This is a genomic window from Salmonella sp. 32010601201800023SM (assembly GCF_017572235.1).
Classification (GTDB): domain Bacteria; phylum Pseudomonadota; class Gammaproteobacteria; order Enterobacterales; family Enterobacteriaceae; genus Salmonella; species Salmonella enterica.
Window position 1 is genome coordinate 57,048 of the sequence record NZ_JAGEQS010000005.1, and the last position, 115,343, is coordinate 172,390.

The following is a 115,343-nucleotide window of genomic DNA, read 5'->3' on the forward strand; positions in this document are numbered from 1 at the left end:
GTCAGGAATTGTCGGATCAGGGATGACCGGGTCTACTGGCTCAGGGTCTACTGGATCAGGGTCCACCGGATCGGGAATAATAGGGTCAGGGATAACCGGGTCTACTGGATCAGGGTCTACCGGATCGGGAATAACAGGGTCCACCGGATCGGGAATAATCGGTTCGTCCGGCTCAATGTAGCTGGTCAGATACCAGTTTTTACCTTTCTGCACCACGTTGTAGTCATAGGCTCCGGCAACAATACGGCTTGCTTTTTCGAAAGTACCGTTGGAATTGCCAGCAACGTTAACAATTTCAATACCTTCAATGGTTTGCGCCCCGGCTCCTCCAATATTATTTACTGCAACAAATGTGTTGCCTGAAGTATTGCCGAGAACCTGCAGCCTGTCCGTTTCGGAATCATCATCGTTGAGCACAGTATTAAAGACCAGCTTACCGCCGTTGCCTACATAATCTTCATTGATGGTGAGCGTTTGCCATGGTTCGCCATCTTCATGGCTGAAGTTAATGGTTGCGCCACTATTCAGCGTCAGGTCAGTGAGCGTTGAGCTGCTGGTCATATTCCAGGTCGCATCGCTCATTTGTACAGAGATAACGCCTGTGCCCGCCGTAGCGCTGGTGATGTATGACGCCCCGTCCCATCGCGAGTTGTCCGTCATATTGAGCTTAATCGTACTGTTCTGCTGCGGTAGCGTACCGCTGGCAGCAGTGGCGCCAGCAGCACGAATATCACCGTCGATGACGAAACGACCTCCTGAAGAACCGTCAACAATGCCGCCAGTTTCCGTGCTGATGGCGTAACTTTCGCTACTGTTATCGCCCGCCATAGTAATAGCCGCACCGCCTGCCAGATTAATGGCGCCTCGGGAGAGGGCGTATAAACCGGCAGGAGCTTTACTATAGGATGCAGCCTTACTGGCGCTGTTAACGCTAATAGTGGCATTCTCTCCCAAATTAACGGTAGCGTTAGTTGCATATACCGCGTGTGCGCTGGCACCGTTCACCGTAATAGTAGCGTTGTTGCCAAGCTCGGTTCTGGAGGAGGATGCTGCGTAAATCCCCGTTGAGGATGCGCCGGAGGTTTCGATGGTTGCATCGTCACCCAGACGAATCAACGAACCGCTTTGTCCGGTACGCAGCCCCTCCGAACTGTCGCCGGTAGTAACAATATGTGCACGATTGCCGACGACAATCGTATTTTTGGCACGTGACGCATCCCGCATGGCGTTAGCTGTAATTCCACGTCCCTGGCTACCTGTTGTTTTGATATACAGATCGTCGCCGACGTAAATATTGGCCGATCCGGTCCAACCCTGGCCCAGTGAGTTATATCCGGCGTTAATACCGTCACCATCCTGACCATCCACGTAGATGTTGGTACGGTCACCGGTAATAATAAATACCGGGTTATCCGGAGTATTTGCGCCGTGAGTACGGATGCCATCGACGTCTCTACCATTATTCGCGGCATTCGCCGACTGCGTCCGAATGGCCAGGTCGTTGCCAAAAATCACGCCCGGACTTCCCGTCCCGCTGTTCTGAATAACCGTGACAGTGTGTTCAAACGCCTCCGCGCCCGGCCCATTAAGCGTGAGGCCATTGCCATAAACCGGGATGGTGCCGGTGTTCCACTGATAAACGTAGTTGGGCATAGTACCGACTTTGGTGAAACCGGTACTGGCCTGAGCGGGAATAATAGCCTGTAATTCCGGCGGCAACTGGCTGACCAGCCCACTGGATGGCAGACTATCAACGTCAACCCAGGCCGCCTGGGAGGGAAATACCATAGAGGCTAATGCTGCTGATACCGCTATGGCGATGAATGAGTAATTTTGGGGAGTTGGCATTCTGCCTCCTGCATTATGGCGTAAAGCGTCTTCCACATCGCAATAATATGGAAATAATAAAAATGGAAACGGATCTATAAAATATTTGATATTATTTTATGAATGCTATGCCCTAGCTTATTTTCAAGCCGCAGCTTATGCACATAAAGTTTCTTAATATCAATATTGTCAATATTTACAATCTGCTGAATACTTATTCCTGATACAAAGCGCTTCAGTAATATAAATTCCGTATAGTTAAGCGTTCGTCCACGTTTACTGTTGGCAAGCCGACCGGTAAACAAGCGGTGCATCTTTTGCTGTTGCACAATATCATCGTCATCGGAATAAATAATTCCTTGTATTTTATTGCTTTTCAAAATCCAGTAATTGGCCAGCGGAGTTAAACTTCTGTCAGAAATCAGGACAATATGCATGCCACTGTCTGCCAGACTGTCAGCCCATTGCAAATCGGTAAATCGTCGAAGATTCGGGAAAGAAAAATCAACAAAGATAAAACCGTTGGATAAATGATTGTGTCTATCAAGCAATAATTTTTCAATAAACCCTTTTTTCAGGAAAGCATTACCATCTGGCCAGATGGAAAATGCCGCATTATGACAGTATTGCACCCGTACTGCGCTGTCAGGAAATAATTGACAGGATAAATCGCAACTAATGCAATGGACAATTTGTGAAGGCTTTCTCATCATCCTGAACGACTCCCGTCGATGTTTCTATTAATATTTCATTGGTAAATAAATGTGTCAATCCAGATAATATACAGTGCTACGGCTGTCAAAAGTCGCGAAATATTGTCAGTGTCATAAACTCCTGGAAAGCACTAAAATACAGCTTTAAAAAACCATGACAGATCCGACAGTCGTAATACATCATTTCGGATTTGTATTTCAAGCATTGAGATTTTTATACAGTATCTCCAATATCATAAAAAATCTTAAAACAGCACTATTTGCTAAATCATGAGAGTGATAAATAACGGTTCTCAATACCATCTGTCTGCTGCCTTTGTCACTATCGGGGTGATGTGATGAAATATAAAAGTAATTCCTGTAAACCTGTAATGAATTCTTATTATTAAAAGCTAATTTAAGATTTTTTCTTTTATTGCATTGTTATTCAATGACTTAATGGTGACATTTGTGCTCTCATCAACTTCTTATATACAAATTTAAGACTATTTTATAGAGACGCATGTAAACTTTAAGGGAGTGTAATGTTAATGCCATGAGAAAATCTTGTAACTTAACGCCGGGAGTCATACCTTGCCAATAAGTTGATCTGACTTAATTCTGATCGTGACAGTCTGAGCAAGTGACAGACTTATTGGTCGAAACAACTTCAGCTTCTGGCTTCTCTTTTCAATCGCTCATCTGATGAAAACTCTTTCCCGGAGCACATTAGTGAGAAACAGGATGTGGTGAAACCCAATGTCCATAGATATAGTCAGTCACTTCACAAATATCCGCCTCAGGGCAGATATCTTTAACCATTCATCCGGCTTCGGCCAACTTAATTACGGCGATGTTCTGATGCTCAGTGAGACGGGCTTTACGCATAGAGATTCCTTCGTCAGCAGATCGATTACGTGATCTCTAAATGTGAGTAGCACGATTATGTGGAGTAATATGAGCACATGGTATAAGAATGTATACGGATATTTTACTGCTGAAATATAATAATGGGAGGGGTTATGAATAAACAGGACGTATGGGAGAGAAAGGGTATAAAGATAAAATGCTTGCAGTATCTAATAGATAACAATGAAAAATCAGGTAATTGAGAAACTATTCAGTGTTTAGGTTGATGTGATATTAAGTCATTCAGCCGCTACAGCGCATTATCAGGATAATTTCGTCTGGATAAAACGGAGGAGGGAATCGCCACAGGTTTAACAGACACCGCTGAGTCATTTAAGATGACTTAAAGAGAGGAGCCCATGAGCGGTAAATGTTATCCCGAAGCGTTTAAAATTAAAGTGGTAAAACAGGTTATTGAGCGCGGCCATTCTGTTTCCAGCGTCGCAACACGTCTTGATATTACTATCCATAGTCTTTACGCCTGGATAAAGCCGCCACATTCACGACGGCATCATGTTGACCTGAGACTGACGGGGCATACAGGCAGTTCTGGCTGGAATCGGGCTGTGTTTATGGTTATCGCAAGATCTGTCTCGATCTGCTGGATATCGGGAACAATGCGGTGTAAACAAAGTCTGGTGGTTGATGCAACGTGTGGAGATAAAGGCTCAGGTCGGATACCGAAGTCCACGGGCGCGTGGCGATTCATTTTATTGAGGTCAGAAGAGGCTAATTGGCGGAAGATCACAGGAGTCGAACCTGCCCGGGGCCGCTGGCGGCCCCAACTGGATTTGAAGTCCAGCCGCCTCACCGGAGACGACGATCTTCCGCGCCTCGATTGCTACATGGAGGCGCGCGCATTATAGCTACTTCCTGGCGTTTCCACATCCCCTCCCGTGCTTTTTTAACTTCCCTTTCCTTCTGCCATGATCGGTTTCATATAAACCCCCATAAAATCCATTAGTTACATTTCATCACACTTTTTGACGCTACCCTGATCACAGAAAACAAGAATCGTAATTTGATAACCAAATAACGGAATATTCACGCTCGCAGGGAAGGTTTACAAAAACTGTAACCGGTATCAGTGAGCGTTGTGAGCGTTAAGGATGCGTAATGAAAAGTGAAATTCTCTCCGTTAAGGAGAAGATTGGCTATGGTATGGGCGATGCCGCCAGCCACATCATCTTTGATAACGTCATGTTATATATGATGTTCTTCTATACCGATATTTTCGGCATTCCCGCTGGTTTTGTTGGCACCATGTTTTTACTGGCGCGTGCGCTTGATGCCATCTCCGACCCTTGCATGGGCCTGCTGGCCGACCGTACCCGCTCTCGCTGGGGCAAATTCCGACCCTGGGTGCTGTTTGGCGCGTTGCCGTTTGGTATCGTTTGTGTGCTGGCTTATAGCACGCCGGATCTCAGTCTGAACGGCAAAATGATTTATGCCGCCATCACCTACACGTTGCTCACCCTTCTGTACACTGTGGTCAACATCCCTTACTGCGCGTTGGGGGGTGTAATAACCAATGATCCAACGCAGCGTATCTCCCTGCAATCCTGGCGCTTTGTGCTGGCAACGGCGGGCGGAATGCTCTCTACCGTACTGATGATGCCTCTGGTGAAACTGATTGGCGGCGAGAATAAGGCGCTGGGCTTCCAGGGGGGTATCGCAGCGCTCTCGGTGGTGGCGTTCCTGATGCTGGCGTTCTGCTTCTTTACCACCAAAGAGCGCGTTGAAGCGCCTGCCACCCATACCTCCATGCGTGAAGACCTGCGTGATATCTGGCACAACGACCAGTGGCGCATAGTCGGCCTGCTCACCATCCTGAATATTCTGGCGGTATGCGTGCGCGGCGGGGCGATGATGTATTACGTCACCTGGATATTGGGCAAACCGGGCGTGTTTGTCGCCTTCCTCACCACCTATTGCGTCGGCAACCTGATTGGCTCGGCGCTGGCAAAACCGTTGACCGACTGGAAATGCAAAGTGAGCGTTTTCTGGTGGACCAACGCCTTACTCGCAGTAATCAGCGTGGCGATGTTCTTCGTACCGATGCACGCCACGATCGCTATGTTCATCTTTATCTTTGTGATTGGCGTATTGCACCAGTTAGTCACGCCTATCCAGTGGGTGATGATGTCTGACACCGTCGACTACGGCGAATGGTGTAACGGCAAACGCCTGACGGGGATCAGTTTTGCCGGCACGTTGTTCGTGCTGAAACTGGGTCTTGCCCTCGGCGGGGCGCTGATTGGCTGGATGCTGGCAGGCGGCGGTTACGACGCGGCGGCGAAAACGCAAAACAGCGCCACGATCAGCATCATCATCGCTCTGTTCACTATCGTTCCGGCCATCTGTTATCTGCTGAGCGCCGCGATCGCTAAACGCTACTACACCCTGAAAAGCCCGTTCCTGAAAACCATTCTGGAACAACTGGCGCAGGGCGCACACCGCAACGAACAAGAATTTACCCATAAAGAATTGCAGAACTAAAGGAACAGACTATGAAAATTAGCGACGGAAACTGGCTGATCCAGCCTGGCCTTAATTTGATTCACCCGGTTCAGGTGTTCGACGTTGAACAGCACGGGAATGAGATGGTGGTCTATGCCGCGCCGCGCGATGTCCGCGAACGAACCTGGCAACTGGATACCCCGTTGTTTACCCTGCGCTTTTTCTCGCCGCAGGAAGGAGTGATAGGTGTACGGATGGAACACTTCCAGGGCGCTTTGGATAACGGCCCACATTATCCGCTCAATGTCTTGCAAGATATCAACGTGGAGATGCAGAACAACGCCGAATTTGCCGAACTCAAGAGCGGCAGCCTGAGCGTGCGCGTCACCAAAGGCGAGCTCTGGTCACTGGATTTTCTGCGCAACGGTGTACGTATCACCGGTAGCCAGTTGAAGAATAACGGCTATGTGCAGGATACCAACAGCGGGCGCAACTACATGTTCGAGCGTCTGGATCTCGGCGTGGGCGAAACCGTCTACGGGCTTGGCGAGCGTTTTACCGCGCTGGTGCGCAACGGTCAGACGGTGGAGACCTGGAACCGTGACGGCGGCACCAGTACCGAGCAGTCTTACAAGAACATCCCGTTCTATATCACCAACCGTGGCTACGGTGTGCTGGTGAATCATCCGCAGTGCGTGTCGTTTGAAATTGGCTCCGAGAAAGTCTCCAAAGTTCAGTTCAGCGTTGAGAGCGAGTATCTGGAATACTTCGTCATCGACGGCCCGACCCCGAAAGACGTGCTGAACCGCTATACCCAATTTACGGGTCGTCCGGCGCTGCCGCCCGCCTGGTCGTTTGGCCTGTGGCTGACCACCTCATTCACCACCAACTACGACGAAGCGACCGTTAACAGCTTTATCGATGGTATGGCCGAGCGCAATCTGCCGCTGCACGTCTTCCACTTCGACTGTTTCTGGATGAAGGCTTTCCAGTGGTGCGATTTTGAATGGGACCCGGTGACTTTCCCCGATCCGAAAGGGATGATTCGCCGTCTGAAAGCGAAAGGGCTGAAAGTCTGCGTGTGGATTAACCCCTACATCGGCCAGAAATCCCCGGTCTTCCAGGAGCTGAAAGAGAAAGGATATTTGCTAAAACGCCCGGACGGCTCCTTGTGGCAGTGGGATAAATGGCAGCCGGGACTGGCGATTTACGACTTCACCAACCCGCAAGCCTGCGAATGGTATGCCGACAAGCTGAAGGGCCTGGTGGAGATGGGAGTGGACTGCTTCAAAACTGACTTCGGCGAACGCATTCCAACGGATGTGCAGTGGTTTGATGGTTCAGATCCACAGAAAATGCACAACCATTATGCCTACATCTACAACGAACTGGTGTGGAACGTGCTGAAAGAGACCGTCGGCGTTGAAGAGGCGGTGCTGTTCGCCCGTTCCGCCTCGGTGGGCGCGCAACAGTTCCCGGTGCACTGGGGCGGCGACTGCTACGCCAACTACGAATCGATGGCGGAAAGCCTGCGCGGCGGGCTGTCCATCGGCCTGTCAGGGTTTGGCTTCTGGAGTCATGATATTGGCGGATTCGAGAATACCGCGCCGGCGCATGTCTACAAGCGTTGGTGCGCATTCGGCTTGCTCTCCAGCCACAGCCGCCTGCACGGTAGCAAATCCTACCGGGTTCCGTGGGCCTATGACGACGAGTCCTGTGACGTGGTGCGCTTCTTCACCGAACAGAAGTGCCGGATGATGCCGTATCTGTATCGGGAAGCGGCGCGCGCCAACGAAGCCGGTACGCCAATGATGCGGGCGATGATGCTGGAGTTCCCGGACGATCCGGCGTGTGATTATCTTGATCGCCAGTACATGCTGGGAGATGCGGTCATGGTAGCGCCGGTATTTAGTGAAGCGGGCGACGTGGAGTTCTACCTGCCAGAAGGCCGCTGGACGCACCTGTGGCGCAACGATGAAGTGCAGGGCAGTCGCTGGCATAAACAGCAGCATGACTTCCTGAGCCTGCCAGTGTATGTGCGTGACAATACACTACTGGCGCTGGGCAACAATAGCCAGAAGCCCGATTACGCCTGGCATGAGGGTACGGCCTTCCAGTTATTCCATCTGGATGACGGTTGCGAAGCGGTCTGCGAAGTCCCTGCTACGGATGGTTCGACTATCTTTACGCTGCAGGCAAAACGCACCGGCAGTACCATTACGGTGAGCGGCGAAGGCGAGGCGCGCAACTGGACGCTGTGTCTGCGTAATATTACGCAGATTAGCGGTACTAAATGCGGTTCATATGCGGAAAGTGAACTGGGCGTAGTGATCACCCCGCAGGGAAATGAAGTGGTGATTACGCTTTAAATCTGAATCGCCGGATGGCGCCGTGAGCTGCGCTTATCCGGCCTAAAAATGAGCAAGAATCGTAAGCCCGGTAAGCGCCAGCGCCACCGGGCAAGCCCTCAATTACAGCGCTGGCTCCGTTGACGTAACTTCCCCGCCGGACACCACGCCCGCTTGCATCGTTTGCGTTATCTGCTGCTTTTGTGCGTTGACCGCGTGTAATTGCCCGTTTACCGTCGGTTTCAACGGCGCATCGGCCTGAATATTGCCGCTGGCCGTGAGCTGAATATTGCCATCGCCAGCAATCGGTAATGCCGGCCAGCCCCACTGCTGTAGCACATCCATTGGTACGCCGCGTCCGTTCAGGCTGATTTGCGTCTGACGCTGCGGCAGTTGCGATACGCTGGCAGTGGCTTCCAGTATCCCTTTTCCAGTAAACGCGCTCAGATCGCTGATGTTGACCGTGCTGGCATTAGCCGTCAACGACAGCGACGGGCGGCGCACGTCCACACGGTTAAAGGTTGCCGCTGCGGCGTTGAGGGTCGCATTGCCGCTCCAGACGCCCCATTGATGATGTTGTACCAGCTCCAGGTTTGCGCCGTAGCCGTCCAGAGCGGTGATTTGCCACGGGAAGGCCGGGTCGATATCGATCACCAGATTGCGGCTGGCGCTGAATTTTTTCAGCGTCAGGCTGTTCAACCAGTCGGGCAACGGCTTCATCCATAACTGCTTCCAGTTTTCCGGCAGCGTATACTCCAGCCCGGCGATAGCGGTATCGTCCAGAATAAGCGCTTTGCCTTCGCGTAACCAGGCGCCGGAGGTTCTGACCATACCGCCTTCCCAGCGGGTGGTGAACTGGCGTAGCGCAACGCCCTGTGGTGAAAATTCGGCGTTCAGGATTGGATCGAGCAAGTGCAGTGAGCCGTAAATAAACTCACTGGCGTTCATCGATAATTTACCTTCCTGACTTTGCCAGTCTTCTTTGCGCAGAGTCAGATTGCGCAAACTCAGGTCAAGATCGGTGACTGCCCAGCCTGGTCCTTGCAGGCTGGAGTCCGTCACTTCAAGACGACCAATCTGCAAAGATGGAACCGTAGTCAGCGGCGCGAAAAACTCGCTCAGGGATTTATCGCTTTGTAACCGAATATCATTCAGCCGCAGATTTTCAACGACCCAACTACCATCAGCGTTACGTCGGGCGACGCCGGTTAACGCTCCGCGCGCCATATCGGCGCCGACGGTGTTTAACATCACCTGATTATGGTCGATACTGCCTTCAATAAGCACATTAGTGGCGGGAACGTCGTTTAACGTCAGCGAACCGGCGCTCAGTTGGATCTGGGCTTTATTGCCTAATACCCGACCGGCTTCGGGGCGCCAGGGCATAACGCCGCCGTTAACGCGCTGGGCGCTCAACCGCCATTCGCTGCCGGGACTATTGAGCGCCATATTGCGAAGTTGCAGGCGGTCGGCCTCAAACGGGAAAGGGGCGGTTTGCACTGAAATATTCAGCGTGCCGTCCTGTAACAGGATCGTGTCGACATGCAGCGGCGCGGTTAACTGGCGAATGCTCAGACCGATATCTACGGTTTTCGCGACCAGGGTAGCAGGCTGACCATCACGACCAAAGGTCACATTCTCCAGTAAAAGATGGGATGGGGCGGAAAAACGATGATCCATCACGTCGAATGTGAGGTGATAACCGCTGTTCTCTGATACCCAGTTGCTGATGTGATCTGCGCCCCAGCGCGTTTGCAGCAGAAAATAAAAGCCGAAAATCACCACTAAACAGGCGATCAGCACATAGAGAAGCAACCTCCCAATCAATTTCATGGTCTTCCATCCCGTGAAATGCACATAGGGGATTTATGCACGATTTGCGTGCAATCCTCAAGACAGGAATGGTGAAAGAGCGTTACAGCAGCGGCGAATCGTGTCGCCGCCGCAGGGTTTTTACGGTTTTTCCGGCGGGAGAATCAGGTTCAGCACGATAGCCGTGATGCCGCCAGCGGCAATTCCGGATGAGAGCAGATTTTTCACCCATTCCGGCGCGAACTGCAGGATCTGCGGCTGTTGCGAGACGCCAAGACCCACGGCCAGCGACAGGGCGATAATCAGAATCGCGCGGCGGTTCAGTGGCTCACGCGAGACAATACGCACCCCGGAGGCGGCAATGGTGCCGAACATCACCAACGTGGCGCCGCCGAGCACCGGTTCCGGGATATGCTGCACAAAACCGCTTACCGCCGGGAATAGGCCGAGTACAATCAGCATCAGCGCGACAACAAATCCCACATAGCGACTGGCGACGCCAGTCAACTGAATTACGCCGTTGTTCTGACCGAAACAGGAATTCGGGAACGTATTAAATACCGCTGAAACAAATGAGTTCAGGCCGTTAGCCAGTACGCCGCCCTTTAGCCGTTTCATGTACAAGGGGCCGGATACCGGCTGCTCGGAGACATCAGAGGTGGCGGTGATGTCTCCGATGGTCTCCAGCGACGTAATCATAAAGACCAGCATCAACGGCAGTAACAGGTTCCAGTCAATGCCCAGACCATAATACAGCGGGGTCGGCACCATCAGGATGTCCTGCGAGACCGGCGCGTTATTCTCAGGCAACATGCCCATAAACCAGGCCAAAAGATAGCCTGCCGCCATGGCAATAACCAAAGAAGCCACGCGCAGGTAGGGATTACGTTGCCGATTCAGCAGGATGATAATGGCCAGGACGACGCCGGCCAGTAACAGGTTTTTCGGTGCGCCAAAGGTGTTGTCGCTCATGGCGGCATAGCCGCCGCCGATGGAAGTTAGCCCCACCTGAATCAGCGACAGGCCAATAATCATCACCACGACGCCGGAGACTAACGGCGTGATAATCCGGCGCGCCAGATGTAGAATGCGAGAAAGCACCATCTCGGTGCAGCTTGCCAGCATCAGCGTGCCGAACAGCGCCGCCATCATCGTCGGGACGTCCGCGCCGCCGGTTTTCAGCGCGGTACCGCCCATAATCAGCGGGGCGACAAAGTTAAAACTGGTTCCCTGGATGGATAACAGCCCCGATCCTACCGGCCCCCACGCTTTGATTTGAATAATAGAGGCTACGCCGGAGGCGAACAGCGACATGCTGATAATGTGCTGCGTATCCTGCGCCGGTAAACCCAACGCCTGGCAGATTAACAGCGCTGGCGTGATTACCGCGACAAACATGGCCAGCAGATGCTGACAAGCGGCAAAAAGGGTTTGAGGGAGCGGCGGGCGATCTTCAAGACGGTAAATTAATTCGCTGTTTTGCGTCTGCGCAACCGGTTGCGCATCTGCCGGCTCGATGGCGTTAACGGACATCAGGGACATTCTCGTGGTGGAAAAGCGGTGATTTTATCTGACCAGGTGGTAAAAGCAAACGATTGCGAGCGAATATTCTTAATATTTAAAAAAGATAAATGCACCTTTTTATATAACTTTTTGCCTTTTTCTGCTTAAAATCCATGCCGAAGACTCGCAAAGAGCTAAAAAACTGACTCAGGAAATGATTTGTGCGCACATGTCACAGCGCATTACAGGAGCTTTAAATGTTTGAACTCGATACCTTATCGACCCTTGTCGCCGCCACGCTGGTGCTGCTACTGGGTCGCAAGCTGGTCCAGTCTGTCTCCTTATTGAAGAAATATACGATTCCGGAACCGGTGGCGGGGGGATTACTGGTCGCGGTTGCTCTGCTGGTACTGAAAAAAAGCGTCGGTTGGGAGGTCAACTTTGATATGACCCTGCGCGATCCGTTGATGCTGGCGTTTTTCGCGACGATCGGCCTTAACGCTAACCTTGCCAGCCTGCGCAAGGGGGGACGCGTTGTTGGCGTCTTCCTGGTCGTCGTGGTCGGATTACTGCTGATGCAGAATGCCATCGGTATCGGCATGGCGAGTCTGTTGGGGCTGGACCCGTTAATGGGGCTGATTGCCGGGTCAATTACGCTGTCCGGCGGACACGGTACCGGCGCGGCGTGGAGTAAACTGTTTGTCGAACGTTATGGTTTTGCCAATGCCACCGAAGTTGCGATGGCATGTGCAACCTTTGGCCTGGTGCTGGGCGGGTTGATTGGCGGCCCGGTAGCGCGTTATCTGGTGAAACACTCCACCACGCCGGATGGAATGCCTGACGATCAGGCCGTGCCGACAGCCTTTGAAAAGCCGGATGTGGGCCGTATGATCACCTCTCTGGTGCTAATCGAAACCATCGCCCTGATTGCTATCTGTCTGACCGTGGGCAAAATCGTAGCGCAGCTACTGGCGGGAACGGTGCTTGAACTGCCGGTCTTCGTTTGTGTGCTATTTGTTGGGGTGATCCTCAGCAATGGCCTGGCGCTGGTGGGTTTTTATCGCGTATTTGAGCGTGCTGTTTCGGTACTGGGGAACGTGAGTTTGTCACTGTTCCTGGCAATGGCGCTGATGAGCCTGAAGCTGTGGGAACTGGCGTCGCTGGCGCTGCCGATGCTGGCGATTCTGGTGGTACAGACCATCTTCATGGCGCTGTACGCGATCTTCGTCACCTGGCGCATGATGGGGAAAAACTACGATGCGGCGGTGCTGGCGGCGGGTCACTGTGGTTTTGGCCTTGGCGCAACGCCGACCGCCATTGCTAATATGCAGGCGATTACCGACCGTTTTGGCCCCTCGCATATGGCGTTCCTGGTGGTGCCGATGGTCGGCGCGTTCTTTATCGATATCGTCAATGCGTTGGTGATCAAGCTGTACCTGATGTTACCGATTTTCGCGCAATAAGGGTTTGTACGGCGGCATTAAAGCCGCCGTGCTCATTAGGCGTTGGAATAACGTTCGGTTTCCGGCATCCAGCGCTCAATCAGCGCTTGTGCCTGCTGCGGATAACGTTCGTGAATATGACGGGCAATACGCTGAATTTCGGGAATCATGGCTTGATCACGCAGCAAATCAGCTACTTTAAATTCGGCGTTACCCGTCTGGCGCGTGCCCAGTAATTCCCCCGGGCCGCGAATCTCTAAATCTTTTTGTGCAATCACAAAGCCGTCGTTGCTGTCGCGCAATATCTGTAAACGCTTCTGCGCCGTTTTCGACAACGGCGATTTATAGAGCAGCACGCAGTGCGACGCGACCGCGCCACGGCCAACGCGTCCTCTGAGCTGGTGTAACTGCGCCAGGCCCAGTCGCTCCGGGTTTTCAATAATCATCAGGCTGGCGTTAGGAACATCGACCCCCACCTCAATCACCGTAGTGGCGACCAGCAGTTGCAGTTCGCCCTGCTTAAAGGCCTGCATCACCGCCTGTTTTTCGGCGGGCTTCATGCGGCCGTGTACCAGGCCGATATTCAACTCCGGTAACGCCAGCTTGAGCTCCTCCCAGGTGGCTTCCGCCGCCTGCGCTTCCAGCAGGTCTGACTCTTCAATCAGCGTACAGACCCAGTAGGCCTGACGGCCTTCGGTTGTGCAGGCGTTGCGCACACGATCAATGATTTCATGGCGACGGGTATCCGGAATCGCAACGGTAGTGACAGGGGTACGGCCCGGCGGTAGCTCGTCAATCACCGAGGTATCGAGATCGGCGTAGGCAGTCATCGCCAGGGTGCGAGGAATGGGCGTTGCGGTCATAATCAACTGATGCGGATGAAAGCCCTGCTGCTGGCCTTTTTCCCACAATGCCAGCCGCTGGTGGACGCCAAAGCGGTGCTGCTCATCAATAATGACCAGCGCCAGCCCGTTAAACTGCACCTGTTCCTGAAAGATAGCGTGGGTGCCGACAATCATCTGCACCTGACCGCTGGCAATAGCCTCTTGCTGCGCCTGACGCGCTTTACCTTTTTGCTTACCGGCCAGCCAACCCACTTCAACGCCCAACGGTTCGAACCAGTTGCGGAAATTATTTGCGTGCTGTTCAGCCAGCAGTTCGGTCGGCGCCATCAGCGCCACCTGCTTACCGTGGGCAATAGCGCGCAAGGCGGCAAGCGCCGCAACCAACGTTTTACCGGAACCCACGTCGCCCTGAACCAGACGCATCATCGGCACATCCAGCGCCATATCACGTTCGATCTCTGCTACCACCCGCGCCTGCGCGCTGGTGGGTTTAAACGGCAACGACGCCAGCAGCTTGTCTTTCAATATGTTGTTGGTACTTAGCGGCTGAGCGTGATAACGCTGCGCGCCTGCGCGAAGCGCCAGCATACTGAGATTATGCGCCAGTAGCTCTTCAAGAATAAGCCGCCGCTGCGCCGGGTGTTTGCCGGTTTCTAAATCGGCGAGCTGGAGCGTCGGCGGCGGGCGATGCAAGGTACGTAGCGCCTCCGGCAGGCTCATCATACCCTGCGCCAGTTCCGGCGGCAGTAGTTCGGCAATGGCGCAGGTGTCGAGCAACTCCAGCGCCTGATCGGTAAGCTTGCGCAGTGTCGCTTGCTTCACGCCCTCGGTGGTCGGATAGACGGGGGTGAGCGTTTCCTGAAGTTCCGGCGTGCTGAGATCGCCCTGCAGGCGATATTCCGGATGGATCATCTCTGCGCCATACTTGCCGCGCTTCGCTTCCCCGTAGGCCAGCACACGTCGTCCCGTCGCCAGGCTGTTTTTCATCGCTGCGTTAAAATTGAAAAAGCGCATGGTAAGAATGCCGGAACCGTCGCTAATCTGGCAGGTCATCATCCGACGACCACCGAAAGTGATGTTACAGTTCAGCACTTCGCCTTCAACGGTGGCGTAGATGCCAGGTAGCAGTTCGCCAATGGGGTAGAGATGTGTACGGTCTTCGTAACGCAGAGGGAGGTGAAGCAGGAGGTCCTGCACGGTATGCAGGCCAATTTTCGCCAGTTTACTGCTTTGCGCTGCGCCGACGCCTGTCAGGGAATTGAGCGGAACAGCGTCTAACAAGCGGCCTGACATGGTGATTACCCTGCCGCCTGCATCGTCGCCCACCAGTCAGCATCGGCGTCGATTTCGCCCTGCTGATTGACGCGAGGATAAGGCAGACCTTTACGTTTAGCGACTTTCGCCAGCACCGGATAACCACCCTCAAACAGCAGGCGCTGCTGTTCATCTTCCGGCAACATGCTATTTTCACGCAGATACATGCCCGCGTTCTGCCGCTGGCGCTGGGCTTCATAAAGAATGAGCGCGGAGGCGACGGAAACATTCAGCGACTGTACCATGCCGATCATAGGAATGATGATATCCCGATCCGCCAGGTCTAATGCTTCCTGAGTAATACCGGTTTTCTCCTGACCCATCAGAATACAGGTCGGGCGCGTGTAATCAATCTCGCGAAAGTCTACGGCCTTATCAGAAAGATGGGTTGCCAGAATCTGCATTCCCCGTCCTTTCAAATGGGCTACCGCATCGCCAATGGTACGGTGAGTTTTCACCTGTACCCAACTGTTGCTGCCCGCCGCCGCGGAAGCCATGGTGCGCATCCGGCTACCTGGCCAGATAGCATGGACTTCATGGACGCCAACGGCATCTGCGGTACGAATGATTGCAGAAACGTTATGAGGTTTGTGGACTTGCTCCATGCAGACCGTGAGATCAGGCTGACGCCTGGCGAGCATTTCGCATATACGCGCATAACGTTTTGGATTCATAGCGCTAGTTTCGGTTACGGGTGACTTTAATAACGTCTGGCATCACGCGGATTTTGCGCATGATATTCGCCAGATGTACGCGATCGCGTGCGGTAAGGCGAATAAAGGTACTATAGACGCGACCATCTTTCTCTTCAGTATTCAGGCTTTGAATATTGGAGGTGGTGGTATTAATCGCCGCCGTCAGGTTAGCCAGCGCGCCCTGATGGTTAAACATTTCCACCTTGATTTCGGTAATGAATTCCTGCTCCGTCTCTTTGTCCCATTCGACCGCCATAAATTTCTCTGGCTCTTTCTGGTATCCACGGATATTACGGCAGGATTCATGGTGGATCACCAGTCCTTTACCTGGGCTGACGTGAGCGATGATCGGGTCGCCTGGGATCGGACGACAACACTTCGCAAAGGTGATAAGCACACCATCCGCGCCTTTAATCGGCAGGTGGCCGTGATTCGATTGCGCAACGGTCGGCACCACGGCTTCGCCTTGCTGCAGATTTTTCGCGACCACTACGCTCATCGCGTTGCCGAGACCGATTTCCGCCAGCAGATCGTCAAGCGTTGCCAGCTTCATACGATCCAATTCGCGCTGAATATTTTCCTGCGGAATTTCCGCCAGCTTACGACTACCGCCTAAGGCATGGTTAAGCAGACGACGGCCCAGGCTTACGGAGTCATCACGTTTGAGGTTTTTCAGCAACTGACGAATTTTAGCGCGCGCTTTAGAGCTGACGACAAAGTTCAGCCAGGCGGCGTTGGGACGCGCGCCCGGCGCGGTAATAATTTCGACGGTCTGACCGCTGCTAAGCGGCTGCGACAGCGGATAAGGCTGGCGGTCGACACGCGCGCCGACGCAGGCGTGACCGATGTCGGTATGCACTGCATAGGCAAAATCCACCGGCGTAGCGCCAGCGGGCAGTTCGACAATACGCCCTTCCGGGGTGAAAACGTAAATCTCATCCGGGAAGAGATCGGATTTTACGCTTTCGATAAATTCAAACGAACTACCGGCGCTCTGTTGTAGCTCCAGCAGGCTCTGCATCCAGCGCTGGGCGCGGATCTGCGCCGTGGTGCTGGTCTCACCGTGTTCTTTATACGCCCAGTGCGCCGCGACCCCCATTTCCGCCATCTGATCCATGTCTTCGGTACGGATCTGGACTTCAACAGGAACGCCGTGCGGGCCGATCATTGAGGTGTGCAAAGACTGATAGCCGTTCGCTTTGGGAATGGCAATATAGTCTTTCACCCGTCCCGGACGCGGCTTATAGAGACTGTGCATCTGGCCGAGTACGCGATAGCAGGTATCGGAGTCATGAACGATGACGCGGAAAGCGTAAATGTCCATGATCGAGTGAAAACGCTGCTCTTTGAGCACCATTTTGCAGTAGATCGAGTAAAGATGTTTTTCGCGACCGCTAACGCGACACGGAATTCCCGCCTCTTGCAAACGTCCTTCGATTTCAGAGAGGATTTTTTGGATCATCTCCTTACGGTTGCCGCGCGCCGCTTTTACCACTTCTTTGATGACGCGGTAACGATTGGGATACAGCGCTTCAAAACCCAGCTCTTCCAGCTCGGTTTTGATGTGATGAATACCTAAACGGTGCGCCAGCGGGCTGTAGATTTCCAGCGTTTCACGGGCAATACGACGACGTTTATCCGGGCGTAACGAGCCCAGCGTGCGCATGTTATGGGTACGGTCAGCAAGCTTAATGAGGATGACGCGGATATCCTGCACCATCGCCATAATCATTTTGCGAAAGTTTTCGGCCTGCGCCTCTTTCTTATCGCGGAACTTGAGCTTATCAAGTTTCGACACCCCCTCTACCAGCTCGGCAACGCTTTTACCGAAAAGCTGTTCCATGTCCTGATAGGTGGCGGGGGTATCTTCAATCACGTCATGCAGCAGAGCGGCCATCAGCGTTTCGTAGTCGAGTTTCATCTCGGCCAGAATACAGGCCACCGCTACCGGGTGCGTGATATAGGGTTCACCGCTTGAACGTGTCTGGCCCTCGTGAGCGTCACGTGCAACGAGATACGCCTGCCGAAGACGCTTAATCTGGTCTTCCGGCAGGTAGGTTTGAATCAGTTGATTCAGGCTTTCAAACAGATACAAGGGCGACCCGCTTTGTGATTAACGACGACCTTCAGCAATAGCGGTAACGGCTTGTAATTCAGCGGCTTCCTGCTCTTGCTGTTCCTGGCGCTCGCGGACGTCAAGGATCTGGTTGTTAATCAGACCTTCTTCGATTTCGCGCAGCGCGATAACGGTAGTTTTATCGTTTTCTTCCGGTACCAGCGGATCCTTTCCGCCTACCTGCATCTGACGAGCGCGACGCGCGGCGACCAGTACCAGGTCAAAACGGTTACCAATTTTCTCTACAGCGTCCTGAACAGTTACGCGTGCCATACTTAAAATGCTCCACAGGTGAAGAAATGACTGGGCATGATACTGAAAGTGGGTTCAGTCTGCCAACAATTTGCTGATTAAAGCGTCATGACGCTGCTTTTGGCGGCTCATACGCAGACGTTCAGCGCGAATGATGGTTTTCAAGTCGCTTAACGCGGTATCAAAGTCGTCATTCACAATAAGATAATCATATTCGGCGTAATGGCTCATTTCTGCAACCGCTTGCGCCATTCGTTTGGCAATGACTTCTTCGCTATCTTGCCCGCGGCCGCGTAAACGGCGATCCAATTCGATCTTTGATGGCGGCAAAATAAAAATGCTGCGTGCTTGCGGCATCTTTTCGCGAATTTGCTGGGCGCCCTGCCAGTCGATATCCAGAAAAACATCAACGCCGGTTGCCAGCACTTGCTCAATGGTTTCGCGCGAAGTGCCGTAGTAATTGCCAAACACTTCCGCGTGCTCCAGAAACGCCTCCCTGCCAATCATGGTTTTAAACTCATCATGATTTACAAAGAAATAGTGCTCACCGTGCACTTCACCCGGACGCGGCGCGCGCGTGGTATGTGAAACGGAAACCTGAGTGTCGTACAACGGTTGGGTTTTTAATAAAGCCTGAATCAGGCTGGATTTACCCGCGCCACTGGGGGCAGAAACAATATAAAGCGTACCTTGAGCCATGAGTATCTTACGTCTGTGATTATCGAAATAGAGCCTTGATACGGGCTTATTATACACATCGCCGTTATGCGACGTAGTCTTTGTCACACTTTTTGCGCCAGATTATTGCATTTTGCGTCCCTTTTTCCGCTTTTATCGCGTCGTTGCAGCAACCCACCAAAAAATCTGGAAAGCGGCTCGGATGATGCATTTTTACCTGTCGGTTTTTATTCACTAAAGCGCTATACCTGCCGGGCAATGTGCGCAGGAGGTCGTGATGAGATTATGGAAAAGTATGGCGTGGGGAATTTTATTGTGGCATTCGCAGAGTGGGGCGCTTTGCCCGGCCTGGCCGCCAGCAAGGGCCGCTGAAGAAATCGCCCGTTTACAGCAACAGCTCGCTGACTGGAATGACATCTACTGGAAACAAGGGGTTAGCGCGGTTGACGATAGTGTGTACGACCAACTCAGCGCAAGGCTGGTTCAGTGGCAACGCTGTGTTGGTCAGGATGTTTCATCTACTCCGGTTTCACCGCCGTTAAACGGTACAACAATGCACCCTGTTGCGCACACGGGCGTACGTAAACTCGCGGACCGACAGGCGGTAGAACAGTGGATGCGCGGGCGCAGCGAGCTTTGGGTACAGCCAAAAGTGGATGGCGTAGCGGTAACGCTGGTTTATCAAAACGGTAAACTGACCAGGGCTATCAGCCGGGGTAACGGACTACAAGGCGAGGACTGGACGCCAAAAATTCGCCTGATCCCCTCTATACCGCAGACAACACAAGGCGCGCTAGCTAACGCGGTGTTGCAGGGCGAAATCTTTCTACAGCGCGAGGGGCATATCCAGCAACGGATGGGCGGGATGAATGCGCGCTCGAAAGTCGCAGGAATGTTAATGCGCCAGGATAACGCCTCCGCGCTAAATTCGTTGGGTATTTTTATTTGGGCGTGGCCGGACGGTCCGGCAAATATGCCCGAAAGATTAAGCCAACTTGCTAAGGCTGGATTCAGTCTGACGAATAAATATACCCTGGCGGTAAAAGATGCCAGCGAGGTCGAGCGGGCGCGCCAGTCATGGCTGACGTCAGCATTACCCTTTGTGACGGATGGCGTAGTGATACGCATGGCTAAAGAACCCGCGTCACAATACTGGCGACCCGGGCAGGGCGACTGGCTGGCAGCATGGAAATATCCGCCAGTAGCGCAGGTCGCGCAAGTGAGCGCTATTCAGTTCTCGGTGGGGAAAAGCGGCAAAATTACCGTAGTAGCGTCGCTTGTCCCCGTTATATTGGATGATAAGCGGGTTCAGCGGGTCAATATCGGTTCTGTGAAGCGTTGGGAAGCGTGGGATATCGCGCCGGGCGATCAGATCCTGGTGAGTCTGGCGGGGCAAGGCATTCCCCGGCTTGATGAGGTCGTCTGGCGGAGTCGTGAGCGGAGTAAGCCTGTACCGCCTGATAGCCATTTCAACTCGCTGACCTGCTTTTACGCGTCGGAAACGTGTCAGGAACAGTTTATCTCCAGGCTGGTATGGCTGGGGTCACGGTCGGCGTTGGGTCTGGACGGAATGGGCGAAGCCAGCTGGCGGGCCTTGCATCAGACGCATCGCTTTGAGCATATCTTCTCCTGGCTTGCCCTGACGTCAGCGCAAATAGCCAACACGCCAGGCTTTGCTAAAGGAAAAAGCGAGCAGATATGGCGGCAATTTAACCTGGCGCGCCGGCAGCCGTTTACCCGCTGGATCATGGCGATGGATATCCCCTTAACGCAGGCCGCATTACAGGCCAGCGGCGATCGCTCATGGGAGCAGTTATTAATGCGAACAGAGCAACACTGGCGGCAGTTGCCAGCGACGGGCGAGCGCCGTGCCGGGAGAGTTATCGACTGGCGGGATAATCCGCAGATCAAAACGCTGAGCAGATGGCTGGCTGCTCAGCATATTCCCGGATTTGGGTCTTAGTGCCCTTCATGGCGGTAATAAAATACCGGCAGGCCAAGTTTAAGACGTAGCGCTAATAACCTTGCTGTAAAGCCAAACAGTAGCGTAGAGATAACGACGACATCCGGATTCATGACGTAATGTTGCAGCGCAATATAGAGCACCGCCGAGGCGAACGAAATGCCGGCATATAGCTCTTTTTGAAACACCAGTGGAATGCGTTTGCAGAACATATCGCGGAGCACGCCGCCAAAGACGCCGGTAGTGACGGCGGCTACCACGGCGATAATTGGCCCTTCGCCCATATCAAGGGCTATCTGAGCGCCAATAATAGAGAAAACCACCAACCCCAGCGCGTCAAGTACCAGGAAAAGCTTGCGTAAATAGGGCATGACGGGGGCAACAATGGTGGTCAATACAGCGGCAGTCGCCACAATAATGACATATTCGGGATGCTTCACCCAACCCAGCGGATAGTGACCGAGCAGAATGTCGCGAACCGAGCCTCCACCAATGGCGGTGGCGGTAGCAATAATAATTACGCCGAATGTATCCATGCGACGACGACCCGCAGCGAGTGCGCCCGTCATGGCCTCGGCAGTGATGCCAATTAAATAAAGAACGTGCAACAGCATGATTTCCCCCTAATTTACTGGGGGCGAAGATTAACGATTTGTGCGCTGTATCACGATTGAGATTTTCTAAGGCATTACACGATTAATAAATTTTAGTAATGATTTTAAATTTATAATTAATAATTATTTATTATAAATATCAATAAATTGAACATCATTTTTGTGGTTTATTGTATGCGAGGTTTTTCTGTTTTGACTTAGATAATTTAAAAGAACGGCGCCCTGGACGCGCCGCCGGTGAGTTATTTCATTATGGCTGCTGTGCGGTAAGTTGTGTGATGAAGCGCTGGCGCGAGCGTTCCACATACTGTTGCAAGCCATTGGAATCAAAGAATGCCTGTGTATCGCCGTTGCGAAGTTGCTGTCGTTTCTCCAGTAGCCCGAAGCGGTCACCTTTGTTGGCAATAAAGATATCAACATGCTGGGCGGCCAGTGTCTTAAAGCTGCTCTGAATATCAGTAACCAGGTCAGGGTAATTTTTGTTGTTAATCAGCAGATAGTCGGGCGTGGCGAGACTATCTGCGTAAATTAGCGTCTTGCCGTTGCGGAGCGTTACGCGCCAGGAAGTTGAGCCGGGCAGATGTCCAGGCGTGAATAGTGCTGTCACGGTTATCCCTCCGAGGCTGATGCTTTCCTGGTTGTGGATAATTTTATCGGTGGTGACGGGCGGAAAGGGGAGCGCATCGCCAAGCGCAAAATCCTGTCGTCCACCCCTCGCCATCTGATCGGCGTTGGGTTGGCTGGCGACCAATTGTGCGCCGCTCCACGCTTTCAAACGTGCCATGCCCCCCGCTTGATCCAGCCGCGCATGGCTATTCAACAGATAGCGCACGTCTGTGAGGCGGAATCCTGCCGCTTCAATATTCGCTTTAATTTGCGGTGCGCTTTCATCCAACCCCGCATCAATAAGAATATGCCCTGCCGGAGTGGTCAGCAGAATAGAAGAGAGATTTTTCGTGCCGACATACCACACGCCTTCTGTGATTTGAAACGGCTTTATAGGCTTAGCCCACGCTTTAAACAGTGATAACGGAGGCGCGGGTGATAACGGTTGTGAAGGATCTAATGCCGCCATGGCAGGAAGTGCTGATGTTGAAAATATACATACAAAGAATAATGCATAGCGATTCATAATGTTCTCCTGATTGAAGCGCCCGCAGTATACCTGGCAGTAATTTAGCCAGGTTCAATAAGAGAGACGTTTAATGAACTTGCTGCAAATGGATATGAACCTGTTAAAAGTACTCTATGTGCTGCTGGAGACGAGCTCTACGGGGAAAACGGCGCAAAAGCTGGCTTTGTCGCCTTCTGCGGTAAGTCATGCGCTAATGAGATTGCGCGATGCGCTAAACGATCCGTTGTTTCGACGGGAAGGGAACCGCCAGATTGCTACGCCTTATGCGCAGGCGCTGCGTGACAAATTGGCGCCTGTATTTGTTTCGCTTAATGAGGAGCTGTTTGGCGATAAAGAGAACGGCTCCCGTTGTTTCCGGGTGGTACTTCCTCCCGCATTGAACGCGCTGCTTACGCCCGTTCTCGCAGAGAAAGGTCATCTTCATCAGGCGGTGATCGAGTGCCTTCCTTTTGCCCGCCGACCCTGGCGTGATGAACTGTTGGATAGCTCGGTTGATTTGGTGCTGGCAATTGGCGACCATCAAAAGCAGGTCAGCGCTCTGCATTACGAGCGGGTGGGGACTACGCGTTTGATCGCGGTTTATGGCGCGCCATTGCGTTCACGTCTGGAGAATGCCACAGCGTTGAATTTTGCTGATCTACAGCATTATCAACACATTTACTGTTTGCCGTGGACAAAAGAGAACAACGAACTGGACAGGCAGCAGGCTCGTGCCGGGTTTGAACGTCCGCTGGCGTTTGTTTGTCATGATTACAGTCAACTGGCGCCTGCTGTCCAGTCGGCGCCGCTAATGGCGATTGTACCGCGCCCCTGGTATGAAAATTTATCCGATAAGCGCGGTCTTTTTGTCCTGCCGCTTGCCGGGGAGCAGGCGGAAGGCGCTATTTTTATGCAGTATCGGGCTTCAACGGTAGAGTGGAAGCGGCGCCTTATCGACGCTATTCGCCGGAAATTAAAAACGTACTACCGATAAACGCGAGAGCCCGCATAAGGCGGGCTCTGTGACATATTGAGCGCCAGAATTATTCAATATTCTGGATCTGCTCGCGCATTTGCTCGATCAACACTTTTAATTCAATAGCGGAGTTAGTTACATCAGCGTTGATGGATTTGGAGGCCAGGGTGTTCGACTCACGGTTAAATTCTTGCATCATGAAGTCCAGACGGCGACCTACCGCCTCTTTTTTCTTCAGAATGTTGTAAGTCTCTTTGACGTGCGCTTCCAGACGATCCAGCTCTTCCGCCACATCAATGCGCTGCGCCATCATCACCAGCTCTTGCTCCAGACGGTTGTTTTCCAACTGAACCTGAGCATCTTCCAGCTTCGCGACCAGGCGCTCACGCTGCCATTGCAGGATTTCCGGCATATGCGCGCGGACTTTCGCTACTTCGGCGCTGACGCCTTCCAGACGTTGTTCAATCAGAGCTTTCAGCGCCTGGCCTTCCGTTTCGCGCGCGACGATAAAGTCATCCAGCGTACCGTCCAGCGCGGCTAAAATTTCTGCGGCAATCGCGTCCAGATCCTGCTCTTGCGCCGCCATGACACCTGGCCAGCGTAAAATATCAACCGGATTGATTTCCCCTTCGTCGCTCTGCATTTTGACCCAGTTTGCGGCGCTAACTAATTGTTTCGCGAGCTTTTCATTCAGAATAAGCTCGCCTTGCGCGCTGGCATCGGGTTCAAAACGCAGCATACATTCGACTTTGCCGCGCGTCAGGCGTGTACGAATGCGTTCGCGCACGACGGGTTCAAGACTACGGAACTGTTCCGGCAGACGAAAGTAAGTTTCCAGATAACGCTGGTTTACCGAGCGCATTTCCCAGGTCGCGCTACCCCATTCACCCTTGATTTCACGCCGGGCGTAGGCGGTCATACTGCGGATCATAGATGTTCCCGTTTTTAAAGGAGAGATGAGGGGATTATAGCTATCCATGCCTTGTCAGGATAGGAATAACCATCGGAAGTCCGTATAATGCGCAGCCACATTCGTTTTAAGCCGGAGATCTCAATATGCGTCCAGCAGGCCGTAGCGCTAATCAGGTGCGTCCCGTAACCCTGACCCGTAACTATACAAAACACGCTGAAGGCTCGGTACTGGTCGAATTTGGAGATACCAAAGTGTTGTGCACCGCCTCCATTGAAGAAGGCGTCCCACGTTTTCTGAAAGGACAAGGCCAGGGGTGGATCACCGCAGAGTATGGCATGTTGCCTCGCGCTACCCATACCCGTAATGCGCGTGAAGCAGCAAAGGGTAAGCAGGGCGGCCGTACTATGGAAATTCAGCGTTTGATCGCGCGTGCGCTGCGTGCGGCGGTCGATCTGAAAACGCTCGGCGAATTTACCATTACGCTGGACTGCGATGTAATCCAGGCCGATGGCGGTACGCGTACAGCGTCTATTACCGGCGCCTGCGTGGCGTTGGCGGATGCGCTGAATAAATTGGTTGCCAACGGTAAGCTGAAAACCAACCCGATGAAAGGCATGGTGGCGGCGGTTTCCGTAGGCATCGTTAACGGCGAAGCGATCTGCGATCTGGAATATGTTGAAGATTCCGCCGCAGAAACCGACATGAACGTCGTGATGACTGAAGACGGCCGCATTATTGAAGTACAGGGTACCGCGGAAGGCGAGCCGTTCAGCCATGAAGAACTTCTCACTTTGTTGGCGCTGGCCCGAGGGGGAATTGAATCCATTGTGGCGACGCAGAAGGCGGCGTTAGAAAATTGATTTTAAGGCGACTGAAAAGTCGCCTTTTTTTTGTCCGTAAATTTCGTAAATGATGAAAGTAAGAAAAGGAGCGAATCCATGAAACCGTATCAGCGCCAGTTTATTGAGTTTGCGCTTAACAAGCAGGTACTAAAGTTTGGCGAGTTTACGCTGAAATCCGGGCGCAAAAGCCCCTATTTCTTCAACGCCGGGCTGTTTAATACCGGGCGCGACCTGGCGTTGTTAGGCCGTTTTTATGCCGAAGCGCTGGTGGATTCCGGTATTGAATTTGATCTGCTGTTTGGCCCCGCGTACAAAGGTATTCCGATCGCGACGACGACGGCGGTTGCGCTGGCGGAACATCACGATAAAGACCTGCCGTACTGCTTTAACCGCAAAGAGGCAAAAGATCATGGCGAAGGCGGGAGTCTGGTGGGCAGCGCGCTACAGGGCCGCGTGATGCTGGTGGATGACGTGATTACCGCAGGTACGGCGATTCGCGAGTCGATGGAGATTATTCAGGCGCACGGGGCTACGCTGGCTGGCGTACTGATTTCGTTGGATCGTCAGGAACGTGGCCGCGGCGAGATTTCCGCGATTCAGGAAGTGGAGCGCGACTATGGCTGTAAGGTTATCTCCATCATTACGCTGAAAGACCTGATTGCCTATCTGGAAGAAAAACCTGATATGGCTGAGCATCTGGCGGCTGTGCGAGCATACCGGGAAGAATTTGGCGTGTAAGCGAATTGCCCGGTGGCGCTTTACCGGGCCTATGTTTCTGTCGCCTGGATAAGGCGTGAGCCACTATCCAGTCAGCGTTACTGTAGCTGAGCGGCAATGAGCGGCCAGCGGGCGTCGAAATCGTCCGTTGGGCGGTATTTAAATTCGCTACGCACGAACCGTGAAAGCATACCTTCACAGAAGGCTAACAGCTGGCTTGCCAGCAGATTTTCATCCGTCGTGTAGCCTTCGCCTTCACGCATTCTTTTTTCTCGTAGCACCTGGCGGAGCTGCGCTTCGATGCGTTCAAAAAGCTGATTAATGCGCCCCTGCAGGCGATCCTGTTCAAACATCAGCGCGTGCCCGGTAAGAATGCGCGTCAGGCCAGGGTTGCGTTCGCCAAAACCCAGAATCAGCAACACAATCAGGCGCAAACGCGTGCTGGTGTTTTTTTCATCTTTTAAAATCAGATTGATACGGGTAATCAGACTATCTTCGATAAACTCAATCAGGCTATCGAACATGCGGGTCTTGCTGGGAAAATGGCGGTATAGCGCCGCTTCGGAAACGCCGACCGAGGCCGCCAGTTTTGCCGTCGTGATGCGTTGGCTTCCATCGCTGGATTCAAGCATCAGCGCCAGTGACTGAAGTATTTCTTCGCGACGATTCCTTTTCGCAGTTTGTTTTTCTGCCATGTTACAAAATACCCCTGAAAATAAGCACTTGCCAGGCGAGCACCCACGCTATAACCGCAAACTCAGCGCTTGCGGCAGTATTATGACGTTATGGGGATGCGTAAAATTTACTTACGGCCAGAATGACCGAAGCCGCCCTCGCCACGTTCGGTGGCGTCAAATGCTTCCACCAGATTAAATTCGGCCTGAACGACCGGAACAAACACCATTTGCGCGATACGTTCGCCCGGTTCAATGGTAAAACTGTCCTGACCACGGTTCCAGATCGAAACCATCAGTTGCCCCTGATAATCGGAATCAATCAGCCCGACCAGGTTGCCCAGCACGATACCATGTTTATGGCCCAGGCCCGAACGCGGCAACATGACTGCCGCCAGTGATGGATCGGCGATATGAATGGCCAGTCCGGTAGGCACCAACGTCGTTGCGCCAGGCGCCAGTTCTACGGCGTCGTCGAGACAGGCGCGCAGGTCAAGCCCGGCAGAACCAGAAGTAGCATAAGTCGGCAGCGGAAACTGCTGACCAACACGCGGGTCCAGAATCTTAACGTCGATTTTTTTCATCATAACGGGTCACGATCTCGTCGAGTAATAATTGGCCCAGGAGTTCTTTTCGCTCAAGCGGTAAGACTTTATCTCCATCCTGCCAGAAAAGGTGTAAAGCGTTTTTATCGCTATTAAATCCCTGATTTGAAAGAGAAACATCATTTGCACAAATCAGGTCAAGGTTCTTGCGGATACGTTTTTGCCGGGCGTATTCTTCCACATTATTCGTTTCCGCGGCAAACCCAACAACGTAGGGGCGATTGTCACTGAGTGCGGCCACCCCGGCGACAATGTCCGGGTTTTTGACCATTTTTATTAGTAATTCATCACCTTGCGCCGCCTGTTTTTTGATTTTTTCACTGGCGATAGTCTCTGCGCGATAGTCAGCCACGGCGGCGCAGCTAATGAAAATATGCTGCTGTTGAACGGCGGCCTGAACAGCGGCTTCCATGTCCAGCGCGGTTATGACATCAACCCGTTTTACAAAAGGCGGCGTCGGTAACGAAACGGGACCGGAGACCAGCGTGACATTTGCGCCGCGACGCGCGGCGGCCGCCGCAATAGCGAAGCCCATTTTACCGGAGCTGTGGTTGGAAATATAACGCACCGGGTCGAGCGGTTCGCGCGTCGGGCCTGCCGTAATCATGATATTAAGATGTCGCAGATCGTTGACGGCGGCGAAATGCGCGGCGGCCTTATCAACGATAACTAATGGGTCCAGCATTCGGCCTGGGCCTACGTCGCCGCACGCCTGACTGCCGCTATCCGGCCCCCAAATGAACAGGCCGCGAGAGGCGAGCACCTCCAGATTATGTTGCGTGGCGGCAGCGCGGTACATCTGTTGGTTCATGGCCGGAAGCACGGCCACCGGGGCTGGCGTCGCCAGGCAAATGGTGGAGACTAAATCATTAGCCATACCCGATGCTACACGGGCGATCAGATCGGCGGTCGCGGGGGCAAGAATCACCAGGTTGGCCCATTTCCCCAACTCGATATGCCCCATCGCGGCTTCGGCGGCAGGGTCAAGCAGACTGTCGGATACGGGATAACCCGACACTGCCTGTAAGCTCAGGGGGGTAATAAAGGCTTTTGCCGCCTCGGTCATTGCCACGCGCACGTCAGCGCCGCGCTCACGTAAACGGCGCACCAGTTCCGGCGTTTTATACGCAGCGATACCGCCGCTAACGCCGAGAACAATTTTTTTACCGGCCAGGCTCATCATGTCTTTCCTGTTGGGTGACTTTGAAAGGCGGCTATTTTATCACAATCTCTACGGCGTCGTGTCTTTGCCTGCGCTCCACTTTGCGAGGCGCTACGCAAGAACAAAATCGGGGCGTCGATCTCTCCCAAAGGCTGTGCCACTATGCCGCTTCCTTAAAAAAGGAGGTGCGCGTATGGATACGTTGGACGAATTATTACCGCGTGAAAAAATGCTCAGATCCGGCATTGCTTCCCTCAGCGACGTGGAGTTGCTGGCGCTTTTTTTACGTACCGGCACGCCGGGAAAAGATGTTATGACGTTGGCAAAAGAGATATTGCAGCACTTTGGGTCGCTGTATGGCCTGCTGTCGGCGGACTTTGCGCAGTTTCGCGGCGTAAACGGCATCGGCCTGGCGAAATTCGCGCAGTTGAAAGGCATTGCTGAGCTGGCAAGGCGCTATTACAGCGTGCGCATGAATGAGGAAAGTGCGTTGCTGAGTCCGGAAATGACGCGGGAATTTCTGCAAAGCCAACTGACGGGCGAAGAGCGTGAGATCTTTCTGGTGATCTTCCTTGATGCCCAGCACCGGGTGCTTCAGCACAGCCGCCTGTTTTCCGGCACGCTTAACCACGTAGAGGTGCATCCGCGTGAGATTGTTCGGGAAGCGATTAAACTCAATGCTTCAGCGGTCATTCTGGCGCATAACCACCCTTCAGGCTGCGCAGAGCCAAGTAAAGCAGATAAACTTATCACTGAGCGCGTGATAAAGTGTTGCCAGTTTATGGATATCCGGGTGCTCGATCACCTGATAATTGGGCGCGGAGAGTACGTTTCTTTTGCCGAACGCGGCTGGATTTAAGATTCTTTGCGCGATCCATCGGGATCTTTGTCTGTTCGGGACTTGAGCATATCGCCGGGTCAGCGTATACTACGCCACCTTTGAGAATCTCGGGTTTGGCATTTGGGCCTGGCAATCGAGAGTTCAATAGAACTGCGCGATGACCAGGCTGTAAAGCCTGACGAGGCGCCGATACCCCATACGAAGCTCGAGCTAATTTGATTTTTGGAGAATAGACATGTCCCGAGTCTGCCAAGTTACTGGCAAGCGTCCGGTGACCGGTAACAACCGTTCCCACGCACTGAACGCGACTAAACGCCGTTTCCTGCCTAACCTGCACTCTCACCGTTTCTGGGTTGAGAGCGAGAAGCGTTTTGTCACCCTGCGTGTATCTGCTAAAGGTATGCGTATCATCGATAAAAAAGGCATCGAAACAGTTCTGTCTGAACTGCGTGCCCGTGGCGAAAAGTACTAAGTACTAAGAGGAAATAAATCATGGCTAAAGGTATTCGTGAGAAAATCAAGCTGGTTTCTTCTGCTGGTACTGGTCACTTCTATACCACGACGAAGAACAAACGTACTAAGCCGGAAAAACTGGAACTGAAAAAATTCGATCCAGTTGTCCGTCAGCACGTGATCTACAAAGAAGCGAAAATCAAATAATTCTCGCTTTGATGTAACAAAAACCTCGCTTCGGCGGGGTTTTTTGTTTTCTGGCCGTCCCCATATTAATGAGACCTGCCACACAGCCGGAGACGTTATGCCTGAATTACCCGAAGTTGAAACCAGCCGCCGGGGTATTGAACCCCATTTAGTTGGCGCTACTATCCTGCACGCCCATATCCGTAACGGCCGTCTGCGCTGGCCGGTTTCAGATGAAATTTATCGTCTGAGCGATACACCCGTCCTTAGCGTTCAGCGTCGTGCTAAATATCTACTGCTGGAGCTGCCTGACGGCTGGATAATTATTCACCTGGGGATGTCGGGAAGCTTGCGGATACTGCCGGAAGCGCTGCCGGCGGAAAAGCACGACCATGTCGATTTGGTGATGAGCAACGGCAAAATTCTACGTTATACCGATCCTCGCCGCTTTGGCGCCTGGTTATGGACCAAAGAGCTGGAAGGGCATAACGTACTGGCGCATCTGGGACCGGAGCCGCTAAGCGATGAGTTTAATGGCGAATATTTGCAGCAGAAATGCGCGAAGAAGAAGACGGCGATTAAACCCTGGCTGATGGATAACAAGCTGGTGGTCGGCGTGGGGAATATCTACGCCAGCGAGTCGCTGTTTGCCGCTGGTATTCACCCTGACCGCCTGGCGTCGTCACTCTCGACAGCGGAGTGCGACCTGCTGGCGCGGGTGATTAAAGCCGTTTTGCTGCGCTCTATTGAACAAGGCGGGACAACGCTGAAGGATTTTCTGCAAAGCGATGGGAAGCCGGGCTATTTTGCCCAGGAGTTGCAGGTGTACGGGCGCAAAGGCGAGCCGTGTCGGGTATGCGGTACGCCGATAGTCGCAACGAAACACGCACAGCGCGCGACGTTCTATTGCCGTCACTGTCAGAAGTAAAATGCCAGGCCCGGCAAGGTAGGAAACTTATTTCAACTTATCCATTAGCGCCTGATGCACATTGTCCGGCAGAAAGTGGGTCACATCGCCCTGATGGCGCGCCACTTCTTTGACCAGCGACGATGAAATAAACGACCACTCTTTGGACGGCATCAGGAAAACGCTTTCCAGTTGCGGCATCAGATGGCGATTCATATGCGCCAACTGCATTTCATATTCAAAATCCGCCACCGCGCGCAGACCACGAATCAGGATATTCGCCTGTCTGTCGCGGGCGAAATTGGCCATCAGGTCGCTAAAGCCTACCACCTCTACGTTACCCAGGTGTGCGGTCGCTTTTTGCGCCAGCGCCACACGTTCGTCCAGGGTGAACATGGGTTTCTTGCCGGGGCTGGCGGCGATGGCCAGAATGACATGGTCGAACATCTGCGTTGCGCGCGTCACAATATCGAGATGACCGTTAGTAATCGGATCAAACGTACCTGGATAAATCGCCCGTTTTTGCATGACAGTCCTCAATGCGTTTTCGGTGGCAGATAAGGTTCCAGCAGTTGCAGCAGACGCTGGAGCGCGCCCTGATTTTGATACAGCACTTCAACTGCGTGACGTCCGTAGAAATTACGATAATCAGCGTCGGTCAGTAAAGAGGAAACTTCTTTTGCCAGCGTAGCCGCATCGGTAATCGTGATAAGTCCGCTCGCCTGATCCAGACGGGCGCAAATATCTTTAAAGTTAAAGGTATGCGGACCCATCAGTACCGGAATCGCATGAGCGGCGGCCTCCAGCGGGTTATGACCGCCGCGTTCAACCAGCGAACCACCAACAAAGGCGAGATCGGCAATGCCATAGAGCAACATTAATTCGCCCATGGTATCGCCTACCACGACCTGGGTGCTGGCGGACGGTACTTCGCCCGAAGAGCGAGTGATGTAGCTTAACCCTGCCTGACGCACAAGATTGATAGCATCCGGGAAACGCTCCGGATGGCGGGGCACCAGAATCAGTAATAAATTCGGGAATTGATGTAATAACGCCTGGTGAGCGGCGATAACGATACTCTCTTCGCCATCGTGGGTACTGGTGGCAATCCAGACCGGACGGTGCGGCGCCCACTGGCTACGTAGCGTAACGGCTTTAGCCGCCAGTTGTGGCGTAACTGAAATATCAAATTTCAGACTGCCGGTGACCGTGACCTGATTGTTCTTCGCGCCCAATGCCACAAAGCGTTCGCCATCTTCTTCGTTTTGCGCGGCAATCAGGGTGATACGGCGCAAGAGCGTACGGACAAACTTGCCAAGCTTCGCATAACCCGCGGCGGAGCGGGCGGAAAGCCGCGCATTAGCGATAACCAGCGGAATATGACGTTTGTGCAACGCAGCAATCAGATTTGGCCAGAGCTCAGTCTCCATGATCAATACCAGCTTAGGATCAATCTTATTGAGGAAACGATTGAGCGCATCGGGCAAATCATAAGGCAAGTAAACGTGCTGAACATCGTTGCCAAAGGCGGACTGGACGCGCTCCGAGCCGGTCGGCGTCATGGTCGTTACGGTAATAGGCAGATCGGGATAGCGATGACGTAGAGCGCGGACCAATGGGATGGCCGCCAGAGTTTCGCCCACCGAGACGGAATGCAGCATGATTCCGCCCGGTTTCAACGGACGGCGGTAGAATCCGTAGCGTTCACCCCAGCGTTTACGATAGGCCGGCGCTTTACGTCCACGCACCCAAAGCCGTATCCAGATCAGAGGCTGAATAAGGTAGAGAAGAGCGGTGTAAAGCAATTCGAGCATAGTAAATAGCTGACTTATGGATGTGCTGGGGATTCTATGTATTTAGCCTGGGCTTTACCATTACTTTTCCCATTTTTGCGCCAAATTGGCTCAGAAGCGAGGATTCCAGGCGCTGAACCCCATTATTTTTGCATTTTTACGCAATCCATTGAAATTTGCCGCCCTTGTCGCCCCAGACAATGGGAATGACCATTCAAAAGAGAGGGATAAATTAATATCTCTTTGAATTTATGATTAAAAAAATGATTGTGTATAAAAATTATTCGTATCGGATTGCTGCGAAAGAAGTGTTACACTAGCGCATCTAAAATGAGTGCGGTATTAGCCATCGGGTTGCTGTGAAGCCTGGGGCGGTAGCGTGCTTTTTTCTGCTTATTTATCCGGACAATTTCAACCAAAGAGTCGCTTGTGGAAAAGCCATTTCGAAGAATTCTGATTATAAAAATGCGTTTTCATGGAGACATGTTACTTACCACCCCTGTCATCAGTACGCTGAAGCAGAATTATCCCGATGCAAAAATCGATGTGCTTCTTTACCAGAACACCATACCGATATTGTCGGAAAATCCGGAGATTAATGCACTCTACGGCATCAGTAACAAAGGCGCAGGAACAAAAGAGAAGATCAAAAACGCGCTATCGCTAATCAAAAAATTGCGTGCTAACTCGTATGATCTGGTCGTCAATCTCACCGATCAGTGGAGCGTGGCGCTTATTGTGCGTTTTTTAAACGCAAAAATAAAAATCTCGCAGGATTTCGGTAATCGTCAGTCTGCTTTATGGAAAAAAAGCTTTACGCATTTAGTACCTTATGCGGGAGAACATGCTGTTGAGCGCACATTATCCGCGCTAAAGCCGTTAGCGCTAAAACAGTATGTCACGGAAACCACCATGAGCTATCGCCCGGAACATTGGGAAAACATGCGACAACAGCTCAAACAACTTGGTGTGGCCCGACAATATGTTGTTATTCAGCCTACGGCACGGCAGCTATTTAAGTGCTGGGATAATGATAAATTCTCGCAGGTTATTGATGCCGTGCAGCGCCGCGGTTATCAAGTTGTACTGACGTCAGGCCCGGCCGCAGACGAGATGGCCTGCGTGGATGCTATTGCACGCGGCTGTGAGACAAAACCGGTTACTGGTCTGGCGGGTAAAACTCGCTTTCCTGAATTGGGCGCGTTGATTGACCATGCGGATCTCTTTATCGGTGTTGATTCGGCCCCTGGTCATATTGCCGCAGCAGTCAAAACGCCGGTCATTTGCCTTTTCGGCGCGACGGATCATGTGTTCTGGCGTCCCTGGACCGACGACATCATTCAGTTTTGGGCAGGAAATTATCAGCCGATGCCTGAACGGCATGAGCTTGATCGCAATAAAAAATACCTTTCCGTGATTCCGGCTGAAGATGTTATCGCCGCGACGGAAAAAATGCTGCCGCATGAGGCACGCACCATAGATTTGGACAGCCTGCTATGAGAGTTGCCTTTTGCTTATATAAATATTTTCCTTTTGGCGGTCTGCAGCGTGATTTTATGCGCATTGCCCAAACCGTGGCGGCGCGAGGGCATCAGGTTCGTGTTTATACTCAGTCATGGGAAGGGGAATGCCCGGATAACTTTGAATTAATCCGCGTGCCGGTTAAATCCCGGACGAACCACGGTCGTAACGCAGAATATTATGCCTGGGTGCAACACCATTTGCGCGACCATCCTGTCGATCGGGTGGTTGGGTTCAATAAGATGCCAGGCCTTGATGTGTATTACGCCGCAGACGTGTGTTACGCCGAAAAAGTCGCACAGGAAAAAGGTTTTTTCTATCGCCTGACATCACGCTATCGGCATTATGCTGCTTTTGAACGCGCCACGTTTGAACACGGCAAGCAGACACAACTATTAATGCTGACGAATAAGCAGATTGCTGACTTCCAAAAACATTATCAGACTGAAGCGGAGCGTTTCCAGATTCTTCCTCCGGGGATTTACCCGGACAGAAAATATAGCCAACAGATCCCGAACAGTCGTCAAATTTATCGTCAGAAAAATGGTATCTCAGAACAGCAAAAATTACTGTTGCAAGTAGGGTCTGACTTTACCCGTAAAGGTGTGGATCGCTCTATTGAAGCGCTGGCATCGCTACCCGAATCTTTACGGCAAAATACGGTGCTCTATGTTGTCGGGCAGGATAAGCCGAAGAAGTTTGCAGCACTGGCTGAAAGAAGCGGCGTCGGCACGAATGTACATTTTTTCTCCGGACGTAATGATATCGCGGAGTTAATGGCGGCAGCCGACCTTTTACTGCACCCAGCCTATCAGGAAGCTGCTGGTATTGTTTTGCTGGAAGCCATTACTGCTGGTTTGCCGGTGCTGACAACCGCGGTGTGCGGTTATGCACATTATATTGTGGATGCAAACTGTGGCGAAGCGATGACGGAACCTTTTCGCCAGGATGCGTTAAATGAGGTTTTACTCAAAGCGCTGACACAGCCTTCCTTACGCAACGCCTGGGCTGAAAATGCGCGGTATTATGCTGATACCCAGGATTTATACAGCTTACCGGAGAAGGCCGCGGATATTATTACAGGTGATTTAGATGGTTGAGCTGAAAGCGCCGTTAACCACACTATGGCGCGGTAAAGATGCTTTTGAGGAAGTGAAAACGTTACAGGGCGAAGTGTTCAGAGAGCTGGAGACGCGTCGAACATTGCGGTTTGAGCTGGACGGTAAAAGCTACTTCCTGAAGTGGCATAAAGGCACTTCGCTGAAAGAAATTGTGAAGAACCTGATTTCGTTACGTATGCCTGTTCTGGGCGCTGACAGAGAATGGCACGCTATTCATCGTCTACATGAGCTGGGCGTTGATACGATGCACGGCGTTGGTTTTGGTGAAAAAGGCGTAAACCCGCTAACCAGAACATCATTTATTATCACCGAAGATTTAACGCCTACCATTAGCCTTGAAGACTACTGTGCTGACTGGGCTGTTAATCCACCGGACGCGCAGGTGAAGTGGATGATCATTAAGCGTGTTGCGACTATGGTACGTAAAATGCACGCCGGGGGAATTAACCATCGCGACTGTTATATTTGCCACTTTCTTCTGCATTTACCTTTCACTGGTCGCGAAGAGGATTTAAAAATCTCCGTAATCGACCTGCATCGCGCGCAGATACGCCAGCGCGTTCCCCTTCGCTGGCGTGACAAAGATTTAATTGGGCTTTATTTTTCTTCAATGAATATTGGCCTGACTCAGCGAGATATATTCCGGTTTATGCGTGAGTATTTCTCTCTCCCCCTGCGAGAGATTTTGCAAAAAGAATCGGGGTTGATTCATCAGGCAGATGTTAAAGCCGCTCGAATTAAAGAAAGAACAATAAGAAAAAATCTGTAATTATAATAATTATGCACTCAGTGAGTAATTTATGAGTGAGACAAGGATAGACAGAATGTCTGACATTAAAAGTTATATTTCAAACCAAAAAAACATAATTCAACATGATGATTTTTTTGGAAGAAGACTGGACATTGCTCTTTGCTTTGATCATGGTTTTATAATGCCAGGAGGTGTGGCAATATATTCCATTATCGAAAATAATAAAGATATTGAATACGCCTTAAAGCCAAAAGAGAGATGTCAGGTAAAAATTACTCTATAGGGTTATATTACTATTTTTGCTATTTAATATCTAAAGTCTTTAGATTAAGGTTTTAACTCTGGAGTATATATGAAAATAGCTTTTATTGGCGAAGCGGTATCCGGTTTTGGAGGGATGGAAACCGTTATTAGCAACGTTATCCATACGTTTGAAAATAGCTCTCCGAAGATCAACTGTGAAATGTTTTTCTTTTGTCGTAATGACAAAATGGATAAAGCATGGCTAAAAGAGATTAAATATGCGCAATCATTCTCAAATATAAAATTAAGTTTTCTTCGTCGAGCTAAGCATGTTTATAATTTTAGTCAGTGGCTGAAAGAAACGTCACCGGATATTGTGATATGTATTGATGTCATCTCATGTCTTTATGCCAATAAAGCACGAAAGAAAAGTGGTAAACATTTTACTATTTTCTCGTGGCCGCATTTTTCGCTCGACCATAAAAAACATGCAGAATGTATAACGTACGCGGATTATCATCTGGCCATCAGTAGTGGTATTAAAGAACAGATGATGGCACGGGGTATCTCAGCGCAAGATATTAGCGTCGTTTATAATCCTGTCTCTATTAAAACAATCATTGTGCCGCCGCCTGAGCGCGATAAACCCGCTGTATTTCTCTATGTAGGGCGTCTTAAATTTGAAGGGCAGAAAAGAGTTAAAGATTTATTTGATGGCTTAGCTCGTACGACAGGGGAATGGCAGTTACATATTATTGGTGATGGCTCAGATTTTGAAAAGTGCCAGTCCTATAGTCGGGAGCTTGGTATTGAGCAGCGTGTGATCTGGTACGGTTGGCAAAGCGCGCCGTGGCAAGTTGTACAGCAAAAAATAAAAAATGTCACCGCGTTACTACTTACCTCTGCATTTGAGGGATTCCCTATGACCCTGCTGGAAGCAATGTCATATGGAATTCCGTGTATTAGTTCTGATTGTATGTCTGGTCCGCGCGATATGATTAAACCCGGTTTGAATGGTGAGCTTTACACCCCGGGGGCTATAGATGATTTTGTAGGGCACCTTAATCGCGTTATTTCTGGTGAAGTAAAATATCAGCATGATATTATTCCCGGCACGATTGAGAGATTTTACGATGTGCTATATTTTAAAAATTTTAATAATGCGATATTCTCGAAATTACAAAAGTGATCACTATGAGCAGAAAATATTTTGAAGAAGAAGTCATTCAACAGACTTTAGATTATAACTATGCACAACATAGTGATGCTGATAAATTTAATATAGCTTATGGGATTGATAAAAACTTTCTTTTTGGCTGTGGTGTCTCTATTGCATCGGTTCTCCTTGCTAACCCAGAGAAGGCGTTAGCTTTCCATGTTTTTACCGATTTCTTTGACTCTGAAGACCAGCAGCGATTTGAGGCATTAGCAAAACAGTACGCTACGCAGATTGTTGTTTACCTAATCGACTGTGAGCGCTTAAAATCGCTACCCAGTACCAAAAACTGGACCTATGCAACATACTTTAGATTCATTATCGCCGATTATTTTTCAGATAAAACAGATAGAGTACTTTATCTGGATGCAGATATTGCATGTAAGGGGAGTATTCTGGAACTTATTGATCTTAATTTTGCTGAAAATGAGATTGCGGCTGTCGTTGCTGAAGGCGAGTTGGAATGGTGGACTAAGCGCTCGGTTAGCCTGGCAACGCCTGGGCTGGTTTCTGGCTATTTTAATGCCGGTTTTATTTTAATTAACATACCTCTTTGGACCGCAGAAAATATCTCTAAGAAAGCGATTGAAATGCTAAAAGATCCAGAGGTAGTACAGCGCATAACGCACCTTGATCAGGATGTATTAAATATATTGTTAGTGAATAAAGCGCGTTTTGTTGATAAAAAATTTAATACACAATTTAGTCTTAACTATGAATTAAAAGATTCAGTTATTAATCCAGTCGATGCTGAGACTGTATTTGTTCATTATATCGGACCAACGAAGCCCTGGCATAGTTGGGGGGCTTACCCTGTGTCACAATATTTTTTACAGGCTAAGAGCAACTCACCGTGGTCTCATTGTGCACTTTTAAATCCAGTCACTAGCCATCAGTTACGTTATGCGGCAAAGCATATGTTTAATCAGAAGCATTATACTTCGGGTATAAATTACTATATAGCCTACTTTAAACGTAAACTTCTTGAATAAAACCCATAGGTGATGTAATGGATTCATTTCCTGAGATAGAAATAGCTGAATATAAAGTTTTTGATGAAAGTAATAATAATAATGATGATAACGTATTAAACATTTCTTATGGTGTTGATGAAAACTATCTTGATGGTGTGGGGGTATCAATCGCTTCAGTTGTATTAAACAATAATATCCCGCTCGCTTTTCACATTATTTGTGACTCATACTCTCCGTGTTTTGTAAAATATATAGAGCGTTTAGCCGTACAGCATCACATAAAAATTTCTCTTTATCTTATTAAAGTAGAAAGCCTTGAAGTATTGCCTCAAACTAAAGTATGGTCGAGAGCAATGTATTTTCGTTTATTTGCTTTCGATTATCTCAGCAAGAAGGTAAACACCTTACTTTATTTGGATGCCGATGTTGTATGCAAAGGATCTTTGCAAGATCTTCTACAACTTGATTTGACAGAGAAGATTGCTGCGGTCGTAAAAGATGTTGATTCCATCCAGAATAAGGTAAATGAGAGATTAAGAGCATTTAATTTACAAGGTGGTTATTTTAACTCCGGCGTGGTTTTTGTTAACCTGAAATTATGGAAAGAGAATGCCTTAACTGAAAAGGCATTTTTACTTCTGGCAGGTAAAGAAGCTGACTCTTTTAAATATCCCGATCAGGATGTTTTGAATATTCTCCTACAGGACAAAGTCATTTTTCTACCGCGACCGTATAATACCATTTATACTATCAAAAGTGAGTTGAAAGATAAGTCACATAAAAAATATAGCAATATAATTAATGATAATACTGTTTTAATTCATTATACGGGCGCTACAAAACCATGGCATGCCTGGGCAAATTATCCTTCAGTTATCTATTATAAAAATGCACGACTGAACTCGCCCTGGAAAGATTCTCCTGCAAAAGATGCGCGTACCATAGTCGAATTTAAGAAGCGATATAAACATCTTCTCGTGCAGGGCCATTATTTTAAAGGCCTGCTGGCTGGAAGCGCATATCTTTATCGTAAACTTTTCCACAAATAATTCCCCTCCCTAAATCTCCATTATGATTATTGAAAAAAAGATTAAAAACTATACCGTCTTTGTCAAAAAAGACGGTGAAAAATACATTGGGATATTCAAAGATTTTCTATCTTATAATCATCAGGTTATTAAAGTCTTCCGTAATATAGAAGATACAAAAGTTGTATTGATTAATACAGACTACGGAAAATATATTCTCAAAGTATTTAGCCCAAAAGTAAAAAATACTGAACGCTTTTTTAAATCGTTAGTAAAAGGGGATTACTACGAAAAGCTTTTTCATCAGACAGATCGTGTGCGGCGTGAAGGGTTTGCGGCGCTTAATGATTTTTACCTGCTGGCGGAAATTAAAACATTACGCTATGTAAAAACATACGTGATGATAATTGAGTATATTGAAGGTATTGAACTTGTTGATATGCCAGAAATTTCTGACGAGGTGAGAGGGAAAATCAAACAGTCGATATATTCTCTGCATCAACATGGTATGGTTTCGGGCGATCCCCATAAAGGTAACTTTATCCTGCAAGGCAATGAGATCAGAATTATCGATTTGTCCGGAAAAAGACCTTCCAGACAACGAAAAGCAAAGGATCGTATTGATTTAGAAAGACATTATGGTATCAAAAATAATGTGAGAGATATCGGATTTTACTTATTGATTTATAAGAAAAAACTTCGAAATTTCTTGCGTCGTATTAAGGGTAAGGAAAAGCGCTGATCAATGTAGCACGTTTGGTTTAATTTAAGGGGCTGACTGACTTTTATTTGCTGCAGCGTTATGACATACTTGAGAGAATTTGAGATGTAATATTAGTTATTGAATATAACATTTATTTATAGGTTGCATGATAAACATACGAGTTTTTTATGGGCAGCGTTAACTTCATAACTCACGCCGATGTTCTGCAACTTATTGCGAAAAGAACGGCTGAAGATTGTATTATTTTTCTTTCTGGTCCTACGTCCAGAAAGACGCCGCTGTCCTTGTTACGAATGAAAGATGTCATTGCAGTCAATGGTTCTGTTCAATATTTGCTAAACAATAACGTCAAGCCATTTTTGTACCTTCTGACGGATGTTCGCTTCCTCCATCGCCGGCGCGAAGATTTTTATAACTTTAGCCGTAACAGTCAGTTTACTATCGTCAATCTTGATGTGTACGAACAGGCTTCAGTGGATGATCAAAAATATATTGAAGAAAACTGTTTAATTATTCGCTCCTTTTATCGCCGAGAAAAAGGGGGCTTTTTAAAGAAAATTAAATTTAATATCCTCAAGCGGGTTCATAAAGCATTACTTATTTCAGTTCCTCTTTCGAAAAGAGGGCGACTGGCTGGATTTTGCAAGGATATCAGCATCGGGTATTGCTCTTGCCATACTATTGCTTATACCGCTATTCAAGTTGCCTATTCCCTTAAGTATGGTCGTATTATATGTTCTGGGCTTGACTTAACAGGGAGTTGCCCACGTTTCTATGACGAATCTACCAGCCCTATGCCATCTGAGCTTAGTAAAGACTTGTTTAAAATACTGCCATTTTTTACTTTTATGAGAAAAAATGTGAGTGATTTAAATATCTTTAATTTATCAGATGATACTGCAATTCATTACGATGTTATTCCATATATTACAGCCTCGGAACTTGAGGATGAAATATATTACGATAAAATTGTCTAGACACTAGATAAATCATTATTTTGCGTTGCTTCGGCACGCATTTCTTTTTCTATAACATTTCTTTTTCTATAAAGTTAACTATTCTGGATTATAGCTATTATGATTAAAAAAATCATATTTACTGTTACTCCTATATTTTCAATTCCTCCTCGTGGTGCGGCTGCGGTAGAAACCTGGATTTACCAGGTTGCAAAACGACTATCAATACCGAGTGCTATTGCTTGTATAAAGAATGCTGGCTATCCTGAATATAATAAAATAAACGATAACTGTGATATTCATTACATTGGGTTTAGTAAAGTTTATAAGCGTCTTTTTCAGAAATGGACTCGTCTCGACCCACTACCCTATTCCCAGCGTGTCCTTAATATTAGAGATAAAGTGACTACCCAGGAAGATAGCGTCATTGTTATTCATAATAGTATGAAACTGTATCGGCAGATCAGAGAGCGCAATCCAAATGCAAAACTGGTTATGCACATGCATAACGCATTTGAACCAGAACTGCCTGATAATGATGCAAAAATTATCGTGCCCAGTCAGTTTCTTAAAGCGTTTTATGAAGAAAGATTGCCCGCCGCTGCTGTTAGTATTGTGCCTAATGGTTTTTGTGCTGAGACTTATAAAAGAAACCCACAAAATAACCTCCGTCAGCAATTAAATATTGCGGAAGATGCCACCGTTCTCTTATATGCCGGGAGAATTTCGCCTGATAAAGGCATCCTGTTGCTTTTGCAGGCGTTCAAAAAATTACGTACCTTAAAAAGTAATATTAAACTTGTCGTTGTTGGCGACCCTTATGCAAGCCGCAAGGGTGAAAAAGCAGAGTATCAAAAGAAAGTACTGGACGCCGCAAAAGAGATTGGAACTGATTGTATTATGGCTGGGGGGCAATCTCCTGACCAGATGCATAACTTCTATCATATAGCCGATCTGGTTATTGTGCCATCTCAGGTTGAAGAAGCATTTTGCATGGTGGCTGTAGAAGCGATGGCAGCAGGAAAAGCGGTTCTTGCCAGCAAAAAAGGGGGGATTAGCGAATTTGTGTTAGATGGCATAACGGGCTATCACCTCGCAGAACCTATGTCGAGCGACAGTATAATTAATGATATTAACCGTGCGCTTGCTGATAAGGAACGCCACCAGATTGCCGAAAAAGCAAAATCCCTGGTGTTTTCAAAATACAGTTGGGAAAATGTAGCGCAGCGTTTCGAGGAACAAATGAAAAACTGGTTTGATAAGTGATTGAGTCCTGATGATGGAAAACGCGCTGATACCGTAATAAGTATCAGCGCGTTTTTTTATCTATTTCTTAGCGCCAGCAGAAAACCGGTAATGATACCAATTTGAGCAATATCGACCTGTTCAAAATTACCACGAACGATATAAAAACCGACGAAAGATAAAAATAGCAAGAGATGAGCATTGTAGGGACTTATCTCTACTTTCCTGAAGGTAGAGCTGGCTGTTTCCCTGATGATAGCGCCATATAAATAGGCCAGGCTCGCCAGACCCAATATGCCAGCACTAAACCAGATGTACAGAATGGTATTATGCGGACCGATAGATTCTTTAAAGGTCCACGTTGGATAATCGACAACGCGTTTATTATAAACACTATCATAAACATCATTACTATAGCCGTAGCCCTTGATCGGGTTTTCCTGAATCAGTATCCACGCGGTGCCCTGGGTTCCGTTAGTATAACGATATGAGCTATCTGTCTGCTGTAATTTATACAGTAGTCGCTCCTGATCCGGTTTATGGCTTTGCTGAGTGATAACTAAAACGCCAGCAATAACCAGGATAGCAGCGCCAATTCCCATTAGTTTCCACTGGCGGTTCAAAATCGCCCATAAAACGCCCACCACTAAAACTGCCAGCCATGCTCCCCGCGACAAGGTGCCTAACATTAAGAACAAGTAGACGGCGCTCAGCGCAAAGAAAGCGAGTTTGAGCGATGTTTTTCTGAATAGCCAGATATTCAACAATGCCGGGAACAGAAATACCATTGAATCAGATATATGTCGATGGTCATAGTTTGTAAATGGCATCACCCCCCTGGAATAGTCCTGAATATAAAAGACAATTTCTACCAGCGAACGTAATCCTAAACTTGTTAAAAAGGAGAAAAGTACTATTTTCGCAACCGTTTCTTTTGTTTCATCTTTTAATAGTACGGGGATTAATAAAGTATATAATAAGAAACCCTCCAGTACCGTATTTTCAAATTCCTTGAAACTTTCTTTCATATCTGGCGATATGAGTATGGAATAAACAAGGATTAATGATAATACTGCGACGCTATAAAATACGCTATTTTTGAAAAGAGGAGAAAAACTTTTCGGTGAGCGTGAGACCTGATAAATCGCGGTGATAACCATAAGTATGATTATCAAATGTTTATAACGCGTAATACCATCCAGAAAATACGTAGCAACAAAAAGAAAAACCAGCGCTTTATTCCAGATCGGCTTCCATTTCTCTTTATTTAACGTTAATGATGTGGTTAGCATCTTTTCTCCACAATAGGTTTGGGATGAGACAGAGTCTCTTTAATGAATCTTTCCAAATACGCTTGTGGCATCTAAATTCGCCAGGTTCTGTTCTGGTGAGCAGCATGCCATTTGGTTCTTCCCATAACCTCCAATTAACCCAGGGTCCGTTGGGCCATATAGCGTAATATTCGGTCTGTCGAGCGCGGCGGTGAGATGGCTCAGGCCGGTATCAACCGATACGACAAATTTTGCGCCAGCCAGCACTCTGGCGACCTCCTCCAGGCTCATGCGTGGTAACACATCCACATAGTCAAAGCCTTCGGCCAGTCGTTTAGCCCGGGCCTCCTCATGAGGCGCGCCCCAGGGAAGTTTTATCCGTAATCCGGTGTTGCCTACCAGGCCGATAAGCTCGCGCCAGTTTGCTTCCGGCCAGTGTTTATCATCGCGGGTCGTGGCGTGTAAAAACACCGCATATGGATCGCTGACCGCCTGCTGGCAGTGCAGAAAATGTTTTGCGATGGCATAATCGCCCTGCGACTGCGGTTTATCGTATCCCAGGCTTTTGGCGAACAGCTCGCGCGTCCGTTCAACCGCATGTTGTTGCTTTGCGATATGGTGTTTACGGTTATAGAACAGGCTGGCCAGCGGTTCGCGGGCGGTACTCCAGTCCATACCGTGCTTTATCCCATGCGCCAGACGCGTCACCAGCGCCGCGCTTTTTACCAGCCCCTGCGCATCAATCACAGCGTCGTATTGGTATGCGCATACCGCCCGATGAAAGGCTGTGCGTTCCGCTTTAATGGGCGCGGAAAACCAGGCTTTGCGCCAACGGCGAATAGCGACGGGAATCACGCGATCGACAGCACTGTGCCAGGACGGAATTTGCGCAAACCCTTCTTCGACAACCCAATCAAATTGAATCCCCGGAATCGCCTGTTGCGCGTCGGTAAGCGCAGGCAGGGTATGTAATACGTCGCCCATCGATGATGTTTTAACGATCAAAACCCGCATTAAACGCCCTCTTCCGACAACAGCGAATGAAGCTCTTCCAGAACCCGCTGCGGCGTGATATCGATCAGGCTCTGGTGATAGCCTTGCGCCGTATCGCCTTTACGCACTTTGTGATAACCCGTAATGAGACGAATCACCCGGGCCTTATGAGACAGCGGTGGCGTGAAATCCGGGCTACTTGGGCCATACAAGGCGACCAGCGGGCGGTCGAGCGCCGCCGCGACGTGCATCAGTCCGGAATCGTTGGTGACGATGGCTTTACAGGCGGCTATCAGAATGACGGCCTGTTCCAGCTGGGTTTCCCCCGCCAGGTTGCGACACCATGCCTGCTGCTCGCTATTCAGCGCCGCCAGGATCTCATTTCCGGCCTCATGGTCTTTTGCCGAGCCAAACAGCACGACCTGATACCCTTCGTTAATGAGCTGTTTTGCCAGTTCGGCGTAGTGATAGTGCGGCCAACGTTTTGCCGGGCCAAATTCCGCGCCGGGGCAAAAGCCGATCAGAGGACGTTCAGAAGATAGTGAAAAGTCGCTGCACATCAGCGACTTTTCACCCTCGCTAACCTGGAGCTGTGGCCAGAGTAGCGGCTGCGGCAGATCTTTCGCCGTGCGCATCACGCCCTTGTCATAGGCCAGCGCCACGTAGCGCTCTACCATCAGTGGCCAGGCGTCTTTATCAAGGACGCGCGCATCGTTCAGCAGGCCATAGCGCATTTCGCCGCGCCAGCCGGTACGGTGCGGGATATTGGCAAAGAAAGGAATCAGCGCCGATTTAAACGAATTTGGCAGCACCCAGGCGCGATCGTAGCGCTTCTCTCGCAGGCTATGGCCCAATCTGCGACGCTCGCCGATTTCCAGCGCGCCGTGGCCCAGCGGCATGGGTATCGCCTCGTTAACTTCCGGCATACGCGATAACAATGGACGGCACCAGGCTGGCGCCATCACGTCGATTATCGCCTGGGGATAGCGCGCTTTAAGCGTGCGATAGAGACTTTGCGACATCATCATGTCGCCCACCCAGGACGGGCCAATGACCAAAATTTTCATACTTACGCGTCGCGGTTCAGCCAGGCCATATACTCCGTGACGCCTTCGGCGACGGTCTTAAAGGGTTTGTCGTAGCCCGCGTTGCGCAGATTGGTTAAATCCGCCTGCGTAAACGCCTGATAGCGACCTTTCAGCTTATCCGGGAACGGAATGTATTCAATGCTGCCTTTTTTATGGTATGCCAGCGTCGCGTCGGCGACGGCCTGGAAAGATTCCGCACGGCCTGTGCCCAGGTTAAAGATGCCGGACTTGCCGCTTTCCAGGAACCACAGGTTAACGGCGGCCACATCGCCCACGTAAACGAAGTCGCGCTTGAAGTTTTCGCTGCCTTCAAACAGTTTCGGGCTTTCGCCGTTGTTTAACTGTGTATTCAGATGAAATGCCACGCTTGCCATGCTGCCTTTATGGCCTTCACGTGGTCCATAGACGTTGAAATAGCGGAAACCGACAATCTGCGAGTTCGCTTCTGGCAGGATCTGGCGCACGTATTCATCAAACAGGAATTTAGAATAGCCGTAAACGTTAAGCGGTTTTTCGTATTCGCGCGATTCGATGAAGTCAGACGTGCGACCGCCATAGGTGGCGGCAGAAGAGGCGTAGAGGAACGGGATTTCGCGCTCAAGACAATAGTGCAGCAGCTCTTTGGAGTATTGATAGTTATTATCCATCATATACTTGCCGTCCCACTCGGTGGTGGAAGAGCAGGCGCCTTCATGGAAAATAGCTTCGATATCGCCGAGCTCTTCTCCGGACATAATCTGGATCAGGAAATCTTCCTTATCCATATAGTCAGCAATGTTCAGATCCACCAGGTTTACAAACTTGGTGCCGTCTTTCAGGTTATCCACCACCAGAATATCGGTGATACCTTTATCATTCAGGGCTTTAACGATATTGCTGCCGATAAAGCCCGCGCCGCCGGTAACGATGATCATAACTGTAACCTTTGAATTATGGTGTCAGAGACTGTCTCAGACATGAATGCTCTTATCATAACACTATTCATCCATTCACTGATAACCCGTGAGGATACGCGTGATTTATGCTGCATTTTAAAGAAGTGATGACGCGTCATCTCGTATCAACGTATCGCTTTGGGTAATATGTGCTGAAATTTGCCCAGTCTGGAGAATCGCAATGCGTGGGGATTTTTACAAACAGTTAACCAACGATCTGGAAACCGCCCGAGCGGAAGGATTGTTTAAAGAAGAGCGCATTATTACGTCTGCGCAGCAGGCGGATATCACCGTGGCGGATGGAAGCCACGTTATTAACTTTTGCGCCAATAACTATCTCGGGCTGGCGAATCACCCTGAGCTGATTAATGCCGCAAAAGCGGGCATGGACAGCCACGGTTTCGGTATGGCGTCCGTGCGTTTTATCTGCGGCACCCAGGACAGCCACAAAGCGCTGGAGCAAAAGCTGGCAAGCTTCCTCGGCATGGAAGATGCGATTCTGTATTCCTCCTGTTTCGACGCTAACGGCGGCTTGTTTGAGACGTTGCTGGGCGCGGAAGACGCTATTATTTCCGACGCGCTGAACCACGCGTCTATCATTGATGGCGTGCGTTTGTGTAAAGCGAAGCGCTATCGCTATGCCAACAACGATATGGTAGAGCTGGAAGCGCGGCTGAAAGAGGCGCGTGAAGCCGGTGCGCGTCATGTCCTGATCGCCACCGACGGGGTGTTCTCAATGGATGGCGTCATCGCCAATCTGAAAGGCGTCTGTGATCTGGCCGATAAATACGATGCGCTGGTGATGGTTGATGATTCTCACGCGGTAGGCTTTGTCGGCGAAAACGGTCGTGGTTCCCATGAATACTGCGACGTAATGGGCCGCGTAGATATTATTACCGGTACGCTGGGCAAAGCGTTAGGCGGCGCATCCGGCGGCTATACCGCGGCGCGTAAAGAGGTCGTTGAGTGGTTGCGTCAGCGTTCCCGCCCATATCTGTTCTCCAACTCCCTGGCGCCGGCGATCGTGGCGGCTTCTATTAAAGTGTTAGAGATGGTGGAAGCGGGCGCAGAACTGCGCGATCGCTTGTGGGCGAACGCCCGGCAGTTCCGTGAGCAGATGTCTGCCGCGGGATTTACGCTGGCAGGCGCGGATCACGCCATCATCCCGGTAATGCTGGGAGATGCGGTTGTCGCGCAGAAATTTGCCCGCGAACTGCAAAAAGAGGGCATTTACGTTACCGGTTTCTTCTATCCGGTCGTACCAAAAGGTCAGGCGCGTATTCGTACCCAGATGTCTGCGGCGCATACGCCTGAGCAAATTACGCGTGCGGTAGACGCGTTCACGCGTATTGGTAAACAACTGGGCGTGATTGCCTGAGGATGTAAGATGAAAGCGTTATCCAAACTGAAAGCGGAAGAGGGCATCTGGATGACCGACGTTCCGGAACCGGAAGTCGGCCATAACGATTTGCTGATTAAAATCCGTAAAACAGCCATCTGCGGCACTGACGTTCACATCTATAACTGGGATGACTGGTCGCAAAAAACCATCCCGGTTCCGATGGTCGTGGGGCATGAATATGTCGGCGAAGTGGTCGGCATCGGTCAGGAAGTGAAAGGCTTTAAAATCGGCGATCGCGTCTCCGGCGAAGGTCACATCACCTGTGGTCATTGTCGCAACTGCCGTGGCGGTCGTACTCACCTGTGCCGCAACACCACCGGCGTAGGCGTTAATCGTCCCGGCTGCTTCGCGGAATACCTGGTCATCCCGGCATTCAATGCGTTTAAAATCCCGGATAACATTTCTGATGATTTAGCCTCTATTTTCGACCCGTTTGGTAATGCGGTGCATACGGCGCTGTCTTTCGATCTGGTCGGCGAAGATGTACTGGTATCGGGGGCGGGGCCAATCGGCGTAATGGCCGCCGCGGTGGCGAAACATGTTGGCGCGCGTCATGTGGTGATTACTGACGTCAATGAATACCGTCTGGAGCTGGCGCGCAAAATGGGCGTCACCCGCGCGGTCAACGTCGCGAAAGAGAGCCTGAACGACGTCATGGCGGAGCTGGGAATGACCGAAGGGTTCGATGTGGGTCTGGAGATGTCCGGCGCGCCGCCGGCGTTTCGTACCATGCTGGACACCATGAATCACGGCGGTCGTATTGCGATGCTGGGGATTCCGCCATCAGATATGTCTATCGACTGGACAAAAGTCATCTTTAAAGGCTTGTTCATTAAAGGTATTTATGGTCGTGAGATGTTCGAAACGTGGTACAAAATGGCGGCGCTGATCCAGTCCGGTCTGGATCTGTCACCGATTATCACCCATCGTTTCTCTATTGATGATTTCCAGAAAGGTTTTGATGCCATGCGTTCAGGCCAGTCAGGAAAAGTTATTCTGAGCTGGGATTAATATGTATGGAGACCCGATAATTTTATCGGGTCTGATATACGTTTCATCGTAAAAGGTTGGTGTCATTCGCCAACCTTTTTTGTTAGGGAAAATCTGGAAAGCCGTAAAGAATTGTCATAGACATCAAGCATTCGTAATTGCGCTTTACTCTTATTTTACTCGCTAACGTCACGCTCTACTCTGAGTTTTGTGCTTGCTTTTTACTGTAAAAATTAATTATGGCGGCTTAATAGTTTCTTAATAGAGCCACAGTATAAAGGCAGGGTAAATTAAGGTTTTTCTGGTAATCGTTATGAAAAATAGTAAAACCAAAGTGAGTATCATTATCCCGTTATATAATGCGGGAGCGGATTTTAATGCTTGCATGGCGTCGTTAATCGCGCAAACGTGGTCGGCGCTGGAAATTATTATTGTGAATGATGGATCGACGGATCATTCCGTTGAGATAGCAAAACATTACGCGGAACATTACCCACATGTTCGACTGCTTCATCAGGCCAATGCTGGCGCATCTGTCGCCCGTAATCTTGGCCTGCAAGCGGCGACCGGCGATTATGTCGCCTTTGTCGATGCGGATGACCAGGTCTACCCGAAGATGTATGAAACGCTGATGACTATGGCGCTTAACGATGATCTGGACGTTGCGCAGTGTAATGCGGACTGGTGCGTCCGAAAAACCGGGCACGCCTGGCAATCTATTCCGACCGATCGTCTGCGTTCCACCGGGGTATTAAGCGGACCGGATTGGTTGCGTATGGCGTTGGCCTCGCGGCGCTGGACGCATGTTGTCTGGATGGGCGTTTATCGACGTGCGCTGATTATCGATAACAATATTACTTTCGTTCCCGGACTACATCATCAGGACATATTATGGTCGACGGAAGTTATGTTTAATGCCACGCGCGTACGTTATACCGAACAATCATTATATAAATATTTCCTGCATGATAATTCGGTAAGCCGTTTGCAAAGACAAGGCAATAAAAATCTTAATTATCAGCGGCATTATATTAAAATTACGCGGTTATTAGAAAAGCTCAATCGTGATTATGCCCGTCGTATTCCGATTTACCCGGAATTTCGCCAGCAAATTACCTGGGAAGCGTTACGCGTTTGTCATGCGGTACGTAAAGAGCCTGATATTTTGACCCGCCAGCGTATGATTGCCGAAATTTTTACTTCTGGCATGTATAGACGGATGATGGCTAACGTCCGCAGCGCGAAAGCGGCTTATCAGACGCTGCTCTGGTCTTTCCGGCTGTGGCAATGGCGCGACAAAACCTTGTCGCACCGTCGTATGGCCCGTAAGGCGCTCAATCTGTCTTAGCGCTCACGTTTTTAGGCGCGGCGATTTTCCCCCAGCCTTGCCACTGATGCTGAAACCAGACAACCACGGAACTTTGCGTAATGCTCTCGCCGATGACGCTGAAAAAGCGCGTAGCGTAGACCGGTTGCAGCGGTTTTTTCGGCTTGCACATCTTCACGCCGCGAAAGGGATTGCGCGGCGCGTCAATTTTCTGCGGCGTCACACCAGGTCGGGACGTATCTACCTGCGGTTCGTTGAGCAGGCTGCCTGGACGTACCAGGGTGATATCCGCCGGCAGGCGATAAACCATCTGTTGCAGCACGCGAACCGTTGCGGGATGTGGATGACCAATCGCGATAGCGGAACCGTTGCGACGGGCCAGTTCGATAGCGCGATTAAACTGACGGCGAATATCCGCCTCGTTTTGCGTATCGTCGAGGAACACTTTGCGCTTGATCACTTTCACACCCGTACCGGATGCCGCGCGCATCGCCTGGCTATTGCCAATCGTCATGCTGTCGAGAAAATAGAGATTGTAATGTTCCAGCGCCTGCATAACTTTTTGCATACCGAACAGGCTGGAAGTCATTGCGCTGCCCATGTGGTTATTAAGCCCGACGGCATACGGCACGTTGTTTACCGCCTCGCGGATAATGCGCTCGATCTCATCGCTGCTCATATCTGGTCGCAGCGTATCCTTCTCCAGCGGCTGTTTGCTTAGCGGCGCCATCGGCAGATGGATTAACACCTCATGCCCGCTATTGTGCGCTTTAGTTGCCATTTCGCGCGCGTGCGGCGCGTTGGGCAGTACGGCGACGGAGATGTTTGGCGGCAGCGCCAGAACCTGGTTTTCCGTATGCGGGCGATAGCCAAAATCATCAATCACGATGGCGAGCTTGCCAGCGAAAACGGGATGTGCAAACGCCAGCAAAGTGGCCAGCGTGAGAATGGAGCGACGAAACTGAGGCAAAACTTATCTTCCCAACCACGGCTGTGGATTGACGGCCTGACCCTGGCGACGAATTTCGAAATAAAGCGAAGGTCTGCCCTGACCGCCGCTACTGCCCACAAGGGCGATAGGTTGTCCGGCGCGCACCTGCGCGCCTACGCTGACCAGCGCGCTCTGGTTATAGCCGTAAAGGCTCATATCGCCTTTACCATGCTCCACGACCACCACCAGGCCATAGCCTTGCAGCCAGTCCGCCAGAATCACCCTGCCGTCGGCGATGGCTTTGACCTCGGTGCCTTCCGACGCGCCGATCACCATCCCCTTCCAACGTAGCTCACCCTGCAGCCGTTCGCCATAGCGATGTAATATCGGGCCGCGTACCGGCCAGTATGCCTGACCGCGTGGCGCGCCCAGACCGCCGGTGCGGGACATTAGCGAACGCTCGCTTTCCGTCGGCTTATAGGTGCTGCCTTTACGCGAGGCTTCCTGCTGCTTATCGCGTACCGCCTGCGCTTCGCGGGCTTCACGCTCCGCTCGCGCTTTGGCCGCCGCTTCCGCCCGCGCGATACTGTTGCGTAGGCGTGATTCGTTGGCGCGTAGTTCGCTTAACTGTTGCTGGCCTTGCTGAATAGACGACTCCAGTCCGGCAAGCGTTTTCTTACGTTCATTACGCGCCTGCTCCAGCTTCGCCTGCTGGGCGCGCTGCTCATACAGCAACGTTTGTTGTTGGCTTTGCTTCTCTTCCAGCTCGGCTTTTTGCGTGGCGACCTGTTCGCGAGTCTGTTTCAGCTCGGCGATAGTCTCCTGGCGCGCCTGGTTCAGATAGCCGAAGTAGGCCTGCAGGCGTTGCCCACGCTGGCTTTCTTCTCCGCTAAGAATAAGCTGAATGCCGGTGTGTTCGCCCTGGCGGAAAGCGGCGTCCAACTGCGCGGCAAGATTACGCTCCTGGCTGGCTTTTTGCTGCTCCAGTTTGGCAATTGAGGCGTTCATCTCATCAATTTGCGCGTTTAACTGATCCAGAGTGCTTTGCGTTTCGCGCAGCTTACGCGCTGCGGCCGAGATGGCCTCTTCCTGGGCTTTCAGTTGTGCCAGGAGGCTGGCGCGCTGTTGCTGCTGCTGGCGTACGTCGCGTTCTTTCGCGGCGATATCGGCCTGAATAGATTTGAGTTGATCACGGTCATCCGCGTGGGCGGAAAAGGCACACAACAATACGCCAGCGCTAAGTACGCTGGCGTAGAACAAAGGCCTGACTGAAAACGTTTTTAGTTTCACGGCCTGTTGAATGGTGTTAATCGCCTTTCCCCTCATGGGGAGGGATTATTCCACGATGAACAGCGGCTTACCAGTCATCTCTTGCGGGATTTCCATCCCCATCAGCGACAGCATGGTAGGCGCAATGTCTGAAAGTTTGCCGCCTTCAACCGCCTTCACGTTTTTCTCGCCGACATAAATCAGCGGCACCGGCAGGTTGGTGTGGGCGGTATGCGCCTGACCGGTCGCCGGATCGCGCATCTGCTCCGCGTTGCCGTGGTCCGCGGTAATCAACAGTTGTCCACCAACGGACTCAACCGCTTTTGTTACCTGTTCAATGCAGTTATCCAACGCTTCCACCGCTTTGATGGCGGCTTCCATCACGCCGGTATGACCGACCATATCGCCGTTTGGATAGTTACAAATGATGGTGTCGTACTTACCGCTTTCGATCGCCGCGACCAATTTTTCAGTCAATTCTGCAGAGCTCATTTCCGGTTGCAGGTCATAAGTGGCCACTTTCGGTGAGTTGATCAGAATACGCTCTTCACCAGCAAACGGTTCTTCTACGCCGCCGTTAAAGAAAAAGGTTACGTGCGCATATTTTTCCGTTTCGGAAATACGCAGCTGAGTTTTGTCGTTTTTCGCCATCCATTCGCCAAAGGTATTCGCCAGCGACGCTGGTGGGTAGGCAACGGCAGTTTTGATGTCGGCGGCGTATTCGGTCAGCATCACGAAGTTCAGATTAACCACTTTCTTACGCGCAAAGCCGTCGAAATCAGCGTTAACGAAAGCGCGGGTAATTTCGCGCGCGCGGTCAGCGCGGAAGTTCATGAAAATCAGCGTGTCGCCGTCTTCCATCGCCGCATCAGCCTGGCCCTCGGCGCGGATAACGGTCGCTTTGACAAACTCATCGTTTTCATCACGAGCGTAAGCGGCCTGCAGGCCAGCCACAGCGGTATCCGCCTGGAATTCGCCCTGGGCTAGGGTCATCAGATCATACGCTTTTTCCACGCGATCCCAACGGTTGTCGCGGTCCATAGCGTAGTAACGACCGACGATAGACGCCACGCGGCCTTTACCCAGCGCGGCGAATTTGTCTTCGAATTTTTTCAGCGAGGCTTCAGCGCTGCGCGGCGGCGTGTCGCGACCGTCGAGGAAGGCGTGCAGATAGATTTTTTCTGCGCCGCGCTCTGCGGCCAGCTCCACCATCGCCATAATGTGATCTTCGTGGCTGTGGACGCCGCCCGCGGACAGCAGACCCATAATATGAACCGCTTTACCGGCGTTTTTCGCCTGGTCTACCGCATTGGTCAGGACTGGGTTAGCAAAGAAAGTACGTTCTTTAATTTCAACGTCCAGACGCGTCAGGTCCTGATAAACGATGCGGCCTGCGCCCAGGTTAACGTGGCCCACTTCGGAGTTGCCCATCTGGCGGTCAGGCAGACCCACTTCCAGACCGGATGCGTCGATCAGGGTATGCGGACGTTTTGCCCACAGAGCATCCATCACCGGGGTTTTGGCGTTTAAGATAGCGTTATCCTGCTGTTCTTCACGGTAGCCGTAGCCATCCAGAATCACCAGTACCATAGGTTTTTTAGAAACCGACATTGCGACAACCTCATACTCAATAGACAAAATAATTGCGTAATTTTACTACAGCTGAATCGATAAAATAGCCTCAGAAGATCAAAGAAAGGGATCGCGCTGGCGTGAGAAGGCAAGTAATAGCGTGATTTTTTTTCGTAGCGCCCCGCAAAAATGCATTCCAGTGCACGCTCTGGCTGTATTTGCGCCACTGCACAGGTATACTCCTTTCCTGGTTTTTTAATCACTACGTCGGGAGTTGTTACCCCCCATGCAAGAAATTATGCAATTTGTTGGCCGTCATCCCATACTGAGTATCGCCTGGATTGCGTTACTGGTGGCGGTTTTATTTACCACGTTCAAAGGTCTGACTTCAAAAGTTAAGGTGATTACACGCGGCGAAGCCACGCGCCTTATCAACAAAGAGGACGCCGTTGTTGTGGATTTACGTCAACGTGACGATTTCCGTAAAGGCCATATCGCTGGCGCGACCAATTTGCTGCCGAGCGAAATCAAAGCCAACAATGTTGGCGAACTGGAAAAGCACAAAGACAAGCCGATTATCGTGGTCGACGGTTCTGGTATGCAGTGCCAGGAATCCGCTAACGCGCTGACAAAAGCCGGCTTTGAAAAGGTCTTTGTGTTGAAAGAAGGCGTAGCAGGCTGGAGCGGCGAGAATCTGCCTCTGGTGCGCGGTAAGTGATTACCCGTCGTTTTCATGGCGCAAGGGGAATGACTTGCCTTTGCGTCGACATGAAATCCATCGGGTAAAAAACAGGAGCGAAGTCATGGCCAATATTGAAATCTACACCAAAGCAACCTGCCCGTTTTGCCATCGTGCAAAGGCGCTGTTAAACAGCAAGGGCGTGAGTTTCCAGGAAATTGCGATTGACGGCGACGCCGTGAAGCGTGAAGAGATGATCAAACGTAGTGGCCGAACGACGGTTCCGCAAATTTTTATTGATGCACAGCACATTGGCGGTTGTGACGACTTGTATGCGCTGGATGCGCGTGGTGGACTGGATCCGCTGTTGCGTTAAGGCGTACTCAAGTATTTAAGGACAACACTAAAGGGTTTTACACATGTCAGAACAAAATAACACTGAAATGGCTTTCCAGATCCAACGTATCTATACCAAGGATGTTTCTTTCGAAGCGCCAAACGCACCGCATGTTTTCCAGAAAGATTGGCAGCCAGAGGTTAAACTGGATCTTGATACGGCATCTTCCCAACTGGCGGATGACGTTTATGAAGTTGTGCTGCGTGTTACCGTAACGGCTTCCCTGGGGGAAGAAACCGCGTTCCTGTGCGAAGTTCAGCAGGCCGGTATTTTCTCCATCAGCGGTATTGAAGGTACTCAGATGGCGCATTGCCTGGGTGCATACTGCCCGAACATTCTGTTCCCGTATGCTCGCGAGTGCATCACCAGCCTGGTTTCACGCGGTACGTTCCCGCAACTGAACCTTGCGCCGGTCAACTTTGATGCGCTGTTCATGAACTATTTGCAGCAGCAGGCTGGCGAAGGTACTGAAGAACATCAGGATGCCTGATGAACCAAAGTAATGCGTCAATGACAGTCATCGGTGCCGGCTCGTACGGCACCGCTCTTGCCATCACTCTGGCGAGAAACGGCCACCAGGTTGTCCTGTGGGGCCACGACCCAAAACATATCGCGACCCTGGAGCACGATCGCTGCAACGTCGCGTTCCTTCCCGATGTGCCTTTTCCCGATACGTTACACCTGGAAAGCGACTTAGCAACCGCGCTGGCGGCCAGTCGTAACATTCTGGTGGTGGTGCCAAGCCATGTTTTCAGCGACGTGCTGCGGCAGATTAAACCGCTGATGCGTCCGGATGCGCGTCTGGTATGGGCGACCAAAGGCCTGGAAGCGGAAACGGGGCGCCTGTTGCAGGATGTCGCTCGCGAGGCGTTAGGCGATCAAATCCCGCTGGCGGTGATTTCCGGTCCGACGTTCGCTAAAGAGCTGGCGGCGGGTTTGCCGACGGCAATCTCGCTGGCCTCAACCGATGAGACCTTTGCCGACGATCTCCAGCAACTGTTGCACTGCGGAAAAAGTTTTCGCGTCTATATCAATGCGGATTTTATCGGCGTGCAGCTTGGCGGCGCGGTGAAAAACGTGATTGCGATTGGCGCGGGGATGTCTGACGGCATCGGCTTCGGCGCGAACGCCCGCACGGCGCTAATCACGCGTGGACTGACCGAAATGTCGCGGCTTGGCGCAGCGCTTGGTGCCGATCCCGCCACCTTTATGGGGATGGCGGGTTTAGGCGATCTGGTGCTGACCTGTACCGACAACCAGTCGCGCAACCGTCGTTTTGGCATGATGCTTGGCCAGGGCATGGACGTTAAAGGCGCGCAGGATAAGATTGGCCAGGTGGTCGAAGGCTATCGCAATACGAAAGAAGTTCGTGAATTGGCGCACCGTTTTGGTGTTGAAATGCCAATAACCGAGGAAATTTATCAAGTATTGTATTGCGGAAAAAACGCGCGCGAGGCAGCATTAACGTTATTAGGTCGCGCCCGCAAGGAAGAGCTGAGTCGCCACTAGCCGTAAGGAACTGTTTGCATAAACGACCCAACCCGCACAGAACGGGTTGGTCGTTTTCTGCCCGTCTGGAGTAAGCCATGCCGTGTGAAGAACTGGAAATCGTCTGGAAGAATATTAAAGCTGAAGCCCGCGCTTTAGCTGACTGTGAGCCTATGTTGGCCAGTTTTTATCACGCCACGCTACTCAAGCATGAAAATCTGGGCAGTGCGCTGAGCTATATGCTGGCAAATAAACTGGCTTCGCCCATCATGCCCGCTATCGCTATCCGTGAAGTAGTTGAAGAAGCCTATGCCGCCGACCCGGAAATGATCGCGTCGGCAGCCTGCGATATTCAGGCCGTGCGCACTCGCGATCCGGCGGTGGATAAATACTCCACGCCGCTGTTATATCTGAAAGGCTTTCATGCGCTACAGGCCTACCGCATTGGTCACTGGTTGTGGAATAAAGGTCGCCGCGCGCTGGCTATCTTCCTGCAAAATCAGGTTTCGGTCTCGTTTCAGGTGGATATTCACCCGGCAGCGAAAATTGGCCGCGGGATTATGCTCGACCATGCCACCGGTATTGTGGTGGGGGAGACGGCGGTTATTGAAGATGATGTGTCGATCCTGCAATCCGTCACCCTGGGCGGTACCGGGAAAACGAGCGGCGATCGCCATCCTAAAATCCGCGAAGGCGTGATGATTGGCGCGGGCGCGAAAATTCTCGGCAATATCGAGGTGGGGCGCGGCGCGAAAATTGGCGCAGGTTCCGTCGTTTTACAGCCTGTCCCGCCGCACACTACCGCCGCAGGCGTTCCGGCGCGTATTGTCGGCAAGCCGGGCAGCGATAAGCCGTCGATGGATATGGACCAGCATTTCAACGGGATACACCATACGTTTGAGTATGGCGACGGCATCTGAATTGCGCGGTACAACTAAAAAACGCTGTTCCGATGGAGTGCAATCCCGGAACAGCGGAGCGAAGAATTCGCAATGTGGACAATCAGGCTGCGGATGATGTCAGCGTGATGCGATCCAGCGGGCCGACGATAAACAGATATGAAATGAGACCAATAAGTCCCATCGAGCCAACGTATAAAATGGCAAAGTCGAACGACTGAGTATTGGCAAGAATCACGCCGATGACCAGCGGCGTAACGATGCTTGCCATATTGCCGCACATGTTAAATACGCCGCCGGCAATACCCAGAACTTCCTTCGGCGAGGTGTCGCTGAGTACGCACCAGCCCAGGTTACCAAACCCTTTGGCAAAAAAGGCCAGACTCATCGCCGCAATGACCACAAATTCTGAAGAGGTGTAGTTGGCGATCACAATTACGCAAGAGAGCAACATACCGCAGATAACAGGCAGTTTCCGCGCGACGGTAAGGCTATAGCCGCGTTTGAGTAGCCAGTCGGAGAACACGCCGCCGAGCAGGCCGCCAATAAAACCGGCAATGGCTGGAATACTGGCCACAAAACCGACTTTCAGAATCGACATGCCTTTCGCCTGGTACAGGTAGGTCGGGAACCAGGTCAGGAAGAACCAGGTGATAGAGGTGACGCAGAATTGCCCGATGTAAACACCGATCATCATCCGGTTAACACAGACGGTTTTAATCTGCGCGAACGTTATTTTCTGCGGCTCCTTTTTACAGCCCAGAGAGGGCTCGCCACCACCGCTACGAATATAGTCAATTTCCGCTTGATTAACTTTTGGATGGTGCATCGGATCTTTGACTTTCATTAACCAGAATATACCGAGCATCACGCCAATAGCGCCAATATAATAGAAGACAAAATGCCAGCTTAAATTATGCAGAATGATCGTCATTAGCGGGGTGATAATGCCCAGCGAGATATATTGCGCAGCCTGATAAACTGAAGTAACGAAACCTCGTTCATTATTGGGAAACCATTGTACGCTTAAACGACTGTTCGCCGGAAAGGCAGGCGCTTCAATCGCGCCCATCAGCAGACGTAGAATAACCAGTACAATTAATGGGCTGCCATACAGATAGATCGTTCCCTGAAACATGGTTACTAACGACCAGCCAATCAATGCGCAACCGTAAACCAGTCGTGAACCGTAGCGGTCTAATAGCCAACCACCGGGTAGTTGCATAATGACATAGGCGATACCAAATGAGGAGAAGGCCAGGCCCATCGCTTCCGGATCAAAACCTAATTCTTTACTCATTATTGGGGCAACTACGGATAGAGTTGCGCGATCCGCATAATTAAATACGGTAGCAAGAAATAAAAATATAAGAATGGTATGACGCACTTTTGTGCGCTTTATTATTGTGTTCATTATCTACTCCTCAGATAAGGGCAGAATGCATCCTGTAAGGTAAGAGAGGCGGGACGGATTCCCGCCAGTCGGGTTAAGGGCGTTTGCCAAATTCACATGTTAATTGTGTCCAGCGGCGCGCTTGTTCACTGAGCGTGAAACCCAGACCATGACGATCGGAAATCCACATGCGGCCATCGCGCAGCTCAAGTTGCTCGTTGAATAATGGGTTCAGCCACTCGAAATGTTCCAGCCACGGCTCCAGGGGATACGCTGCGGAAAGGTGCAGGTGTACTTCCATCGCAAAGTGCGGCGCCAGCTTACGCCCGTGTTTCGCCGCCAGATCCATAATCTTCAGGAAAGGAGAGATACCGCCGACACGCGGCGCATCTGGCTGAACGAAATCGCTGGCATTGCCCAGAATCAACTGCTCGTGTTCCCGGAAACTGGTCAGCATTTCCCCGGTGGCGATAGGCGTATCCAGCGCGGCAGCAAGCTGGGCGTGGCCTTCGATGTCGTAAGCATCTAGTGGTTCTTCAATCCAGATAAGATTGAACTGTTCCATTTTACGCCCCATGCGGATAGCCGTTTCGCGATCCCACTGCTGGTTAGCGTCAACCATTAACGGGAACTCATCCCCAAGCGCTTCACGTACTGCGGTTAAGCGGCGAATATCCTCAGCGCAGTTGGGTTGTCCGACTTTCAACTTAATACCGCCAATGCCATTTTCGCGGGAAATCACCACATTTTTCAGCACTTGATCGAGCGGTGTATGCAAGAACCCCCCTGAGGTGTTGTAACACTGAACGGAGTCGCGGTGCGCGCCCAACAGTTTTGCCAGTGGCAGACCGGCACGTTTAGCCTTCATATCCCATAAGGCGATATCGATAGGGGAGATAGCCTGTACCGCCATCCCGCTACGCCCCACCGAGGCTCCGGCCCACAGCAGCTTGGTGTATATTTTGTCGATATCATTGGGGTCTTCGCCCAGTAGATTGTCGGCTATCTCTTTGGCGTGAGCATAAATACCCTGGCCGCCAGCACGTTTGGAGTAGCTAAAACCAACGCCTTCAAAGCCATCGCGACTGCGGATTTCGGCAATGATGATTGCCACTTCGGTCAAAGGTTTCTGGCGACCGGTCAGTACCTTCGCGTCACTCACTGGCGTCGCCAGCGGTAGAAAAGCCAGTGATAGCTTCACCCATTCGATACGATCGCCGGTTTCTGCCGCAGTTCTGGTATTCGCCGCTTTTGCATACGTTACGGCGTCGGAATTCGCGCTTAAAGCCATTTTTTTTCTCCTGATAATCACAAAATGATTGCGCTAACATTTTTATTATTAAGCGAACACAGGATCCAGAAAGTTGATGTTGATTTGAATATTTGATCACATATGTCGTATAAAAAGCAGGATTTATTGCAAAATGGATCACGATCCAAAAATATCTGGGGAAATGCATAATACAAAATGATGGCGCTATCATTTTGTAATGACTGAGCTTGATAAGCTACTGTATTTACGGCCTTTCCTGATGCGAAGCTGGCAATAGCCGCAGGCATGATGAATAATGCGCGGATAAATCAGCCAATCTTTGCAGGGGCATCAGACGTGAAGAGAACCAAATCACCTCGTGCGCCGACGCTGGAAGATGTAGCACGTAGCGCCGGGCTGTCTCCGATGACAGTCAGCCGGGCATTGAATTCGCCACAACTGGTTCGCCCCAAAACGGTTGAGAAAGTCATGCAGGCGGTTCGCGTCACAGGCTACATACCCAACGCGTTAGCCGGTGGTCTGGCGTCGCGACGGAGTAAATTAATCGCTGTCGTCGTGCCGCAAATTAACAACAACATGTTTGTCGATACCATCCAGTCGCTGAGCGATGAACTGGCCCGACGCGGATATCACATATTGCTGTGCGTGGCGGGATATACCGAACAAACGGAAGCGGAATTGGTGGCGACACTGCTTTCCCGCCGCCCCGATGGCGTGGTGCTTACCGGGATCCATCACACGATAGAACTGAAAAAGGTCATCCTGAACGCGGCTATTCCGGTGGTGGAAATTTGGGACTTAACGCCCACGCCGCTTGATATGCTGGTCGGTTTTTCCCATGAAAAAGTCGGGCAGGCGACGGGGGAGTATCTTCTGAGTAAGGGCTATCGTCGTCCCGGCTTGTTGTGGACCGCCGATCGCCGAGCCGCGCAACGCAAGCAGGGGTTATGTAGTGTTCTTCAACGCCACGCTATTCATGCCGTACCGCAGGTAGATGTCCCCCTTCCGGCATCGCTTTCGCTGGGGCGCAGCGGTTTAAGCCAGCTTTTTGACGAAGGGACGTTTGATGTCATTGTTTGCAGTTCTGATACCCTGGCACAGGGGGCGATGATGGAGGCGGAAAGCCGTGGTTTGCGCATCCCGCATGATTTAGCGGTTATTGGTTTTGGCGACCTTGATTTTGCCGCCAGCAATCGACCATCAATTACTACCGTAAGCGTTGACAGACGCGCCATTGGCCAGCGCGCCGCTACGCTGTTGGCCGATCGTATTGAACAGAAACCGTGCGCAGAAGCTATTGTGGATATTGGCTTTCATTTGATTGAGCGAGAGTCCGCATAAACGGGAACATGCCATCGGGATCGGCCAGGCCGGATCAGGCGTTAGCCGCCATCCGGCATTGAATATATTACGACCGCAATACCGCGCCGGGATATCCTAACTGGCGCCACGCTTCATACACCACCACCGACACCGCATTCGACAGGTTCATGCTACGGCTATCCGGCATCATCGGAATGCGAATCTTCTGCTCTTTAGGCAACGCATCGAGAATGCTGGCGGGCAGGCCGCGCGTTTCCGGGCCAAACATCAAATAATCGCCATCCTGATAGCTTACGGCGCTATGGGCGGGCGTACCCTTTGTCGTCAACGCAAACAGGCGCTGCGGGTTTTCGGCGGCGACAAAGGCGGCATAATCGTGATGGCGCTGAACCGCGGCGAATTCGTGATAGTCCAGCCCTGCGCGGCGTAAGCGCTTATCATCCCAGGTAAACCCCATCGGTTCGATGATGTGCAGACGAAAGCCGGTATTGGCGCAAAGACGAATGATGTTGCCGGTATTCGGCGGGATTTCTGGTTCGAAGAGTACGATGTTAAGCATGATGCCCCCTTAAATGCGGGGGCAGAATAGCAGAAATTTACCGGGCTCTCACGCGCCAGGCGTTCAGGCGGCATCGCCTTTGCTCATTGGCGCCAGCGCGGCGGGCAAACTTTTCCCCAGTTCCTGCACCAGTGAATCGCCACTGATTTCGCTAATGGATTTCGCGCCGGTCAGGGTCATGGCGACCTTCATCTCTTTCTCAATCAGGTCCAGCAGGTTGGCGACACCCGCTTTTCCTGCCGTCGCCAGCGCGTAGAGATAGGCCCGACCCAGCAGTACGGTATCGGCCCCCAGCGCAATCATACGCACGACATCCAGCCCGTTACGAATCCCGCTATCCGCCAGAATGGCGATATCGCCTTTCACCGCATCGGCAATGGCGGGCAGGGCGCGGGCGGAAGAGAGCACACCATCGAGCTGGCGGCCGCCGTGATTCGACACCACGATACCGTCAGCGCCGAAACGTACCGCATCGCGGGCATCTTCTGGATCGAGGATCCCTTTGATCACCATTGGGCCGTCCCAGAATTCGCGTATCCACTCCAGATCTTTCCAGGAGATGGACGGATCGAAGTTATTTGCCAGCCAGCCGATATAGTCCTCAAGGCCGGTCGGTTTACCCAGATAGGCGGAAATATTGCCTAAATCATGCGGGCGACCGTTCAGGCCGACATCCCACGCCCATTTAGGGTGCATCACCGCCTGCCAGTAACGGCGCATGGCCGCGTTTGGGCCGCTCATCCCGGAGTGGGCGTCACGGTAGCGCGCGCCCGGCGTTGGCATATCCACGGTAAAGACCAGCGTGGAGCAGCCCGCCGCTTTTGCACGTTCCAGCGCGTTGCGCATAAAGCCCCGGTCACGCAGTACATAAAGCTGGAACCACATCGGGCGCTTAATGGTTGGTGCAACTTCTTCAATCGGACAGACGGAGACGGTGGAAAGGGTGAACGGAATGCCCTTTGCGTCTGCGGCGGCGGCGGCCTGTACTTCGCCGCGACGGGCGTACATGCCGCACAGGCCTACCGGCGCTAATGCCACCGGCATCGACAACGTTTCGTTAAACAGGGTCGTTTCCAGGCTTAAATCGGACATATTTTTCAGCACGCGCTGGCGCAGAGCGACTTGCGACAGGTCTTCCACATTTCGGCGCAGGGTATATTCCGCATACGCGCCGCCGTCGATGTAGTGGAAGAGGAAAGGAGGCAACGTGCGCTGAGCTGCGGTGCGATAATCGCTGGCTGCTGAAATAATCATGATTTATTCTCCCTGGTCATCTCATTATGGTCGCCGGGCAGGCGGGTAATACGCGCCTGGCGGGCCTGGTCTTCATCAAATCGTTTAATCGTGGTGTGGACAAAACTGAGGTGCGCCATCATCGCTTTACGCGCGCCCTCGGCGTTACCGTCCAGAATGGCGTCCATCACTGCCTGGTGTTGTTCCGTCAGCTTTGAGAATACGGGCGGAACGAGATACATACGCTGGCGACTCTGTTTGACGGAGGATTGCAGGACGTCGAAGAAACCGCGCATGGTTTGCAACAGCACCACATTGTGCGAGGCTTCCGCGATCGCCAGATGAAAGCGCACGTCGGCCTGGGAGGCGAGATCCGGGTCTTCGCTGAGCGTCGCATCAAAGCAGAGTCTGATTTTCTCTTTGTCGGCAGCGGTGGCACGCATGGCGGCGTGCCAGGCCGTACTGGCTTCAATGGCGTGGCGGGCTTCCAGAATGTCGAAACTGTAGTCCGGATCGTTCGCCATCAGCATTTTCAGCGGTTGCACGATATTCTGTTCAGACCAGGTTTCGTGCTGCCAGCGGACAAATGTCCCGCCGCCGCGACGACTCACCAGCACGCCTTCACTGACCAGCTTCGCCAGCGCTTCGCGTAAAGAGTTGCGTGATACGCCAAGCTGTAGAGCCAACTGGCGCTCGGCGGGCAATTTCATGCCCGCTTCCAGGTTTTGTTCTTCAATCAGCGCCCGCACGCGAGAGGCAATCTCGTCTGACAGGCGTTTTGGCATCACAATCACGGAATCATCCAGGTTAAAACATAGGCCTGAAGCGTAGTGATCACGCCCACCATACAGGTGAAGATCAGGCTGTGTTTGACGGTAAAACGGAACAGATCGGACTCTTTCCCTACCAGTCCCACCGCCGCGCAGGCGATGGCGATAGACTGCGGCGAGATCATCTTCCCGGTTACGCCTCCAGTGGTGTTCGCCGCCACCATCAGCACATCAGAGACGCCGATTTGCTGCGCCGCGGTAGCCTGTAGAGAGGCAAACAGCGCGTTAGATGAGGTGTCGGACCCGGTCAGGAAGACACCCAGCCAGCCGAGGAACGGCGAGAAGAACGTGAAGGCGCTGCCGGTGTGCGCCAGCGCTAACGCCAGCGTGGAGGAAAGCCCGGAATAGTTCGAGATAAACGCGAACGCCAGCACCATGCCGATGGAGTAAATCGGCAACGCCAGCTCTTTCAGCGTGCTGCCAAAGGTCTGGATTGCGGCTGAGGGCTTCATTTTCAGCCAGACGATAGACAACAGCGCGGCAAACAGGATCGCCGTGCCGGTGGCGGAGAACCAGTCAAATTTATACACCGCCGCGTAAGCGGTCGCTTCGTGTACGACCGGCGGCATACGGGCGACCAGTTTATCGAGATACGGTACCGGAACGTTAATTACCCAGTCATACAGCGCGCCGCCGGGGGCAAACAACGCTTTAAACGGCGGTACGCTCCAGAGAGTGACCGTGGCGGTCAGGAACAGAAACGGCGACCAGGCGCGAACAATTTGCCCTGTCGTATAGCGGGTGCGGGCCAGCGTCTGATCGACCTGCGACGCGCCCATATCGCCGAAGCGGAAGATGCGCACCGGCTGCCAACGTTTGAGGAACAGCGTCAGGCACACCAGAGACACCAGTGAAGAGATGATGTCCGGCAGTTCCGGCCCGATAAAGTTGGAGCTGAGATACTGGGCGATAGCAAACGAGCCGCCAGCGACCATCACCGCAGGCCAGGTTTCTTTCACGCCGCGCCAGCCGTCCATAATCGCCATAATCCAGAACAGGACGATAATGGTCAGGAACGGTAGCTGACGACCGACCATCTGACCGATTTCAAAGCTGTCCAGGCCCGTGACCTGTCCGGCAACCAGAATCGGGATCCCCATCGCGCCAAAGGCGACTGGCGCGGTGTTTACAATCAGGCACAGCCCTGCCGCATACAGCGGATTAAAGCCCAGACCCACCAGCAGCGCGGCGGTTATCGCCACCGGCGCGCCGAAACCCGCCGCGCCTTCAAGGAACGCGCCGAAGCAGAAGCCGACAATCAGCATTTGCAGACGCTGGTCGGGGGTAATCGACAGAATTGACGAGCGAATAATGTCAAACTGCCCGGTCTTGACCGAAATTTTATAGACAAAGACCGCGGCGATGATTATCCAGGCTATCGGCCATAGCCCGTAGAAGAAGCCATACACGACCGATGCCAGCGCGTGATCGACCGGCATTTTATAGAACAGCAGCGCGACGGCGAGCGCGATAACCACCGTCCACGAAGCGGCAACATAGCCTTTCAGCTTGAGTTTAATCAGGGCGAAAAAGAAGAACAGGATTGGGAGCGATGCGATCAGGCTGGAAAGCCAGATATTACCCGCCGGGTCATAGTTTTGTTGCCAGAGGTTCATTGCAGGTCTCCTGAGAACCACACGCATAATGGGATGAATCTTTGCTCATCTCGTTGGGGTCACATTATGTGTAAAAGTGGTCCTGCCAATATTGTTGTGTATGGATAATGACAACAAATAGTTAACCAGATGTTATTTATTGGCAACGGTATTGTAGAGTTAATTTAATGAAATGTGAGTGGGTAGTGGTAACGGGCTAAAATTGGTAGGGCCAATCAAGGGGTGGGGACAACAAAGGGAAGTGAAAAGGCAATGGCATAATGCCATTGCCTTTGATGTCGGGAGTGTTGTTACTTCATTACCACTGGAAGCCCGCGCCAATAGCTGCAGAGTAATCGCCCTGGCTGTTGCTGGTTCCTTGCAATTTATACACCCAGCCCCCGCTTTCACTTACCATGGAGACACCAATGGCGACGGCACTTTCACCATTAAACGTACCGCCAGCAATCGAGGTCATGTTGGCGCCCGGGGCGTAGGCTTGTGGCAGACCGGCCATCGCCATCGCTGAAGCGATACCGCCGCTCATCTTGTTTTCTACCCCTTTGATTTTGCTGTTCATTTCACCCATTTTCTGGTCGGTATAGGTGTTTGCTTCTTCGACGCTGCGTTTCAATTGCGCATAGTTAACCGCATCCGTATCATTCACCGCCGCTGAAACATTGCCGATCCGAGTGGTGCCGCCACTCCCGTCTCCCAGGTTGAGCACGCTATAGTTAACCGAGCCATCTGCATTGGTTTCATAACGCACGGAGCCTGCTTCTGAGGCTTTCAGTTGCGCCACATTAACCGCGTCAGTGTTGTTCACCCCTGCGGCAACGTTGGTAATACGGCGTTGTTGAGTAGAAGAGCCGACAGACACAGTATTAGCTTCATCTGCGACGGAATTTGTGCCTAACGCCACGCTGTTTTCAGCGGCAGCAATAGAGCCAGAGCCAATCGCGACGCTGTCCGCACCCTGGGCATTTGCATCTGCGCCATCGGTGTTGGTCTTGAAGTACTTGGTGCTACCGGTAGTGACGATATCGCCAATGCCGTTTTCGATATTGGTGACGCGGGTATCCAGATTCGATACCTGAGTATTCAGGTTAGTAATGCTCTGGGTATTCCTGGAAACCTGCGCGTCCGTTACTTTCAATTGACTCACGTTAACGGCATCGGTATCTGCCGAACCCGCCGCGACGTTAGTGATCTGACGTTGGCCGTCTTCACTGCCGACAGAGAACTCACCGACAGAGTTCTGCGGTGTGTCCATGTTGTAGGCGGTGTAGTCAGTCTGTGCGCCGCGAGTGGTCTGAGAACCATTACCCATTGCAATACTGTTTGCATGATTGGCGCGTGCGTTAGAACCGATAGCAATACCGTTGATGGCATCAGCCATCACCAGTGTATTCAGACCAATACCAATACCTGCATCAGCATTGACGATGGTCTTCGCACCCATTGCCAGTGAGTCAGTTCCGACAGCCAGTGAATCTTCTTCCGTTGAGTTTGCGTGGTAGTACTTGGTCGGTGTAGTAGTGACCGCACCAATGGCATTTTGTAACTGACGAACTGTTACCGCATCTTGCGCTTCAGAGCCGTCAGCAACGTTGGTAATTTGACGATAGCTTTCTCCATCCGTCCCCAATGACAACGCGCCCAGCAACTCTCTGTCTGTTGTATTGTAGCCAATGACGACGCCATCGCTTGTTGCGCTCGTTTCTCGTATACCGGTTGTAATAGCGCGGTTAGAGGTGGAGCCACTGCCCAAAGCGATACTGCCCTCAATGCTGCTGCTGCTGTTTTGGCCAAGAGCCAGACTGCCAGCGCCAGAGGCGACGGCGTCGTAACCTACTGCCGTTGCGCCGTTACCCGTTGCGTATGCATCCTGGCCTTCAAGCCCATTATCATTCGTACGGATGTATTTCACGCCGGTACCATTTTCCGTGATATAGGTTTCGCTGGTATCGCCGGCTAGTTGGCTAATAGATTCACTATACTGAGAAATCAGCATGTTAGTTTCATAGAGCTGAGAGCCATTAACAGCGTCAGTACTGTCACTGGCGATTTCACCTGCAGCCACATTGGTTATCTTATTGGTACCGCTGGTACCGTGGCTGGCGCTGAACGCGCCTTCTTCGTCATCCCAGCTCAGTGCATCGGTACCAAGATTGGTGATGGACGTATTGATATCCGCGATAGCAGAGGTGTTTTGATCCACCTTCTGGTTAGTTTCATACAACTGTGAGCCGTTTACCGCGTCTGTACTGTCCTCAGAAAGCGCCCCGGCGGCGACATTGGTTATTTTACTGGTGCTTCCACCGTGGTTTGCGCTGAAAGCGCCGATGTCTTCGTCCCATAACAGAGCGTTATCAGTGAGGCCGGTAATGGACGTATTAATGTCGGAGACAGAAGTATTCAGGTTCTCAATCGCGGTGCTGTTCTGAGTGATGTTAGTGGTATTGGCGGCGATATCGGTCGTGTTCTGATCCACTTTTTCGTTGGTTTCGAACAGCTGCGATCCGTTAACCGCGTCGGTACTTTCTTCAGACAGCTCCCCGGCAGCAACGTTGGTGATTTTGTTTGTCGTACTACTTCCGTGGCTGGCAGAGAACGAACTCGTTGTCTCATTCCAGCTCAGGTTGTCAGAGCTAAGATTGGTGATGGACGTATTAATATCTGCGATAGCAGAGGTGTTTTGATCCACCTTCTGGTTGGTTTCATACAATTGTGAGCCGTTAACGGCGTCTGTACTGTCCTCAGAAAGGTCCCCGGCGGCGACATTGATGATTTTACTGGCGCTTCCGTTGTGCTTAGCGCTGAATGCGCCAGAGGCTGCATCCCATAGCAGTGCATCGTCAGTGAGCGTGGTGACGGAATTGCTCAGGTTGTTGATACTGGTGGTGTTGGTGGCGATATCAGTGGTGTTCTGATTGATGCTGGTGGTGTTGGCAGCGATATCAGTGGTGTTCTGAGACACATTTTCGTTGGTGGCAAACAGCTGAGAGCCGTTAACGGCGTCGGTGCTGTCAGCGGCCAGGGTACCCGCCGCCAGATTGGTGATTTTGCTGTCGCTTCCGTTGTGCTTAGCGCTGAATGCGCCAGAGGCTGCATCCCACAACAGGGCATCATCGGTGAGCGTGGTGATGGAATCGCTCAGGTTGTTGATATTGGTGGTGTTGGTGGCAATATCAGTGGTGTTCTGATTGATGCTGTTGGTATTGGTGGTGATATCAGCGGTGTTCTGATCCACTTTCTCATTTGTATCAAACAACTGAGAGCCGTTAACGGCGTCGGTGCTGTCAGCGGCCAGGGTACCCGCCGCCAGATTGGTGATTTTGCTGTCGCTTCCGTTGTGCTTAGCGCTGAATGCGCCAGAGGCTGCATCCCAAAGCAGTGCATCATCGGTGAGCGTGGTGACGGAGTCGCTCAGGCTGTTGATATTGGTGGTGTTGGTGGCGATATCAGTGGTGTTCTGATTGATGCTGGTGGTGTTGGCAGCGATATCAGTGGTGTTCTGGTTAATGCTGTCGGTATTGGTGGCGATATCAGCAGTGTTCTTATCCACTTTCTCATTTGTATCAAACAACTGAGAGCCGTTAACGGCATCGGTGCTGTCCGCAGCCAGGGTACCCGCCGCCAGATTGGTGATTTTGCTGGCGTTTCCCGTGTGGCTAGCGCTAAAGGCGCTGATGCTTTCATCCCACAACAGCGCGTCTTCGGCTAATCCTGCGACAGAGGCCTCTGTGTTAGTGATAGACGTGTTAAGTGCGCTTAATGCACTGCCTACGTTATTGTAGATGCCTGTGCCTACCTCGTAGAGGGGCGCATTCACTGTACCATCACTATTAACGGAAGCCCCTCCGCCGAGTCGGTCGGCGACGGATTGACTTAAAGAATAAATTTGCGCACCTGTAACGGCATCGGTACTGGTGGAATTGATGTCGCCTTTAGCAACGTAGGTGATCTGCCGCTGAGTGGTGCTGTTACCCACGGCGACGGAATTGTCTTCCTGGGCGACAGAGCCCGAGCCAAGGGCAACTGAGTTGGTGCCTATCGCTTTTGCGCCATTACCAAAAGCAGCGCTGTCGTCGCCGCTCGCAGTAGCTTGATAACCTAATGCAGAGGAAGTTGCTCCGCTCGCGACAGATTTATAACCTAACGCAACCGATTTTGCGCCGCTCGAATTGGCATACACGCCCATTGCCATTGAATAACTTCCACTGGCTGAGGATGAGGCGCCCATTGCAATGGCCCGGTCACCGGCTGAAACCGATTTTACGCCAAGCGCTAACGAAGAGTCGCCGGTGGACTGGCTGTAGGAACCAATGGCGGTACTCCATTTCCCCATCGCGGAGGCTTTATAACCCATTGCGGCGCTTGCGCCATCAACGTTGGTGTAAGTATTGGCTGTGGCATCGGTACCAATTGCAATCCACCCTTTTCCTCCAGTCTGGGTACCCGTTGGAGTAACGCCGTCGCCTGTATCGTTTCCTGCGTTGGCCAGTGCATCCGCAGAAACCATAATGCTGCTAAGACCGATGAGTGCGGAAACCGCCAGCTTTCTGCGGCCGTTTTTTTTGCCGCGGCTTTTTGCGGTTTCGCTGGTGACAACAAATGTTCCCGTAGCGGCATTCCAGAGGACTTTAAATATTCTATTCATGAATGAGTAATTTCCTTTTCTAAAATAATTGTATCAATGGCTATTATTTTTTTGGCTTCTTTTTTGTATCGTTAATAGGTTGTATGCTGTCGAATATGACATTCTCCATGTCAATACCTATTTTTAGATACTTAAGATTATTGGGCGATACGCCTTTTAATGTTAGCGTGACGTTTGTCCATGCTCCCGGTAAGAGTTCGATTGTCGAGTCCATTTTCGTGTTGAGCAGGAGTTGTTTCCAGCGAGGCAGATCTTTTGCCTCGGAAGGTTTTTTCGTACCCCATGTCATATTAAACGCAAGGTTTGATACCGGAATGCTGAGTAAGTTAACTAAATCAAGATGAATAACACTTCCATTATCTATTGGCTCAATAGATAGAATACGCCCGGCTAATCCGATATTGCCGTTGTTAATAATAAAATAGTGCGTTTGTGATGGGTCCAGTTCTGTATAGTCGAATAGCCGTTGTTTGCGTTCAACGCGGCCAACGACTTCGGTGACCTTTTTGGTTGTGTTGATAATCGTAGCTTGTTGTTTTTCTAACAGATTTATCTTTGCTTCTTGTTCTTTTTGTTGTTTTTCTAACAGGTTTATCTTTGTTTCTTGTTCTTTTTGTTGTTCTTTCATTTCTTCAACAAGGTGTTTATCTGCGAAGTAATCACAACCAGATAAAAAGAATGTGAATCCCAACGCAAGCAGGGGGATAAATTTTCCATTTTTGTGCATATGAAATATCCTTGTTAATAATTTATATAATATAAATAGTTAACCTGTTATTTATACAACTAGCTCATCATTCAGCGAGTATTGCCAATAACTCATTAACGTATGGTTAGAATGAAAACATTCGTCGCTTCTATAGAAGCGCGCAAAAACCCGACGTTATTTATCAATTGCTCATAGCAATGCTTTATAAAAATATAATTATAATGTTTATGTATGGGGATTTTTTTCAGGGATGATAATGTTATTTAATTTTGCGGGTCAATCATATTCTGCGGGGTATGAGAAAAGAGGATGAAAAAATTCATTGTATAAATACAAACAGGCACGATAGTGGGATTTTTCATCCTGAAAAAGCAGGGATTACCGTTAAAAATGAACTTGTATATAATCGGTGTAAATACTTCCATGAAAAATTCGGAATATAGCCCGATGCTCTCAAGACATCCTCCGTACAACGGGTGTCCTGAGAGCCTGGGATGCGGAAGGTTTAGAACTCGCTCTTCGCGAAACCTGTCATCTCTTTGAGCCCCATTTCCCGGCCCAGCGCCGTCATCGGGTGGACAACAATCAGGCCACGCACGCTTTTCTTCAACTTGCCCATGTCGGCCTGCTCTTTTTTAGTGATCGCGCGGCGAAACGGCAGGTTCATCAGCTTCTGCGCTTCTTTACTCAGTTTCTGGCTGTGTACTTCGCGCAGACGGATAATTTCTGCTTCTAGCGTCTCTTTTTCTTTTTCCAGCTCCGCGTATTTATCGGCGGATTCAACCAGAGAGAGACCTGCCTGCTGGTGGCGAATAGCGTCAAGACGATCGCTCAGGCGTTTAATTTCGTTTTTTTCAACTTCTTTCATGGGATAGCTTCTGATAGAAATGGGATAGATACCTTATAGTATGCGCGCAGTGAGTGATTCTTCACAACTCATGACGTAAAGATAATCAATTATGGCAAGTATTACACTGCTCATTATTTAATTATCTCGTTGAGAATAAAATCCTTTTTGTCGAAAGAAAAGATGAAGCGCCCTTTTGTCGGCAAGAAAAGCGATTAAGCACATTTTCCTCAATGACAACGCTAAATTGATCCTAAACTCAAATAAGCGACCGCGGGAGTCAGACGCGGGTCCCACATGGAGGATCTATCATGGCAAAAATAGGTGAGAACGTACCACTTCTTATTGATAAAGCCGTCGATTTTATGGCGTCCAGCCAGGCGTTCCGTGAATACCTGAATAAAACGCCGCCGCGTGATTATGTTCCTTCCGAGGTGCCGTCGGAGAGCGCGCCCATTTATTTGCAGCGTCTGGAATATTACCGGCGGCTGTACCGACCAAAAGAAGAAGAAAGGAGTTAACGGCGGGATTTACTTTTGAAAGGCCTTTTTTAAGCTGATTTTAGAAATCAGCTCGGTCAGAGAGAGGACCATCGTCGAACGCACCGCCTGCTGGTAGCGCTGAATTTGCATGGCGTATAGCGCCGCGTCGGACGTATCAAAATGCGGCGGCGGCGGTAGCGCCATGACGCAGTGCAGTTCGCCAAACGGCCCGAGGATTTCATCGTCGGTAAAGGCGTACTCATTGCCGTCGTGATTCAGCTCTTCGCGCAGCGCCATTAACAGCTCCGCATCTTCATATTCGGTGCGGCTGAGTACGCCAAGGCCATAGATAAGTTTCAGACGTACCGAAAGATCGCCCAGCGGCCCGTCGCCATCCAGCAACGGTTCCACAGCGTATTTCACGGCATAGTCGTCTTTGCGAAACACCTGGAGCACCAGAATATTCACCGCCTCGGTCAATAACTCGACGGCGGTAATCAGGAAGCTCCGTACGGTTTTGCCAGCATTCAGACGCTCAAGCACACGATTTTCAAAGGCCTGGGTTTGTTCCATTATTGCCTGCATATCTGACAATCTGTTATTTGGGCGCAGGCTAACCTGCGCCGGGTTCTGCGTCATTTGGTCGCGTTATATGCGTTAACCGCCTCCGCCACCACATCGCTATTGGCATCCAGCCCGGAAATTTGCGCCAGCGCGGCCTGCGGGCCTTTTTCGGTAATCAGAGCCGCCAACTCCTGCGCCTGCGGATCTTCATCGCTACGGAAATGCATCGCCGCCGCGATCCCTTTCACCAGATTCACATGCGGCAGACCATATTCCAGGGTGCCAAGCAGCGGTTTGATCAGACGGTCGCCCGCGCTGAGTTTGCGTAGCGGCTGACGGCCTACGCGTTCGACGTCATCTTTCAGATACGGGTTTTCAAAACGACCGAGGATTTTCTGAATGTATGCCGCATGTTTGTCGGCATCAAAACCGTAGCGTTTGATCAGCACCGCGCCGCTTTCTTCCATCGCGCCTTTCACCACCGCGCGAATACTCTCATCGAGAATAGCGTCGCGAATGGTCTGATGACCGGCTAATTTGCCGAGGTACGCGGTTATAGCATGACCCGTGTTCAGCGTGAAGAGTTTACGTTCGACAAATGCCATCAGGTTATCCGTTAACTCCATCCCCGGAATGGTCGGCAATGCGCCTTTAAACTGGGTTTTATCGACGATCCACTCGCTGAAGGTTTCTACCGTCACTTCCAGCGGGTCATGGGTGGCGGAAGCGGAAGGCGGCACAATACGGTCAACGGCGGAATCGACAAAGCCAACGTGCTGTTCAACCCAGGCTTTATCGCCATCCGCCAGCGCGTTCATCACATGACCTTTGAGCTGCGTGGTGCCGCGCACCATATTTTCGCAGGCGATGATATTCAGCGGGGCATCCACGCCCTGCGCCTTACGTTTTACCAGCCCTTTAGCGATAGCCGGAGCGATACGCTCAAGCACCACCGGGCCCACGGCAGTGGTGATTAAATCAACGTGGGCAATCAGGTCGACAACATCATCGCCGATGCTGCTGACAGCGTTGACGCCGGAAACCGTATCCACCTGCTCATTTTCACCCACAACATGAACCTGATAGCTATGACGGGCATTCAGGGCATCGAGTACGACCTGGTTTACATCCGCAAACGTCAGTTGTATCCCCGCGTCAGCCAGCAATTTGCCGATAAAGCCACGACCGATATTACCTGCGCCAAAATGTAATGCTTTCATAGTATTAACCTTCATTAATGTTTTTACCCGAGAGGGCTGGGGTGAGGCTTTTCCCTCAACCTAACCCTCTCCACAAGGGAGAGGGTATCGCCTTCATATTTCGAACTGCAGATGCGTTGGCTCTCCTCGCTCACCCCAGTCACGTACTTATGTACGCTCCTGGGGATTCACTGCGTTGCCGCCTTCCTGCAGCTCGAACTATTTTGGGGATACTTAACTGTTAAGCTTTTTTACCTGCCAGCAGTTCCAGAACTTCATCCACGCTGGTGGTGTGCGCCAGACGTTCGATCACGGATTCATCATCCAGCGCGTTGGTCAGGCTGGTGATGACCTGGATGTGCTCATTGTTACGTGCGGCGATACCAATGACCAGACGGGCAATATCGTCTTCTTCTTCACCGAAGCGTACGCCTTCCGGATACTGGCAGAACACCACGCCGGTTTTCAGCACGCGGTCTTTCGCTTCTACCGTACCGTGCGGAACTGCGATGGATTCACCGAGGTAAGTCGGCGTCAGCTTTTCGCGGTCCAGCATCGCCTCGACGTATTCCGGCTCAACATAGCCGCCTTTCACCAGTTGTTCACCGGCAAAGCGAATCGCCTCTTCTTTGTTAGCGGCTTTACGGCCCAGGAAGATATTCTCCGCGCCCAGCTTGAACAGGTTGTTATCACCCTCCTCAAAGCTGTCTTTCAGATGGTCGCGTACTTTCTCTTCATTAGTATTGTGGCGCTGTGCGGCAACCAGACGTTCGGTCAGGCTGGTGTACAGGCCGCTATCCAGGAAGTTGGTCAGCGAAATATGCTGCGCCTGCGGTACCTGACGCATCGCGCGCTCGGTCAGGTCACGGTGAGTAATGACCAGATCTACATCCGGCGGCAGATTGTTAATGGCGCTGTTGGTGACGGAGATCTGGCTCAGGCCTGCATCCTGTACTTTCTTACGCAGTACCCCTGCGCCCATCGCGCTGGAACCCATACCGGCATCGCAAGCCACGATGATTTTACGCACATGGCTCAGGTCGTTGGTCACGTCGCCAGCCGCCAGCGGAGAGGCGCCTTTAGATTCCGCTTTCATGTCATGCATACGACGGGTGGCCGCTTCAATGTCATCTTCTTCTTTCACTTTGCTGGTTTTCAGCAGAATTGCAGAAACCACGAAGGAGACCGCCATTGCCGCCACGATGGCAGCGATGTTAGCGAAGTAAGCGCCTTTTGGCGTCATCGCCAGTACCGCCAGAATGGAACCCGGAGACGCCGGAGAGACCAGACCGCCGTTCAGGATGGTCAGGGTGAATACGCCGGTCATACCGCCAAGGATAACGGCCAGAATCAGGCGTGGGTTCATCAGCACGTACGGGAAGTAAATTTCGTGGATACCGCCCAGGAAGTGGATGATGGCCGCGCCGCCCGCAGACTGTTTAGCGCTGCCGCGACCGAAGAACATGTACGCCAGCAGGACGCCCATCCCCGGACCCGGGTTAGCTTCAATCAGGAAGAAGATGGATTTACCCATCTCATGGGACTGCTGGATACCCAGCGGTGAGAAGATGCCGTGGTTAATCGCGTTATTGAGGAACAGGATTTTCGCCGGTTCAACAAAAATGGACGCCAGCGGCAGCATATCGTGCGCCACCATGAAGTTAACGCCCGCCGCCAGAATTTTGGACAGGACTTCAACCGCCGGACCAATACCGAGGAACGCCAGGATGGCGAGGATCATACCGATAATGCCAGCGGAGAAGTTGTTCACCAGCATCTCAAAACCGGATTTGATCTTACCGTCTACCCAACTGTCGAATTTCTTAATGCAGTAGCCGCCTAATGGACCGGCGATCATCGAGCCGAGGAACATCGGCATATCCGCACCGACAATAACGCCCATGGTAGTGATAGCGCCCACTACGCCGCCGCGTTCGCCGCCAACCAGACGACCGCCGGTATAACCGATGAGCAGCGGCAGCAGGTAGGTGATCATCGGACCAACCAGTTTCGCCAGCGTTTCGTTAGGCAACCACCCTGTTGGAATAAATAATGCGGTGATAATACCCCACGCGATAAACGCGCCGATATTAGGCATCACCATATTGCTGAGGAATCGACCAAAGCTTTGCACTTTGATCTTAATATCGGATGACATAAAAACACCCCTTCTTATGTTGCTGTCGCGCAGGCTGAAAGCCCGAGGTTTGTTAATGTAGCGGCAGAGGTAGCCGGACCCTGTAGTGTAGATACTGCGCAATCTGGCACTGAATCGTTCAACTGTCCAGTCGACGGTCTTTTATGTGATATTCGTCACGTAAATATAGGGTGTATGGCGTTAGTTAATGTGATTTTAATCACAAAATAACGGTACAAAAAAACATCACAGTGCAATAATTCGCTGCAAATGAGGATTAAATGTGAACTGATTCACATTTTTGGTTTTGCTGTTTGTTGAATTTTTGTGATGTGGATCGCAAATTATTTTCATCTGGATTTGAGCAGATGTGATCTGCGGCAGGTTCTACCCCCGACATTTTTTATTGCAAAACAAAGCAACTTCTCACCAGAAAAAATATTTATTTTGTGGTATAGCGAAAACCCCAAACTGCAGTTATGTTCAAAACATCAGCCAGGGTGCATACGGCTGCCGGCATAAAAAACTCTAATTAGCGTGAATTCGAGGCAGGCATGTTTCTAAATTATTTCGCGTTGGGCGTGCTGATCTTCGTTTTTCTGGTTCTGTTTTACGGAATCATCGCCATTCACGATATTCCCTATAACATGGCTAAAAAACGTAACCATCCCCATGCCGATGCCATCCATACTGCGGGATGGGTGAGCCTGTTCACTCTTCATGTTATTTGGCCGTTCCTGTGGATCTGGGCCACGCTCTACCAGCCTGAAAAGGGATGGGGAATGCAGTCACACATCACACCGACCGGAAAGGAGTCAGACCCTGAGATTGCCGCGCTGGCAGCGCGAATCACCCAGTTGGAAAAAAGACTGGATGGGGAGAAAAAAAACGATAACTCCACCTTTCCGGAGATTTAATCATGGATTTGTTGATAGTCCTGACCTATGTGGCCTTTGCCTGGGCCATTTTTAAAATATTCCGTATTCCGGTAAACCAATGGACGCTTGCTACCGCTGCATTAGGTGGGGTGTTCATTGTTGCGGGATTGATTTTATTAATGAACTATAACCACCCGTATACTTTTACGGCGCAAAAAGCGGTTATTTCAATTCCGGTCACTCCGCAAGTCACAGGAATTGTTAGTGAGGTAACAGATAAAAATAATCAGCTAATTAAAAAAGGTGATGTGCTGTTTAAGCTCGATCCGGTACGGTATCAGGCGCGTGTCGACAGGCTGCAGGCTGATCTGGTTACCGCTACGCACAACATCGACAACCTGAAAGCACAGTTGTCGGAAGCGGTCGCCAATACCACCCGTGTATCTGCTGAACGTGACCGTCTGTATAAAGATTATCAACGCTATTTGAAAGGCAGTCAGGCGAAAGTTAACCCGTTCTCTGAAAGCGATATCGATAATGCTCGGCAAAACTATCTGGCACAGGATGCGCTGGTCAAAGGCTCGGTTGCAGAACAGACGCAGATTCAGAGCCAATTAGACAGTATGGTCAACGGTGAGCAATCTCAGGTTGCGTCCCTACGTGCCCAGCTTGCCGAGGCTAAATACAATCTTGAACAGACGGTAGTTCGTGCCCCCAGCAACGGTTATGCCACGCAGATTTTAATTCGTCCGGGGACTTACGCAGCAGCATTACCTTTGCGTCCGGTAATGGTGTTTATTCCTGAACAAAAACGGCAAATCGTGGCGCAATTCCGCCAGAACTCGCTGCTGCGCCTTAAACCAGGCGATGAAGCGGAAGTGGTGTTTAACGCGCTGCCTGGTCAGATTTTCACCGGCAAGCTGACCAGTATTCTTCCTGTCGTTGCGGGTGGTTCTTATCAGGCGCAGGGCGCATTACAGTCCTTAACGGTGGTGCCGGGTACCGATGGCGTGCTGGCCACGATTGAGCTGGATCCGAATGCCGATGTGGATGCGCTGCCGGACGGTATCTATGCCCAGGTCGCAGTCTATTCCGACCATTTCGCCCACGTGTCGGTAATGCGTAAAGTACTGCTGCGCATGACCAGTTGGATGCATTACCTTTATTTGGATCATTGAGACCGTCATCACCTGCCATTTTCAGTGACCTGAGCCATACTAAGCGGTGCCCCACTATCATTGGGCACCGCTTTTTTGTTGGCAAAAAGGACCCGGCATGAAACTCATTGGCAGCTATACCAGCCCTTTTGTGCGTAAAATTTCGATTCTGTTACTGGAAAAGGGCATCACCTTCGAATTTGTGAATGAACTTCCCTACAACGCGGATAGCGGGGTGGCGCGCTATAACCCGTTAGGTAAAGTACCCGCGTTGGTCACCGATGCGGGCGAGTATTGGTTCGATTCGCCGATCATCGCGGAATATATTGAGCTGCTGGATATCGCGCCAGCGATGCTCCCGCGTGACCCGATGGCAGCGCTTAAAGTTCGCCAGCTTGAAGCGTTGGCTGACGGCATTATGGATGCAGCGTTGGTTTCTGTACGCGAACAGGCGCGCCCGGCGGCGCAACAATCGGAAACGGAACTGTTGCGCCAGCGGGAAAAAATCAACCGCAGCCTGGATATGCTCGAAAGTTATCTGAGCGACGGGACACTAAAAACGGATACGGTCAATCTGGCGACTATCGCGATTGCCTGTGCGGTAGGCTATCTCAACTTCCGCCGGGTCGCGCCCGGCTGGTGTGTTAGCCGCCCCCACCTGGTCAAACTGGTCGAAACGCTTTTTCAACGCGAAAGCTTTGCCCGCACCGAAGCGCCAAAGGCTTGACGCGCATTATGTCCGCCTGAGCAAACTCACGTTACAATCCCCCTTATGTCGATATCCCTCTCCCGCCAGGAGAGGGCCACCAACAGCCAGGCATTTTCATGACAAGCGAAACGCGTACACTCTACAGCCAGCTTCCTGCTATCGATCGCTTATTGCACGATAGCGCTTTTCTTTCTCTGCGCGATCGGTATGGTCATACCCAGGTGGTTGATCTGCTTAGGCGGATGCTTGACGACGCGCGCGACGTCATCCGGAATACGCAAACGCTTCCCGACTGGTACGCAGACTGGGCGCAAGAGGCGAAACTCCGGCTGGAAAATGCGGCGCAAAGCGCGCTGCGCCCGGTGATTAACCTGACGGGGACGGTGCTGCACACCAACCTTGGCCGCGCATTGCAGGCGCAAGAAGCGATTGAGGCGGTAACGCAGGCGATGCGCGCGCCGGTGACGCTGGAATACGATTTGGATGGCGCCGGGCGGGGGCATCGCGACCGGGCACTGGCGACGCTGTTATGCCGAATCACCGGGGCGGAGGACGCCTGTATCGTCAATAACAATGCGGCGGCGGTATTGCTGATGTTGGCGGCGACCGCCAGCGGCAAAGAGGTGGTAGTTTCGCGTGGCGAGCTGGTCGAAATCGGCGGCGCGTTTCGTATTCCGGATGTTATGCGCCAGGCGGGCTGTACGCTGCATGAAGTGGGCACCACCAACCGGACGCACGCGAAAGATTACCGTCAGGCGGTAAATGAAAATACCGGGCTGTTGATGAAGGTGCATACCAGTAATTACAGCATTGAGGGCTTTACCAAAACGGTAGAGGAAGCGGAACTGGCGGAAATCGGACGAGAGCTGGATATTCCGGTGGTGGCGGATCTGGGCAGCGGTTCGCTGGTGGATTTAAGTCAATATGGCTTACCCAAAGAGCCGATGCCGCAGCAGCTCATTGCCGCAGGCGTCAGCCTGGTAAGCTTCTCCGGCGATAAGTTGCTGGGCGGGCCGCAGGCCGGGATTATCGTCGGCAAAAAAGCGATGATTGCCCAACTGCAAAGCCATCCGCTGAAACGCGCTCTGCGCGCTGATAAAATGACGCTGGCGGCGCTGGAGGCAACGTTACGTCTGTATCTGCACCCGGAAGCGTTGGCGGAGAAATTACCCACGCTGCGTCTGTTAACCCGCAGCGAAGCGTCGATTCGCGAACAAGCGCAGCGGTTACAGGCGCGGCTGGCGGCACGTTACGGCGATGAATTTGCGCTGGAGGTTAAACCCTGCCTGTCGCAAATCGGCAGCGGTTCATTACCGGTAGACCGCCTTCCCAGCGCCGCCATGACCTTTACCCCGCACGACGGGCGCGGTAGCCGGCTGGAGGCACTGGCGGCCCGCTGGCGCATGCTGCCTGTACCGGTCATTGGCCGAATTTATGATGGCCGTTTATGGCTGGATATGCGCTGTCTTGAAGACGAAAGCCGGTTTATGGAGATGATGCTGAAATGATTATTGCAACTGCCGGACACGTAGACCACGGTAAAACGACGTTGCTCCAGGCGATTACCGGAGTCAATGCCGATCGCCTGCCGGAAGAGAAAAAACGCGGGATGACTATCGATCTGGGCTACGCCTATTGGCCGCAGCCGGATGGTCGTGTGCTGGGCTTTATCGATGTGCCTGGACATGAAAAATTCCTCTCTAACATGCTGGCGGGCGTAGGCGGTATCGATCACGCTTTGCTGGTGGTCGCCTGTGATGACGGCGTTATGGCGCAAACGCGCGAGCATTTACAGATCCTGCAACTGACGGGCAATCTCCAGCTCACCGTCGCGCTGACCAAAGCCGATCGCGTGGACGAGGCGCGTATCGGTGAAGTACGTGAAGAGGTACTGGCGGCGCTCGACAACTATGGCTTCGCCGATACCGTTTTATTTGTCACCGCCGCCAATGAAGGACGCGGTATTGCAGAACTTCGCGCTCATTTACAGCAGCTTCCTGCAGGTTTGCACGCCGCGCAGCATCGTTTCCGTCTGGCTATCGACCGTGCGTTTACGGTGAAAGGGGCGGGACTGGTGGTGACCGGAACGGCGCTGAGCGGAGAGGTAAACGTGGGCGATACGCTATGGTTGACCGGCGTTAATACGCCGATGCGCGTACGAAGTCTACACGCGCAAAATCAGCCCACTGACCATGCGTATGCCGGGCAACGTATTGCGCTCAATATTGCGGGCGATGCGGAGAAGGAGCAGCTTAACCGCGGCGACTGGCTGCTTTCCGATGCGCCGGTGGGGGAAGCTTTTTCCCGGGTGATCGTTTCTCTGGCGCTTCATGCGCCGCTTTCCCAATGGCAACCGCTACATATTCACCATGCCGCCAGCCATGTGACCGGTCGCGTCTCTTTGCTGGAAGGCGGGCTGGCCGAGCTGATCTTTGATACGCCGTTGTGGCTGGCCGATAATGACAGACTGGTGCTGCGTGATATTTCCGCACGCGCCACCCTTGCCGGCGCACGCGTGGTGACGCTTAAGGCGCCGCGTCGCGGTAAACGTAAGCCAGATTATTTGCACTGGCTTTCAACGCTTGCCGCCGCGCAGGACGATAGCGCGGCGTTGGCCATTCATCTGGAACGCGGCGCCGTCAACCTGCCGGATTTCGGTTGGGCGCGTCAGCTTAATCCTCTCGGTATGCGTCAGCTTATTGAGCAACATGGTTTTATCCAGGCCGGAGACAATCTGTTAAGCGCGCCCGTCGCCGCCCGCTGGCAGCGTAAGATTCTTGATACGCTGGCGACCTACCACGAACAGCACCGCGATGAACCGGGGCCGGGACGTGAGCGTTTACGCCGCATGGCCCTGCCAATGGAGGATGAAGCGCTGGTCCTGATGCTGATCGAGCGGATGCGCGACGACGGCCTGATTCATAGCCATCACGGTTGGTTGCATCTGCCGGATCATAAAGCAGGATTTAGCGATGAGCAGCAGGCCGTCTGGCAAAAAGTTGAACCGCTATTTGGCGATGAGCCCTGGTGGGTACGCGATCTGGCGAAAGAGACCGGAACGGAAGAACAATTGATGCGGCTGGTGCTGCGGCAGGCGGCACAGCAAGGCATCATTACCGCGATCGTAAAAGATCGGTACTATCGTAACGATCGGATTGTCGCTTTCGCCAATATGATCCGCGAGCTGGATCAAGAGAGAGGATCAACGTGTGCGGCGGATTTTCGCGACAGGCTGAATGTAGGGCGGAAACTGGCCATTCAGATCCTTGAATATTTTGACCGGATTGGATTTACACGACGTCGTGGGAATGATCATTTATTACGTGATGCGTTATTATTTCCGCAAAAAGAATGAAATGGTTAAATTAAATCAGAAATGAAGCAATACAATTATTGCGTTGCTTTTTATTTTTCTGACTTCTTAAAATAGCCAGCGCGAACCTGTTATCAGGATAATTTTACCCATATTCTTTGCGCCTTATTCAGGCGACTCACGACGAGATTGTGGAAATTTATCGCGCGGCGATGTAACGTTTTTGCGCCGGTAGCGCGGACGCTTACCGGGCCTGCGTAGACGATGCAGGCCGGATAAGGCGTAACTCGTTAGCTTCGGGCGAGCTTTTGCTGCGCCAGCCAGACGGCGCCCAGCCTGCCCGCCTGATTTCCCAGTTGGCAGGGCTGAATCGGCACCTGGAGCGCCTCCCACATTTCAAACGTTTCAAGATGCCGCGTCAGGAGCGGGTAGAGCTTTTCCTGTTCGCTTATTCCTCCGCCGATCAGCACCACGCCCGGATCAAACATAGAGATCACGCTGTAAACGCCGCGTGACAGATAACGCGCCCAGTCATTGACCGCCTCACGCAGATGAACATCGGTCGCCATTCGTTCGAAGATCACATCCGCAGGCGGCATCTCTTCGGCAGGCAGCGCCAGCGCCTGGCGGCACGACGCTATTAATCCGCTGGTTGACGCGATTTTATGCATACTTTCGCCATTATTCCCGACCGGCATGACGCCGAATTCACCGGCATGGAAATGTGCGCCGCGATACAGTTCTCGTCCGACGATAATACCGCCGCCAATGCCGGTTCCAATGGTAATACAGACCAGATTGTCATAATGCTGTCCGGCGCCTCGCCACATTTCGCCCAGCGCCGCGCAGTTCGCGTCGTTCTCCACGACCAGCGGCAGATCGGTTAGCCCGCTGAACAACTCCATCAGGTTGACGTCATCCAGGTAAGCCAGCGCGCCCGCTTTTGCCGCATGACCGTTATGGGGATTAATATGGCCGGGGAAACTAACCCCGATTGCCGCAATGTCATAGTCCTGTTGGCAACGCGCCACCACATCCTGCCATTTGCGGGTAAACGTGGAGGCGTCCTCTGGCGTATCGAATTGATGATGGGTTAATTCTTCGCCGTCACTGTTAATCACGCCATATTTGACGTGAGTTCCTCCCACATCAATACCGATATATTGCTGCATAGTGTTCTCCGTACGTTAAACAGGCACCTGTTTAGTATGGCTAAAACCAGACGGAGAAACGTAAAGGAAAGTAATTCGTGATTGCTGTCGTAAAGCGGGAAATCATTGGCGAAAAATTCACCAGCACCGTCTACCCTTGTGGAGTACCTTTACAATAAGGAGTTGGTCATGACGAACAATCCCCCTTCAACACGTATTCAGCCAGGTGAATACGGGTACCCACTGAAGTTAAAAGCCCGCTATGACAATTTTATTGGTGGTGACTGGGTTGTGCCCGCCGACGGCGAATATTATCAAAACCTGACGCCAGTGACCGGCCAGCCGCTATGTGAAGTCGCTTCCTCCGGTAAAAAAGATATCGATTTAGCGCTCGACGCCGCGCATAAGGCGAAAGATAAGTGGGCGCATACGTCAGTACAAGACCGTGCCGCTATCTTGTTTAAGATCGCCGATCGGATGGAACAAAACCTCGAACTGTTGGCGACAGCGGAAACCTGGGATAACGGTAAACCGATTCGTGAAACCAGCGCCGCCGACGTACCGCTGGCGATCGATCATTTCCGCTATTTCGCCTCCTGTATACGTGCGCAGGAGGGCGGGATCAGCGAAGTTGATAGCGAAACCGTGGCCTACCATTTTCACGAACCGCTTGGTGTCGTGGGGCAGATAATCCCGTGGAACTTTCCGTTGTTGATGGCAAGCTGGAAAATGGCGCCAGCGCTGGCGGCGGGTAACTGCGTGGTGCTTAAACCGGCACGCCTGACGCCGCTTTCCGTTCTGCTGTTAATGGAAGTCATTGGCGATCTGTTACCGCCGGGCGTCGTCAACGTCGTGAACGGCGCGGGCGGCGAGATCGGCGAATATCTGGCGACCTCGAAACGTATCGCGAAGGTGGCGTTTACCGGTTCGACGGAAGTGGGTCAACAGATCATGCAGTACGCCACGCAGAATATTATTCCGGTGACGCTGGAGTTAGGCGGTAAATCGCCAAATATCTTCTTTGCTGACGTGATGGATGAGGAAGATGCGTTCTTTGATAAAGCGCTGGAGGGATTTGCCCTGTTTGCCTTTAACCAGGGCGAGGTGTGTACCTGTCCAAGCCGTGCGCTGGTCCAGGAGTCTATCTATGAGCGCTTTATGGAGCGCGCTATTCGCCGGGTAGAGAGCATTCGCAGCGGGAACCCGCTAGATAGCGGTACACAGATGGGGGCGCAGGTCTCCCACGGCCAGCTTGAGACTATCCTCAATTATATCGATATCGGTAAAAAAGAGGGGGCCGATATTCTGACCGGTGGGCGACGCAAGGAACTGGATGGCGAACTTAAAGAGGGCTATTACCTTGAGCCTACTATCCTGTTTGGTAAGAACAATATGCGCGTCTTTCAGGAGGAGATCTTTGGCCCGGTGCTGGCGGTAACCACCTTTAAAACCATGGAGGAGGCGCTGGAAATCGCTAACGATACGCAGTATGGCCTCGGCGCAGGCGTCTGGAGCCGTAACGGCAATCTGGCCTATAAGATGGGGCGCGGCATTCAGGCCGGGCGCGTATGGACCAACTGCTATCACGCTTATCCGGCACATGCGGCGTTCGGCGGTTATAAGCAGTCGGGCATCGGGCGCGAAACGCATAAGATGATGCTGGAACACTACCAGCAAACCAAGTGCCTGCTGGTGAGCTATTCCGATAAGCCGCTGGGGCTGTTCTGACGCAAGAGGTAATGCCCGATGGCGCTGCGCTTATCGGGCCTACAGCGTTGATATTAGCCTGGTGGTAATGTCTGATGGCGCTTCGCTTATCGGGCCTACAAGAATTTATCGCAATATACTGATATTGCAAATCTTGTAGGCCGGATAAGGCGCAGCCGCCATCCGGCACAGTGTTACCGCTCGTTAACCCAAATCCGCATTTCGCCCTCGCCACGGTTGGCCCAGCTAAACCACGGAATGAACGTTAGCGTCTGCGGCTGGCGCGATGATGGCGCGTTGTCGTAATGCCACAACGCCTGATGCTGCGCATCCGCGGCGCTTTGCTTCTCGCCTTCGGCCTGAATCAGCATCTTATGCGCAAAAAGCCCTTTGCCCTCAAAGACCCGGAACTCACTCTCTTTCGGTAGCCACAGATTATGCAGTTCTTCGCCGTTATCGGCCTGCTCAAGGCAATAGACCAGCGGCCCGCGCTGAATGGCGACCTTACCGGCGACGTGACGCGCCAGCGGATTGCCATACACGCGGCGAACCGGCATCGGCAGCGTCAGGGTTATCGTATCGCCCTCCTGCCAGGTTCGACGGATATGCAGATAACCTTTGCGAATATCCTGCTCCACTTCCAGCCCGTTGAGCGTCACTTTTGCCTCAGGGCACCAGTCCGGCAGGCGTAGCGCCAGCGTGTGATGTACCGGCTGCACAGAGTCGATGGCAATCTTCACCTGCTCATGCCACGGGTAGTTCCCGCCAATCCGCAGTTTGAGCGCGCCATTTTCAACCGGTATTTCCATGCTGTTACCCACGTACATATTGATGTACAGCGCATCCGCACGCGGCGTGTAGATGTAGTGACCGAGAGAGGTGAGCACGCGGGCGATGTTCGGCGGGCAGCAGGCGCAGCCAAACCAGCGCTGGCGGATGGGCTTAACGTGATCGTAAATATGGTTGAATTTTAACGATCTTGGATGCACTTCCAGCGGGTTGACGTAGAAGAAATGCTTGCCATCGAGCGCCATACCGCCGAGGACGGTGTTGTACAGCGCGCGCTCCATCACGTCGGCGTACTGACTATCGGCTTCCATTTCCAGCATCCGGCGGGCGAACATCATCAGGCCGATTGAAGCGCAACTTTCCGCATAGACCGAATCATTCGGTAAATCGTAATCGCTGCTAAAGGATTCGCCGCTGCTCTGCGAGCCAATCCCGCCGGTGATATACAGCTGACGCTGCGCCATATTTTTCCACAGGCGCAGGCAGTCCTGGCGTTTGCCTTCATCGTTGCTCAGGCGAGCGAGATGCGCCACGCCGGTCATCAGATAGACAAAACGTACCGCGTGGCCAATGGCCGTCTGCTGCTGCGAAATTGGCAGATGCGCCTGGCTGTAGGCTTTGTCTTTGACCATCCACGCCGGGCCGTAGGTATGCCAGTAAGAGGTTTGGCCGCGTTTTTCGTACTCTTCGTCGTAGAAGTGCGGTTGGGCGCCGCGCTGCCCGATAAAGTAGCTTGCCAGCGTCATATAGCGCGGCTGCTCTGTTACCTCATACAGACGCATCAGCGCCAGCTCAATTTCCGGGTGGCCCGGATAGCCGTGCAGCTGATTTTCGCCAGGGCCGAAAGTGCTGTCGATATGATCGGCCAGGCGACAAACGACGTCTAGCAGCCGACGCTTGCCGGTGGCCTGAAAGAAGGCGACGCCCGCTTCAATCAGATGCCCGGCGCAATAAAGCTCATGGCACTCCGCCAGGTTGCTCCAGCGTTCTTGCGGGGCTTTTGCCGTAAAGTACGTATTGAGATAGCCATCGTCACACTGCGCGGCGGCCACCAGTTCAATCACCTCATCGGCGGTTTTCTCAAGCGCTGGATCGGGCTTCTGGCACAGTGACCAGGCAACCGCTTCCAGCCATTTCGCCACGTCGCTGTCCTGAAAGACCATGCCGTAAAAGTCGCCCGTCTGCTGGCCTGCGGCAATGCGGAAATTTTCAATGGCATGGCTGGGTTCAGCCTCTGGAATACGATCGTTTAACGCATCCCACTGGTAAGGAATAACCACATCGCGAACCAGTTGTTGATACTGTCCGAGGAACGGATCGCTGACCGTCAGTTTATGCAGATCGACTTCCAGTACGTTCATTTCGTGCTCCTTAAGGCTGTAGAGGTCATAGATATTCCTCGCTGACGGGGTATTTTATGGCAGTAATTTTTATTTTCGCGTTATGACCTGATTCATTTTGCCCAGATAGCGGTGAGCGACAAGGCGATAAAAGAGTAAAAAAAGATGACGATTCCGACCCGCATTTAAAAATGTGAGATGGATCGAGTGAAATGACTATTTTTAGTTAATAATCAAAAGCTAATATGAAATACGGTGCTGAATGAGCGGGAAATGACATATTAATGCTCGAATTATCCATAACATTACCGATTAAAGTCCAAAACGGCGGATTATTTATTTCTCGCGGCATTGGGCGTCATCCTGCCAGGCGTCTGCAATCGTGGGAAATTATATTTGTGGAAAAAGGCTGCCTGAAAATTCAGGAAGAAGAATGTGTTTTCTGTGTCGAAGCCGGGGAAAGCCTGTTGCTTTGGCCGCATCGCCGCCATATTGGCGTTGAGGAGTTTCCCGCCGATCTTAAATTTTACTGGCTCCATTTTGAGGTCAAAGCGCCGGACAGCGACCCGCGCTGGCTGACGCATCTTTCCGTGCCGCAGCATACCCAGGTTGCCGATCCGCAGGCGCTGATTGCGCTTTTTCGCCAGTTTATGAACGAGCAGGAAAAGCACCAGCGCAGCCCGGCGCTGGAGTTCATCGTGCTGCTGATTTTGCAGCAGCTCACCGTTGACGCCCGGCAGAATGAAAACGCCGAGGCCGCTGGCGTGTCGCTGGCCTGGAAAGCGCAGCAGCTGATTCGAACGCACTATCACCTGCCGCTTTCCAGCTCGGTTCTGGCGAAAGAACTGCATTGCAATGTGGATTATCTGGGACGCGTTTATCGGCGGGTATTTCACCTTACGCTAACGGAAGCCATCCACCGCCAGCGGGTGCGCGAGGCGGAAAAGTTGCTGATTAGCGACGCGCGTTCGTTAAAAGAGGTGGCGGAGCGGTGCGGTTTTAATGACGTTGGTTACTTTCGCCAGATCTTCCGCAAGCACACCGGCCTGACGCCTACCGCCTGGAAGCGGCGCTACAGTAAGGAACACGTTAATTCTTGAGTATAATCTTTGGCCCTCTGACAACGCGGTTGCAAACTGAATGCCCAATGGCGCTTTGCTTATCGGGCCTACAAGAACTCATCACAACGTATTGATATTGCAAATCTTGTAGGTCGGATAAGGCGCAGCCGCCATCTGACACAGGCTGTGGCTGCCGGCATTACTGCCCGTAATAGGCATTCGCGCCGTGTTTACGCAGATAGTGTTTATCGAGCAGTTCAGGCTGCATATCCGGTAGCTGCGGGGCCAGCTGGCGCGAGAACAGCCCCATATAGGCACACTCCTCAAGCACCACGGCGTTGTGGACGGCATCGGCGGCATTTTTACCCCAGGCAAACGGGCCGTGCGAATGAACCAATACCGCCGGGATTTGCGCCGGATCCAGACCGCGCTCTTCAAAGGTTTTAATAATCACCTCGCCGGTCTGATACTCGTACTCGCCGTTAATCTCCTCAACGGTCATCAGTCGGGTACAGGGGATCGCGCCATAGAAATAGTCGGCGTGGGTGGTGCCCCAGGCGGGCAGATCGAGCCCGGCCTGCGACCAGATCGTCGCATGGCGGGAATGGGTATGAACGATCCCGCCGATCTGCGGATAGCGGCGATAGAGCGCCAAATGGGTCGCGGTATCGGACGACGGTTTTTTGTTGCCTTCAACGACCTTACCGCTGGCGATCTCTACCACCACCATATCGTCGGCGGTCATCACCTCATATTCGACGCCGGAAGGCTTAATGACCATCAGCTTGTGCGTCTCATCGACCGCGCTGACGTTGCCCCAGGTAAAGGTGACCAGCCCGTGCGCCGGGAGGGCCAGGTTGGCCGCCAGCACCTCGGCTTTCAGTTGCTCTAACATGTGAAACCTCCTTCCTGCATCCGTGATTCAATCCAGCGGCGGGCCTGGATAATTTCCAGCACCGGCTCGCTGGCTTTCTCTGTCCACATCTCAATCAGAAATGAACCGCGATAATTCAGCTCATGCAGCGTTTTGAAGATGCCGACAAAATCAACGCATCCTTCGCCAAACGGCACGTCGCGGAACTGGCCGGGGCTGTCACCGGTCACCGGCAGCGTGTCTTTCAGGTGGATAGCGGCGATACGGTCAATACCCAGCTTCAGCTCGGCGGTCACGTCGTTCCCCCAGGCGCTGAGGTTGCCGACGTCTGGATAAACGGTGAACCACGGTGACGAAAGCATCTCGTCCCACTTTTTCCACTTGCTGATGGAGTTCATAAACGCGGTATCCATGATCTCCACCGCCAGCATTACCTGCGCCGCTGCGGCCTGTTCCACCGCCCACGCCAGCCCTTCGGCGAAACGTTGCTGGGTGCCTTCGTCGTGCTCTTCGTAATAGACGTCGTAACCTGCCAACTGGATGGTGCGGATACCGAGATCGCGCGCCAGGCGAATGGCTTTGGTCATGATTTCACGCGCCCGCTGGCGTACCGCTTCGTCGCGGCTGCCAAAAGGGAAGCGACGATGGGCGGAGAGGCACATCGACGGGATGGCGACGCCGCTTTCCAGCATCGCGTTCACCAGCGAAGCGCGTTGGGCCGAGGTCCACTCCAGGCGTGAGAGACGTTCGTCGGTTTCATCCACCGACATCTCAACAAAATCAAAACCGCAGCTTTTTGCCAGCACCAGCCGCTCTGGCCAACTGAGATCTTTCGCCAGTGCTTTCTCGTAAATACCTAATGGATGATTACGCATGCTTTTCTCCCCAAATGGCGTCAATTTGGGCGTGGAATTCGGCGGCGACCTGCGCCGGATGGGCGGCACCTGCCAGCGCGCGTCCGGCGATAAATGCCTTGACGTTAATGTCGCGGAACAGCGGCAGATCCGCTGGGGTAATGCCGCCGGTAATTGACAGCTCAAGGCCGATGTCGGACAACGCCTTCATACGCGCCAGATCCGCTTCGCCCCACTGCTGCCCGCTGGCCTGCGCATCGCGTCCGCGGTGGTAAATCGCCTGGCGAACCCCGACGCGATACCAGTCTCGGGCGTCGTCCAGCGTCCAGTTGCCGAATAGTTCCATTTGAATTTCACCGCCGCAGGATTGCGCGACGGCATGGCCTTTCTCGACGGTCGCGAGCGGCGCGGCACAGATGATAGTCATCCAGTTAGCGCCAGCGCTAAAAGCCTGCTGCGCCAGGGTTTCACCGGCATCGGCCACTTTCCAGTCGGCGACGATGATTTTTTCCGGGCACTGCGCTCGCAGGGCTTTCACCGCGCTAAGGCCTTCGGTTAAACAAAGGATGGTTCCGGCCTCAACGATATCGACATGATCCTGTAGCAGGGCGACATCGCGTTGGGCTGCTTCCAGACTGGTGTGGTCGAGCGCCAGTTGCAGTAATGGTCGGCTCATAATGCGTGCTCCTTAATACGGGCGTGATAGCCCTGTAGTGCTTCAATCAAATCCTGGTATTGGCGGTATTTGCGCTGGTAGAGGGCGTGTGCGGTCATGTCCGGCAGTAGCGTGCGCACCGGGTGCTGCAGGTCGCGTTGGGCCTCGCGGAAATCGCGATATACGCCGGTGCCGACGCGGGCCGCCAGCGCCGCGCCGAAGCAGCCGGTCTCCTCCACCTGCGGCAGCTCAATGCGTAAACCGCTGACGTCCGCCAGCATCTGCATCCAGACGTCGGAGTGGGCCGGGCCGCCGGTAACGCGCAGGGCGCAAACGTCGGTAAAACGTTCACGCATGCGGTTGAGGTGGGTCATATGGCTGAAGACCACGCCTTCATAAATCGCCTGCAGCAGGTGCGCGCGGGTGTGCAGCGCCTGCATGCCGTAAAAACCGCAGGTCATCTCCAGTCCGGCATTGCTGCCGTAGAGAAACGGCAGAAAAAAAAGGTCGCTACCGGCTTTCGGCAGGCTGGCGACCGCCTGATTGATCTCGTCAAAAGAGAGGTCGCCCCACTGGGCGGTAAACCATTCAAGGTTGCCGGAGGAGGTCGGGCTGGCTTCGTGAACGATATACTGCCCGTCATTGACGTAGCGGCCATAGACGTAAGGGTGGGCCTCATGGTCGCGCAGGCCGTGAGCGATGCCGCTGGTGACGGCCCAGGTACCCATCACCGCATTGAGCGTTGATTCATCCTCAATACCGGCGCAAAGGGCGGTGGAAACCACATCAAACAGGCCGCCGACGACGGGGGTGCCCACCGCCAGACCGGTGATGGCGGCTGCCTGAGCGGTGATCTCCCCGCATATTTCGGCTGAACCCATCACGGGGGGCAGCGTGCTATCGATTTCACTGATGCCCAGCCATTCGGTCAGACGTGAGTCGTACCGGCCTGTGGTCATGTTGTAGAGGTTGGACTCGGAGATGTTGCTCTCCTCACAGCCTTTAACGCCGGTTAAGCACCAGCGCAGATAGTCATGCGTCATCATTACGCAGCCTATCTGCGCGTAGCGCTGCGGCTCATTCTCTTTTACCCAGCGTAAAAGGGAGACCGGATGCCCGGTCCATAGAGTTTGTCGGGTCAGCGGGTAGAGTTTTTGCGGAACCGCTTCTTTTTGCCAGCGCTGGACAATTTCCATGGCGCGACGGTCGGAAGAGAGTATCGCTTTACCTAATGGCCGATCGCTTTTATCTAACAGGAACAGGCCCTTACCCTGAGCGGAAATACCCAGACCGCGGATTTGTGAGCCGCTCACCCCCGCGTGCGCCAGCAGTTTGCTGATGACCGAGGCGCACTGTTGCCACAGCTCGGTCATATCGCGTTCAACCCAGCCCGGCTGCGGGCTTAAAGCATGCAGCGGCAGGCGTTGCACAGCTACTTCCCGGCCTGCGCCATCGTACAATCCGGCTTTTAGCCAACTCCCACCACAATCTAACCCCAGCCAGTAGTTGCTCATGACTTATTGCACCTCGTCCACGGCTTTCAGGAGATCGGCGCCCTGCGGGTTGTCTTTCAGGAACATATCGCGCACCTGGCTGCCCAGCGCATCGCTGAAGGCTTTACGGTCGATATCGGTCAGGACTTCAACTCCGGCTTCTTTCATGCCATCGATAATTTTTTGCTGATCTTCGGCGACCAGTTTGCGCTGATAGTCACCCGCTTCTTTGGCGGAACTCAGCAGTGCCTCCTGGAACTGCGGGCTTAAAGCGTCGAATTTGGCTTTATTGATCACCAGCAGCAGAGGCGAATAGGCGTGATGAGTGAGGGAGAGGTATTTCTGTACCTCATAGAATTTCGCTGACCACACGACGTTGATAGGGTGTTCCTGGGCATCAATCGTACGGGTTTCGAGGCCGGTATAGACTTCGGAGAACGGCATCGGAATAGGGTTCGCGCCGAAGATTTTAAAGGCCGCGATATTCATTGGGCTGTTGTTAGTGCGGATTTTTAAGCCTTTCAAATCGCCCGGCGTTTTTACCGGCGCGCGGGAGTTGGTGACGTCGCGCCAGCCGTTTTCCCAGTAGGCGAGGACTTTTAACCCTTTTGAATCGAGTGATTTTTTCAGTTCATCGCCGACTTTGCCGTCGAGCGTTTTATGCGCATGCGCGGTATCGCGAAACAGGAAGGGGACATCAAGTAAGTTGAATACAGGGGCCAGGCCGGTGAAATTGTTCGAACCGGACATTTCCATATCAATAGTTCCGCCGCGCACCCCGCTGATCATTGCCTGGGCGTTACCTAATGTGCTGTCAGGAAAGAGTTTTAGCGTTAATTCGCCGTTAGTTTTTTCTTTTAATAATTCGTTAAATTTTTTCGCGGCAATATGTTGGGAGTCAGTTTGCGGTGTTTCATAACCAAAACGTAAAGATTGCGCCGCCAGAGACGACACGCTGAAAACCGTCAGACCAGCTATCAATAATGAACGAGCAATAACGTGTAATTTCATAATATTATCCTTTAATTAATCCATTTAAGCGGTGTGATAATTAGCTCGGGAATAAAAATAAATAAAACCAGCAGCGACATCAGTACGACAACGTAAGGGAATACACCTCTTACCGCGTCATCAAATTTCAATTTTGCTACCCCGGAAATAACGTTGAGGACGTTGCCAACGGGCGGTGTGATTAATCCAATAGAGCAGTTAATAATGAACATGACGCCGAAATAAATCGGATCAATATTGGCTTCTTTAACTAATGGCAATAATACAGGGGTAAGAATTAACACCGTTGGCGTTAAATCCATCACCATACCGACGACCATAATTGAGATCATAATGACGATAAATAAGAGTCGCGGAGAGTCGACCAGCGGCTGCAGCAAATCTGACACCATCATGGGTAATTCCGCGATCGTAATCAGCCAGGCGGATACCTGGGCCGCGGCCACCAGAAACATGACGACTGACGTCGTTTTGGCGGCATTGACCAGCACGTGGTAGAGACTGGAAAACGTTAATTCCCGATAGATAACCACGGCGACAAAGAGGGCGTAAAAGGCGGCAACCGCCCCTGCCTCCGTTGGCGTGAAAAGTCCGGAACGGAAGCCGCCGATAATAATCACCGGTAAAAACAGCGCCCAGATACCTGAAACCAATGATTGCCAGATTTCACGCGGTGTTGCTTTAGGCTGAGAAGGGAGATTTAATCGCCCGGCCTGCCACCACCAGGTGAGCATAAGCGCCGCGCCCATCATGATGCCCGGTGCGATCCCGGCCATAAACAGCTTGCTGATCGACAAGCCGCTGGAAACGCCGAAGATAATAAAAGGAATCGAGGGTGGAATAATTGGCGCAATGATCCCGCCGGAAGCGATTAACCCAACGGAGCGGTTGATCGGGTAGTTTGCGGAGCGCATCATCGGCACCAGCAGCGCGGCGACCGCAGCGGTATCTGCTACCGCAGAGCCGGAAAGGCTGGCCATAATCATTGCCGCAATAACGCCCACGTAGCCCAGGCCGCCGGGTTTATGGCCGACCAGCTTCATCGGCAGGTCGACAATTCGCTTTGACAGGCCGCCCGCGTTCATGATTTCACCGGCCAAAACAAAAAAGGGAATAGCCAGCAGGGAGAAACTGTCCGCGCCGTTAACCAGGGTTTGCGCCATAATCTGCACGTCAAACATATCCAGGTATGCCATCAGAGCAGCGCCGCAAAGCAGCAGCGACCAGGCGATGGGTAAACCTATCGCGATCCCGCCGAGCAGGCAGCAGAGAAATATCACCACGGCCATGATTAGGCTCCTTGCTGTGGTTGTTGAAAGGAATCGTTACGCGTTATTAAGTGATAAAGCCGACGCAGCTCGATTAACGCGATGGCAACGCTTGTGGGCAGACAGGCGATATACATCAGGCCGATCGGTAAACCGAGGATTGGCGAGTGATCGCTCCAGTCCTGCAACGCTTTTTGCAGGCTGCCCCAGCCTAATGCGAGGCATAACAATAAAATCAGCGAATGTGTCAGCAGCGAGAGTCGACGCTGATTCGCTGGCGAAAGTTTTTCCACCACAAAAGTGACCTGAACGTGAGCGTTATCCATAAATGCAACAATGGCGCCAATAAACGTCAGCCATACAAATAGATAACGTGATAGTTCATCTACCGACAAAATACTGCTCTCAAAACCGTAACGTAAAATAACGTTAATAAATACAATGCAGGAAAGTACGGCAATTAATACCGCAAGTATGCCCTCAAGTACCCGCTTCATAACGACTCCATCAGGTTATAGAAACTTATTTCTTTCGATGCTGAATAGTGGAACTTAATTTCTTATGTTTGGTTTATATTAGGTCGGCGCAACGTTGAGTTGCAGGCCGAGAATTAAGGTGATGATGTTTAATTCAGGTTAGCGGCGTGTGGCCTTTTCATCATGTTAATACCATCGCGTAATATATTGATGCGGTGATTAATATCGGCGCTGGCATTGATTTCCAACAATTTAATACCGGTAAACTGCAACAGATCGGGAGCGGCGGCGGTAATGAGTTCTTTAACATGTTTCTCCGTCATCAGGCTTTGTGGACAGAAAGGTGCAAACGGAGCATGGAGGTCCTGCCATTCGCCGTATTCTCCATCCAGCGTTGTACCGGAGAACATCAGCGCCCCGAGTTTTCCAGCCTGTTTGGCCTGCTGCGTATGGATCAGCGGTAGAGAGGTATCCCGCCCTTCAATAGCCGAGCGCGCCCAGTTAATGCAGACGCTTATGTCATAGTCGGCAATAGTTTCCAGTACGTTTACTAACGGTAAGAATCCTTTGCGCGGTGCGGGGCCGGTCATCGCGTCGCAGTGTTCAAGCACCAGGTCGCAGGACCAGTCCCAGTTGGCAATCTCTTTTAATGAGCGCGCAAAGGCGTCGGTTGCCTGCGCCACGTTCGGATTGCCCCCCAGCGGGGCGGCATGAAGCTCAAGGGCTATGACTTTGCCGGGGGTTTTCGCATTGAGTTTATTTATCTTCTGATAAAGATGACGGTAGTATTCCACGCAGGCTTTACGCTGTTCCTCGTCACTGGACGCTAATCCAAAACCGCCGTTTTCGCTACGGCGGCGCATGGTTTCCATTATCGCGGTGACCACGATTTGCCAGTTCCCTGGTGTATGGCGCAATAACCACTCGTCGCCGAGCGGGTGAAGATGTTCAAGACAAGGCTGCTCCAGCCCCCGGATATCCGGAGTATCAGAGAGTTGCCGCCAGAATTCCGTCTCTTTCTCTTCACTCTTCTGGTGAAATGAGGGTGCACAAGGGTACGCACCGATAATATAACCGGTATTATTTTTCATTTTGTGCTCCAGTAAACTCTATTTTATAAAACGTCTATGGCGACTTTTACGACTATTTTCCGTATCGGCGTAGCAATGCTTTTATTACAACCGGGACGATGAACATCCTGCGGGAAAAACAGGGCATAACTTCCCGGTATCATTTCAATGAATGATTCATGTTCACTGTCGTGATAAAAAATAATATCGCGCTGTTCTAATAATGACTCGCTGATTTGATTATTACCGGTATCAATGGCAACCCCAATTGTCTCTTCGCCCCATGCCAGAAACTGAATATCCAGATAGCGGCGATGGACTTCCGGACGATTTTCAGCAGCATCGCGGGTGGTCATATCGATAATCTGCGCGAAGATATTTTTGCCGTCGATTTCCACTACGCCAGGTTCCAGCGTGCGAAAGTCCGTATTGCGCAGGAAATCGAGCGCCTGCTCTATGGCCGACGGTAGCCGGCACGGATTAGGCTGCGCAATATGTCCAAAAATCATGATGTGGCTCCTTACAGCGCCTGAATTTTGGCCCAGACGCTGTCGTCAATGGTGATACCGTGACGGCGGTTGTCATCCAGCAATTTGGTAAATTCGTGGCCGGGCAGCCGAATCGCGACGTTGTCGTCGGCGCGTTCAGCAGTGGTGATGAAATCCATAATCCGCTGCAGTTTGGCATCGCGGGTTGCGCCATCGATCAGCTTATCCACTTCTATGGCGATGAAAATCTGTGAGACGCCATACTCATCGCTGTTTTCCTGGGTCACTTCGGCAACGGAAGAACCGTTAGAAAGCAGGGTGGCAATCATGTCCAGCACAATCGACAGACCAGATCCTTTCCAGTAACCCATTGGTAAAATGCGGCGATTTTTCTCGATAACGCCCGGTTCTTTGGTCAACTGACCGTTATCGTCGAAACCGCCATCCACCGGCAGTTCGCGGCCCGCCAGACGGTTAACTTCTAACATTCCGTAGGAGAACATCGACATCGACATATCCACCATCGTGATCGGCGTAGACGGGATGGCGACGATCAGCGGATTGGTACCGATACGGCACTCTTTCGCCCCCCACGGCGGCATGACGGCGATGGAGTTGGTCCAGCAAATGCCGATATAGCCTTTTTCCGCCGCCTGCCAGCCGTAGCTGCCGCCGCGCATCCAGTGGTTAGCATTACGTAACGCCACCAGGCCAATACCATGATCGGAAGCCAGCTCGATGGCCCGGTCCATCATCTTTTTCGCCGTCAGGTTGCCGATAGCGCGCTGAGCATCCCACTGTTCGATGGCGCCGAGGCTGGTAACCCGCTGCGGTTTAGCATCAGGAATAATGTCGCCGTTATCCAGTTGCTGGATGAAGCGAGGAAAGCGGTTCACGCCGTGGGAATAGACACCGGACTCGGTGGTGCGAGCGAACATTTCCGCGCACTCGTCGGCGGTATCTTCCGCAATATTCCGCGACCGCAAGACGCGGTAGAAGGCCCCTTTTAACTCTTCGAAAGTTACTTTCATCCCTGTTCTCCTGGTCGATTGTTAGAAATTTTAGTATGTTTTTTTGTCGATAAATTTCATAATGCGAAATCTAGTTCCAAATATATAGATCAAAAATTGACATGGCAACGCCAGAGAAGGTTTTTAAAAATGATTAAAATCATCGGGTTATGTTTTTTATGCTGATATCGTGAACTGCAACACACTTTGAGCTACCATCTGATCGCCCAAGAAAGGAGAGAGTTTTCTGATGAGCCAGAACAACGATAAAGAGAAGCCTGCGGGGAGTCAGAGCCTGTTTCGTGGCCTGATGTTGATAGAAATTTTGAGTAACTACCCGAACGGTTGCCCGCTGGCGCACCTGTCGGAGCTGGCGGGGCTGAACAAGAGTACCGTCCATCGTTTGTTGCAGGGGCTTCAATCCTGCGGATATGTGACGCCAGCGCCGGCGGCCGGGAGCTACCGTCTGACGACAAAGTTTATTGCCGTCGGCCAAAAAGCCCTGTCATCGCTGAATATCATCCACGTTGCGGCACCGCACCTTGAGGCGCTCAACCTGACCACCGGCGAGACGGTGAATTTTTCCAGCCGTGAAGATGACCACGCTATCCTGATTTATAAGCTGGAACCGACCACCGGTATGCTGCGCACGCGTGCCTACATTGGCCAGCATATGCCGCTGTACTGCTCGGCGATGGGGAAAATTTATATGGCGTTTGGTCAGCCGGATTATGTGGCGTCTTACTGGGAAAGCCATAAAGAACAGATCCAGCCGCTGACTCGTAATACCATTACCGATTTACCAGCAATGTACGATGAGCTGGCGCAAATTCGTGAAACCAGCATGGCGATGGATCGCGAAGAAAATGAACTGGGCGTTTCCTGTATTGCTGTGCCTGTGTTTGATATTCACCATCGAGTGCCTTACGCCATTTCTATTTCACTGTCGACGTCACGGCTAAAACAGATCGGCGAGAAAAATCTGCTCAAACCGTTGCGTGAAACCGCACAGGCTATCTCTAATGAGCTGGGATTTACCGTTCGCGAATAAGACAGCTCGCCAGGTTTTATCAGGCATCTGACAAAATTTGTCCGTTTGCGTAGTGGGATCAAAGCGGCGGGGAATGGCTCTCTGGCATTCTGGCGTTTTAACGCAGGGGGAGAACAATGAACCGGTTTATTATGGCGGATGCGTCGGCGTGTATCGGGTGTCGTACCTGCGAGGTCGCCTGCGTGGTGTCGCACCAGGAACAGCAGAATAGCGCGGCGGTGACGACGGCGGACTTTGTGCCGCGTATCCGGGTGATAAAAGAGGATAGCTTCACCACGGCCACGGTCTGCCATCAGTGTGAGGACGCGCCGTGCGCGAATGTCTGCCCGGTACAGGCGATTCGCCGTGATCGGGGGCATATCTTCGTGACGCCATCGCGCTGCATTGGTTGTAAAAGCTGTATGCTGGCTTGCCCGTTTGGTGCGATGACCGTGGTGACGTCCGCGTCAGGCGCGCAGGCGATTAAATGCGATCTTTGCTGGCATCGGGAAGCGGGGCCGGCGTGCGTGGAAGCCTGCCCGACCAGTGCGTTACAGTGCGTTGACGCAGCACACGTGCAGCGCCAGCGCCTCTATTCTCAACCTTTCTGAATGTCGTTCCGGCCTGCATGATGGCCGGAATAACCGTCAGCCTTCACGCCAGGCGCGTTCTATCTCTTCTGCCAGAATTTTTACGCCCGCCTCGATTTTGTCCGGTTCAGGCACGTAGTTCATCCGCATACACTGGTGTGTGTGCGGCCAGGGTTTATCCAGCCCGGGAAAGAAATAGTGGCCTGGCACCATCAGCACGCCGCGCGCTTTCAAGCGTTGATAGAGTAGCTCGGTGGTAATCGGCAGATCTTTAAACCACAGCCACAAAAATATTGCGCCTTCCGGTTTATGAATCAGGCAGCGTTCTTCGGATAAATAGCGACGAATGATCGCGATCGTCTGTTGAACGCGCTGATAGTAGAAAGGTTTGATAACCGTTTCCGACAGCCGCAGCAGATCGTTACGCTTAATCATTTCACACATCATCGCCGGACCCATGCCGCCGGGCGCAAGGCTGATAATGCCGTTCATGTTGGCAATGGCGGTAATCGTCTTATCATTGGCGATGATAATCCCGCAGCGGGAACCGGGCAGCCCCAACTTCGAGAGGCTCATGCATAGGATAATATTGGGGTTCCACAGCGGGCGCGCCTCGCTAAAGATAATGCCCGGAAACGGTACACCGTAAGCGTTATCAATCACCAGTGGGATGTTGTGCTGATTCGCCAGTCTGTCCAGCTTCATCAGCTCTTCGTCGGTGATAACGTTACCGGTTGGGTTGGTCGGGCGCGAGACGCAAATCATCCCCGTTTCTTCGCCGATGTGCAGATGCTCAAAATCGACGTGATACTTAAACTGGCCTTCCGGCAGCAGTTCAATATTTGGGCGCGCCGAAACGAAGAGGTCGTCTTCCAGACCGGAATCTGCATAGCCGATGTATTCCGGCGCAAGCGGGAATAGTACCTTTTTCGTACTGCCGTCGGCGCGACGTCCGGCGAAGAGATTAAATAAGTAGAAAAACGCGCTCTGACTGCCATTTGTCAGCGCAATATTCTGTGGTTCGATATCCCATCCCAGCGTTTCACGTAGCAGTACGGCCAGTGCATTCAGTAGCGCCGTTTTTCCCTGGGGACCGTCATAATTACAAAGCGCATCAGCGGCTTTGCCGCTTTCTACCATCTCTGTCAGTAGCGTCTGGAAATAATCCTGCATTGCAGGGATGTGTGCCGGGTTACCGCCGCCAAGCATGATGGCGCCTGGCGTGCGTAAGCCGTCGTTGAGATCCTCCATCAGGCGGGTAATGCCTGAATGGCGGGTAAATTTATCGCCGAAAAGTGAAAATGTCATAACGGGTGATCTATCGAACTGTCTGTCAAAGTGGATAACCATAACGCTACAAATGGCGGGGCGCAAATGGGGGTCAGGCGGTGGTGTTGATGTTTTATGCTACAAATTTTTATCAGGTTAGTTTTTTATTTTGAAGGGGCTACCGGTACGCGAGGAGACCGGTAGCGCCACGATTAGCGGCGGCCCGCCCAGACGACCATCACCGTATCGTCGCCGTACTGGCGTACAAAACCGTACCCGTGTTTTAGCGTCAGCGTGGTTTGTTGGCCTGCGCCGATGGCGGGATGTCTGGCGCGGAACTGGCTAATACGCTGCCAGTGCGCGACGGCTGCGGCTGACTTTCCGCTCACGTCCTGCCAGTTCATATCTGAACGGGTGCCTTGCAGCGGGTCGGAGCCGGTGGGGCCGAAGGGACGAGCGGATTCATCGCCGTAAAAGATCTGCACCGCGCCTGGCGAAAGCAGCAGCAGTTCCGCCGCCTTATCACCGCCCTCACGGAAAAGGCGCGTATCATGCGAGGAGAGGTAACTTAATACGTTGAAATCCTGCATTTTATCCGCCATCTGCTGCCAGACTGGTCCCATTTCCGCCAGGCAATCGACCGCTTTCGCCGCCTGCTCCTGATAATCAAAATTGATCATCGCGTCGAAACCATAGCGATAATAATCACTTTTCATGACGCCGTGGCCCCACGCTTCGCCAGTCATCCAGAACGGGCTATCATCCAGCGCTTTGTCCGGATTGGCCTGCTTCCATTCACGTAACGCCGCGCTGGCCTGGGTTTTTAGCTGTTGCCAGGCAGGAAGCTCAACGTTTTTGGCAGTATCGACCCGGAACCCGTCAATGCCGTAATCATGTACCCACTGGCTTAACCAGTGAGTCAGATAATCCCGTGGCGTATAGCCCTCAATGAACTTTGCTTTAGTATCGGGTTTGTTGGCATAGAACGCGGGTAGACCGGAAGGCGTGGTAGATTCCGTTTTTATATCCGGCAGGAAGGCCAGCGACAGGGTTAAATCGTCAAATCCCGGACTGTCGTAGTCGCCAATATCGGTACGAATCCACTTTTTCCCCCACCATTTTTCCCAGGCGGCGCTGTCGCTGAAGTTGATGTAGTCGTTAAAGCTGTGCCAGCTTTGTCCGGCGGCGGGTCGCCAGTTTGTCCAGCGATCGCCGAGAATTTTTTGCCGTTCCGCGCCGGATAAATAGAGCGCGCCGAACTGATACTCCTGCATATCCGCCAGCGTGGCGTAACCGGCATGATTCATTACTACGTCAAATAAAATACGGATGCCGCGCTGGTGCGCGCCGTCGACCAGCGCGCGGAGATCGGCTTCGCTGCCCATATTGGCATCCAGCGTCGTCCAGTCCTGAGTGTAATAGCCGTGATAGGCGTAATGAGGAAAATCGCCTTTTGTTCCGCCGCCGACCCAGCCGTGGATCTGTTCAAACGGCGAGCTTATCCACAAGGCGTTCACGCCTAATTGCTGTAGATAGTCCAGTTGACTCGTCAACCCGCGCAAATCGCCGCCGTGGAAAGTGCCAATCTCTTGCATACCATCCTTATGGCGACCATAGCTGTGGTCATTGGTTGGATCGCCATTGCGAAAGCGATCCGTAAGCACAAAATAAACGGTGGCGTTGCGCCAGTTAAAAGGCGCTGACGCATGGGTTTCCGCGCGTTCCAGCAATAAAAGCCCGTGGCTGTCGGCAGGTTGCAGCGTGATTTGTCCGTTTTGGACGGTATCGGTTTGACCACTGTAATAATCGCGCACTACCGTCCCTTCCGGAAAGGTTTGGCGAACATCCAGCGTGAGCGGCGAACCATCCCAGACGGGACACTGGTAGGCGAGCTGCGCGGTGCGCTCAGGTTCAGTTTTTATCGATAACAACAGGGTCGGCGTACCGGAGCGGGTATCTACCGTTATCGTATAGTCGCCATCTTTAAACAAACGCCATTGCGGCGGCGCGCCTTCGCAGGGTTTTAACGACAACATTTGGTTGAGTTTTATGGCGCCGGAGGGCTGCCAGCACTGCTGGTCAATATGGAGCGTTAACGCGCGTGTACCTTTTGTTAATGCAGCATGGCTGGTAAAGCGCCCGGTTTCCTGCGTCGAGAACGTCGGAAAACCGGGTGAGATCCATGATGAGGCGATCGCGATACCGGGTATCAGCGTCAGAGCGAAGGCGGCAAGTTTCATCACGCTATCCTTTGTGGGCAATATTCATCAGCTTGCCTGGTTTTTAGGCGAATGAACTCCTCCTCAGCAGAGAGTCGCGCAGGAGGAGGCGCGAGGGTGAGCGACGAGGCGCAAAAAAACGCCTCTATTTGCGATAAGCACCACATTTTATTGGCATTATTGCTGCCTGTTATCGTTAATAGTTGACATAGTTTCGGATTAAGACTATTCCCTGAGGTGCTTTTTAAGCCTATTTTTGCTAGAATTTGGGGTTCAAACCTCAACTTCGTGAAAAATAAAAGGTGTTGGAATGTATCAATCCGACCAGGAGACCTAATGATATTGACTCCCATGCGACGATATGGGGCAATGATTCTTATGTTACTCACCATCGCATTTTCGGGTGAGGTGCTGGCAAAGACGCACGCAACACAAACGAGTCAAAAGTCCCACATAACTGAGACAAGTTATAAACAGGTTAGCAGTAAACAAGAGTATTCTCGCAATAGTGCAAAGAGCAGTTCACTTCCTGATTTGCGAAAATACCCTTCCGGAACCCCCAGAAAAAAAGCGTTTCTCCGGACCGTTATGCCTTACATCACCAGCCAAAATGCCGCGATTACCGCGGACCGTAATTGGCTGATCTCAAAACAGTACCAGAACCGCTGGTCGCCGTCTGAACGCGCGCGTATGAAAGATATCGCGAAGCGCTATAAAGTGAGCTGGTCCGGCAACACGCGTCGTATTCCGTGGAATACGTTGCTGGAGCGCGTCGACATTATCCCAACCAGCATGGTGGCGACGATGGCGGCGGCGGAAAGCGGCTGGGGAACCTCTAAACTGGCGCGTAGCAACAATAACCTGTTCGGCATGAAGTGCACGAAAGGGCGTTGTACCAATACGCCGGGTAAGGTGAAAGGTTACTCGCAATTCGCGTCGGTTGAGGAGTCGGTGAGCGCGTATGTCGCCAACCTGAACACGCATCCGGCTTATTCTTCTTTCCGCAAGTCGCGCGCCCAACTGCGTAAGGCGGATCAGGAAGTCACCGCCACGGCGATGATTCATAAGCTGAAGGGTTACTCTACCCAGGGGTCGCGCTATAACAACTACTTGTTCGCGATGTACCAGGACAACCAGCGTCTGATCGCCGCGCATATGTAATTCTGTGTGCCGGATGGCGCTACGCTATCCGGCTTACAAGGCATCTGTAGGCTGGATAAACTACAACAACGCTTCACTATGCTGGTCGCGATACTCCTTAGGCGTAGTGACGTACTCCTTTTTAAACACCGAATAGAAATATTGCAGTGACGGGTAGCCGCACATTTGCGAAATTTCGTTTATCGCCAACGTGGTGGAAATCAACAAACTACGCGCTTTTTCCAGCTTTTCGGCGTGGATCAGCGCATGTATCGTCTCGCCAACTTCTTCCTTAAAACGTTTTTCCAGGTTTGAACGTGAAATCCCAACCGCGTCCAGCACTTGCTCGACTTTAATGCCCTTACAGGCATGGTTACGAATAAAGTGCATCGCCTGGATAACCGCCGGATCGGTCAGGGAGCGATAGTCTGTCGAGCGGCGCGCAATGACGCGCACCGGCGGCACCAGAATGCGCTGTAACGGCATCTCTTCGCGCGCCAGCAAACGGTGCAGCAGCTTCGCCGCCTGATAGCCCATTTGCCGCGCCCCCTGCGCGACGGAGGAAAGCGCGACGCGCGACAGATAACGGGTTAACTCTTCGTTATCAATACCGATAACGCAAAGTTTTTCCGGCACCGGAATATGCAGGTGTTCACAGGCCTGCAATACGTGACGGGCGCGGGCATCCGTTACGGCAATGATGCCGGTTTGCGGCGGCAGCGTCTGAAGCCAGTCGGCGAGGCGATTTTGCGCGTGCTGCCAGTTTTCCGGCGCGGTTTCCAGCCCCTGATAGACTACGCCGCGGTATTTTTCCTCGGCGACCAGCTGGCGAAAGGCGTATTCCCGTTCCGCCGCCCAATGTTTGCGGCTGGAGTCGGGCAAACCGTAAAACGCGAAGCGGTTAACGCCTTTTTCTTTTAAATGCAGGAAAGCGCTTTCAACGAGCGCATGATTATCGGTGGCGATGTAATGAACGGCGGGATAATTTTCAGCAAGATGGTAAGAACCGCCGACCCCGACAATGGGTACGTCGACATCGGCCAATAATTGCGCGATATCGTCATCATCGTAATCGGCAATAACGCCGTCGCCTAACCACTCTTTAATGTTATCGATACGGGCACGGAAATCTTCCTCAATAAATATATCCCATTCGGATTGCGAGGCTTGTAAATATTCACCCACCCCCTCCACTACCTGACGGTCATAGGCTTTATTCGCGTTAAATAACAGAGTGATACGGTGACGTTTATCAAACATGAGGATATATCCTGCAAAAGTGAACCTGGACTCATGGATACTATCAAAACGGCTGACATAACGGTCTGGCGAATGATGACAAATTATTTTGCGCCTGAAACGTTATGCGAAATTCATCACAGCAAACGGCGGATGACAATTGTCATTTCTTATCTATATATTACGGTTTTTTGTTTATTTGCCAGGATTCGATCGCGATCGCTTTTTTCTTCTGTGGTTTTCAGCGTTTTTTTGAGAGCCAGAGCACATTTGGGGATTCTCTTAATAGCGGTGTGAAATAACGTAATTGAGCAATAAATCAGGAAATTCCAGTATGACGTTATGTCGTTTACTTGCCGTCTTATCTGATTATGGAGCTCACTATGCAGGCTTATTTTGACCAACTCGATCGTGTTCGCTATGAAGGCCCTCAATCGACTAACCCGCTGGCATTTCGTCATTACAATCCCGACGAGCTGGTTTTAGGTAAACGTATGGAAGATCACCTGCGTTTCGCGGCCTGTTACTGGCATACCTTCTGCTGGAACGGCGCGGATATGTTTGGTGTAGGCGCGTTTAATCGTCCGTGGCAGCAACCGGGCGAAGCGCTGGAGCTGGCGAAACGCAAAGCGGACGTGGCGTTTGAATTTTTCCACAAACTGAATGTGCCTTTTTATTGCTTCCATGACGTGGATGTGTCGCCGGAAGGCGCGTCGTTGAAAGAATATAAAAACAACTTCGCGCAGATGGTGGATGTGCTGGCGGCGAAACAGGAGCAGAGCGGCGTAAAACTGCTGTGGGGAACGGCGAACTGCTTTACCAACCCGCGCTATGGCGCAGGCGCCGCCACTAACCCGGACCCGGAAGTCTTTAGCTGGGCAGCGACGCAAGTGGTTACGGCAATGAACGCCACGCATAAACTGGGCGGCGAAAATTACGTCCTGTGGGGCGGGCGCGAAGGTTATGAAACGTTGCTGAATACCGATCTGCGCCAGGAACGCGAACAGATTGGCCGCTTTATGCAAATGGTGGTCGAGCACAAACATAAAATGGGCTTCCAGGGCACGCTGCTGATTGAACCGAAACCGCAGGAACCGACAAAACATCAGTATGATTATGACGTTGCAACGGTCTATGGCTTCCTCAAACAGTTCGGCCTGGAAAAAGAGATCAAAGTGAACATTGAGGCGAACCACGCGACGCTGGCGGGCCATTCGTTCCACCATGAAATCGCGACCGCTATCGCGCTGGGTATTTTTGGCTCCGTTGACGCCAACCGCGGCGATGCGCAACTGGGCTGGGATACCGATCAGTTCCCGATTAGCGTTGAAGAGAACGCGCTGGTGATGTACGAAATCCTGAAAGCGGGCGGATTCACGACGGGCGGTCTCAACTTCGACGCCAAAGTTCGTCGCCAGAGCACCGATAAATACGATCTGTTCTACGGTCATATCGGCGCGATGGATACGATGGCGTTGTCGCTGAAAATTGCCGCGCGTATGGTTGAAGACGGCGAGCTGGATAAACGCGTGGCGAAGCGCTATGCCGGCTGGAATGGCGAGCTGGGGCAGCAGATTCTGAAAGGACAACTCTCCTTAGGCGAACTGGCGCAGTATGCGGAGCAGCATAATCTGGCGCCAGTACATCAAAGCGGTCATCAGGAGCTGTTAGAAAATCTGGTTAACCGTTATCTGTTTGATAAATAACTCTATCTACCGGGCGACTCCGCGTTAGCCCGGCCTGTAGTCGTGATTAGCCCGGTAAGCGTAGCGCTGCCGGGCGCTTTCAGTAAAGGAACCCACACTATGTATATCGGGATCGATCTTGGTACATCGGGTGTAAAAGCTATCCTGTTGAATGAGCAGGGCGATGTGCTGGCTACGCATACTGAAAAACTGACCGTATCGCGTCCGCATCCCTTATGGTCGGAACAGGAACCAGAGCAGTGGTGGCAGGCGACGGATCGTGCGGTTAAAGGTTTAGGTCGGCAACAGTCGTTAAGTGGCGTCCGGGCGTTGGGCATCGCCGGACAAATGCATGGCGCGACATTACTTGATAGCCGTCAGCAGGTTCTGCGACCAGCGATTTTATGGAATGACGGACGCTGTAGCGAAGAGTGCGCCTGGCTGGAAAAACAGGTGCCGCAGTCGCGAGCGATAACCGGTAATCTGATGATGCCCGGTTTTACCGCGCCCAAATTAGTTTGGGTGCAGCGCCACGAACCGGATATTTTCTACCAGATAGACAAGGTTCTGCTGCCGAAAGATTTTCTGCGGCTGCGAATGACAGGCGTCTTTGCCAGCGATATGTCGGATGCGGCGGGAACGATGTGGCTGGACGTGAAAAAGCGCGACTGGAGCGACGTTATGCTCAACGCCTGTCATTTAACCCGACAGCAGATGCCAGCGTTATTTGAAGGTAGTGACATTACCGGAACGTTGCTGCCGGAGGTAGCCAGCGCATGGGGAATGCCAACAGTACCCGTGGTGGCGGGCGGCGGCGACAATGCGGCAGGCGCGGTCGGCGTAGGAATGATCGATGCCGGACAGGCGATGCTCTCGCTCGGAACATCGGGCGTCTATTTTGCCGTCAGCGACGGCTTTCTGAGTAAACCGGAGAGCGCAGTACACAGTTTTTGCCATGCGCTGCCGGAACGCTGGCATTTAATGTCTGTGATGTTGAGCGCCGCCTCTTGTCTGGACTGGGCGGCTAAACTCACCGGGCAGGAGAACGTCCCGGCGCTGATTGCCGCCGCACAGCAGGCGGATGAGCATGCCGATTCGATCTGGTTTTTGCCGTACCTGTCCGGCGAGCGCACGCCGCACAATAATCCGCAGGCAAAAGGCGTTTTCTTTGGTTTAACCCATCAGCATGGCCCGGCGGAACTGGCGCGGGCGGTACTGGAGGGCGTGGGATATGCTCTGGCGGACGGTATGGATGTGGTTCACGCCTGCGGCGTCAAACCCGCCAGCGTGACGCTTATCGGCGGCGGGGCGCGCAGCGAATATTGGCGTCAGATGCTATCTGATATTAGCGGGCTACAGCTTGATTATCGTACTGGCGGCGATGTAGGGCCAGCGCTGGGCGCGGCGCGTCTGGCGCAAATTGCGGTGAATAAACAGACCCCGCTCGCCGATGTATTGCCGCAGTTGCCGCTGGAGCAGGCGCATTATCCTGATGCGCAGCGTCATGCGGTTTATCAACAACGTCGTGAAACCTTCCGTCGACTTTATCAGCAGCTGTTGCCGTTGATGTCATAAGTCAGAATGCCTTTCGGTTTTGGCCGAAAGGCATTTCCCGTAAATATTAATTCTATTGAATTATATCGAAGTAAGTATGTGTGTTTTCTGATTTTTATATTATTGCTGGGCAGGCGCCTTTTTCATCGCTATTTCTTCGCTTAATGTGTCTCACACAACCACAAGGAGAGTGAGATGGACGATCACGTTGCGCGCAGGAAACGGATATTCGGCCTGGGAATGTTAGTTGTCGGTGCAGTGGTATACCTGGTGGGACTGTGGCCAGGCTGTCATACATTAAGCGAAAAGGGATATTTTTTTGCGGCAATCGTCATGTGTGGTTTTCCAGTCTTAATTCGCCAGGAACACACGGGAAATGGCCGCTTGCTTTCTCGTTGCAAATCTTTGCTGTTGCTTGGCATCGGCATGGTCGCGGTCGGCGTATTTAACCTGGCGCTGGCGGGCGCGCTGAAAATACTGTGTCTGGTGGCGCTGGGGGTCAGTATATATGGAACCGATCTTTACGCTTCCTACAGTGATGATGAATGATGGCCGGAGCCATCATTATCGTTTAGCTAACCCATTTCCGTTTATCAATACGCTGTAACAGCATGGAAAGTAGCAGGCTTCCTGTCACCGTCGCGGCAAAAACCCACACGATGTCTAACGGCGGCCAACGTTTTAACTCCAGACCATTAGTACGTAGCGCATGGATAATCAGCGCGTGGAAACCATAAATGCCCAACGAGTGGCGGGAGATAAGCCCCAGTCCAGGTAACGTTCGCGCATTCAGCTTATTTTTAACTACCGTGAACAGTGAGACGGCGCAAATAAACACCATGGGACCGCAATACAGATACCAGGTATCGGCAAAATTTCCGCGCCAGCGTAATTCATGCAATGTGCCGCGAGAAATAACAAATACCGCGATGATGAACAGGGCAGCGCAGATAAGCGTCAGCGATGGCTTTTGCGTCTCCATCATGCCAATGGCGCGGCCCAGGATACCGTAGAGAATGTAGTAGAACGTGTCGCCGCTGATATACAGATTGATGGGCAACCATTCAACGCCGCCGATTTTTTGCGGCACAGTATTTGGGTTAGCAATAATACCAATGATCACCATCAGCATCAGGAGCATTTTGCCGCTCACGTTTTTTACCTGGATTAATGGCGATACCAGGTAGATCACCGTAATCGCAAAGAAAAACCACAGGTGGTAAAACACGGGTTTTTGCAGCACATTTTTTAGCGAAAGCTCGACGTTGATCGAAGTAAAAAGTGAAATGTAAGCCAGGGCGACAACGCTGTAAAAGATAAGGCACAGGGCGATACGTAAAAAATGCCGCGGTTGCGCGCAGCGCTCGCCAAAAAAAAGATAGCCTGAAATCATAAAAAACAGGGGAACGCTAACGCGCGAAGCCGAATTCAGGACATTCGCAATATCCCAGTTTAGCGGGCTGACGCTGTGGGCGTTGGTGATGTACCACGTTGTAGTATGGATCATCACTACCATTAAACAGGCGATCCCTCGCAGGTTATCAATCCAGTTAATTTTAGGCTGCATCAGTTCCTCAGCTTCCGTTTCAATAGAGTTCCAGCGCGGTGGCTCACTGGAAAAATCCGACTTTCTACGCTACATCTTGTGATGGCGTAAGGAGATTCGCACAATGTGTCTGCTACCCACAAACCTTAATAATAAGACTGACCAGCAAACCAGACGGTAATAAAAATGATAATGAAGTATTTCTGTTCTGTGATGATAGCCATCGCTCTGGTGGGATGCACAGCGACACCGCCACCGACGCAAAAAGCCCAGCAGAGTAAAGTGAGCCCAACACGCACGCTGGATATGGAAGCATTGTGTAAAGCTCAGGCGGCGCAGCGTTACAATACTGGCGCACAGAAAATTGCTGTTACCGGTTTCGAACAGTTTCAGGGGAGCTATGAGATGCGTGGTAATACTTTCCGTAAAGAGAGTTTTGTCTGCTCTTTTGATGCAGATGGGCAGTTTTTACATCTTTCTATGCGGTAAAAGCCGCGCCTGGTGAGGTGTGATGCCGCGAAATCCGGCAATTTTCGCTAAACAAACCGGTTTCATACTGTATATCTCGCATCCAGCGGGTATACTGGCTCCTTCCTTTAAATCCACACGTATCCAGCACGAAATAATATGCAAAAGTTTGATACCAGGACCTTCCAGGGCTTGATCCTGACCTTACAGGATTACTGGGCTCGCCAGGGCTGCACCATTGTTCAACCATTGGACATGGAAGTCGGCGCGGGAACTTCTCATCCAATGACCTGCCTGCGCGCGCTGGGGCCAGAGCCGATGGCGACTGCCTATGTGCAGCCTTCTCGTCGTCCGACCGATGGCCGCTACGGCGAAAACCCGAACCGCTTACAGCACTACTATCAGTTCCAGGTAGTGATTAAGCCGTCTCCGGACAACATTCAGGAGCTGTATCTCGGTTCTCTGAAAGAGCTGGGTATGGACCCGACCATTCACGATATCCGTTTCGTGGAAGATAACTGGGAGAACCCGACGCTGGGCGCCTGGGGACTCGGCTGGGAAGTGTGGCTGAATGGCATGGAAGTGACGCAGTTCACCTACTTCCAGCAGGTCGGCGGCCTGGAGTGCAAGCCGGTGACCGGTGAAATCACCTACGGTCTGGAACGTCTGGCGATGTATATCCAGGGCGTGGACAGCGTTTACGACCTGGTCTGGAGCGATGGCCCGCTGGGTAAAACCACCTACGGCGACGTGTTCCATCAAAACGAAGTGGAGCAATCCACCTATAACTTTGAATACGCCGATGTGGATTTCTTATTCACCTGCTTCGAGCAGTATGAGAAAGAAGCCCAGCAGCTGCTGGCGCTGGAAAACCCGCTGCCGTTGCCGGCCTACGAGCGTATTCTGAAAGCCGCCCATAGCTTCAACCTGCTGGATGCGCGTAAAGCTATCTCCGTCACCGAACGTCAGCGCTACATTTTGCGTATTCGCACCCTGACCAAAGCAGTGGCAGAGGCTTATTATGCTTCCCGTGAAGCCCTCGGCTTCCCGATGTGCAACAAAGACAAGTAAGAGGCGGCCATGTCTGAGAAAACTTTTCTGGTGGAAATCGGCACTGAAGAGCTGCCACCAAAAGCACTGCGCAGTTTGGCTGAGTCCTTTGCTGCGAACTTCACTGCGGAGCTGGATAACGCCGGCCTCGCGCACGGTAACGTTGAATGGTTTGCCGCCCCGCGCCGTCTGGCGCTGAAAGTGGCGAATCTTGCTGAATCTCAGCCCGATCGCGAAGTCGAAAAACGTGGTCCGGCGATTGCTCAGGCGTTTGACGCCGAAGGCAAACCGAGCAAAGCGGCAGAAGGCTGGGCGCGCGGCTGCGGGATCACCGTTGATCAGGCCGAGCGTCTGAAGACCGACAAAGGCGAATGGCTGCTGTATCGCGCCCACGTGAAGGGCGAAAGTACCGAAGCGCTGGTGCCGAACATGGTAGCCACCTCGCTGGCGAAACTACCGATCCCGAAACTGATGCGCTGGGGCGCGTCTGACGTACACTTCGTGCGTCCGGTGCACACCGTGACCCTGCTGTTGGGCGATAAGGTCATTCCGGCGACTATTCTGGGTATTCAGTCTGACCGCGTCATTCGCGGCCACCGCTTTATGGGTGAGCCGGAGTTCACTATCGACAATGCTGACCAGTACCCGCAAATTCTGCTGGAGCGCGGTAAAGTCATTGCCGACTACGAAGCGCGTAAAGCCAAAATCAAAGCGGACGCTGAAGAAGCAGCACGTAAGATTGGCGGTAATGCCGACCTGAGCGAAAGCCTGCTGGAAGAAGTAGCTTCGCTGGTGGAATGGCCGGTGGTATTGACGGCGAAATTCGAAGAGAAATTCCTCGCCGTGCCTGCCGAAGCGCTGGTGTACACCATGAAGGGCGACCAGAAGTATTTCCCGGTTTATGACAACGCGGGCAAGCTGCTGCCAAACTTTATCTTCGTCGCCAACATCGAGTCGAAAGATCCGACCCAGATTATCTCCGGTAACGAGAAAGTGGTGCGTCCGCGTCTGGCAGATGCTGAATTCTTCTTCAATACCGACCGTAAAAAACGTCTGGAAGACCATCTGCCGCGTCTACAAACCGTGCTGTTCCAGCAACAACTGGGCACGCTGCGCGACAAGACCGACCGTATTCAGGCGCTGGCGGGCTGGATTGCCGGTCAGATTGGCGCTGACGTCAACCACGCCACTCGTGCGGGCCTGCTCTCCAAGTGCGACCTGATGACCAACATGGTCTTCGAGTTCACCGACACCCAGGGCGTGATGGGGATGCACTACGCGCGCCATGATGGTGAAGCGGAAGATGTGGCTGTGGCGCTTAACGAGCAGTATCAGCCGCGCTTTGCCGGTGATGACCTGCCGTCTAACCCGGTGGCCTGCGCGTTGGCGATCGCCGATAAGATGGACACTCTGGCGGGTATCTTCGGTATTGGTCAGCATCCGAAAGGCGACAAAGACCCGTTTGCGCTGCGTCGTGCCGCGCTGGGCGTGCTGCGCATCATTGTTGAGAAGAACCTCGCTCTTGATCTGCAAACGCTGACCGAAGAAGCGGTGCGTCTGTATGGCGACAAGCTGACCAATGCCAACGTAGTCGATGATGTGATCGATTTTATGCTGGGTCGCTTCCGCGCCTGGTATCAGGATGAAGGTTACACCGTCGACACTATCCAGGCGGTACTGGCGCGTCGTCCGACCCGTCCGGCAGATTTTGATGCCCGCATGAAGGCGGTGTCTCATTTCCGCACCCTGGAAGAAGCCTCTGCGCTGGCGGCGGCGAACAAGCGCGTCTCCAACATCCTGGCGAAAGCCACTGAGCCGCTGAACGATATCGTCCACGCCTCCGTACTGAAAGAAGCGGCGGAAATTGAGTTGGCCAGACATCTGGTTGTGCTGCGTGATAAGCTTCAGCCGTACTTTGCCGATGGTCGTTATCAGGAAGCGTTGATTGAGCTGGCGGCACTGCGCGCGCCGGTGGATGAATTCTTCGAAAATGTCATGGTTAACGCGGAAGAGAAAGATATCCGTATCAACCGCCTGACGCTGTTGTCGAAACTTCGCGAACTGTTCCTGCAGGTTGCGGATATTTCGTTACTGCAATAAGCGTTCAGTTAAATAAAAAAAACCTGCTTTCGGGCAGGTTTTTTTTATAACGTAAAGAGTGCTAGTCGATTCGCTAATAATTCTGTAACTCATAGACGCGGTTATTTCTATTGATTGGCAAGAAATATTTCAGGAATACATTAACGCTGGCGGTACGGATATTGGCGTTAGAATAGCTGCGGGTGCTTGAGACTGTTTGTCTCAGGTATTCACCAAAAGGCAGACAGAGAAAATCCCCACCTGACTATACCCAAAATAATTCGAGTTGCTTAAAGGCGGCAAGGGAGTGAGTCCCCAGGAGCATAGATAACTATGTGACTGGGGTGAGCGAGCGTAGCCAACACATAAGCAACTTGAAGTATGAAGGGTATATAAATCAAAAGTGCACTGCGCCCATTATTGATCTCTTCAATAACGAAGCTATCCCCTACAGTATTTCAGAACGTCCAACCATGCCGATGATCGATGACATACTCATGAAGGCATTTGCCAGACTTGATGCGGGTACCAATCCGGTTCTTCATTCAGATCAGGGCTGGCAATACCGTCATTGATGGTACCAGTATCAGTTACGAGAGTTTGGCATCATCCAAAGTATGTCCCGCAAAGGCAACTGCCTTGATAATGCCTGTGCAGAATGTTTTTTCGGGACTTTAAAATCAGAAAGTTTTTACACCAGTAAATTTAAGGATATTGATGAACTTAAGATAGCTATTGAGGATTACATACGATACTACAATACCCGACGAATTAGCCTTAAATTTAACGGACTCAGCCCGGTTGAATAGCGCCTAAAGAGCTATCCAGGCAGAAATTAACAAGGTCTGTACAGGGATGCTATCAGGAAACCTGAACGTTGGTGGATACGGTCACGCAAATGTCTGCTATGAGCGAGGAACGGACGCCCTATTTCACAAAAATTAGTGTTGTTCTACAAGTAACTCTCACAATGAGGTTTTATGAAAATCAGAAGGTTCAGTAATGGGGATGAAATATCGTTATTCAGAGTTTTTTTCTCATCTGTACATACGATCGCATCACACTACTACACACGTGAACAAATTGATGCCTGGGCCCCTGCAGATATCGACCTGGAGCGATGGGCCAATCACATTAAGGAATTACAACCTTTTGTTGTAGAGCTGGATGGTGAAATAGCTGGATATGCAGATGTTCAACCAAATGGATACATTGATCATTTCTTTGTATCAGGAACCTATTCAAGACAGGGGGTAGGGACACTACTGATGAATTGCATTCATGAGGAAGCCAGACAGCGTGGAATTAGTGAACTTACTTCAAATGTAAGTAAGGCTGCGGAAGTGTTCTTTCTACGACACGGCTTTCATATAGTGGAGCGAGGCTTTCCTATTTGCCGTGGAGTGACATTACAAAATGCTCTGATGAGGAAATGTTTGGCGAAATAATAGTCAGCCTGCAGAAAGGCAGCATTGTTCTTTTGCCTTGTTGAACTCAGTAAACCGCTACAATGAGCAATTTCCGCTTCTGGCACAAAGCGAACATCAGTATTCAAAAAATGAAAAACGACGACTTGATGTATATCGTTTGCTATACATGGTGGTTGTGCTATCATTGTAAAGCAAATGCTATACAAGGGGTGTCTCATGAAATCAGATGTTCAACTTAACCTTAGAGCTAAGGAATCGCA

Annotated in this window: 101 protein-coding genes, 1 tRNA gene and 2 pseudogenes (2 of these 104 cut by a window edge); 51 read left to right on the forward strand and 53 right to left on the reverse strand. The window is 51.9% G+C overall.

From position 1 onward, the window contains the following. Positions 1–1,848 carry the 5' portion of an intestinal colonization autotransporter adhesin MisL gene (gene misL, locus J4617_RS15600; protein WP_017465919.1) on the reverse strand. The gene continues 1,005 nt to the left of window position 1, outside the view, so 1,848 of the gene's 2,853 nt are visible here — the first part of the coding sequence; the start codon lies at positions 1,846–1,848; its stop codon lies beyond the left edge, outside the window. A gap of 74 nt (positions 1,849–1,922) precedes the next feature. After that, positions 1,923–2,540 (reverse strand): helix-turn-helix transcriptional regulator, encoded by a 618-nt coding sequence (locus tag J4617_RS15605; RefSeq protein WP_017465918.1) that lies wholly within the window; start codon positions 2,538–2,540, stop codon positions 1,923–1,925. A 1,247-nt stretch (positions 2,541–3,787) separates the two neighbouring features. Between J4617_RS15605 and J4617_RS15610 the strand changes: the two are divergent. Continuing rightward, positions 3,788–4,127: pseudogene (locus J4617_RS15610) on the forward strand (transposase); the annotation flags it as partial. A 35-nt stretch (positions 4,128–4,162) separates the two neighbouring features. Here J4617_RS15610 and J4617_RS15615 read toward each other — a convergent pair. Further along, a tRNA-Sec gene (locus J4617_RS15615) sits at positions 4,163–4,257 on the reverse strand. A 287-nt stretch (positions 4,258–4,544) separates the two neighbouring features. On the opposite strand from J4617_RS15615, the gene J4617_RS15620 reads away from it, so the two are divergent. After that, positions 4,545–5,927: a glycoside-pentoside-hexuronide family transporter gene (locus J4617_RS15620; RefSeq protein ID WP_017466068.1), complete on the forward strand. Its 1,383-nt coding sequence runs from the start codon at positions 4,545–4,547 to the stop codon at positions 5,925–5,927. An 11-nt stretch (positions 5,928–5,938) separates the two neighbouring features. Then, on the forward strand, positions 5,939–8,257 hold the full coding sequence (gene yicI, locus J4617_RS15625; protein ID WP_017466069.1) for an alpha-xylosidase: 2,319 nt from the start codon (positions 5,939–5,941) through the stop codon (positions 8,255–8,257). A 102-nt stretch (positions 8,258–8,359) separates the two neighbouring features. On the opposite strand, the gene J4617_RS15630 is transcribed toward yicI, so the two are convergent. Continuing rightward, positions 8,360–10,069 carry an AsmA family protein gene (locus J4617_RS15630; RefSeq protein ID WP_017466070.1) on the reverse strand — a complete coding sequence of 570 codons (1,710 nt, stop codon included), beginning with the start codon at positions 10,067–10,069 and terminating at the stop codon, positions 8,360–8,362. 120 nt (positions 10,070–10,189) lie between these two features. Then, positions 10,190–11,581, reverse strand: coding sequence for a xanthine/proton symporter XanP (xanP, locus tag J4617_RS15635; RefSeq protein ID WP_000115428.1), 1,392 nt, complete (start codon positions 11,579–11,581; stop codon positions 10,190–10,192). 227 nt (positions 11,582–11,808) lie between these two features. Between xanP and gltS the strand changes: the two genes are divergently transcribed. Beyond that, complete coding sequence (gltS, locus tag J4617_RS15640) at positions 11,809–13,014, forward strand: sodium/glutamate symporter (protein ID WP_000462250.1); 1,206 nt, start codon at positions 11,809–11,811, stop codon at positions 13,012–13,014. Positions 13,015–13,049: 35 nt separating this feature from the next. On the opposite strand, the gene recG is transcribed toward gltS, so the two are convergent. Genes recG through gmk form a run of 5 tightly spaced genes read right to left on the reverse strand, consistent with a single transcriptional unit; the run spans position 13,050 to position 18,914 of the window. Next, on the reverse strand, positions 13,050–15,131 hold the full coding sequence (gene recG, locus J4617_RS15645) for an ATP-dependent DNA helicase RecG (RefSeq protein ID WP_017466071.1): 2,082 nt from the start codon (positions 15,129–15,131) through the stop codon (positions 13,050–13,052). Between the two features lie 5 nt (positions 15,132–15,136). Next, positions 15,137–15,826, reverse strand: a complete 690-nt coding sequence (gene trmH / locus J4617_RS15650; protein WP_001068436.1) for a tRNA (guanosine(18)-2'-O)-methyltransferase TrmH — start codon at positions 15,824–15,826, stop codon at positions 15,137–15,139. Positions 15,827–15,830: 4 nt separating this feature from the next. Then, entirely contained in the window at positions 15,831–17,942 is a 2,112-nt protein-coding gene (gene spoT / locus J4617_RS15655; protein WP_000280481.1) for a bifunctional GTP diphosphokinase/guanosine-3',5'-bis pyrophosphate 3'-pyrophosphohydrolase, read from the reverse strand. A gap of 18 nt (positions 17,943–17,960) precedes the next feature. Beyond that, entirely contained in the window at positions 17,961–18,236 is a 276-nt protein-coding gene (gene rpoZ, locus J4617_RS15660; RefSeq protein ID WP_000135058.1) for a DNA-directed RNA polymerase subunit omega, read from the reverse strand. A 54-nt stretch (positions 18,237–18,290) separates the two neighbouring features. Beyond that, a complete protein-coding gene (gene gmk / locus J4617_RS15665) occupies positions 18,291–18,914 on the reverse strand; it encodes a guanylate kinase (protein ID WP_000046966.1) in 624 nt (207 codons plus the stop codon). A gap of 256 nt (positions 18,915–19,170) precedes the next feature. On the opposite strand from gmk, the gene ligB reads away from it, so the two are divergent. Further along, positions 19,171–20,856 carry an NAD-dependent DNA ligase LigB gene (gene ligB, locus J4617_RS15670; protein WP_017466072.1) on the forward strand — a complete coding sequence of 562 codons (1,686 nt, stop codon included), beginning with the start codon at positions 19,171–19,173 and terminating at the stop codon, positions 20,854–20,856. Here ligB and J4617_RS15675 read toward each other — a convergent pair. Both J4617_RS15675 and J4617_RS15680 read right to left on the reverse strand, forming a co-directional pair. Then, positions 20,853–21,470, reverse strand: coding sequence for a trimeric intracellular cation channel family protein (locus J4617_RS15675; RefSeq protein WP_000924334.1), 618 nt, complete (start codon positions 21,468–21,470; stop codon positions 20,853–20,855). The genes ligB and J4617_RS15675 overlap by 4 nt on opposite strands. Positions 21,471–21,720: 250 nt before the next feature. Further along, entirely contained in the window at positions 21,721–22,602 is an 882-nt protein-coding gene (locus tag J4617_RS15680; RefSeq protein ID WP_017466073.1) for an HARLDQ motif MBL-fold protein, read from the reverse strand. Positions 22,603–22,675: 73 nt separating this feature from the next. Here J4617_RS15680 and J4617_RS15685 point away from each other — a divergent pair, with 73 nt between their 5' ends. After that, positions 22,676–23,578 carry a LysR family transcriptional regulator gene (locus tag J4617_RS15685; RefSeq protein WP_001050866.1) on the forward strand — a complete coding sequence of 301 codons (903 nt, stop codon included), beginning with the start codon at positions 22,676–22,678 and terminating at the stop codon, positions 23,576–23,578. A 49-nt stretch (positions 23,579–23,627) separates the two neighbouring features. On the opposite strand, the gene J4617_RS15690 is transcribed toward J4617_RS15685, so the two are convergent. Continuing rightward, positions 23,628–24,491 (reverse strand): YicC/YloC family endoribonuclease, encoded by an 864-nt coding sequence (locus tag J4617_RS15690; RefSeq protein ID WP_000621352.1) that lies wholly within the window; start codon positions 24,489–24,491, stop codon positions 23,628–23,630. Between the two features lie 125 nt (positions 24,492–24,616). On the opposite strand from J4617_RS15690, the gene rph reads away from it, so the two are divergent. Both rph and pyrE read left to right on the forward strand, forming a co-directional pair. Continuing rightward, entirely contained in the window at positions 24,617–25,333 is a 717-nt protein-coding gene (gene rph, locus J4617_RS15695; protein ID WP_001247078.1) for a ribonuclease PH, read from the forward strand. Between the two features lie 78 nt (positions 25,334–25,411). Beyond that, positions 25,412–26,053, forward strand: coding sequence for an orotate phosphoribosyltransferase (gene pyrE / locus J4617_RS15700; RefSeq protein WP_000806167.1), 642 nt, complete (start codon positions 25,412–25,414; stop codon positions 26,051–26,053). A gap of 77 nt (positions 26,054–26,130) precedes the next feature. Here the strand turns inward: pyrE and slmA are convergent, their stop codons facing one another. The 3 genes from slmA to coaBC form a co-directional block, all read right to left on the reverse strand. Next, the gene (gene slmA / locus J4617_RS15705) at positions 26,131–26,727 is read right to left on the reverse strand and encodes a nucleoid occlusion factor SlmA (protein WP_000818607.1); all 597 of its coding nucleotides are present in this window, start codon (positions 26,725–26,727) and stop codon (positions 26,131–26,133) included. Between the two features lie 107 nt (positions 26,728–26,834). Continuing rightward, complete coding sequence (dut, locus tag J4617_RS15710; RefSeq protein ID WP_000976078.1) at positions 26,835–27,293, reverse strand: dUTP diphosphatase; 459 nt, start codon at positions 27,291–27,293, stop codon at positions 26,835–26,837. After that, positions 27,271–28,491, reverse strand: a complete 1,221-nt coding sequence (gene coaBC, locus J4617_RS15715) for a bifunctional phosphopantothenoylcysteine decarboxylase/phosphopantothenate--cysteine ligase CoaBC (protein ID WP_000050179.1) — start codon at positions 28,489–28,491, stop codon at positions 27,271–27,273. The genes dut and coaBC overlap by 23 nt, the downstream gene beginning before the upstream one ends. Before the next feature lie 175 nt (positions 28,492–28,666). On the opposite strand from coaBC, the gene radC reads away from it, so the two are divergent. The 4 genes from radC to mutM all read left to right on the forward strand — a co-directional run bounded on the left by radC (position 28,667) and on the right by mutM (position 30,881). Next, positions 28,667–29,332 (forward strand): DNA repair protein RadC, encoded by a 666-nt coding sequence (gene radC, locus J4617_RS15720; protein WP_000380129.1) that lies wholly within the window; start codon positions 28,667–28,669, stop codon positions 29,330–29,332. A 217-nt stretch (positions 29,333–29,549) separates the two neighbouring features. Next, the gene (rpmB, locus tag J4617_RS15725; RefSeq protein WP_001519051.1) at positions 29,550–29,786 is read left to right on the forward strand and encodes a 50S ribosomal protein L28; all 237 of its coding nucleotides are present in this window, start codon (positions 29,550–29,552) and stop codon (positions 29,784–29,786) included. A 20-nt stretch (positions 29,787–29,806) separates the two neighbouring features. Next, complete coding sequence (rpmG, locus tag J4617_RS15730; protein ID WP_001051798.1) at positions 29,807–29,974, forward strand: 50S ribosomal protein L33; 168 nt, start codon at positions 29,807–29,809, stop codon at positions 29,972–29,974. 97 nt (positions 29,975–30,071) lie between these two features. Continuing rightward, positions 30,072–30,881, forward strand: coding sequence for a bifunctional DNA-formamidopyrimidine glycosylase/DNA-(apurinic or apyrimidinic site) lyase (gene mutM, locus J4617_RS15735; protein ID WP_001114507.1), 810 nt, complete (start codon positions 30,072–30,074; stop codon positions 30,879–30,881). A 27-nt stretch (positions 30,882–30,908) separates the two neighbouring features. Here mutM and coaD read toward each other — a convergent pair whose 3' ends face one another. Then, entirely contained in the window at positions 30,909–31,388 is a 480-nt protein-coding gene (coaD, locus tag J4617_RS15740) for a pantetheine-phosphate adenylyltransferase (RefSeq protein WP_001171884.1), read from the reverse strand. Between the two features lie 8 nt (positions 31,389–31,396). After that, positions 31,397–32,674 (reverse strand): lipid IV(A) 3-deoxy-D-manno-octulosonic acid transferase, encoded by a 1,278-nt coding sequence (gene waaA / locus J4617_RS15745; protein ID WP_000891583.1) that lies wholly within the window; start codon positions 32,672–32,674, stop codon positions 31,397–31,399. A 408-nt stretch (positions 32,675–33,082) separates the two neighbouring features. Between waaA and rfaQ the strand changes: the two genes are divergently transcribed. The 10 genes from rfaQ to J4617_RS15795 all read left to right on the forward strand — a co-directional run bounded on the left by rfaQ (position 33,083) and on the right by J4617_RS15795 (position 42,453). Then, positions 33,083–34,153 carry a lipopolysaccharide core heptosyltransferase RfaQ gene (rfaQ, locus tag J4617_RS15750; protein ID WP_001521713.1) on the forward strand — a complete coding sequence of 357 codons (1,071 nt, stop codon included), beginning with the start codon at positions 33,083–33,085 and terminating at the stop codon, positions 34,151–34,153. After that, positions 34,150–35,274: a glycosyltransferase family 4 protein gene (locus J4617_RS15755; RefSeq protein ID WP_001261585.1), complete on the forward strand. Its 1,125-nt coding sequence runs from the start codon at positions 34,150–34,152 to the stop codon at positions 35,272–35,274. Before rfaQ ends, J4617_RS15755 begins: the two co-directional genes overlap by 4 nt. Further along, positions 35,267–36,064, forward strand: a complete 798-nt coding sequence (rfaP, locus tag J4617_RS15760) for a lipopolysaccharide core heptose(I) kinase RfaP (protein WP_000229830.1) — start codon at positions 35,267–35,269, stop codon at positions 36,062–36,064. Before J4617_RS15755 ends, rfaP begins: the two co-directional genes overlap by 8 nt. A 55-nt stretch (positions 36,065–36,119) precedes the next feature. Then, positions 36,120–36,329: a membrane protein gene (locus tag J4617_RS15765; RefSeq protein ID WP_001280104.1), complete on the forward strand. Its 210-nt coding sequence runs from the start codon at positions 36,120–36,122 to the stop codon at positions 36,327–36,329. Positions 36,330–36,398: 69 nt separating this feature from the next. Then, entirely contained in the window at positions 36,399–37,478 is a 1,080-nt protein-coding gene (gene waaB / locus J4617_RS15770; RefSeq protein WP_000683978.1) for a lipopolysaccharide 1,6-galactosyltransferase, read from the forward strand. A gap of 5 nt (positions 37,479–37,483) precedes the next feature. Continuing rightward, the gene (gene waaO, locus J4617_RS15775) at positions 37,484–38,497 is read left to right on the forward strand and encodes a lipopolysaccharide 3-alpha-galactosyltransferase (RefSeq protein ID WP_020838486.1); all 1,014 of its coding nucleotides are present in this window, start codon (positions 37,484–37,486) and stop codon (positions 38,495–38,497) included. A gap of 17 nt (positions 38,498–38,514) precedes the next feature. Continuing rightward, on the forward strand, positions 38,515–39,528 hold the full coding sequence (gene rfaJ, locus J4617_RS15780; RefSeq protein ID WP_000376874.1) for a lipopolysaccharide 1,2-glucosyltransferase RfaJ: 1,014 nt from the start codon (positions 38,515–38,517) through the stop codon (positions 39,526–39,528). Between the two features lie 22 nt (positions 39,529–39,550). Continuing rightward, a complete protein-coding gene (gene rfaY, locus J4617_RS15785) occupies positions 39,551–40,249 on the forward strand; it encodes a lipopolysaccharide core heptose(II) kinase RfaY (protein WP_000582811.1) in 699 nt (232 codons plus the stop codon). Positions 40,250–40,398: 149 nt separating this feature from the next. Then, positions 40,399–41,208, forward strand: a complete 810-nt coding sequence (gene waaZ, locus J4617_RS15790; RefSeq protein ID WP_000536019.1) for a 3-deoxy-D-manno-oct-2-ulosonate III transferase WaaZ — start codon at positions 40,399–40,401, stop codon at positions 41,206–41,208. 99 nt (positions 41,209–41,307) lie between these two features. Further along, positions 41,308–42,453 (forward strand): lipopolysaccharide N-acetylglucosaminyltransferase, encoded by a 1,146-nt coding sequence (locus J4617_RS15795; RefSeq protein WP_000591834.1) that lies wholly within the window; start codon positions 41,308–41,310, stop codon positions 42,451–42,453. 56 nt (positions 42,454–42,509) lie between these two features. Here the strand turns inward: J4617_RS15795 and rfaL are convergent, their stop codons facing one another. From rfaL to rfaD, 4 genes are read right to left on the reverse strand one after another with little or no spacing between them, the layout of a single operon-like run. Further along, complete coding sequence (rfaL, locus tag J4617_RS15800) at positions 42,510–43,724, reverse strand: O-antigen ligase RfaL (protein WP_017466098.1); 1,215 nt, start codon at positions 43,722–43,724, stop codon at positions 42,510–42,512. Between the two features lie 39 nt (positions 43,725–43,763). Further along, positions 43,764–44,717: a lipopolysaccharide heptosyltransferase RfaC gene (gene rfaC / locus J4617_RS15805; protein ID WP_001264614.1), complete on the reverse strand. Its 954-nt coding sequence runs from the start codon at positions 44,715–44,717 to the stop codon at positions 43,764–43,766. After that, positions 44,717–45,763 (reverse strand): ADP-heptose--LPS heptosyltransferase RfaF, encoded by a 1,047-nt coding sequence (rfaF, locus tag J4617_RS15810; protein ID WP_000699196.1) that lies wholly within the window; start codon positions 45,761–45,763, stop codon positions 44,717–44,719. The genes rfaC and rfaF overlap by 1 nt, the downstream gene beginning before the upstream one ends. 2 nt (positions 45,764–45,765) lie before the next feature. Continuing rightward, positions 45,766–46,698 carry an ADP-glyceromanno-heptose 6-epimerase gene (rfaD, locus tag J4617_RS15815; protein WP_000587771.1) on the reverse strand — a complete coding sequence of 311 codons (933 nt, stop codon included), beginning with the start codon at positions 46,696–46,698 and terminating at the stop codon, positions 45,766–45,768. Between the two features lie 202 nt (positions 46,699–46,900). On the opposite strand from rfaD, the gene kbl reads away from it, so the two are divergent. The 3 genes from kbl (at position 46,901) to J4617_RS15830 (ending at position 50,459) form a co-directional block, all read left to right on the forward strand. Continuing rightward, on the forward strand, positions 46,901–48,097 hold the full coding sequence (gene kbl / locus J4617_RS15820) for a glycine C-acetyltransferase (protein WP_001213794.1): 1,197 nt from the start codon (positions 46,901–46,903) through the stop codon (positions 48,095–48,097). 9 nt (positions 48,098–48,106) lie between these two features. Then, positions 48,107–49,132 carry an L-threonine 3-dehydrogenase gene (gene tdh, locus J4617_RS15825; protein ID WP_000645990.1) on the forward strand — a complete coding sequence of 342 codons (1,026 nt, stop codon included), beginning with the start codon at positions 48,107–48,109 and terminating at the stop codon, positions 49,130–49,132. 292 nt (positions 49,133–49,424) lie between these two features. Continuing rightward, positions 49,425–50,459, forward strand: coding sequence for a glycosyltransferase (locus tag J4617_RS15830; protein ID WP_017466097.1), 1,035 nt, complete (start codon positions 49,425–49,427; stop codon positions 50,457–50,459). Here the strand turns inward: J4617_RS15830 and J4617_RS15835 are convergent. From J4617_RS15835 to gpmM, 3 genes are read right to left on the reverse strand one after another with little or no spacing between them, the layout of a single operon-like run. Continuing rightward, entirely contained in the window at positions 50,446–51,408 is a 963-nt protein-coding gene (locus J4617_RS15835) for a divergent polysaccharide deacetylase family protein (RefSeq protein WP_001135519.1), read from the reverse strand. The two genes, J4617_RS15830 and J4617_RS15835, sit on opposite strands and share 14 nt — an antisense overlap. Before the next feature lie 3 nt (positions 51,409–51,411). Further along, entirely contained in the window at positions 51,412–52,671 is a 1,260-nt protein-coding gene (gene envC, locus J4617_RS15840) for a murein hydrolase activator EnvC (RefSeq protein WP_228770042.1), read from the reverse strand. A gap of 33 nt (positions 52,672–52,704) precedes the next feature. Next, on the reverse strand, positions 52,705–54,249 hold the full coding sequence (gene gpmM / locus J4617_RS15845) for a 2,3-bisphosphoglycerate-independent phosphoglycerate mutase (RefSeq protein WP_000116576.1): 1,545 nt from the start codon (positions 54,247–54,249) through the stop codon (positions 52,705–52,707). Positions 54,250–54,496: 247 nt separating this feature from the next. Here gpmM and J4617_RS15850 point away from each other — a divergent pair, with 247 nt between their 5' ends. From J4617_RS15850 to cysE, 5 genes are all read left to right on the forward strand, one after another. Then, positions 54,497–54,928, forward strand: coding sequence for a rhodanese-like domain-containing protein (locus J4617_RS15850; RefSeq protein ID WP_001156179.1), 432 nt, complete (start codon positions 54,497–54,499; stop codon positions 54,926–54,928). A gap of 85 nt (positions 54,929–55,013) precedes the next feature. Next, complete coding sequence (gene grxC, locus J4617_RS15855) at positions 55,014–55,265, forward strand: glutaredoxin 3 (protein WP_001273795.1); 252 nt, start codon at positions 55,014–55,016, stop codon at positions 55,263–55,265. A gap of 43 nt (positions 55,266–55,308) precedes the next feature. Further along, positions 55,309–55,776 carry a protein-export chaperone SecB gene (secB, locus tag J4617_RS15860; RefSeq protein ID WP_000003370.1) on the forward strand — a complete coding sequence of 156 codons (468 nt, stop codon included), beginning with the start codon at positions 55,309–55,311 and terminating at the stop codon, positions 55,774–55,776. Beyond that, entirely contained in the window at positions 55,776–56,795 is a 1,020-nt protein-coding gene (gene gpsA / locus J4617_RS15865; RefSeq protein WP_001076596.1) for an NAD(P)H-dependent glycerol-3-phosphate dehydrogenase, read from the forward strand. The genes secB and gpsA overlap by 1 nt, the downstream gene beginning before the upstream one ends. 77 nt (positions 56,796–56,872) lie before the next feature. After that, the gene (gene cysE, locus J4617_RS15870; protein ID WP_001112113.1) at positions 56,873–57,694 is read left to right on the forward strand and encodes a serine O-acetyltransferase; all 822 of its coding nucleotides are present in this window, start codon (positions 56,873–56,875) and stop codon (positions 57,692–57,694) included. A gap of 82 nt (positions 57,695–57,776) precedes the next feature. On the opposite strand, the gene J4617_RS15875 is transcribed toward cysE, so the two are convergent. Together J4617_RS15875 and J4617_RS15880 are read right to left on the reverse strand one after the other, a co-directional pair. After that, positions 57,777–59,087, reverse strand: a complete 1,311-nt coding sequence (locus J4617_RS15875; protein WP_001092104.1) for an MFS transporter — start codon at positions 59,085–59,087, stop codon at positions 57,777–57,779. A 73-nt stretch (positions 59,088–59,160) separates the two neighbouring features. Continuing rightward, positions 59,161–60,357 (reverse strand): L-talarate/galactarate dehydratase, encoded by a 1,197-nt coding sequence (locus tag J4617_RS15880; RefSeq protein ID WP_001218249.1) that lies wholly within the window; start codon positions 60,355–60,357, stop codon positions 59,161–59,163. Positions 60,358–60,675: 318 nt separating this feature from the next. On the opposite strand from J4617_RS15880, the gene J4617_RS15885 reads away from it, so the two are divergent. Next, on the forward strand, positions 60,676–61,680 hold the full coding sequence (locus J4617_RS15885) for a LacI family DNA-binding transcriptional regulator (protein ID WP_001537635.1): 1,005 nt from the start codon (positions 60,676–60,678) through the stop codon (positions 61,678–61,680). Between the two features lie 67 nt (positions 61,681–61,747). Here J4617_RS15885 and trmL read toward each other — a convergent pair whose 3' ends face one another. From trmL to J4617_RS15920, 7 genes are all read right to left on the reverse strand, one after another. Further along, positions 61,748–62,221 carry a tRNA (uridine(34)/cytosine(34)/5-carboxymethylaminomethyluridine(34)-2'-O)-methyltransferase TrmL gene (gene trmL / locus J4617_RS15890; protein WP_000932335.1) on the reverse strand — a complete coding sequence of 158 codons (474 nt, stop codon included), beginning with the start codon at positions 62,219–62,221 and terminating at the stop codon, positions 61,748–61,750. 63 nt (positions 62,222–62,284) lie between these two features. Continuing rightward, positions 62,285–63,475, reverse strand: coding sequence for an FMN-dependent L-lactate dehydrogenase LldD (lldD, locus tag J4617_RS15895; protein ID WP_017466096.1), 1,191 nt, complete (start codon positions 63,473–63,475; stop codon positions 62,285–62,287). Continuing rightward, positions 63,472–64,248 carry a transcriptional regulator LldR gene (lldR, locus tag J4617_RS15900; RefSeq protein WP_000636696.1) on the reverse strand — a complete coding sequence of 259 codons (777 nt, stop codon included), beginning with the start codon at positions 64,246–64,248 and terminating at the stop codon, positions 63,472–63,474. The genes lldD and lldR overlap by 4 nt, the downstream gene beginning before the upstream one ends. After that, positions 64,245–65,900, reverse strand: coding sequence for an L-lactate permease (gene lldP, locus J4617_RS15905; protein WP_001055305.1), 1,656 nt, complete (start codon positions 65,898–65,900; stop codon positions 64,245–64,247). The genes lldR and lldP overlap by 4 nt, the downstream gene beginning before the upstream one ends. A gap of 298 nt (positions 65,901–66,198) precedes the next feature. Beyond that, a complete protein-coding gene (gene sadA, locus J4617_RS15910) occupies positions 66,199–70,542 on the reverse strand; it encodes a trimeric autotransporter adhesin SadA (RefSeq protein WP_001079582.1) in 4,344 nt (1,447 codons plus the stop codon). A gap of 43 nt (positions 70,543–70,585) precedes the next feature. After that, complete coding sequence (locus tag J4617_RS15915) at positions 70,586–71,269, reverse strand: DUF3251 domain-containing protein (protein WP_000549457.1); 684 nt, start codon at positions 71,267–71,269, stop codon at positions 70,586–70,588. A gap of 487 nt (positions 71,270–71,756) precedes the next feature. Further along, positions 71,757–72,119, reverse strand: a complete 363-nt coding sequence (locus tag J4617_RS15920; protein WP_000665687.1) for a YibL family ribosome-associated protein — start codon at positions 72,117–72,119, stop codon at positions 71,757–71,759. A 290-nt stretch (positions 72,120–72,409) separates the two neighbouring features. Between J4617_RS15920 and J4617_RS15925 the strand changes: the two genes are divergently transcribed. After that, positions 72,410–72,619 carry a hypothetical protein gene (locus J4617_RS15925; protein WP_001062559.1) on the forward strand — a complete coding sequence of 70 codons (210 nt, stop codon included), beginning with the start codon at positions 72,410–72,412 and terminating at the stop codon, positions 72,617–72,619. 9 nt (positions 72,620–72,628) lie between these two features. Here the strand turns inward: J4617_RS15925 and mtlR are convergent, their stop codons facing one another. The 3 genes from mtlR to mtlA form a co-directional block, all read right to left on the reverse strand. Next, entirely contained in the window at positions 72,629–73,219 is a 591-nt protein-coding gene (gene mtlR, locus J4617_RS15930; RefSeq protein ID WP_000193201.1) for a mannitol operon repressor MtlR, read from the reverse strand. After that, complete coding sequence (gene mtlD / locus J4617_RS15935; RefSeq protein WP_000645383.1) at positions 73,216–74,364, reverse strand: mannitol-1-phosphate 5-dehydrogenase; 1,149 nt, start codon at positions 74,362–74,364, stop codon at positions 73,216–73,218. The genes mtlR and mtlD overlap by 4 nt, the downstream gene beginning before the upstream one ends. A 220-nt stretch (positions 74,365–74,584) precedes the next feature. Further along, positions 74,585–76,501, reverse strand: coding sequence for a PTS mannitol transporter subunit IICBA (gene mtlA / locus J4617_RS15940; RefSeq protein ID WP_000093287.1), 1,917 nt, complete (start codon positions 76,499–76,501; stop codon positions 74,585–74,587). A 533-nt stretch (positions 76,502–77,034) separates the two neighbouring features. On the opposite strand from mtlA, the gene J4617_RS15945 reads away from it, so the two are divergent. From J4617_RS15945 to selB, 5 genes are all read left to right on the forward strand, one after another. Beyond that, the gene (locus J4617_RS15945; RefSeq protein WP_000479642.1) at positions 77,035–77,397 is read left to right on the forward strand and encodes a DUF3302 domain-containing protein; all 363 of its coding nucleotides are present in this window, start codon (positions 77,035–77,037) and stop codon (positions 77,395–77,397) included. 2 nt (positions 77,398–77,399) lie between these two features. After that, positions 77,400–78,536 (forward strand): HlyD family secretion protein, encoded by a 1,137-nt coding sequence (locus J4617_RS15950; RefSeq protein WP_017466032.1) that lies wholly within the window; start codon positions 77,400–77,402, stop codon positions 78,534–78,536. 97 nt (positions 78,537–78,633) lie between these two features. Continuing rightward, positions 78,634–79,242, forward strand: a complete 609-nt coding sequence (locus J4617_RS15955; RefSeq protein ID WP_000766677.1) for a glutathione S-transferase — start codon at positions 78,634–78,636, stop codon at positions 79,240–79,242. A gap of 98 nt (positions 79,243–79,340) precedes the next feature. Continuing rightward, complete coding sequence (gene selA / locus J4617_RS15960; RefSeq protein ID WP_000200187.1) at positions 79,341–80,732, forward strand: L-seryl-tRNA(Sec) selenium transferase; 1,392 nt, start codon at positions 79,341–79,343, stop codon at positions 80,730–80,732. Next, positions 80,729–82,579 carry a selenocysteine-specific translation elongation factor gene (selB, locus tag J4617_RS15965; RefSeq protein ID WP_017466033.1) on the forward strand — a complete coding sequence of 617 codons (1,851 nt, stop codon included), beginning with the start codon at positions 80,729–80,731 and terminating at the stop codon, positions 82,577–82,579. Before selA ends, selB begins: the two co-directional genes overlap by 4 nt. A gap of 248 nt (positions 82,580–82,827) precedes the next feature. Here the strand turns inward: selB and J4617_RS15970 are convergent, their stop codons facing one another. Continuing rightward, positions 82,828–83,709 carry an ROK family protein gene (locus J4617_RS15970; protein WP_001620942.1) on the reverse strand — a complete coding sequence of 294 codons (882 nt, stop codon included), beginning with the start codon at positions 83,707–83,709 and terminating at the stop codon, positions 82,828–82,830. 168 nt (positions 83,710–83,877) lie between these two features. On the opposite strand from J4617_RS15970, the gene aldB reads away from it, so the two are divergent. Then, positions 83,878–85,416 carry an aldehyde dehydrogenase AldB gene (gene aldB, locus J4617_RS15975; protein ID WP_000183994.1) on the forward strand — a complete coding sequence of 513 codons (1,539 nt, stop codon included), beginning with the start codon at positions 83,878–83,880 and terminating at the stop codon, positions 85,414–85,416. Between the two features lie 173 nt (positions 85,417–85,589). Here the strand turns inward: aldB and J4617_RS15980 are convergent, their stop codons facing one another. Continuing rightward, complete coding sequence (locus tag J4617_RS15980; RefSeq protein WP_017466034.1) at positions 85,590–87,545, reverse strand: glycoside hydrolase family 127 protein; 1,956 nt, start codon at positions 87,543–87,545, stop codon at positions 85,590–85,592. 263 nt (positions 87,546–87,808) lie between these two features. On the opposite strand from J4617_RS15980, the gene J4617_RS15985 reads away from it, so the two are divergent. Then, positions 87,809–88,624 carry a helix-turn-helix domain-containing protein gene (locus J4617_RS15985; protein WP_017466035.1) on the forward strand — a complete coding sequence of 272 codons (816 nt, stop codon included), beginning with the start codon at positions 87,809–87,811 and terminating at the stop codon, positions 88,622–88,624. Between the two features lie 160 nt (positions 88,625–88,784). On the opposite strand, the gene araD is transcribed toward J4617_RS15985, so the two are convergent. The 10 genes from araD to yiaK form a co-directional block, all read right to left on the reverse strand. Continuing rightward, positions 88,785–89,480 (reverse strand): L-ribulose-5-phosphate 4-epimerase, encoded by a 696-nt coding sequence (gene araD, locus J4617_RS15990; RefSeq protein WP_017466036.1) that lies wholly within the window; start codon positions 89,478–89,480, stop codon positions 88,785–88,787. Continuing rightward, positions 89,474–90,334 carry an L-ribulose-5-phosphate 3-epimerase gene (locus tag J4617_RS15995; protein ID WP_001244035.1) on the reverse strand — a complete coding sequence of 287 codons (861 nt, stop codon included), beginning with the start codon at positions 90,332–90,334 and terminating at the stop codon, positions 89,474–89,476. The genes araD and J4617_RS15995 overlap by 7 nt, the downstream gene beginning before the upstream one ends. Then, on the reverse strand, positions 90,327–90,989 hold the full coding sequence (gene ulaD / locus J4617_RS16000) for a 3-keto-L-gulonate-6-phosphate decarboxylase UlaD (RefSeq protein WP_000089539.1): 663 nt from the start codon (positions 90,987–90,989) through the stop codon (positions 90,327–90,329). Before ulaD ends, J4617_RS15995 begins: the two co-directional genes overlap by 8 nt. Beyond that, entirely contained in the window at positions 90,986–92,482 is a 1,497-nt protein-coding gene (locus J4617_RS16005) for an FGGY-family carbohydrate kinase (RefSeq protein WP_017466037.1), read from the reverse strand. Before J4617_RS16005 ends, ulaD begins: the two co-directional genes overlap by 4 nt. 3 nt (positions 92,483–92,485) lie before the next feature. Next, entirely contained in the window at positions 92,486–93,472 is a 987-nt protein-coding gene (gene yiaO / locus J4617_RS16010) for a 2,3-diketo-L-gulonate TRAP transporter substrate-binding protein YiaO (protein WP_000766337.1), read from the reverse strand. An 11-nt stretch (positions 93,473–93,483) separates the two neighbouring features. Continuing rightward, positions 93,484–94,761, reverse strand: a complete 1,278-nt coding sequence (gene yiaN, locus J4617_RS16015) for a 2,3-diketo-L-gulonate TRAP transporter large permease YiaN (protein WP_000301822.1) — start codon at positions 94,759–94,761, stop codon at positions 93,484–93,486. A 2-nt stretch (positions 94,762–94,763) separates the two neighbouring features. After that, the gene (gene yiaM, locus J4617_RS16020; protein WP_000832316.1) at positions 94,764–95,237 is read right to left on the reverse strand and encodes a 2,3-diketo-L-gulonate TRAP transporter small permease YiaM; all 474 of its coding nucleotides are present in this window, start codon (positions 95,235–95,237) and stop codon (positions 94,764–94,766) included. A 128-nt stretch (positions 95,238–95,365) separates the two neighbouring features. Continuing rightward, on the reverse strand, positions 95,366–96,307 hold the full coding sequence (locus tag J4617_RS16025) for a DUF4862 family protein (protein WP_017466038.1): 942 nt from the start codon (positions 96,305–96,307) through the stop codon (positions 95,366–95,368). A gap of 23 nt (positions 96,308–96,330) precedes the next feature. Further along, entirely contained in the window at positions 96,331–96,795 is a 465-nt protein-coding gene (locus tag J4617_RS16030; RefSeq protein WP_000576102.1) for a YhcH/YjgK/YiaL family protein, read from the reverse strand. 11 nt (positions 96,796–96,806) lie between these two features. Continuing rightward, positions 96,807–97,805: a 3-dehydro-L-gulonate 2-dehydrogenase gene (gene yiaK / locus J4617_RS16035; RefSeq protein ID WP_000869012.1), complete on the reverse strand. Its 999-nt coding sequence runs from the start codon at positions 97,803–97,805 to the stop codon at positions 96,807–96,809. A 229-nt stretch (positions 97,806–98,034) separates the two neighbouring features. Between yiaK and yiaJ the strand changes: the two genes are divergently transcribed. Next, on the forward strand, positions 98,035–98,835 hold the full coding sequence (yiaJ, locus tag J4617_RS16040) for an IclR family transcriptional regulator YiaJ (RefSeq protein WP_000081341.1): 801 nt from the start codon (positions 98,035–98,037) through the stop codon (positions 98,833–98,835). A 116-nt stretch (positions 98,836–98,951) separates the two neighbouring features. After that, positions 98,952–99,425 carry a 4Fe-4S dicluster domain-containing protein gene (locus J4617_RS16045; RefSeq protein ID WP_017466039.1) on the forward strand — a complete coding sequence of 158 codons (474 nt, stop codon included), beginning with the start codon at positions 98,952–98,954 and terminating at the stop codon, positions 99,423–99,425. 36 nt (positions 99,426–99,461) lie between these two features. Here the strand turns inward: J4617_RS16045 and avtA are convergent, their stop codons facing one another. Together avtA and J4617_RS16055 are read right to left on the reverse strand one after the other, a co-directional pair. Further along, positions 99,462–100,712, reverse strand: coding sequence for a valine--pyruvate transaminase (gene avtA / locus J4617_RS16050; protein ID WP_000144384.1), 1,251 nt, complete (start codon positions 100,710–100,712; stop codon positions 99,462–99,464). 173 nt (positions 100,713–100,885) lie between these two features. Then, entirely contained in the window at positions 100,886–102,913 is a 2,028-nt protein-coding gene (locus J4617_RS16055) for an alpha-amylase (RefSeq protein ID WP_017466040.1), read from the reverse strand. Between the two features lie 315 nt (positions 102,914–103,228). Between J4617_RS16055 and J4617_RS16060 the strand changes: the two genes are divergently transcribed. After that, complete coding sequence (locus tag J4617_RS16060; protein WP_001575119.1) at positions 103,229–104,053, forward strand: protein bax; 825 nt, start codon at positions 103,229–103,231, stop codon at positions 104,051–104,053. A gap of 60 nt (positions 104,054–104,113) precedes the next feature. Here the strand turns inward: J4617_RS16060 and xylR are convergent, their stop codons facing one another. Next, positions 104,114–105,292, reverse strand: a complete 1,179-nt coding sequence (gene xylR / locus J4617_RS16065; protein WP_000459824.1) for a D-xylose utilization transcriptional activator XylR — start codon at positions 105,290–105,292, stop codon at positions 104,114–104,116. Between the two features lie 362 nt (positions 105,293–105,654). Here xylR and xylA point away from each other — a divergent pair, with 362 nt between their 5' ends. From xylA to J4617_RS16080, 3 genes are all read left to right on the forward strand, one after another. Further along, entirely contained in the window at positions 105,655–106,977 is a 1,323-nt protein-coding gene (xylA, locus tag J4617_RS16070) for a xylose isomerase (protein ID WP_001149561.1), read from the forward strand. Between the two features lie 99 nt (positions 106,978–107,076). Next, positions 107,077–108,531, forward strand: a complete 1,455-nt coding sequence (xylB, locus tag J4617_RS16075; RefSeq protein ID WP_000275328.1) for a xylulokinase — start codon at positions 107,077–107,079, stop codon at positions 108,529–108,531. Positions 108,532–108,705: 174 nt separating this feature from the next. After that, a complete protein-coding gene (locus J4617_RS16080) occupies positions 108,706–109,059 on the forward strand; it encodes a YiaA/YiaB family protein (RefSeq protein WP_000340935.1) in 354 nt (117 codons plus the stop codon). A gap of 22 nt (positions 109,060–109,081) precedes the next feature. On the opposite strand, the gene J4617_RS16085 is transcribed toward J4617_RS16080, so the two are convergent. Then, positions 109,082–110,077 (reverse strand): acyltransferase, encoded by a 996-nt coding sequence (locus J4617_RS16085; protein WP_001182586.1) that lies wholly within the window; start codon positions 110,075–110,077, stop codon positions 109,082–109,084. Between the two features lie 165 nt (positions 110,078–110,242). On the opposite strand from J4617_RS16085, the gene J4617_RS16090 reads away from it, so the two are divergent. The 6 genes and pseudogenes from J4617_RS16090 to J4617_RS16115 all read left to right on the forward strand — a co-directional run. Further along, positions 110,243–110,545, forward strand: coding sequence for a YsaB family lipoprotein (locus J4617_RS16090; RefSeq protein ID WP_000605590.1), 303 nt, complete (start codon positions 110,243–110,245; stop codon positions 110,543–110,545). Positions 110,546–110,683: 138 nt separating this feature from the next. Then, the gene (gene glyQ / locus J4617_RS16095) at positions 110,684–111,595 is read left to right on the forward strand and encodes a glycine--tRNA ligase subunit alpha (protein ID WP_001168551.1); all 912 of its coding nucleotides are present in this window, start codon (positions 110,684–110,686) and stop codon (positions 111,593–111,595) included. A 9-nt stretch (positions 111,596–111,604) separates the two neighbouring features. After that, positions 111,605–113,674 carry a glycine--tRNA ligase subunit beta gene (gene glyS, locus J4617_RS16100; protein WP_001291736.1) on the forward strand — a complete coding sequence of 690 codons (2,070 nt, stop codon included), beginning with the start codon at positions 111,605–111,607 and terminating at the stop codon, positions 113,672–113,674. A 389-nt stretch (positions 113,675–114,063) separates the two neighbouring features. After that, positions 114,064–114,462: pseudogene (locus J4617_RS23065) on the forward strand (IS3 family transposase); the annotation flags it as partial. A 171-nt stretch (positions 114,463–114,633) separates the two neighbouring features. Continuing rightward, positions 114,634–115,101, forward strand: coding sequence for a GNAT family N-acetyltransferase (locus tag J4617_RS16110; protein WP_000702452.1), 468 nt, complete (start codon positions 114,634–114,636; stop codon positions 115,099–115,101). Positions 115,102–115,278: 177 nt separating this feature from the next. Beyond that, positions 115,279–115,343, forward strand: partial view of a DUF1778 domain-containing protein gene (locus J4617_RS16115; RefSeq protein ID WP_000965886.1) — the beginning only. Its footprint extends 223 nt past the window's final position; only the first 65 of its 288 coding nucleotides appear in the window; it begins with the start codon at positions 115,279–115,281; its stop codon lies beyond the right edge, outside the window.

What these genes read in the sequence shown, in the direction of transcription:
- rpmG (WP_001051798.1), top strand. Translation starts at nt 29,807, where the DNA reads ATGGCTAAAGGTATTCGTGAGAAAATCAAGCTGGTTTCTTCTGCTGGT.
- araD (WP_017466036.1), bottom strand. Translation starts at nt 89,480, where the DNA reads ATGTTAGAGCAACTGAAAGCCGAGGTGCTGGCGGCCAACCTGGCCCTC.
- gmk (WP_000046966.1), bottom strand. Translation starts at nt 18,914, where the DNA reads ATGGCTCAAGGTACGCTTTATATTGTTTCTGCCCCCAGTGGCGCGGGT.
- rfaC (WP_001264614.1), bottom strand. Translation starts at nt 44,717, where the DNA reads ATGCGGGTTTTGATCGTTAAAACATCATCGATGGGCGACGTATTACAT.
- radC (WP_000380129.1), top strand. Translation starts at nt 28,667, where the DNA reads ATGGATACGTTGGACGAATTATTACCGCGTGAAAAAATGCTCAGATCC.
- rfaY (WP_000582811.1), top strand. Translation starts at nt 39,551, where the DNA reads ATGATTATTGAAAAAAAGATTAAAAACTATACCGTCTTTGTCAAAAAA.
- yicI (WP_017466069.1), top strand. Translation starts at nt 5,939, where the DNA reads ATGAAAATTAGCGACGGAAACTGGCTGATCCAGCCTGGCCTTAATTTG.
- mutM (WP_001114507.1), top strand. Translation starts at nt 30,072, where the DNA reads ATGCCTGAATTACCCGAAGTTGAAACCAGCCGCCGGGGTATTGAACCC.
- rph (WP_001247078.1), top strand. Translation starts at nt 24,617, where the DNA reads ATGCGTCCAGCAGGCCGTAGCGCTAATCAGGTGCGTCCCGTAACCCTG.
- J4617_RS15985 (WP_017466035.1), top strand. Translation starts at nt 87,809, where the DNA reads ATGCTCGAATTATCCATAACATTACCGATTAAAGTCCAAAACGGCGGA.
- gltS (WP_000462250.1), top strand. Translation starts at nt 11,809, where the DNA reads ATGTTTGAACTCGATACCTTATCGACCCTTGTCGCCGCCACGCTGGTG.
- yiaK (WP_000869012.1), bottom strand. Translation starts at nt 97,805, where the DNA reads ATGAAAGTAACTTTCGAAGAGTTAAAAGGGGCCTTCTACCGCGTCTTG.
- selA (WP_000200187.1), top strand. Translation starts at nt 79,341, where the DNA reads ATGACAAGCGAAACGCGTACACTCTACAGCCAGCTTCCTGCTATCGAT.
- J4617_RS15685 (WP_001050866.1), top strand. Translation starts at nt 22,676, where the DNA reads ATGAACTTGCTGCAAATGGATATGAACCTGTTAAAAGTACTCTATGTG.
- J4617_RS15765 (WP_001280104.1), top strand. Translation starts at nt 36,120, where the DNA reads ATGTCTGACATTAAAAGTTATATTTCAAACCAAAAAAACATAATTCAA.
- J4617_RS15955 (WP_000766677.1), top strand. Translation starts at nt 78,634, where the DNA reads ATGAAACTCATTGGCAGCTATACCAGCCCTTTTGTGCGTAAAATTTCG.
- rfaJ (WP_000376874.1), top strand. Translation starts at nt 38,515, where the DNA reads ATGGATTCATTTCCTGAGATAGAAATAGCTGAATATAAAGTTTTTGAT.
- lldD (WP_017466096.1), bottom strand. Translation starts at nt 63,475, where the DNA reads ATGATTATTTCAGCAGCCAGCGATTATCGCACCGCAGCTCAGCGCACG.
- trmL (WP_000932335.1), bottom strand. Translation starts at nt 62,221, where the DNA reads ATGCTTAACATCGTACTCTTCGAACCAGAAATCCCGCCGAATACCGGC.
- xanP (WP_000115428.1), bottom strand. Translation starts at nt 11,581, where the DNA reads ATGTCCGTTAACGCCATCGAGCCGGCAGATGCGCAACCGGTTGCGCAG.
- yiaN (WP_000301822.1), bottom strand. Translation starts at nt 94,761, where the DNA reads ATGGCCGTGGTGATATTTCTCTGCTGCCTGCTCGGCGGGATCGCGATA.
- trmH (WP_001068436.1), bottom strand. Translation starts at nt 15,826, where the DNA reads ATGAATCCAAAACGTTATGCGCGTATATGCGAAATGCTCGCCAGGCGT.
- yiaM (WP_000832316.1), bottom strand. Translation starts at nt 95,237, where the DNA reads ATGAAGCGGGTACTTGAGGGCATACTTGCGGTATTAATTGCCGTACTT.
- J4617_RS15980 (WP_017466034.1), bottom strand. Translation starts at nt 87,545, where the DNA reads ATGAACGTACTGGAAGTCGATCTGCATAAACTGACGGTCAGCGATCCG.
- kbl (WP_001213794.1), top strand. Translation starts at nt 46,901, where the DNA reads ATGCGTGGGGATTTTTACAAACAGTTAACCAACGATCTGGAAACCGCC.
- recG (WP_017466071.1), bottom strand. Translation starts at nt 15,131, where the DNA reads ATGTCAGGCCGCTTGTTAGACGCTGTTCCGCTCAATTCCCTGACAGGC.
- xylB (WP_000275328.1), top strand. Translation starts at nt 107,077, where the DNA reads ATGTATATCGGGATCGATCTTGGTACATCGGGTGTAAAAGCTATCCTG.
- J4617_RS15920 (WP_000665687.1), bottom strand. Translation starts at nt 72,119, where the DNA reads ATGAAAGAAGTTGAAAAAAACGAAATTAAACGCCTGAGCGATCGTCTT.
- xylR (WP_000459824.1), bottom strand. Translation starts at nt 105,292, where the DNA reads ATGTTTGATAAACGTCACCGTATCACTCTGTTATTTAACGCGAATAAA.
- J4617_RS15675 (WP_000924334.1), bottom strand. Translation starts at nt 21,470, where the DNA reads ATGCTGTTGCACGTTCTTTATTTAATTGGCATCACTGCCGAGGCCATG.
- waaZ (WP_000536019.1), top strand. Translation starts at nt 40,399, where the DNA reads ATGGGCAGCGTTAACTTCATAACTCACGCCGATGTTCTGCAACTTATT.
- J4617_RS16080 (WP_000340935.1), top strand. Translation starts at nt 108,706, where the DNA reads ATGGACGATCACGTTGCGCGCAGGAAACGGATATTCGGCCTGGGAATG.
- J4617_RS15945 (WP_000479642.1), top strand. Translation starts at nt 77,035, where the DNA reads ATGTTTCTAAATTATTTCGCGTTGGGCGTGCTGATCTTCGTTTTTCTG.
- J4617_RS15970 (WP_001620942.1), bottom strand. Translation starts at nt 83,709, where the DNA reads ATGCAGCAATATATCGGTATTGATGTGGGAGGAACTCACGTCAAATAT.
- J4617_RS15605 (WP_017465918.1), bottom strand. Translation starts at nt 2,540, where the DNA reads ATGATGAGAAAGCCTTCACAAATTGTCCATTGCATTAGTTGCGATTTA.
- J4617_RS15995 (WP_001244035.1), bottom strand. Translation starts at nt 90,334, where the DNA reads ATGCGTAATCATCCATTAGGTATTTACGAGAAAGCACTGGCGAAAGAT.
- mtlA (WP_000093287.1), bottom strand. Translation starts at nt 76,501, where the DNA reads ATGTCATCCGATATTAAGATCAAAGTGCAAAGCTTTGGTCGATTCCTC.
- mtlR (WP_000193201.1), bottom strand. Translation starts at nt 73,219, where the DNA reads ATGACGCAGAACCCGGCGCAGGTTAGCCTGCGCCCAAATAACAGATTG.
- J4617_RS15630 (WP_017466070.1), bottom strand. Translation starts at nt 10,069, where the DNA reads ATGAAATTGATTGGGAGGTTGCTTCTCTATGTGCTGATCGCCTGTTTA.
- ulaD (WP_000089539.1), bottom strand. Translation starts at nt 90,989, where the DNA reads ATGAGCCGACCATTACTGCAACTGGCGCTCGACCACACCAGTCTGGAA.
- rfaP (WP_000229830.1), top strand. Translation starts at nt 35,267, where the DNA reads ATGGTTGAGCTGAAAGCGCCGTTAACCACACTATGGCGCGGTAAAGAT.
- rpmB (WP_001519051.1), top strand. Translation starts at nt 29,550, where the DNA reads ATGTCCCGAGTCTGCCAAGTTACTGGCAAGCGTCCGGTGACCGGTAAC.
- pyrE (WP_000806167.1), top strand. Translation starts at nt 25,412, where the DNA reads ATGAAACCGTATCAGCGCCAGTTTATTGAGTTTGCGCTTAACAAGCAG.
- glyQ (WP_001168551.1), top strand. Translation starts at nt 110,684, where the DNA reads ATGCAAAAGTTTGATACCAGGACCTTCCAGGGCTTGATCCTGACCTTA.
- J4617_RS16005 (WP_017466037.1), bottom strand. Translation starts at nt 92,482, where the DNA reads ATGAGCAACTACTGGCTGGGGTTAGATTGTGGTGGGAGTTGGCTAAAA.
- J4617_RS16045 (WP_017466039.1), top strand. Translation starts at nt 98,952, where the DNA reads ATGAACCGGTTTATTATGGCGGATGCGTCGGCGTGTATCGGGTGTCGT.
- grxC (WP_001273795.1), top strand. Translation starts at nt 55,014, where the DNA reads ATGGCCAATATTGAAATCTACACCAAAGCAACCTGCCCGTTTTGCCAT.
- J4617_RS16085 (WP_001182586.1), bottom strand. Translation starts at nt 110,077, where the DNA reads ATGCAGCCTAAAATTAACTGGATTGATAACCTGCGAGGGATCGCCTGT.
- avtA (WP_000144384.1), bottom strand. Translation starts at nt 100,712, where the DNA reads ATGACATTTTCACTTTTCGGCGATAAATTTACCCGCCATTCAGGCATT.
- J4617_RS15755 (WP_001261585.1), top strand. Translation starts at nt 34,150, where the DNA reads ATGAGAGTTGCCTTTTGCTTATATAAATATTTTCCTTTTGGCGGTCTG.
- J4617_RS15850 (WP_001156179.1), top strand. Translation starts at nt 54,497, where the DNA reads ATGCAAGAAATTATGCAATTTGTTGGCCGTCATCCCATACTGAGTATC.
- sadA (WP_001079582.1), bottom strand. Translation starts at nt 70,542, where the DNA reads ATGAATAGAATATTTAAAGTCCTCTGGAATGCCGCTACGGGAACATTT.
- waaB (WP_000683978.1), top strand. Translation starts at nt 36,399, where the DNA reads ATGAAAATAGCTTTTATTGGCGAAGCGGTATCCGGTTTTGGAGGGATG.
- J4617_RS15925 (WP_001062559.1), top strand. Translation starts at nt 72,410, where the DNA reads ATGGCAAAAATAGGTGAGAACGTACCACTTCTTATTGATAAAGCCGTC.
- J4617_RS15690 (WP_000621352.1), bottom strand. Translation starts at nt 24,491, where the DNA reads ATGATCCGCAGTATGACCGCCTACGCCCGGCGTGAAATCAAGGGTGAA.
- gpsA (WP_001076596.1), top strand. Translation starts at nt 55,776, where the DNA reads ATGAACCAAAGTAATGCGTCAATGACAGTCATCGGTGCCGGCTCGTAC.
- waaA (WP_000891583.1), bottom strand. Translation starts at nt 32,674, where the DNA reads ATGCTCGAATTGCTTTACACCGCTCTTCTCTACCTTATTCAGCCTCTG.
- mtlD (WP_000645383.1), bottom strand. Translation starts at nt 74,364, where the DNA reads ATGAAAGCATTACATTTTGGCGCAGGTAATATCGGTCGTGGCTTTATC.
- J4617_RS15875 (WP_001092104.1), bottom strand. Translation starts at nt 59,087, where the DNA reads ATGAACACAATAATAAAGCGCACAAAAGTGCGTCATACCATTCTTATA.
- slmA (WP_000818607.1), bottom strand. Translation starts at nt 26,727, where the DNA reads ATGGCAGAAAAACAAACTGCGAAAAGGAATCGTCGCGAAGAAATACTT.
- rfaD (WP_000587771.1), bottom strand. Translation starts at nt 46,698, where the DNA reads ATGATCATCGTTACCGGCGGCGCGGGCTTTATCGGCAGCAATATCGTT.
- selB (WP_017466033.1), top strand. Translation starts at nt 80,729, where the DNA reads ATGATTATTGCAACTGCCGGACACGTAGACCACGGTAAAACGACGTTG.
- J4617_RS16110 (WP_000702452.1), top strand. Translation starts at nt 114,634, where the DNA reads ATGAAAATCAGAAGGTTCAGTAATGGGGATGAAATATCGTTATTCAGA.
- yiaO (WP_000766337.1), bottom strand. Translation starts at nt 93,472, where the DNA reads ATGAAATTACACGTTATTGCTCGTTCATTATTGATAGCTGGTCTGACG.
- tdh (WP_000645990.1), top strand. Translation starts at nt 48,107, where the DNA reads ATGAAAGCGTTATCCAAACTGAAAGCGGAAGAGGGCATCTGGATGACC.
- dut (WP_000976078.1), bottom strand. Translation starts at nt 27,293, where the DNA reads ATGATGAAAAAAATCGACGTTAAGATTCTGGACCCGCGTGTTGGTCAG.
- gpmM (WP_000116576.1), bottom strand. Translation starts at nt 54,249, where the DNA reads ATGTCGGTTTCTAAAAAACCTATGGTACTGGTGATTCTGGATGGCTAC.
- yiaJ (WP_000081341.1), top strand. Translation starts at nt 98,035, where the DNA reads ATGAGCCAGAACAACGATAAAGAGAAGCCTGCGGGGAGTCAGAGCCTG.
- ligB (WP_017466072.1), top strand. Translation starts at nt 19,171, where the DNA reads ATGAGATTATGGAAAAGTATGGCGTGGGGAATTTTATTGTGGCATTCG.
- J4617_RS15680 (WP_017466073.1), bottom strand. Translation starts at nt 22,602, where the DNA reads ATGAATCGCTATGCATTATTCTTTGTATGTATATTTTCAACATCAGCA.
- J4617_RS16055 (WP_017466040.1), bottom strand. Translation starts at nt 102,913, where the DNA reads ATGAAACTTGCCGCCTTCGCTCTGACGCTGATACCCGGTATCGCGATC.
- xylA (WP_001149561.1), top strand. Translation starts at nt 105,655, where the DNA reads ATGCAGGCTTATTTTGACCAACTCGATCGTGTTCGCTATGAAGGCCCT.
- coaBC (WP_000050179.1), bottom strand. Translation starts at nt 28,491, where the DNA reads ATGAGCCTGGCCGGTAAAAAAATTGTTCTCGGCGTTAGCGGCGGTATC.
- J4617_RS15830 (WP_017466097.1), top strand. Translation starts at nt 49,425, where the DNA reads ATGAAAAATAGTAAAACCAAAGTGAGTATCATTATCCCGTTATATAAT.
- J4617_RS16090 (WP_000605590.1), top strand. Translation starts at nt 110,243, where the DNA reads ATGATAATGAAGTATTTCTGTTCTGTGATGATAGCCATCGCTCTGGTG.
- J4617_RS15950 (WP_017466032.1), top strand. Translation starts at nt 77,400, where the DNA reads ATGGATTTGTTGATAGTCCTGACCTATGTGGCCTTTGCCTGGGCCATT.
- J4617_RS15795 (WP_000591834.1), top strand. Translation starts at nt 41,308, where the DNA reads ATGATTAAAAAAATCATATTTACTGTTACTCCTATATTTTCAATTCCT.
- J4617_RS15620 (WP_017466068.1), top strand. Translation starts at nt 4,545, where the DNA reads ATGAAAAGTGAAATTCTCTCCGTTAAGGAGAAGATTGGCTATGGTATG.
- glyS (WP_001291736.1), top strand. Translation starts at nt 111,605, where the DNA reads ATGTCTGAGAAAACTTTTCTGGTGGAAATCGGCACTGAAGAGCTGCCA.
- secB (WP_000003370.1), top strand. Translation starts at nt 55,309, where the DNA reads ATGTCAGAACAAAATAACACTGAAATGGCTTTCCAGATCCAACGTATC.
- coaD (WP_001171884.1), bottom strand. Translation starts at nt 31,388, where the DNA reads ATGCAAAAACGGGCGATTTATCCAGGTACGTTTGATCCGATTACTAAC.
- cysE (WP_001112113.1), top strand. Translation starts at nt 56,873, where the DNA reads ATGCCGTGTGAAGAACTGGAAATCGTCTGGAAGAATATTAAAGCTGAA.
- J4617_RS16060 (WP_001575119.1), top strand. Translation starts at nt 103,229, where the DNA reads ATGATATTGACTCCCATGCGACGATATGGGGCAATGATTCTTATGTTA.
- J4617_RS15880 (WP_001218249.1), bottom strand. Translation starts at nt 60,357, where the DNA reads ATGGCTTTAAGCGCGAATTCCGACGCCGTAACGTATGCAAAAGCGGCG.
- waaO (WP_020838486.1), top strand. Translation starts at nt 37,484, where the DNA reads ATGAGCAGAAAATATTTTGAAGAAGAAGTCATTCAACAGACTTTAGAT.
- rpoZ (WP_000135058.1), bottom strand. Translation starts at nt 18,236, where the DNA reads ATGGCACGCGTAACTGTTCAGGACGCTGTAGAGAAAATTGGTAACCGT.
- rfaF (WP_000699196.1), bottom strand. Translation starts at nt 45,763, where the DNA reads ATGAAAATTTTGGTCATTGGCCCGTCCTGGGTGGGCGACATGATGATG.
- J4617_RS16030 (WP_000576102.1), bottom strand. Translation starts at nt 96,795, where the DNA reads ATGATTTTTGGACATATTGCGCAGCCTAATCCGTGCCGGCTACCGTCG.
- J4617_RS15915 (WP_000549457.1), bottom strand. Translation starts at nt 71,269, where the DNA reads ATGCACAAAAATGGAAAATTTATCCCCCTGCTTGCGTTGGGATTCACA.
- J4617_RS16025 (WP_017466038.1), bottom strand. Translation starts at nt 96,307, where the DNA reads ATGAAAAATAATACCGGTTATATTATCGGTGCGTACCCTTGTGCACCC.
- rfaL (WP_017466098.1), bottom strand. Translation starts at nt 43,724, where the DNA reads ATGCTAACCACATCATTAACGTTAAATAAAGAGAAATGGAAGCCGATC.
- aldB (WP_000183994.1), top strand. Translation starts at nt 83,878, where the DNA reads ATGACGAACAATCCCCCTTCAACACGTATTCAGCCAGGTGAATACGGG.
- lldP (WP_001055305.1), bottom strand. Translation starts at nt 65,900, where the DNA reads ATGAACCTCTGGCAACAAAACTATGACCCGGCGGGTAATATCTGGCTT.